This is a genomic window from Pedobacter sp. 22226 (assembly GCF_052045455.1).
Lineage (GTDB): Bacteria > Bacteroidota > Bacteroidia > Sphingobacteriales > Sphingobacteriaceae > Pedobacter > Pedobacter jeongneungensis.
Genome location: NZ_JBQEPB010000012.1, coordinates 1 through 115,343, shown reverse-complemented (window position 1 = coordinate 115,343; position 115,343 = coordinate 1). Strand labels below are relative to the sequence as shown.

At 40.0% G+C, this 115,343-nt stretch carries 90 protein-coding genes, 1 tRNA gene, 1 other RNA gene and 1 riboswitch (1 of these 93 running past the window's edge); of the genes, 62 read left to right on the top strand and 30 right to left on the bottom strand.

All coding sequences use genetic code 11. From position 1 onward, the window contains the following. The 9 genes from ACTJKC_RS23545 to ACTJKC_RS23505 all read left to right on the top strand — a co-directional run. Positions 1-962 carry the end of a family 78 glycoside hydrolase catalytic domain gene (locus ACTJKC_RS23545; protein WP_440795865.1) on the top strand. The gene continues 1,777 nt to the left of window position 1, outside the view, so only the last 962 of its 2,739 coding nucleotides appear in the window; the start codon falls outside the window, past its left edge; the stop codon is at positions 960-962. Between the two features lie 114 nt (positions 963-1,076). Further along, on the top strand, positions 1,077-1,733 hold the full coding sequence (locus ACTJKC_RS23540; protein WP_440795863.1) for a DUF3826 domain-containing protein: 657 nt from the start codon (positions 1,077-1,079) through the stop codon (positions 1,731-1,733). A 109-nt stretch (positions 1,734-1,842) separates the two neighbouring features. Beyond that, positions 1,843-2,970 (top strand): sialidase family protein, encoded by a 1,128-nt coding sequence (locus ACTJKC_RS23535; protein ID WP_440795861.1) that lies wholly within the window; start codon positions 1,843-1,845, stop codon positions 2,968-2,970. A gap of 1 nt (position 2,971) precedes the next feature. Next, complete coding sequence (locus ACTJKC_RS23530; protein ID WP_440795859.1) at positions 2,972-4,510, top strand: acetylxylan esterase; 1,539 nt, start codon at positions 2,972-2,974, stop codon at positions 4,508-4,510. A gap of 6 nt (positions 4,511-4,516) precedes the next feature. Further along, positions 4,517-5,443, top strand: a complete 927-nt coding sequence (locus tag ACTJKC_RS23525) for a sugar phosphate isomerase/epimerase family protein (protein WP_440795857.1) — start codon at positions 4,517-4,519, stop codon at positions 5,441-5,443. Positions 5,444-5,597: 154 nt separating this feature from the next. After that, positions 5,598-8,132: an L-rhamnose mutarotase gene (locus ACTJKC_RS23520; protein WP_440795855.1), complete on the top strand. Its 2,535-nt coding sequence runs from the start codon at positions 5,598-5,600 to the stop codon at positions 8,130-8,132. A gap of 121 nt (positions 8,133-8,253) precedes the next feature. After that, positions 8,254-9,339 (top strand): Gfo/Idh/MocA family protein, encoded by a 1,086-nt coding sequence (locus tag ACTJKC_RS23515; RefSeq protein WP_440795853.1) that lies wholly within the window; start codon positions 8,254-8,256, stop codon positions 9,337-9,339. A 256-nt stretch (positions 9,340-9,595) separates the two neighbouring features. Then, positions 9,596-11,185 carry an SLC5 family protein gene (locus ACTJKC_RS23510; protein WP_440795851.1) on the top strand — a complete coding sequence of 530 codons (1,590 nt, stop codon included), beginning with the start codon at positions 9,596-9,598 and terminating at the stop codon, positions 11,183-11,185. A 152-nt stretch (positions 11,186-11,337) separates the two neighbouring features. Further along, a complete protein-coding gene (locus tag ACTJKC_RS23505) occupies positions 11,338-13,503 on the top strand; it encodes an alpha-L-rhamnosidase-related protein (protein ID WP_440795849.1) in 2,166 nt (721 codons plus the stop codon). 345 nt (positions 13,504-13,848) lie between these two features. Here the strand turns inward: ACTJKC_RS23505 and ACTJKC_RS23500 are convergent, their stop codons facing one another. Beyond that, complete coding sequence (locus ACTJKC_RS23500) at positions 13,849-14,622, bottom strand: IclR family transcriptional regulator (protein WP_113950511.1); 774 nt, start codon at positions 14,620-14,622, stop codon at positions 13,849-13,851. Between the two features lie 270 nt (positions 14,623-14,892). Here ACTJKC_RS23500 and ACTJKC_RS23495 point away from each other — a divergent pair, with 270 nt between their 5' ends. The 20 genes from ACTJKC_RS23495 to ACTJKC_RS23400 all read left to right on the top strand — a co-directional run bounded on the left by ACTJKC_RS23495 (position 14,893) and on the right by ACTJKC_RS23400 (position 46,050). Then, positions 14,893-17,652 (top strand): family 78 glycoside hydrolase catalytic domain, encoded by a 2,760-nt coding sequence (locus tag ACTJKC_RS23495; protein ID WP_440795848.1) that lies wholly within the window; start codon positions 14,893-14,895, stop codon positions 17,650-17,652. Next, positions 17,649-18,761: a glycosylase gene (locus ACTJKC_RS23490; protein ID WP_440795846.1), complete on the top strand. Its 1,113-nt coding sequence runs from the start codon at positions 17,649-17,651 to the stop codon at positions 18,759-18,761. Before ACTJKC_RS23495 ends, ACTJKC_RS23490 begins: the two co-directional genes overlap by 4 nt. 1 nt (position 18,762) lies before the next feature. Next, positions 18,763-21,333 (top strand): glycoside hydrolase family 2 TIM barrel-domain containing protein, encoded by a 2,571-nt coding sequence (locus ACTJKC_RS23485; protein WP_440795844.1) that lies wholly within the window; start codon positions 18,763-18,765, stop codon positions 21,331-21,333. Positions 21,334-21,338: 5 nt separating this feature from the next. Next, a complete protein-coding gene (locus ACTJKC_RS23480) occupies positions 21,339-24,683 on the top strand; it encodes a glycoside hydrolase family 2 TIM barrel-domain containing protein (RefSeq protein WP_440795842.1) in 3,345 nt (1,114 codons plus the stop codon). Between the two features lie 35 nt (positions 24,684-24,718). Beyond that, positions 24,719-25,879 carry an ABC transporter substrate-binding protein gene (locus ACTJKC_RS23475; protein ID WP_440795840.1) on the top strand — a complete coding sequence of 387 codons (1,161 nt, stop codon included), beginning with the start codon at positions 24,719-24,721 and terminating at the stop codon, positions 25,877-25,879. Then, on the top strand, positions 25,876-27,099 hold the full coding sequence (locus ACTJKC_RS23470) for a CaiB/BaiF CoA transferase family protein (protein WP_440795838.1): 1,224 nt from the start codon (positions 25,876-25,878) through the stop codon (positions 27,097-27,099). Before ACTJKC_RS23475 ends, ACTJKC_RS23470 begins: the two co-directional genes overlap by 4 nt. Positions 27,100-27,445: 346 nt before the next feature. Further along, positions 27,446-28,609 carry a CaiB/BaiF CoA transferase family protein gene (locus tag ACTJKC_RS23465; protein ID WP_440796033.1) on the top strand — a complete coding sequence of 388 codons (1,164 nt, stop codon included), beginning with the start codon at positions 27,446-27,448 and terminating at the stop codon, positions 28,607-28,609. Next, positions 28,602-29,840, top strand: a complete 1,239-nt coding sequence (locus tag ACTJKC_RS23460) for an extracellular solute-binding protein (protein ID WP_440795836.1) — start codon at positions 28,602-28,604, stop codon at positions 29,838-29,840. Before ACTJKC_RS23465 ends, ACTJKC_RS23460 begins: the two co-directional genes overlap by 8 nt. Next, positions 29,837-30,919: a Gfo/Idh/MocA family protein gene (locus ACTJKC_RS23455; RefSeq protein WP_440795834.1), complete on the top strand. Its 1,083-nt coding sequence runs from the start codon at positions 29,837-29,839 to the stop codon at positions 30,917-30,919. Before ACTJKC_RS23460 ends, ACTJKC_RS23455 begins: the two co-directional genes overlap by 4 nt. Before the next feature lie 121 nt (positions 30,920-31,040). Beyond that, positions 31,041-31,481: a MaoC/PaaZ C-terminal domain-containing protein gene (locus tag ACTJKC_RS23450; protein WP_440795832.1), complete on the top strand. Its 441-nt coding sequence runs from the start codon at positions 31,041-31,043 to the stop codon at positions 31,479-31,481. Positions 31,482-31,558: 77 nt separating this feature from the next. Then, positions 31,559-32,851, top strand: coding sequence for an L-fucose:H+ symporter permease (fucP, locus tag ACTJKC_RS23445; protein WP_440795830.1), 1,293 nt, complete (start codon positions 31,559-31,561; stop codon positions 32,849-32,851). A gap of 58 nt (positions 32,852-32,909) precedes the next feature. After that, a complete protein-coding gene (locus ACTJKC_RS23440; RefSeq protein ID WP_440795828.1) occupies positions 32,910-36,314 on the top strand; it encodes a glycosyl hydrolase in 3,405 nt (1,134 codons plus the stop codon). 18 nt (positions 36,315-36,332) lie between these two features. Then, the gene (locus ACTJKC_RS23435) at positions 36,333-36,926 is read left to right on the top strand and encodes a hypothetical protein (RefSeq protein WP_440795826.1); all 594 of its coding nucleotides are present in this window, start codon (positions 36,333-36,335) and stop codon (positions 36,924-36,926) included. A 24-nt stretch (positions 36,927-36,950) separates the two neighbouring features. Then, positions 36,951-39,014 carry an aceric acid hydrolase gene (locus tag ACTJKC_RS23430; protein WP_440795824.1) on the top strand — a complete coding sequence of 688 codons (2,064 nt, stop codon included), beginning with the start codon at positions 36,951-36,953 and terminating at the stop codon, positions 39,012-39,014. A gap of 117 nt (positions 39,015-39,131) precedes the next feature. After that, the gene (locus tag ACTJKC_RS23425) at positions 39,132-40,559 is read left to right on the top strand and encodes a sialate O-acetylesterase (RefSeq protein ID WP_440795822.1); all 1,428 of its coding nucleotides are present in this window, start codon (positions 39,132-39,134) and stop codon (positions 40,557-40,559) included. 271 nt (positions 40,560-40,830) lie between these two features. Continuing rightward, on the top strand, positions 40,831-43,086 hold the full coding sequence (locus ACTJKC_RS23420) for a DUF5703 domain-containing protein (RefSeq protein WP_440796031.1): 2,256 nt from the start codon (positions 40,831-40,833) through the stop codon (positions 43,084-43,086). A gap of 511 nt (positions 43,087-43,597) precedes the next feature. Beyond that, complete coding sequence (locus ACTJKC_RS23415) at positions 43,598-44,386, top strand: SDR family oxidoreductase (protein ID WP_440795820.1); 789 nt, start codon at positions 43,598-43,600, stop codon at positions 44,384-44,386. A gap of 133 nt (positions 44,387-44,519) precedes the next feature. Beyond that, positions 44,520-45,533, top strand: a complete 1,014-nt coding sequence (locus ACTJKC_RS23410; RefSeq protein ID WP_440795818.1) for a zinc-binding alcohol dehydrogenase family protein — start codon at positions 44,520-44,522, stop codon at positions 45,531-45,533. Positions 45,534-45,592: 59 nt separating this feature from the next. Further along, positions 45,593-45,787 carry a hypothetical protein gene (locus ACTJKC_RS23405; protein WP_440795816.1) on the top strand — a complete coding sequence of 65 codons (195 nt, stop codon included), beginning with the start codon at positions 45,593-45,595 and terminating at the stop codon, positions 45,785-45,787. After that, a complete protein-coding gene (locus ACTJKC_RS23400) occupies positions 45,775-46,050 on the top strand; it encodes a hypothetical protein (RefSeq protein WP_440795814.1) in 276 nt (91 codons plus the stop codon). Before ACTJKC_RS23405 ends, ACTJKC_RS23400 begins: the two co-directional genes overlap by 13 nt. 113 nt (positions 46,051-46,163) lie before the next feature. Here ACTJKC_RS23400 and araA read toward each other — a convergent pair whose 3' ends face one another. The 7 genes from araA to ACTJKC_RS23365 form a co-directional block, all read right to left on the bottom strand. Beyond that, positions 46,164-47,654, bottom strand: coding sequence for an L-arabinose isomerase (araA, locus tag ACTJKC_RS23395; RefSeq protein WP_440795812.1), 1,491 nt, complete (start codon positions 47,652-47,654; stop codon positions 46,164-46,166). Positions 47,655-47,992: 338 nt separating this feature from the next. Next, positions 47,993-48,694 (bottom strand): L-ribulose-5-phosphate 4-epimerase, encoded by a 702-nt coding sequence (locus ACTJKC_RS23390; protein ID WP_440795810.1) that lies wholly within the window; start codon positions 48,692-48,694, stop codon positions 47,993-47,995. Beyond that, a complete protein-coding gene (locus ACTJKC_RS23385) occupies positions 48,691-50,391 on the bottom strand; it encodes a ribulokinase (protein ID WP_440795808.1) in 1,701 nt (566 codons plus the stop codon). Before ACTJKC_RS23385 ends, ACTJKC_RS23390 begins: the two co-directional genes overlap by 4 nt. A 232-nt stretch (positions 50,392-50,623) precedes the next feature. Beyond that, entirely contained in the window at positions 50,624-51,502 is an 879-nt protein-coding gene (locus ACTJKC_RS23380) for an alpha/beta hydrolase (RefSeq protein ID WP_440795806.1), read from the bottom strand. A gap of 404 nt (positions 51,503-51,906) precedes the next feature. Continuing rightward, complete coding sequence (locus tag ACTJKC_RS23375) at positions 51,907-52,659, bottom strand: SDR family NAD(P)-dependent oxidoreductase (RefSeq protein WP_440795804.1); 753 nt, start codon at positions 52,657-52,659, stop codon at positions 51,907-51,909. A gap of 200 nt (positions 52,660-52,859) precedes the next feature. Beyond that, complete coding sequence (locus tag ACTJKC_RS23370) at positions 52,860-53,630, bottom strand: SDR family oxidoreductase (protein ID WP_440795802.1); 771 nt, start codon at positions 53,628-53,630, stop codon at positions 52,860-52,862. Positions 53,631-53,645: 15 nt separating this feature from the next. After that, positions 53,646-54,401 carry an SDR family NAD(P)-dependent oxidoreductase gene (locus ACTJKC_RS23365; RefSeq protein WP_440795800.1) on the bottom strand — a complete coding sequence of 252 codons (756 nt, stop codon included), beginning with the start codon at positions 54,399-54,401 and terminating at the stop codon, positions 53,646-53,648. A gap of 103 nt (positions 54,402-54,504) precedes the next feature. Between ACTJKC_RS23365 and ACTJKC_RS23360 the strand changes: the two genes are divergently transcribed. Beyond that, complete coding sequence (locus ACTJKC_RS23360) at positions 54,505-54,861, top strand: winged helix-turn-helix transcriptional regulator (protein ID WP_344852019.1); 357 nt, start codon at positions 54,505-54,507, stop codon at positions 54,859-54,861. On the opposite strand, the gene ACTJKC_RS23355 is transcribed toward ACTJKC_RS23360, so the two are convergent. The 3 genes from ACTJKC_RS23355 to ACTJKC_RS23345 are packed head-to-tail and all read right to left on the bottom strand — an operon-like array spanning position 54,858 to position 57,620. Continuing rightward, positions 54,858-55,781 (bottom strand): helix-turn-helix domain-containing protein, encoded by a 924-nt coding sequence (locus ACTJKC_RS23355; RefSeq protein ID WP_440795798.1) that lies wholly within the window; start codon positions 55,779-55,781, stop codon positions 54,858-54,860. The two genes, ACTJKC_RS23360 and ACTJKC_RS23355, sit on opposite strands and share 4 nt — an antisense overlap. Positions 55,782-55,799: 18 nt before the next feature. Continuing rightward, positions 55,800-56,726, bottom strand: coding sequence for an SDR family oxidoreductase (locus ACTJKC_RS23350; RefSeq protein ID WP_440795796.1), 927 nt, complete (start codon positions 56,724-56,726; stop codon positions 55,800-55,802). Between the two features lie 3 nt (positions 56,727-56,729). Then, positions 56,730-57,620: an SDR family oxidoreductase gene (locus ACTJKC_RS23345; RefSeq protein ID WP_440795794.1), complete on the bottom strand. Its 891-nt coding sequence runs from the start codon at positions 57,618-57,620 to the stop codon at positions 56,730-56,732. A gap of 238 nt (positions 57,621-57,858) precedes the next feature. Here ACTJKC_RS23345 and ACTJKC_RS23340 point away from each other — a divergent pair, with 238 nt between their 5' ends. The 4 genes from ACTJKC_RS23340 to ACTJKC_RS23325 all read left to right on the top strand — a co-directional run bounded on the left by ACTJKC_RS23340 (position 57,859) and on the right by ACTJKC_RS23325 (position 60,376). After that, positions 57,859-58,422 carry a Crp/Fnr family transcriptional regulator gene (locus tag ACTJKC_RS23340; protein WP_440795792.1) on the top strand — a complete coding sequence of 188 codons (564 nt, stop codon included), beginning with the start codon at positions 57,859-57,861 and terminating at the stop codon, positions 58,420-58,422. A 129-nt stretch (positions 58,423-58,551) separates the two neighbouring features. Continuing rightward, on the top strand, positions 58,552-59,232 hold the full coding sequence (locus ACTJKC_RS23335) for a type 1 glutamine amidotransferase domain-containing protein (RefSeq protein WP_440795790.1): 681 nt from the start codon (positions 58,552-58,554) through the stop codon (positions 59,230-59,232). A gap of 70 nt (positions 59,233-59,302) precedes the next feature. Continuing rightward, positions 59,303-59,599, top strand: a complete 297-nt coding sequence (locus ACTJKC_RS23330; RefSeq protein WP_440795788.1) for a putative quinol monooxygenase — start codon at positions 59,303-59,305, stop codon at positions 59,597-59,599. A 189-nt stretch (positions 59,600-59,788) separates the two neighbouring features. Next, a complete protein-coding gene (locus tag ACTJKC_RS23325) occupies positions 59,789-60,376 on the top strand; it encodes a Crp/Fnr family transcriptional regulator (RefSeq protein WP_344852026.1) in 588 nt (195 codons plus the stop codon). Positions 60,377-60,471: 95 nt separating this feature from the next. Here ACTJKC_RS23325 and ACTJKC_RS23320 read toward each other — a convergent pair whose 3' ends face one another. Then, a complete protein-coding gene (locus tag ACTJKC_RS23320; RefSeq protein WP_440795785.1) occupies positions 60,472-61,038 on the bottom strand; it encodes a DUF308 domain-containing protein in 567 nt (188 codons plus the stop codon). Positions 61,039-62,159: 1,121 nt separating this feature from the next. Beyond that, positions 62,160-62,352: riboswitch (cobalamin riboswitch) on the top strand. A gap of 98 nt (positions 62,353-62,450) precedes the next feature. On the opposite strand from ACTJKC_RS23320, the gene ACTJKC_RS23315 reads away from it, so the two are divergent. The 7 genes from ACTJKC_RS23315 (at position 62,451) to ACTJKC_RS23285 (ending at position 68,964) form a co-directional block, all read left to right on the top strand. Further along, positions 62,451-64,319 (top strand): TonB-dependent receptor plug domain-containing protein, encoded by a 1,869-nt coding sequence (locus ACTJKC_RS23315; RefSeq protein WP_440795783.1) that lies wholly within the window; start codon positions 62,451-62,453, stop codon positions 64,317-64,319. 40 nt (positions 64,320-64,359) lie between these two features. After that, a complete protein-coding gene (locus ACTJKC_RS23310; protein WP_440795781.1) occupies positions 64,360-64,950 on the top strand; it encodes a DUF6580 family putative transport protein in 591 nt (196 codons plus the stop codon). Positions 64,951-65,553: 603 nt separating this feature from the next. Then, positions 65,554-66,495, top strand: a complete 942-nt coding sequence (locus tag ACTJKC_RS23305; RefSeq protein WP_440795779.1) for an ABC transporter substrate-binding protein — start codon at positions 65,554-65,556, stop codon at positions 66,493-66,495. 2 nt (positions 66,496-66,497) lie between these two features. Continuing rightward, on the top strand, positions 66,498-67,187 hold the full coding sequence (locus ACTJKC_RS23300) for an SIR2 family NAD-dependent protein deacylase (protein WP_440795777.1): 690 nt from the start codon (positions 66,498-66,500) through the stop codon (positions 67,185-67,187). Continuing rightward, positions 67,177-67,902, top strand: a complete 726-nt coding sequence (locus ACTJKC_RS23295) for a diphthine--ammonia ligase (RefSeq protein WP_440795775.1) — start codon at positions 67,177-67,179, stop codon at positions 67,900-67,902. Before ACTJKC_RS23300 ends, ACTJKC_RS23295 begins: the two co-directional genes overlap by 11 nt. Before the next feature lie 131 nt (positions 67,903-68,033). Then, the gene (locus ACTJKC_RS23290) at positions 68,034-68,540 is read left to right on the top strand and encodes a YMGG-like glycine zipper-containing protein (RefSeq protein WP_440795773.1); all 507 of its coding nucleotides are present in this window, start codon (positions 68,034-68,036) and stop codon (positions 68,538-68,540) included. 94 nt (positions 68,541-68,634) lie between these two features. After that, the gene (locus ACTJKC_RS23285) at positions 68,635-68,964 is read left to right on the top strand and encodes a Dabb family protein (protein ID WP_344852034.1); all 330 of its coding nucleotides are present in this window, start codon (positions 68,635-68,637) and stop codon (positions 68,962-68,964) included. A 1,020-nt stretch (positions 68,965-69,984) separates the two neighbouring features. Here ACTJKC_RS23285 and ACTJKC_RS23280 read toward each other — a convergent pair. Both ACTJKC_RS23280 and ACTJKC_RS23275 read right to left on the bottom strand, forming a co-directional pair. Next, the gene (locus ACTJKC_RS23280; protein WP_440795771.1) at positions 69,985-70,236 is read right to left on the bottom strand and encodes a hypothetical protein; all 252 of its coding nucleotides are present in this window, start codon (positions 70,234-70,236) and stop codon (positions 69,985-69,987) included. Positions 70,237-70,245: 9 nt separating this feature from the next. After that, complete coding sequence (locus ACTJKC_RS23275) at positions 70,246-70,944, bottom strand: DUF3291 domain-containing protein (RefSeq protein ID WP_440795769.1); 699 nt, start codon at positions 70,942-70,944, stop codon at positions 70,246-70,248. Positions 70,945-71,073: 129 nt separating this feature from the next. Here ACTJKC_RS23275 and ACTJKC_RS23270 point away from each other — a divergent pair, with 129 nt between their 5' ends. From ACTJKC_RS23270 to ACTJKC_RS23235, 8 genes are all read left to right on the top strand, one after another. After that, positions 71,074-71,553 (top strand): GAF domain-containing protein, encoded by a 480-nt coding sequence (locus ACTJKC_RS23270; protein WP_440795767.1) that lies wholly within the window; start codon positions 71,074-71,076, stop codon positions 71,551-71,553. A 12-nt stretch (positions 71,554-71,565) separates the two neighbouring features. Next, positions 71,566-72,171, top strand: coding sequence for a DNA-3-methyladenine glycosylase (locus tag ACTJKC_RS23265; protein ID WP_440795765.1), 606 nt, complete (start codon positions 71,566-71,568; stop codon positions 72,169-72,171). A gap of 53 nt (positions 72,172-72,224) precedes the next feature. Continuing rightward, a complete protein-coding gene (locus ACTJKC_RS23260; RefSeq protein WP_113951161.1) occupies positions 72,225-72,713 on the top strand; it encodes a pyridoxamine 5'-phosphate oxidase family protein in 489 nt (162 codons plus the stop codon). A gap of 65 nt (positions 72,714-72,778) precedes the next feature. After that, positions 72,779-74,062 carry a kynureninase gene (gene kynU / locus ACTJKC_RS23255; RefSeq protein ID WP_440795763.1) on the top strand — a complete coding sequence of 428 codons (1,284 nt, stop codon included), beginning with the start codon at positions 72,779-72,781 and terminating at the stop codon, positions 74,060-74,062. 18 nt (positions 74,063-74,080) lie between these two features. Continuing rightward, complete coding sequence (locus ACTJKC_RS23250) at positions 74,081-74,941, top strand: bestrophin family protein (RefSeq protein WP_440795761.1); 861 nt, start codon at positions 74,081-74,083, stop codon at positions 74,939-74,941. Then, positions 74,941-75,843, top strand: coding sequence for a histone deacetylase family protein (locus ACTJKC_RS23245; protein ID WP_440795759.1), 903 nt, complete (start codon positions 74,941-74,943; stop codon positions 75,841-75,843). The genes ACTJKC_RS23250 and ACTJKC_RS23245 overlap by 1 nt, the downstream gene beginning before the upstream one ends. Positions 75,844-75,885: 42 nt before the next feature. Continuing rightward, entirely contained in the window at positions 75,886-76,569 is a 684-nt protein-coding gene (locus ACTJKC_RS23240) for a pseudouridine synthase (protein ID WP_440795757.1), read from the top strand. 38 nt (positions 76,570-76,607) lie between these two features. Next, complete coding sequence (locus tag ACTJKC_RS23235) at positions 76,608-77,342, top strand: hypothetical protein (RefSeq protein WP_440795755.1); 735 nt, start codon at positions 76,608-76,610, stop codon at positions 77,340-77,342. Positions 77,343-77,540: 198 nt separating this feature from the next. Here ACTJKC_RS23235 and ACTJKC_RS23230 read toward each other — a convergent pair whose 3' ends face one another. The 3 genes from ACTJKC_RS23230 to ACTJKC_RS23220 all read right to left on the bottom strand — a co-directional run bounded on the left by ACTJKC_RS23230 (position 77,541) and on the right by ACTJKC_RS23220 (position 80,438). After that, positions 77,541-78,911 (bottom strand): MATE family efflux transporter, encoded by a 1,371-nt coding sequence (locus ACTJKC_RS23230; RefSeq protein WP_440795753.1) that lies wholly within the window; start codon positions 78,909-78,911, stop codon positions 77,541-77,543. Positions 78,912-79,312: 401 nt separating this feature from the next. After that, entirely contained in the window at positions 79,313-79,942 is a 630-nt protein-coding gene (locus tag ACTJKC_RS23225) for an AlbA family DNA-binding domain-containing protein (RefSeq protein ID WP_440795752.1), read from the bottom strand. Between the two features lie 10 nt (positions 79,943-79,952). Beyond that, complete coding sequence (locus ACTJKC_RS23220) at positions 79,953-80,438, bottom strand: PaaI family thioesterase (protein WP_344852046.1); 486 nt, start codon at positions 80,436-80,438, stop codon at positions 79,953-79,955. A gap of 79 nt (positions 80,439-80,517) precedes the next feature. Between ACTJKC_RS23220 and ACTJKC_RS23215 the strand changes: the two genes are divergently transcribed. The 3 genes from ACTJKC_RS23215 (at position 80,518) to hemF (ending at position 83,519) form a co-directional block, all read left to right on the top strand. Further along, complete coding sequence (locus ACTJKC_RS23215) at positions 80,518-80,826, top strand: hypothetical protein (RefSeq protein WP_025146193.1); 309 nt, start codon at positions 80,518-80,520, stop codon at positions 80,824-80,826. A 438-nt stretch (positions 80,827-81,264) separates the two neighbouring features. Beyond that, entirely contained in the window at positions 81,265-82,494 is a 1,230-nt protein-coding gene (locus tag ACTJKC_RS23210) for an MFS transporter (RefSeq protein WP_440795749.1), read from the top strand. A 131-nt stretch (positions 82,495-82,625) separates the two neighbouring features. After that, positions 82,626-83,519 carry an oxygen-dependent coproporphyrinogen oxidase gene (hemF, locus tag ACTJKC_RS23205; protein ID WP_440796029.1) on the top strand — a complete coding sequence of 298 codons (894 nt, stop codon included), beginning with the start codon at positions 82,626-82,628 and terminating at the stop codon, positions 83,517-83,519. Between the two features lie 134 nt (positions 83,520-83,653). On the opposite strand, the gene ACTJKC_RS23200 is transcribed toward hemF, so the two are convergent. From ACTJKC_RS23200 to gyrA, 4 genes are all read right to left on the bottom strand, one after another. Beyond that, entirely contained in the window at positions 83,654-84,355 is a 702-nt protein-coding gene (locus ACTJKC_RS23200) for an endonuclease V (protein ID WP_440795748.1), read from the bottom strand. 114 nt (positions 84,356-84,469) lie between these two features. Beyond that, positions 84,470-85,615 (bottom strand): tetratricopeptide repeat protein, encoded by a 1,146-nt coding sequence (locus tag ACTJKC_RS23195; protein WP_344852050.1) that lies wholly within the window; start codon positions 85,613-85,615, stop codon positions 84,470-84,472. Between the two features lie 99 nt (positions 85,616-85,714). After that, entirely contained in the window at positions 85,715-86,803 is a 1,089-nt protein-coding gene (locus tag ACTJKC_RS23190; RefSeq protein ID WP_440795746.1) for a tetratricopeptide repeat protein, read from the bottom strand. Between the two features lie 26 nt (positions 86,804-86,829). Continuing rightward, complete coding sequence (gyrA, locus tag ACTJKC_RS23185; protein WP_440795744.1) at positions 86,830-89,424, bottom strand: DNA gyrase subunit A; 2,595 nt, start codon at positions 89,422-89,424, stop codon at positions 86,830-86,832. A 418-nt stretch (positions 89,425-89,842) separates the two neighbouring features. Between gyrA and ACTJKC_RS23180 the strand changes: the two genes are divergently transcribed. Then, positions 89,843-91,054: a TCR/Tet family MFS transporter gene (locus ACTJKC_RS23180; protein WP_440795742.1), complete on the top strand. Its 1,212-nt coding sequence runs from the start codon at positions 89,843-89,845 to the stop codon at positions 91,052-91,054. Positions 91,055-91,088: 34 nt separating this feature from the next. Here ACTJKC_RS23180 and ACTJKC_RS23175 read toward each other — a convergent pair whose 3' ends face one another. Continuing rightward, complete coding sequence (locus ACTJKC_RS23175; protein ID WP_440795740.1) at positions 91,089-92,441, bottom strand: PhoH family protein; 1,353 nt, start codon at positions 92,439-92,441, stop codon at positions 91,089-91,091. Positions 92,442-93,299: 858 nt separating this feature from the next. Here ACTJKC_RS23175 and ACTJKC_RS23170 point away from each other — a divergent pair. Further along, positions 93,300-95,459 (top strand): FUSC family membrane protein, encoded by a 2,160-nt coding sequence (locus ACTJKC_RS23170; protein ID WP_440795738.1) that lies wholly within the window; start codon positions 93,300-93,302, stop codon positions 95,457-95,459. 645 nt (positions 95,460-96,104) lie between these two features. Continuing rightward, on the top strand, positions 96,105-97,715 hold the full coding sequence (locus tag ACTJKC_RS23165) for a metallophosphoesterase (protein ID WP_440795736.1): 1,611 nt from the start codon (positions 96,105-96,107) through the stop codon (positions 97,713-97,715). A gap of 218 nt (positions 97,716-97,933) precedes the next feature. Here ACTJKC_RS23165 and ACTJKC_RS23160 read toward each other — a convergent pair whose 3' ends face one another. Beyond that, positions 97,934-99,400, bottom strand: a complete 1,467-nt coding sequence (locus ACTJKC_RS23160) for a glutamate synthase subunit beta (protein ID WP_440795734.1) — start codon at positions 99,398-99,400, stop codon at positions 97,934-97,936. Positions 99,401-99,403: 3 nt separating this feature from the next. Then, positions 99,404-103,903: a glutamate synthase large subunit gene (gltB, locus tag ACTJKC_RS23155; protein ID WP_440795732.1), complete on the bottom strand. Its 4,500-nt coding sequence runs from the start codon at positions 103,901-103,903 to the stop codon at positions 99,404-99,406. 421 nt (positions 103,904-104,324) lie between these two features. Between gltB and ffs the strand changes: the two genes are divergently transcribed. The 3 genes from ffs (at position 104,325) to ACTJKC_RS23140 (ending at position 105,536) form a co-directional block, all read left to right on the top strand. After that, positions 104,325-104,424: signal recognition particle sRNA small type (gene ffs, locus ACTJKC_RS23150), an RNA gene on the top strand. Between the two features lie 90 nt (positions 104,425-104,514). Further along, the gene (fsa, locus tag ACTJKC_RS23145) at positions 104,515-105,174 is read left to right on the top strand and encodes a fructose-6-phosphate aldolase (protein ID WP_440795730.1); all 660 of its coding nucleotides are present in this window, start codon (positions 104,515-104,517) and stop codon (positions 105,172-105,174) included. Between the two features lie 89 nt (positions 105,175-105,263). Next, on the top strand, positions 105,264-105,536 hold the full coding sequence (locus tag ACTJKC_RS23140) for a hypothetical protein (RefSeq protein WP_440795728.1): 273 nt from the start codon (positions 105,264-105,266) through the stop codon (positions 105,534-105,536). A gap of 393 nt (positions 105,537-105,929) precedes the next feature. On the opposite strand, the gene ACTJKC_RS23135 is transcribed toward ACTJKC_RS23140, so the two are convergent. The 3 genes from ACTJKC_RS23135 to ACTJKC_RS23125 all read right to left on the bottom strand — a co-directional run bounded on the left by ACTJKC_RS23135 (position 105,930) and on the right by ACTJKC_RS23125 (position 109,077). Further along, positions 105,930-106,436 carry a D-glycero-alpha-D-manno-heptose-1,7-bisphosphate 7-phosphatase gene (locus tag ACTJKC_RS23135; RefSeq protein WP_440795727.1) on the bottom strand — a complete coding sequence of 169 codons (507 nt, stop codon included), beginning with the start codon at positions 106,434-106,436 and terminating at the stop codon, positions 105,930-105,932. Between the two features lie 142 nt (positions 106,437-106,578). Beyond that, complete coding sequence (locus tag ACTJKC_RS23130) at positions 106,579-107,865, bottom strand: sugar MFS transporter (protein WP_440795725.1); 1,287 nt, start codon at positions 107,863-107,865, stop codon at positions 106,579-106,581. 93 nt (positions 107,866-107,958) lie between these two features. Beyond that, complete coding sequence (locus ACTJKC_RS23125; RefSeq protein ID WP_440795723.1) at positions 107,959-109,077, bottom strand: formylglycine-generating enzyme family protein; 1,119 nt, start codon at positions 109,075-109,077, stop codon at positions 107,959-107,961. 183 nt (positions 109,078-109,260) lie between these two features. Between ACTJKC_RS23125 and ACTJKC_RS23120 the strand changes: the two genes are divergently transcribed. Continuing rightward, a tRNA-Lys gene (locus ACTJKC_RS23120) sits at positions 109,261-109,333 on the top strand. Positions 109,334-109,390: 57 nt separating this feature from the next. On the opposite strand, the gene ACTJKC_RS23115 is transcribed toward ACTJKC_RS23120, so the two are convergent. Further along, positions 109,391-111,217 (bottom strand): ABC transporter ATP-binding protein, encoded by a 1,827-nt coding sequence (locus ACTJKC_RS23115; RefSeq protein ID WP_440795721.1) that lies wholly within the window; start codon positions 111,215-111,217, stop codon positions 109,391-109,393. Positions 111,218-111,490: 273 nt separating this feature from the next. On the opposite strand from ACTJKC_RS23115, the gene ACTJKC_RS23110 reads away from it, so the two are divergent. The 3 genes from ACTJKC_RS23110 to ACTJKC_RS23100 all read left to right on the top strand — a co-directional run bounded on the left by ACTJKC_RS23110 (position 111,491) and on the right by ACTJKC_RS23100 (position 113,478). After that, a complete protein-coding gene (locus ACTJKC_RS23110) occupies positions 111,491-111,889 on the top strand; it encodes a VOC family protein (protein WP_440795720.1) in 399 nt (132 codons plus the stop codon). A gap of 172 nt (positions 111,890-112,061) precedes the next feature. Then, positions 112,062-112,745: a hypothetical protein gene (locus tag ACTJKC_RS23105; RefSeq protein ID WP_440795719.1), complete on the top strand. Its 684-nt coding sequence runs from the start codon at positions 112,062-112,064 to the stop codon at positions 112,743-112,745. 31 nt (positions 112,746-112,776) lie between these two features. Continuing rightward, positions 112,777-113,478 carry a hypothetical protein gene (locus tag ACTJKC_RS23100; protein WP_440795717.1) on the top strand — a complete coding sequence of 234 codons (702 nt, stop codon included), beginning with the start codon at positions 112,777-112,779 and terminating at the stop codon, positions 113,476-113,478. A 106-nt stretch (positions 113,479-113,584) separates the two neighbouring features. Here ACTJKC_RS23100 and ACTJKC_RS23095 read toward each other — a convergent pair whose 3' ends face one another. Further along, positions 113,585-113,989, bottom strand: coding sequence for a VOC family protein (locus tag ACTJKC_RS23095; RefSeq protein WP_440795715.1), 405 nt, complete (start codon positions 113,987-113,989; stop codon positions 113,585-113,587). 40 nt (positions 113,990-114,029) lie between these two features. Beyond that, positions 114,030-114,764, bottom strand: coding sequence for a helix-turn-helix transcriptional regulator (locus tag ACTJKC_RS23090; protein ID WP_440795713.1), 735 nt, complete (start codon positions 114,762-114,764; stop codon positions 114,030-114,032). Positions 114,765-115,343 lie beyond the last annotated feature (579 nt).

The window sequence follows — 115,343 nt, the reverse complement described above, 5'->3', positions numbered from 1 at the left end:
AGGATCGCTACATGGTTGATTATATCCTGACAAAAGATAGTTATGGCGATTGGTGTATGCCGCCGGTTACCATCGAATCCGGAAGAGGGAAGAGCGCAGATAAAAAATATCCTTCAGCGTTAATTTCAACTGCCTATTATTACCATTTTACCCAATTGATGATCCAGTTTGGTAAGGCAATCGATAACGAAGAAGATGTAAAAACCTATCGGATTTTAGGAGATAAAATTAAGGACGCTTTTAACCAGAAATATTATAACGACAAGGATTATTATGCGGAGAATGCACTAACCGATAATATTATTCCGCTGTACTTCGGCATGGTTCCTCAAAATAAAGTAGAAACTGTTTTTAAAAACATCACTAATACAGTAGAAATCACTAACAAAGGTCATTTAAGTAATGGTTTGGTCGGCATCCAGTGGTTAATGCGCTGTTTAAATGATTACGGCCGGCCAGATCTGGCTTATACCGTGGCTACACAAAAAACTTATCCGGGCTGGGGTTATATGGTCGAAAATGGCGCTACAACGATTTGGGAACTGTGGAACGGCAATACCGCAGATCCGAAAATGAATTCGCAAAACCACGTGATGATGCTGGGCGATTTATTGATCTGGTATTATGAAAACCTCGCCGGAATTAAATCAAAAAGTGCTGCTTTCAAAAAGATTGTAATGAAACCAGAAATGATTAATGGTTTAAATTCGGTTAATGCCAGTTACAATTCCATTTATGGGATGATCAAAAGCAATTACACAAAAACTGCAGGCCAGTTTAAGTGGAACATTAGCATTCCGGCAAATACATCTGCGTTGGTGTATATTCCCGCAAATAATAAAAATGAAATTTCAGAAAAGATAAAATCAATAAAAGATTTAAAATTTATAAAAATGGAGCATAACAGGGCCGTTTATGAGATTGGCTCAGGGGATTATGCTTTTGTGGTGGAAAATAAATAAAGATAAAATAGTCGTCATTGCGAGGAGGCACGACGAAGCAATCTCTTTTGCAGAGTAGATTGCTTCGCCTGATGAAAAATCAGGCTCGCAATGACGAAAAAAGTAAACACAATTATGAGAAAGCTATTAAAATCATTACTAACAATAACCTTACTGATCAGTTCAGTAAGCGCATTTAGTCAAACCAAAGATGTAGTTGTACCCGAGGATATTTTAACCAAAGCAAAAGAGTGGGTGGCAACATTAAATTTAACCGATGCCGCGAAGAAAACCACTGTAGAAAATGTAATCGCAGTTCATTTAACCACTGTTAAAGACTGGCATAACGATCATCCTTCATCAACCGTTCCTGATGGCATAAATCCTGTAACCGGAAATAAACTAAACGACCTCGATAAACAAATTATTGCCGATTCTGCCATGCCATCAACTGTACATCAGGCTTTAATGGATGGATTGAATAAAAATTTATCACCTCAGCAGGTCGAATCAATTTTAGATAAATATACCATTGGTAAGGTCGATTTTACGATGAAAGGTTACAAGGCAATTGTACCCGATCTAACTGCAGATGAAGAGGCTAAAATCCTGTCATTCTTAAAACAGGCACGCGAACAGGCCGTAGATTATAAAAATATGAAAGAAATTTCGGCCATTTTCGAAATCTATAAAACCAAATCAGAGCAATTACTCAATAACAACGGACGCAGCTGGAGAGCACTCTATAGTGCTTATACTAAAAAGATAAAAGAAGCTAAGGCAAAACAATAATCGATATCTCGTCATTGCGAGGAGGAACGACGAAGCAATCTTTCTAAATAGGATAGATTGCTTCAGCTAAAGAAAAATCAGCTTCGCAATGACGGAAACTAAAAATAATATGTTCAAGAAAATTTTAACCATATCAATTGTATTATTTGCTTTAACTGCGAATGCGCAGGTAGAAAAGTGGCAAACCGGCATTGTAAAGCAAGAATTCCTGTACGATAAAGCTCCATTTCCATCGTGCCATTCTGCAACCGTAGCCGAAACGCCTACAGGTTTGGTGGCTTCGTTTTTTGGGGGAACCAAGGAACGTAATCCTGATGTTGAAATTTACATCAGCCGTTTTGTAGATGGTAAATGGTTAGCGCCGGTTTCGGTGGCTAACGGCATTCAAACTGAAGGAAAAAGATTACCAACATGGAATCCTGTTTTATATCAGGTGCCGGGTGGCGATTTGTTATTGTTCTATAAAATCGGTCCCAAACCTTCCGAGTGGTGGGGTATGATGAGAACCTCAAAAGATGGTGGTAAAACCTGGTCGGAAGCTACAAAATTACCTGATGGCTATATCGGGCCGGTAAAAAATAAACCCGTTTTGTTAAGCAACGGAAACCTTTTTGCACCATCGAGCAAAGAAGGCGACGGCTGGAAAATCCATTTCGAAGTTACCAAGGATAATGGCAAAACCTGGAGAACCGTTGGTCCGCTGCCGGAAAATGGCATCAAAGCCATTCAACCCAGCATTTTACAATATGAAAATGGGAAATTGCAGATTTTAGCCAGAACCGCTAACCGTGCAATTATAGAATCCTGGTCTAACGATAACGGCGAAACCTGGTCCGCATTAACCAAAACATCTTTGCCAAATAATAATTCTGGAACCGATGCAGTAACCTTGAAAGATGGTCGCCTGGTTTTGGTGTATAATCATGTGTTGCCTCCCGGAGATTTAGCAAAAGGACCTCGCACGCCATTAAATGTTTCCATTTCTAAAGATGGGAAAGAATGGTATGCTGCTTTGATATTGGAAGATTCACCAATCAGCCAGTATTCTTACCCTGCGGTTATCCAAACCAGCGATGGCATGTTGCATTTTATTTACACTTGGAGGAGAGAAAAAATCAAGCATGTGGTGGTCGATCCATCAAAGTTAAAGCTAAAGAAAATTAAAAATGGCGTTTGGCCAAAACTGAAAGGTTATACTGCACCCGTGATTACGGAAACTAAAAACGAGGAGGGTTAAGATGATAAATGCAACTAAATACGTTATTTCGTGGTTTTGGCGGTCGTCTTTGCGAGGAGGCACGACGAAGCAATCTATTTCGCTGGGAGAGATTGCTTCGGCTGATGAAAAATCAGCACTCGCAATGACGGGTAGGGTGTTCAGGTACTTAGCTATATTATTTATTACCTACATATCTTTGCCAAATAACGGCTCCGCCCAAACCCAAAACACCGATAACCTTTATAAAAAACCATTAGTTGATGTCCTTAAAGAGATCCAGACCCGTTTTAAAGTTCAGATCAAATATTCAGAGCCACAGGTAAAAGACAAATGGGTTAATTATGCCGAATGGCGTTTCCGTATCAATGTGGATGAAACATTAACGAATGTGCTGATGCCTCTGGACATGAAAGTAAATAAGGAAAAACCCGGAGTTTACAAACTGAAAGAGTACGAATATTACCGTTGGGAAGTTCAGGATGGATGGGCTTATCTCGATAGTTTGGCAACAAAATACCATAATAAAGCCAGTTGGGAAAAACGCAAGGCAGAAATCAAACCCGAACTTTACCAGGCCTTAATGTTATCGCCATTGCCTGCAAAACCAAATTCAAAACCGATTATCACCGCAAAAAGAATTTTCGATGGCTATTCGGTAGAAAATATCGCTTTGGAGATTTTGCCTGGTGTGTGGATCAATGGCTCACTTTACAAGCCTTTAAATGTGAAAGGTAAAATCCCTGTCGTGTTAAGCCCAGATGGACACTGGGAAAAGCAACGCTACAGACCAGATTGCCAGATCCGTTGTGCAACAATAGCCAGGATGGGAGCAATGGCATTTAGTTACGATTTATTTGCCTGGGGCGAATCTATGCTCCAGTTTAAATATGAAGATCATCGCCGCAGTTTGGCACAAACCGTGCAAACCTTGGGTGGCATCCGCATTTTGGATTATTTTTCGTCCCTTAAAGAAACAGATACAGCAAGAATCGGCATCAGCGGCGGCTCTGGTGCCGGAAGTCATTCGATTTTAATGACCGCTATGGACGACAGAATTAAGCTGAGCGCACCAGTGGTGGCCATGTCATCTTATTTTTATGGCGGTTGTCCATGCGAAAGCGGTATGCCCATTCATCAATGTGGCGGTGGAACGGATAATGTAGAATTAGCCGCAATGGCTGCCCCACGACCTCAATTACTGGTTTCGGATGGTAGCGACTGGACTGCTCACACGCCACAACATGATTTTCCCTATCTGCAAAAAATGTATGCCTATTACGGTGTTCAGGATAAAGTGGAGAATGTTCATTTACCAGAGGAAAAACATGATTTTGGCATTAATAAACGGATTGCGCTTTACGATTTCCTGATCAAAAATTTCAAGCTAAATGGCGCTGCTGTTAAAGATAAAACAGGCAAATACGATGAGAGCAAAGTAACCATTGAAAAGGAAAATGCGATGTATGTTTTTGGAGATAAAGGTGAAAAACTGCCTAAAAATGCGGTTATGGGTTTTGAAAACCTGGAAAAGTTATTTCCGTTAAACGCAACAAAATAATTGGGTATGCAAATTCAGAACAGGAGAACTTTTATAGGTAAAATGGCCTTGCTAACTGGCGTGTTATTACTTCCCGATCAGTTGCTTTTTGCGGCAGAAAAGAAAAACAGGTATAAAGTTGCGGTAATTGACCTCATGATCCTCAAACGTCAGAAAATTAGCGCTTTACCACTTGCAAAAGAAATTGGTGCAGATGGTTTGGAAATCGATATGGGTGGCTTGGGCGACAGGGAAACCTTCGACAATAAACTGGCAGATCCAAAAATCAGACAGGAATATCTTGATAAAGCCAATGAACTGAATTTAGAATTCTGCTCACTGGCCATGACCGGGTTTTATGCGCAATCGTTCGCCAAACGCCCAACCTATCAAAAAATGATACAGGATTGCCTCGACACGGCCAAAGCAATGAACATTAAAGTTGTTTTTCTGCCATTGGGCATTCAGGGCGATCTGGTCAAAAATCCTGAACTGCGCGAACCGATTGTAGAAAGGCTGAAAACAGCTGGTAAAATGGCTGCAAAAGCAGGCGTTACTATTGGAATTGAAACTGCTTTGGATGCAACGGGTGAATTGCAATTACTTAAAGATATCGGTTCTAAAAACGTAAAAAGTTATTTCAACTTCTCTAATGCTATTAAAAACGGAAGGGATTTATGCAAGGAGTTGCAAATTTTGGGCAGGAAAAACATCGTTCAGATCCATGCCACCAATGAAGATGGCGTTTGGCTGCAAAACGATCCCAAAATCGACTTAAATAGAGTAAAAACAACGCTCGATGACATGGGCTGGACGGGCTGGCTGGTTGTAGAAAGAAGCAGGGATGCAAAACAGCCCACCAATGTAAAATATAACTTCAGCGCCAATACCAGTTACCTGAAATCAGTTTTTCAAAATGATCCGTCATTGCAAGGTACGAAGCAATCTTATTAGTGGAGTTATGGAAATCGAGATAACCAAAAAGATGCAAGGCACAGATACAATAAAATACTGGTTTCCTTGGTTCGTACCTTCACGAACCAAACAATTTAAACTATTTTTCACTCCTTGGTCTGTGTCCTCACAGACCAATCAAGCGAAATTTTATGTGCTGCCTTGTCTCGTCAATCCAAGAACCAAACCGCTTTTAATTCTGGTAATTCTTTTCTCTTTATTGTACCTCAAAGCAGATGCAGCAGATATTTATGTTTCATTAAATGGTAATGACACTAATGCTGGAACCAAGGAAAAACCTCTGGCTACACTTCATTCCGCCATTAGAAAAGCCAGAGAATTGCGTCGTTTAAATGATGTATCAGTTAAAGGTGGAATCAACATTATCATAACAAAAGGCTCTTATCAACTATACGAGCCTGTCGTGCTCCGTCCTGAAGATTCTGGAACCAAAGATATCCCCACCTTAATTATTGCCGAAGCGAATGAAAAAGTGATTTTAAGTGGCGGGATCAAAATAAAAGGATGGAAAAAACTTACCGGAACTGTTGCGGGTTTGCCGAAAGAAGCCATTGGAAAGGTTTGGGTAAGCAACCCTCCAAATTTCGATGGGAGCGACCTTCAATTTCGCCAGCTTTGGGTAAATGGTAAAAAAGCCATTCGGGCGAAAAACTATAACGGAGATGCGATGGGCAGGATTTTATCATGGGACAGCAAAAAACAAACCTGTAAAATCCCGCTCCAGAAGAATATCAATTTAGCCAATATTAAAGGTATGGAAATGCTGATCCATCAATGGTGGGCCATTGCAAATCTTCGTGTAAAATCAGTTAAAGTTGCAGGAAATACTGCTGAACTTTCATTTATGCAACCCGAAAGCAGGATCCAGTCAGAACACCCCTGGCCAGCTCCATGGATTTCAGATAAAACAGGGAATTCTGCTTTTTACCTCAGCAATGCCATTCAGTTTTTAAACGAACCCGGAGAGTGGTTTGAAGACCTGCAAAACCACAAACTTTATTACTGGCCAAAAGCATCAGAAAATATGGCTAATGCAGAAATTATTGCTCCGGCATTGGAAAGCCTGGTCAAAATTGAAGGAACGATAGATCATCCGGTATCATTTGTCGGTTTTAAGGGAATTTCCTTTGAGCACAGCAGTTGGTTAAGGCCTTCTAAACAAGGTCATGTACCACATCAGGCCGGCATGTACATGCTCGATGCCTATAAATTAAAACAGGCAGGAACTCCCGATAAGCCCACTTTAGAAAACCAGGCTTGGGTAGGCAGACCAGCTTCAGCGGTTGAAGTGACTTATGCCAACCATACATCTTTCGAATCCTGCCGTTTCGAGCACCTGGCATCAACGGGGCTGGATTTAAAAAAAGGAACTGCAGACAATGAAATCAAAGGTAATTTATTCAAAGATATCGGTGGTTCGGCGATTTTAGTCGGAACATTCTCTGATGAAGCAACCGAAGTTCACCTGCCTTACAATCCGTCAGATCAGCGTGAAATATCGACCAATGATCAAATTGAAAATAACCTGATCACCGACGTAACTAACGAAGATTGGGGCGCTGTAGGTATTGGAGCAGGTTATGTGCGGGAGATTAAGATCCTGCATAACGAAATCAGCGATGTTTCCTATTCCGGCATCAGCATGGGCTGGGGCTGGACGAAAACGCAAAATGCCATGAAAAATAATACCATCAGTGGCAATAAAATCCATCATTACGGCAAACACATGTACGATGTAGCCGGGATTTATACTTTGTCAGCCCAACCAGGATCATTTATCACCGAAAATGTTGTCGACAGCATTTACAAAGCTCCTTTTGCCCATCTTCCAGACCATTGGTTTTATTTATATACCGATGAAGGTTCGTCTTATTTCACCATTAAAAACAACTGGACACCTGCTGAAAAATACCTTCAAAATGCCAACGGACCAGATAATTTATGGGAAAATAATGGTCCAAAGGTTGAGGAAGGCATTAAACAAAATGCAGGCCTTGAAAAACCCTTTCAATATTTATTAAACGAAAAAGCACCTTATTCGGATAGAGGAATAAATCAGGCTGCAGATCAATCTGTGGTTTTTGAACTGATTTTCAAAACGGACCATCTTCCGTCAGCGCATACTTTAAAAACTTTTGCGAAAGAAAATAATCTTCTGCCGGATGCCATTTACAAATGGAATAACCGCCTTGTAATTTATACGTCCAGTTTAAAGGTAGAAAGTTTGCAACAAACTTTAAAGCGCTTAAATTCTTCCGAAATCAAACTTTACAATAACCTGTTTTACGATTTCAACCGGGAAAAAAATTGTGGTGAAAAACCAGTAGCCGAATGGGACAATATCATATTATCGGCCAATCTGGTGAAGGATGAAAAGATGCAAAACGAATACCTCAATTACCATAAAGCACAATTTGAGAAATGGCCGGAGATATCAAAGGGCTTTTGCAATGCAGAATTTCAACGCCTGGTTATTTTCAAAAAAGAAAGGCAGTTAATGATGATCATCAGCATTCCGAAAGGAAAAAAATTAGACGATTTAAATCCAAAAACCACCTTAAACAATCCAAAAGTGGACGAATGGAACGCGATAATGAAAAAATACCAGGAGGGAATTGAGGGCACAAAACCTGATGAAGTGTGGGTGTTTTTTAAACCGGTTGAGTAAATAAGTAAAGTCGTCATTGCGAGGAGGAACGACGAAGCAATCTTTTTACATGATAGATTGCTTCGCCCCGATGAAAAATCGGTGACTCGCAATGACGACTAAGAAATAAATGCTATAATATATGTTAAGATTAGGGATTTTAGGTTTAGGAGAGGGCAGAAGCACGATTTCTGCATCGTTGGCCAGCAAAAAGTTTAAACTTATCCAGATTTGCGATGCCAATAAAAAGCTTTGCGAAGAACGGGCTTTAGAGTTCGATTTTCAGAACTGGACAACCAGTTACGAGGATATGTTAACCAGTGATAAGATCGATATGATTGCGATTTACACGCCGGATCATTTACATTTCGAACATATCAAACTGGCTTTAGAACATGGCAAACATGTGGTATGTACCAAGCCATTTATTGATGACCTGGCCCATGCAAACGAACTTTTAGAACTTGCTAAAAAATCAAGAAAGAAAATTTTTGTCGGACAAAGTTCACGTTTTTTCGAGCCTGCCATGCGCCAGAAAAAAGATTTTGATGCTGGTTTAATCGGCGAACTGATTACCATAGAAAGTCATTACCATGCCGATCACCGTTGGTTTTTAGAAAAAGGATGGTCGCTAAAACAATCTTTTAAATGGTTATATGGCGGTTTAAGTCACCCTGCAGATTTTATCCGCTGGTATTTGCCCGATATTGAAGAGGTAATGGGTTACGGGATGTTAAGCAGCAATGGCTTAAATGCCGGTTTAAAAAATCAGGATACCATGCATTTCATTTTTAAGGCAAAAGATGGCCGGATTGCAAGGGTAAGCGGTGCTTATACCGGGCCAACACAACCCGCAAGCCGCGACAGTGGCATGAGCTGTATCCTCCGCGGTACGGAAGGCGCAAGCCAGGCCGATTACCATGAACTGCGTTATTCCGTTACCACTAAAACAGGCGAAGAAAAGATCATTACCTGGGGCGATGCTACCTTAAAACATTATTTCCGTTTCGAAGGGCAAAGTCACCACGCCGGAGAATATCAAAACTATCTTGAATATTTCGCTGATAGCATAAATAACAATTTTACTGCTTACCCTGATTTAAAAGAGGGAATCGGCACAGTAGCCCTGTTGCAGGCCATGGATAAATCTTTAGAAACTGGTTTACCGGTAAGAATTAATGACATTTTAAAAGCAAATAACATTACAAGGGAATCGATAGGACTGTAAAAGAAATTCGGCAGCAATAAAAAAAGTCGTCATTGCGAGGAGGAACGACGAAGCAATCTTACAACGCTCGCTGGGTGTACAATACATATCCACCCATAGTAGTAAGATTGCTTCGTACCTCGCAATGACGAAAAGTTCTTATGGTTCTTGGCGGACACGAACCTTGGCTATTGAACTTAAAAAATCTGTGTTTATCCGTGTTCATCTGTGGCTAAAAACTATTGAAACCGTACAACCAAACTAACCAAATAAACCAATGGGAAACATTGTAGAACGTTTAACCAATTTAGATTACATCATTGTCATCGCGTACCTCGTTATTCTGATGATAATCGGGTATCGGGCCAGTTTTTCGGAAAAGAAGAACGAGGATGAAACCTTGTTTCTGGCCAATAAATCACTTAACTGGAGCAGCATAGGTTTTAATATGTGGGGTACAAATGTTGGCCCATCCATGTTGTTGGCTTTTGCCAGTATTGGCTATAGCACAGGCATTGTGGCGGTCAATTTTGATTGGTATGCCTTTATATTTTTATTCCTGCTGGCCATTGTTTTCGCGCCAAAGTACCTCGCAGCAAAGGTGAGTACCATGCCCGAATTTATGGGCAACCGGTATGGCGATTCAACACAGAACATTTTAGCCTGGTATGCGCTGGTTAAAATTTTAATCTCCTGGTTATCACTTGGCTTATTTGCCGGAGGCTTTTTAGTCCGACAGATTTTGGGCATCCCCATGTGGCAATCTGTAACCGTTTTAGTTGCATTTGCAGGTTTATTTACCTTTTTCGGTGGTTTAAAAGCCATTGCAAAAGTGAATGTTTTCCAGATGATTTTATTGATTGCTGTTTCCCTTTCATTAATGCTTTTAGGTTTAAACAAAGTTGGAGGGCTTTCTGCCTTGTATGCCAAAACACCTCATCATTTCTGGAATTTAATCCAGCCGGCCAGTGATCCAAAATATCCCTGGTATGCCATTTTATTAGGTTATCCGGTTGCTGCTGTTGCTTTTTTCTGTACCGATCAATCGATGGTACAATCCGTTTTGGGTGCCAAAAATTTAAAACAGGGGCAACTGGGCGTAAGTTTTATCGGCTGGTTAAAAATTCTTTCCCTGCCTTTATTTATCGGAACAGGAATCCTTTGTTACGTATTATTTCCTGGTTTAAAAGATCCAAACGAAGCTTATATGACGATGGTAACCAACCTTTTTCCTCCCGGAATGAATGGTTTGGTAATCGTGGTATTAATTGCCGTTTTAGTTGGTACCATCGGATCATCTCTAAATTCCCTGAGTACCGTTTTCACGATGGATATTTATGTAAAGAAAATCAATCCGGAAGCTACAAATAAGCAGATTATCCGTATTGGCAGGTTGGCCGTGGTAGCCGGCTGCATTTTTGCCGTTATTGTAGTACTGGCGATTGATAATATTAAAGGACTCAATTTATTTGATGTTTTTCAATCTGTTTTGGGCTTTATTGCGCCGCCATTATCGGTGGTATTTTTGTTAACCGTTTTTTGGAAGCGAACCACCCGAAAAGCAGTCAATTTCACGCTATCGGTTGGTTCTATTTTAAGTTTGGGCGTTGGCGTAACTTATCTCTGGATTTTACCTTCAGATCAATACCATTTCTGGCCGCATTATTTAATGCTTTCCTTTTTAATTTTTGCAGGACTTTTGCTGATTGCCATTTTAATTTCCCTGCTGGATCGATCGCCAAGCATCTATACCGTAAATGAAGAACACCAGGCCAATATTGAAAAACCAGCTAAAGCGGTATGGATTTCGTGGACCGCATTGGCCATCGTGATGGTTGCGCTTTACCTCTTCTTTAATGGACATTAAACGGATGCCCGTAATCCAGAATTATAAAATGAACCACAGATGAAAATGATGCACACAGATATAAAAATCCGTGTTTATCTGTGTCCATCTGTGGTTAAGAACAAAAAACAATATAAAATTTATGTCCATTTGTGGCTAAAAATCAACTATATATGAAAACCTTAAAAAAGATAATCCTCCTCCTCATCTTCAGTGGCTCTGTAGTCCAGCTCTCTGCCCAAAAGGCCTCCTGGATTTGGTATCCGGGAGATTTTGATATTTACATGAGCAACGTAATGCAAAACCGCAGAACTGAAAGAGGTTCCTTTTTTCCAGTATTCTGGAAAATGGACAGTCATTATGTTCTGGTCGATTTTCATAAAGAATTTAACCTTTCGCAACCTGAAGAAGTTAAACTTTTTGTAGAAGGCACCTATAATGTAAAAATTGATGGTCAGGCCATTTCCGGTTTTCCAAAAAGCATCCAAATTCCTGCCGGCAAACATAAATTAAGCTTAAAAGTGTATAACCAGGCCCATGTTCCCTCGATTTTTGTACAGGGTAAAACCATAGTTTCAGACGAAACCTGGCTGACCACATTTGAAGATAAAGAATGGATTGATGCCAGTGGAAAGACATCCGATAAATCAGGAACTACATTTGTTTCAGCCGGTTCATGGAACCTGAACGATCCAGACCAGTTACCATCACAATTTAAATTACCGGTTATCGCACAATCCGCAGTTAAAACAGAAAAAATAAATAATGGCTTACTTTCCGATTTCGGAAAAGAAACCTTTGGTTTTATTAAAGTACATGGTTTAAAAGGAAAAGGGAGGTTGAGTATCTACTATGGAGAATCGAAAGAAGAAGCACTATCGATAGATAAATGCGAAACCTTAGACAATCTGGACATTGACCTGCAACAGAAGAAAGATTCCATTATGCCGCTTTCAAAAGCTTTCAGATATGTGAATTTTCAACCCGGAAACGGTGTTTCTGCTGATTCTGTTTCCATGTTATATGAGTATGCCCCGGTAACCGAACGCGGCAGTTTTAAATCATCTGATGCAGAATTGAACAAAATTTATGATGTAGCTAAATATACTTTCCATTTAAATACCCGCGAATTTTTTATCGATGGCATCAAGCGTGACAGATGGGTTTGGAGTGGTGATGCCTATCAAAGTTACCTGATGAATTATTATTTGTTTTTTGATGCACCAACTGTGAAAAGGACATTGCTTGCGCAACGTGGTAAAGATCCGGTAACGGCTCACATCAATACCATTATGGATTATTCTTTCTATTGGTTTTTAGGCATTTACGATTATTATAAATTTACCGGGGACCAGAAATTTGTGCAGGATATTTATCCCCGTATGCAATCGTTAATGACTTATATAGATGGCAGGAAGAACAAAAACGGCTTATTGGAATGGATGCCGGGTGACTGGATTTTTATTGATTGGGCAGATAAACTGAGTAAGGATGGTGAAGTAAGTTTTGAGCAGTTATTGTACGCCAGAAGTCTAGAAACCATGGCTTTATGTGCTAAATTAGCGAACGATACAAACGGAGCGACTCAATATGATCAGCAGGCAAAAGCACTAAAAGCAAAAATATTTGAGCTTTACTGGAATCAGCAAAAAAGTGCATTGGTACATAGTCGAATTGATGATAAACAAACCGATAACGTAACCCGATACGCCAATATGTTCGGGATTTTCTTTGATTATTTCAGTCCCGAGCAAAAGTTAGCAGTGAAAGAAAATGTTCTGCTGAATGATAACGTAGCCAAAATCACCACGCCTTACATGCGCTTTTACGAACTGGAGGCCTTATGTGCTATGGGCGAACAACCTTATGTGTTAAAGGAAATGAAAAACTATTGGGGTGGTATGTTAAAACTCGGTGCTACATCTTTCTGGGAAGAATATAATCCGGATAAAAAAGGAACCGAGCACTTGGAAATGTACGGTAGGCCATTTGGTAAAAGCCTTTGCCATGCCTGGGGTGCCAGCCCGATTTATTTACTGGGGAAATATTACCTGGGTGTTCAGCCAGTAACAGCAGGTTACCAAACTTACACCATTGAACCTAATTTAGGTGGTTTAGCTTGGATGGAAGGAAAAGTACCAACCGCAAACGGTGATATTTCGGTGTATTGCAGCAAAAAAGAAATCAGAGTTTCTTCTGCCACAGGAACTGGAAAATTAAGGTTTAAAAGTAAATCGAAGCCAGTTGTTAAAAATGCCGAGGTGAAAGAAATTTCAAAAGGGCTTTTTGAGGTAACAATTGAAAAGGGCAGGGATTATGAAGTGAAGTATTCAGGGTAGATCTTTAGGCTAACGCTCGTTTCTAACGGGCGTTAAATAATTCATCGTTTACAAATGATAAAATCGTTTAGTTATTGATGCACTCGTTGGGAAACGAGCGCAAACTTTTTCTTATTTAAACCTCGCAGGTTTTTAAAACCTGCTAGGTTTAAATAAAGACGCTTTAATAAGTTAAATCCGCGTTAGGGATTGTAAGGGTTTAGTACCGATATTTTATCGGTACCGGAGCGAAGCGCAGCCCTGAAAAGCCCGACCCTTGCGCAGCTTGGGTAACGCCCAAATCAGCTTGCAATTCATTTACTGTTTTATCAATTAAAAAGTTAAATCCCTTTCCAGGGGGGCGGGCTAAACCCCGATCCTTTGCTCAATCTTCTTCACACATTTCTGTGCCTCGGCCAGTATCACATCATTTTCGATTGCCTGATCTACGTTGATCGCATTTAACATCGAAATGGTTAAACAGGCAATAATCCCGTTATTTCCTGAAATACCGATAGGTACAGAAAGATCGGTTACACCCGAAACCGAGTCGCTGTTTTTAAAATATGAACCTGTTTGCTGGATATCTTCCAATGAACTCAAAAAATCTTCCTGTTGTGTTTTGTGGTATTTCTTATAAATCGCATTGTTTTTTAAAGTAGTGTTCCGTTCCACCTCTGGCATATAAGCCAATAAAACCTTTCCTGATGCTGTTAGCGGTAATGGAAATAGGTTTCCTTCTTCGATAGAAAGTGCAATTGGCCCCGGACTTTTCGCATGAATAATTACCATCACCTGGTTCATATACAAGATACTCAAGTGGCACGACTGGCGGATGGTATTGGCCAGTTCTTCCAGCGGAAATTGTGCCGCTTTACGCAGTTCATCAATAGGCGAGTGCCTGTGCGAAAGGTAAAAAAGTTTTAACGAAAGTCTGTATTTCCCCGAAACCTCATCGCGGAGGATATAACCGCGGCTCTCCAAACTCATTAACATCCGGTAAATTTCGTTCGGTGTTTTCTCAATGCCGACTGCAATTTCAGTTTGCGAAAGCGGGATAGATTGTGCAGATAAATATTCCAGTATATCAAGTCCCTTATCTAAAGCAGGGGCCTGGTACTTTGATTCCTTTTCGTTCATACAGGTTTAAATTTGGCTGTAGCGTAATTTTTACAATTTCAAACATACAAAATGCTTTCCTATTTAACGATGGGAAGATTTTGTAATTTAAATACGAATATATGTTTTCATATTTAAAAAAAACATTTATATTTGAATTGACACTACTTTATTAATCAAATCGTTCATAGAATCGATTTTTAATAAGATTAAGGTATCAATTAACCATTTATAAACCAAAATTTAACCACTGCTTTTGCGTAAAAATTTCGCAATGCTAACCAAAGGATAATGAGCAGATTTCTGATTTTTTCTTGGCTTTATCTGTTGAGCATTCCGCTTTTTGCGCAGGATATAAAGGTTATTGATCTGACTTGTGCTTACAGAAATAATCCGATCGGCATTGATATGGTAAATCCTAACCTGAGCTGGAAATTGCTGTCACCTAAACACAATGTAATGCAAACCGCATATCAAATCCTGGTTTCTGGCAGTATTGCAAACTTAAAAAAGAACATTGGCGAAATTTGGGATACCAAAAGGGTAAATTCTGGTCAATCTATTCAGATATTCTATAAAGGCGCTAAACTTTTACCTACCAAAACCTATTACTGGAAGCTGCGTGTTTGGGATAATTATGGAAATGGATCGGAGTGGAGTAATACTGCAACCTGGCAAATGGGTTTATTAAACCCGGCCGATTGGAAAGAAGCGAAGTGGATTGCTTATGAAAAAATACCCGATTCGATTGTAAATGTGCTGCCAACTGATGGCAAAAAGGATAAATATAACGCCAGCAATGCTTTGCCTATGTTCCGCAAAAATTTTGTGGTAACCAAAACCATAAAAAAGGCAACGGCTTTTATTTCGGGCCTCGGCCAATACGAAATGAGCTTAAATGGTGAAAAAGTTGGGGATGATTTTTTAGCACCCGGTTGGACAAAATACGATAAAGAGGCATTATATGTAACCTACGACGTTACCAAACAGCTTAAAAGAGGCGAAAATGCCATTGGTGTAATGCTTGGTAATGGTTTTTACTACATTCCACCGGTTAAAGACAGGTATAGAAAGTTGAAAGTAGCTTTTGGCTATCCTAAAATGATCTGTCGCGTTTTGGTAGAATATACCGATGGAACTTCAACAAATGTAATTAGCGATCAAAGCTGGAAAACGGCTCCGTCGCCAGTCACTTTCTCGGGTATTTATGGTGGAGAGGATTATAATGCCAACCTGGAACAAAAAGGCTGGAATTTATCAGGCTTTAATGATCAAAACTGGAAATCTGCTGTATTGGTTAACGGACCAAAACTCAATGCGCAAAAAGAGGAACCTATCAAAATTTTCGATCATTTTACAGCAAAAAACATCACTGCAGTTGGTAATCATGAATGGGTTTATGATATGGGACAGAATGCTTCGGCCATCATCGAATTAAAAGTACGTGGCAAAAAAGGCGATACCATCCGCATTACACCGGCAGAATTATTAAAAGCCGATGGCACAGTAACCCAGAAAAATATGGGTGGTCCATCTTATTTTACTTATATATTAAAAGGAGATGGTTTAGAAACCTGGCGGCCAAAATTCTTTTATACAGGATTCCGTTACCTGCAGGTTAAAGGCGCTGTGCCGACTGGAAAAGAAAATAATTCAACCAAAGCTGTTATTGAGGATTTAAAAGCATTACATATTAGAAATGCTGCTGAAAAAGTTGGTGAATTCTCGTCTTCGAACAGTTTATTTAATAAAACTTTCAGCCTGATTGACTGGTCGGTAAAAAGTAATATGATGAGTGTTTTTACCGATTGTCCGCATCGTGAAAAACTGGGCTGGCTGGAGCAGTTGCACCTGATGGGCAATTCTGTAGGTTACAATTACAATGCTGCGCCGCTTTTTAAAAAAGCACTGGAGGATATGAGAAACTCACAGCTGAGCAACGGACTGATCCCGGAAATTGCCCCTGAATACGTAAAATTTGAATGGGGTGGCGATATGTTCCGCGATTCGCCGGAATGGGGCAGCAGTGGGATTTTATTACCATGGTACCTCTATCAATGGTATGGAGAACAACAGGCCATGGTTGATTATTACCCGATGATACAGCGTTATATCAATTATTTGGGCACAAAAGCAAACAACCATATTTTATCTCAGGGTTTAGGCGATTGGTATGATTTAGGGCCAAAACCACCCGGTGTTTCTCAACTCACGCCAATGGGCGTTACCGGAACGGCCATCTACTATTACGATTTGAAGGTAATGGAGAAAATGGCTACACTTTTAGTTAAAAGGGCTGATGCAATGGCTTATTCAGAACTTGCCGTTGAAGTAAGAAAAGCATTTAATAACAAGTTTTTTGATGCTAAAACCAAACAATACGCAACGGGTTCGCAGGCAGCAAATGCCATGGCGGTTTACATGGGCCTGGTTGAAGAACAAGATAAAAAAGCAGTGATTGACAATCTGGTTAAAGATATCCGCGATAGAAAAAACAGCTTAACCGCTGGTGATATCGGGTATCGCTATGTATTACATGTTTTAGAAGATGCCGGAAAATCGGATGTGATTTTCGATATGAACAGTAGCGCCGATGTACCGGGTTATGGTATGCAGATTGCCAAAGGTGCTACCGCATTAACCGAATCGTGGGCGGCTCTACCAACGGTTTCCAACAATCATTTTATGCTTGGTCATTTAATGGAATGGCTGTATAGTGGCATTGGTGGCATCCGCCAGGCAGAAAATTCGGTTGCTTTCAATCAAATTAAAATTGAACCAGAAGTAGTTGGCGATTTAACTGCCGCTCAGGTTAGTTTTAATTCTCCTTATGGAAAAATCTCTACTAAATGGGAGAAAACCGATAAAAATTTCATTTTAGAAATTAATGTTCCCGTGAATACTAAAGCTGTGGTTTATTTCCCGGCGTATCCGAAAAGCGAGCTTCTGGAAGAAAATAATGCATCATTTAGCAATGCAGGGATCGAAAACGGTAAAACCAGGATTGCTATCGGTTCAGGCTATTATAAATTTAATTTAAAGTTCAAATGAGAAAGATAAGCATTTTGATCCTTCTTTTTATTTGGGCTGTTAAATCAAATGCTCAAAGTTATCAAACTGTTTCTGCTGCAGAGATGGGAAAAATCTATCAGGAAGTAAAAACACCTTTCAAATACGGTTTGGTAATGGTTCCTGGAGATAAAGAGCATAAAATGGATTGCCCCACAGTTTATAGAAAAGGAAAGGATTGGTACATGACTTATCTCATTTTTAGTGGTCGTGGTTACGAAACCTGGCTGGCAAAAAGTAAAGATTTGCTGCATTGGGAAAACCAGGGCAAACTGATGTCGTTTACTGATGCCGGTAACTGGGATGACAATCAAAAAGCGGGATATAATGCCTTAACCGACATCAAATGGGGTGGAAGTTATGGTGTAAATCAGTTTGATGGCAAATATTGGATGTCGTATTTCGGAGGAAAAGAGAAAGGTTATGAAGTGGAGCCTTTATCTATCGGAATGGCTTATACAACAAAAGATCCATCCATTGTGCAGGAATGGAGCCGCTTAGAAAAACCTGTTTTAAGCTCATCAGATAAAAATGTACGCTGGTGGGAAAACCGCAATAAACTTTTTAAAAGCACGGTGATCGAAGACCGGAAAAAATTAACAGGACATCGCTTTGTAATGTACTATAACGCTGTGGGCGATTCGCTGGCGAACAATAAAAAAACACGCTGGTATGAACGGATCGGGATGGCAGTTTCGGATGATATGGTTCATTGGCAGCGCTTTAATAAAAATCCGGTGGTTCATCATCCGGTTGGTATCTCAGGAGATGCTGTAATACAGCAAATTGGCGATAATTATGTAATGTTTTACTTTGGGGCTTTCTGGCAGGATAGAAAAGGATCTTTCAATCGCTTTGCCGTATCAAAAGATCTTGTAAACTGGACCGACTGGACAGGCGATAACCTGATTGAATCTTCAGAAAAGTATGATGAACTGTATGCACATAAATCTTTCGTATTAAAATATAAGGGCGTGGTTTACCATTTCTATTGTGCCGTAAATAAACAGGATCAACGCGGAATTGCAGTAGCAACTTCGAAAGATTTAGGTAAAAGTAAAGTAGATTTTGTAAGGGAAACTGAGAAATAACATGAAGAGGCTTAGGAATTTTAAAGTTGTACTTTTTTTGATTTTGGGCTTGTGGGCACCTCGTTGTTGCGAGGCGAAACTTTTCTCGAAACTTCGGGAAAGCAATCCTAATGCAAAAGAACGGCTGACCCATAGTAGTAAGATTGCTTCATGCCTCGCAATGACGGCCACTCCGGAACCCCGCACCAGAATAAGTTTCAATAAAGAATGGAAATTCTTCCTGGGCGATGATTTTGCAGCTAAATCTCCATCATACAATGATTCGAAATGGAGAAAACTTACGTTACCGCATGATTGGAGCATTGAAGGAAAATTTGATGAGAAAAACCCTGCAAAACCTGAAGGCGGTGGTTTACCTACCGGAATTGGCTGGTACAGAAAAGAATTTACCGCCCCCGCCAATTTTAAAGATCGGTTAATCACAATCGAATTCGATGGCGTATATAAAAATAGCGAGGTTTGGGTAAACGGAGAATATTTAGGCAAAAGACCTTATGGCTATAGCTCATTTTCTTACGAAATCAGTAAATTTTTAAAATCTGGGAAAAACGTTATTGCCGTTAAAGTTGATAATTCTGCTCAACCCGATTCGCGCTGGTATTCCGGCTCGGGTATTTATAGAAATGTATGGTTAACCTCAACAGCTAAAGTTGCTATACAAGAACATGGCATTTTTGTTAAAGCGGGTTTTGTAAGTGGCGACTTCGGCGAATCGACAGATGGCGGAAATTTAAAACCAGGTCAAACAGTAGGTTTTGTAGCTCCCCAGGTTAATTTTGTAAACAAATCATCAGATAAAACTAAAAAATACAAAATCGAGTTTACGGTAGAAAACCAAGAAGGGAAGCGGGTTTTACAACACACTACAAAAGAGGATCTTATTGAAGATAATAGTGGAAAAATCGTTTCAAACTTACTGATCAACAAGCCTGAAATATGGTCGGTAGACAGACCATATTTATACACATTGCTGGTTAAAATTATTGATTCCGAAAATAAAATTATAGATGTACAAAGTACCACTTTTGGCATCCGGAGATTCAATTTTGATGCGCTGAAAGGTTTTTCTTTAAACGGGAAACCAATGAAAATTCTCGGTGTGTGTCTGCACCATGATTTAGGCGCATTGGGTGCTGCTGTAAATGTACGGGCCATGGAGCGCCAGCTCGAAATAATGAAGAAAATGGGTGTAAATGCCATCCGTACCGCCCATAATCCGCCAGCGCCTGAGTTTTTGGATTTATGCGATAAAATGGGCTTTCTGGTAATGGATGAGGCTTTTGACATGTGGGCGAAAAAGAAAACCAAAAATGATTATCACCTGAATTTTCCTGAATGGCATAAAAGAGACCTGGAAGATATGATTAAACGCGATCGTAACCACCCATCCATCATCCTCTGGAGCATCGGTAACGAAATCCGCGAACAGTTTGACAGCACGGGCATTGCGCTTACCAAAGAGTTGGCTGCAATCGTTAAAAATCTGGATAATACCCGTCCGGTAATTTCGGCGCTAACCGAAACAAAAGCTGAAAAAAACTTCATCTACCAGGCCAATGCGCTTGATATTTACGGTTTAAACTATAATCACAAACTTTATAAAGATTTTCCTGCGAATTATCCCAGGGTTAAGTTTTTGGCTACCGAAACTACTTCTGCACTCGAAACGAGGGGCTTTTATGATACTGCTGATACCATTCGCCGCTGGCCTAAAGATGGTAAAACCAAATTTACCGAAGGCAATAAAGCGTGGTCGGCATCTGCTTATGATAATGTTTCTGCCTATTGGGGCTCTACCCATGAGGAAACCTGGAAGGAGGCAAAAAAATACGATCATGTATCAGGTTTGTTCGTTTGGACAGGTTTTGATTACCTCGGCGAACCTTTACCTTATCCATGGCCGGCCCGGAGTTCTTATTTCGGTATTGTCGATTTAGCGGGTTTTCCTAAAGATTCCTATTACATGTACCAAAGTGAGTGGACCAACAAACCTGTACTGCATATTTTACCGCACTGGAACTGGGAAAAAGGCAAATCAGTTGAAGTTTGGGCTTATTACAATAATGCCGATGAAGTAGAATTATACCTGAATGGAAAATCGCTGGGTAAAAAGTCTAAACAAGGTGATGATCTGCATGTGCTTTGGCATGTAAATTTCGAGGCTGGAACTTTAAAAGCGGTATCGCGTAAAAATGGCAAAGAGGTATTGGTCCGCGAGGTAAAAACTGCCGGAGTACCTGCTAAAATTGAGTTGGTTGCCGATAGGAAAAACATCAAAGCCGACGGCAGCGATTTATCATTTGTTACTGTACGCATCTTAGATACCGCAGGAAATGTTGTGCCCAATGCTGATAACCTGGTTAATTTTAAAGTGGAAGGCAATGGTTTTATTGCAGGTGTTGATAATGGATTCCAGGCCAGTTTAGAGCCTTTTAAAGCAAATTACCGTAAAACATTTCATGGTTTGTGCCTGGCCATTCTCCAATCCACCGAAAAAACCGGAACCATTAAATTAACGGCAGCCTCAGCAGGTTTGTCTTCATCTTCAATTTTAATTCATACCACAAAATGATGAAGATGTATCAATTTTTAATTACTCTGATACCAAGATCAAGCTTTTTGGCTAAAGCAATTGCTTTGTGTTTTTTGAGCCTTTGTGGTCAGATTTTAATTGCCAATGCCCAGCTTGTCGATAAAACACCTACAGCTGTTCAAAAAGCCCCTCAAATTTACAGCAGGGAGCCATGGGAAGATCAATCGGTAAGTGGCATAAACCGTGATGCATCACGTGCAACAGCTTACTCTTTCGAAAATATTGAAGCCGCAAAAAAAGGCATTCGTGAACAATCAACCCGAATGATTTCTTTAAATGGCGATTGGGATTTCTCTTTTGCCCTTAAACCTGCTGATGCACCGCAAAACTTCTATCAATCACGCGTAAGTGGCTGGAAAAAAATCGAAGTTCCTTCCAACTGGGAAATGAAAGGTTACGATAAACCCATTTATAAAAGTGCTGTTTATCCTTTCCGTCCTGTAAATCCGCCTAATCCGCCAATGGATTATAATGGCGTGGGCAGTTACCAGCGCACTTTTACTATTCCTGCAAACTGGAAAGATATGAATATCACCCTGCATTTTGGAGGGGTAAGTTCAGGTTATAAAGTTTGGGTGAACGGGAAATTCCTGGGTTATGCCGAAGATAGTTTTCTTTCATCCGAATTCAATATTACACCTTATCTCCAGGCTGGAGAAAACATTTTATCGGTTCAGGTAATGCGTTGGACAGATGGCAGTTTTCTCGAAGATCAGGATCACTGGCGTTTAAGCGGCATCCATCGCGAAGTAATGCTCCTGGCCGAACCTAAATTGCGGATTGCCGATTTCTTTGTTCAAACCAAACTCGATAAAGATTATAAAGATGCTACTTTAAGTATCCGTCCACGGATTGAAAACCTTACAGGTAAAGAAGTTAAAGGTTATAAGGTAAAAGCATTGCTTTTTGATCAAAATGGTAAAGCCGTTTTGGACCAGCCGTTGGAAAGAAGCGCAGAAAGCATCATCAATGAAATATGGCCCCGCCTGGATAACGTGAAATTTGGGCTGCTGGAAAGTAAGATAAAGAATCCGGCAAAATGGAGTGATGAAGTACCTAATCTCTACACACTAACCCTTTCTTTAGAAGATAGTTTAGGTAAAACGCTCGAGGTTAAAAGTTGTAAAGTTGGTTTCAGAAGTATCGAATTTTCTAAAACGAATGGTAAACTGTTAATTAATGGCAAAGAAACTTATCTCTATGGAATCAACCGTCCCGATCATCACCCAACAAAAGGCAAAGCCTTAAATCGCGAAGATATTCTGCAGGATGTGCAGACGATAAAACGGTTCAACTTTAACTGTATCCGCACCAGCCATTATCCAATGGATCCGTATTTATACGATCTGTGCGACGAATATGGCATCCTGGTCATTGATGAAGCCAATCTGGAAACTCACGGCCTCGGCGGTAAATTGAGTAACGACCCAACCTGGACTTCGGCTTATTTAGAGCGTAGCAGCCGTATGGTAATGCGCGATAAAAACCATCCGAGCATCATTATCTGGAGTTTGGGCAATGAATCGGGTAGTGGCCCCAACCATGCAGCTATGGCAGCGTGGATCCACGATTTTGACATCACCAGGCCTGTTCATTACGAACCTGCCATGGGAAATCCGCGGTTGGATGGTTACATCGACCCTGGCAATCCGGCTTATTTAAAACCGAACGATCATTCGCATCGCTTGCAAAACCCTCAAGATCAGCCTTATGTGGACATAGTAAGCCGGATGTACCCTGGCATTTATACCGCCAAAATGCTGGCAGAACAGAAAAATGGCGATAACCGCCCGATTTTCTTTGTAGAATATGCCCACGCGATGGGAAATTCTGTGGGAAACATGAAAGATTTTTGGGATGTTTTCCGTGCTACGCCACGTATAATCGGAGGCGCCATCTGGGAATTTAAAGATCAGGGCATTCTGCAAACCGACAGTGCGGGTAATAAATTCTATGCCTATGGCGGCGATTTTGGCGAAAAGTATTTCGATAATTTCACTATTAAAGGCGTGGTTAATTCTGATGGAAAACCCAAAGGAGCCATGTACGAATGTAAACGTGTTTATCAGGGCGCAGAAACCGAATGGGCCGACCAGGTGAAAAGGATTTTAAAAATCAGCAATCGCCATGCGGTTAAAAATTTGAACGCTTATACTGCCACGTTAATTGTACGCAAAGACGGAGTGGTATTGAGCCAGAAAATTCTGCCTGCCGTTAATCTTGCTGCCGGAAAAGATACTTTGCTTAACATTTCGAAATATCTGCCAAAAATAGATGCAGGATCAGAATATTTAGCTGATATCCATTTTACTTTAAGCCAGGACGAAGCCTGGGCCAAAAAAGGTTTCGAAGTAGCTTCAAATCAGTTTGCGTTAACAGGTTTAGCCCAATCCAGGCTGACCGATAAAATTACGCCGCCAAAATACACTGGCAATGCTGACATGCATATCTATTCAGGTCAAAATTTCGAGATCGGTATCAGCAAAAAAAATGGTGCTTTGATTTCTTATAAATGGAAAGGTAAAGAACAGCTTTTTGCACCATTGCTGCCACATTTTACGCGTCCTTTAACCGACAATGATAAACGCGGCTGGAAATCGAATAAAAAATTAAAGCATTGGTATGCCAATGATCTCAAATACACAGGATCAAATGCGGGTAAGTTTAATAACATGGCGGGTTCAGGCCTCGTACATACTTCGAATTATAGCCTGATAAATGATAGCGCAACCGCTCAAATCAGCTATTTAATTGCTTCTTCAGGCACTATAGAGGTAAAATACATACTGAAAGTTAAACCCGGTTTACCGAATATTCCTAAAGTAGGGATGCAAACAGGAATTGCCCGTAATTACGATAACATTTCATGGTATGGCAAAGGCCCGATGGAAAATTATATTGATAAAAATTATGCTTCAGATGCTGCCGTTTATGCTGAACCGGTAAACGATTTTATGGAGCATTACGCCGTTCCGCAGGAAAATGGAAACCGTACCGATGTGCGCTGGATGTACTTTTCGGATCAATCCAAAAAACAGGGCCTGCTAATCGTAGCCGACAGTTTATTAAGCATGAGCGCCAGTCCTTACATCGATGAGAATGTTCAGGCTGCAAAACACACCAACAATTTAAAAGATGCCGGCTATTTAACAGTAAACATCGATTTAATACAAATGGGTGTTGGTGGAAACGACAGTTGGAGTGATGTTGCTGCGCCATTGCCGCAATACCAGCTACCAGCAAAAAATTATAACTACAGCTTTTATTTAATGCCTTTTGAGGGTAATAAAGAAGCGCTTAACAATAAAGTAAAACGAATTAAATTTTAGTGAAAGTTCACTAAAAAATATTAAAATAAGATTAAGTGGAAAAGACGATTAATTTAAAAGGAATAACCTGGAACCACAGTCGCGGACTTTTGCCGATGGTGGCAACAGCACAACGGTTTTCCGAACTGCATCCAAATGTGCACATCACCTGGGAGAAAAGAAGTTTGCAGCAATTTGCCGATTTTTCCATTCAGGAACTGGCCGAAAGGTTTGATTTGCTGGTTATTGATCACCCATGGGCAGGTTTCGCCGCAAAAACAAAATCGATAGTTCCTCTGGATTTATATTTACCCCAGGAATACCTGAAAGATCAGGAAGAAAACTCCGTAGGCCAATCTTACGAAAGTTATTTTTATGACCAGCATTTATGGGCTTTACCCATTGATGCAGCAACACCAGTAGCAGCATCGAGACCGGATGTATTGGCAGAAAAAGGATTAAAATTGCCCCAATCATTTGATGATTTACTGGCACTCGCAGATAAAGGCCTAGTGGCTTTTGCGGGCATCCCGATTGATGTTTTAATGAATTTTTATACACTTTGCTGCTCTTTGGGCGAAGATCCCTGCCAAAATGATGAGGAAGTGGTTTCCGTTGAAACCGGTATTAAAGTTTTGAAAATGTACCGCGAACTGGCTTCGAAAATAGATAAAGCAAATTTCAACAGAAACCCGATTCAGGTGTATGAAGCCATGACTTTAAGCGATGAAATTGCCTATTGTCCTTTTGCCTATGGTTATGCCAATTATTCACGAAATGGCTATGCACGCAAAACTTTGCATTTTCACGATATGATTTCCTTAGATGGAAATACGAATTTAAGAAGCACTTTGGGCGGAACCGGCTTGGCCATCTCCTCTAAATGTGAAGCAATTGAAACCGCTGCTGAATATGTAAAATTTGTAGGTTCACCCGCTTGTCAGTCTACTTTATTCTTTGAAAGTGGTGGTCAGCCGGGACATTTGGCTGCGTGGAAAAATGAAGAAGTAAACCGCCAGAGTCAGAATTACTTTCAAAATACCTTGCCGGCTTTACAAAGGGCATTTCTCCGTCCGCGTTACCATGGTTCCATGTATTTTCAGGATCATGCCGGCGATGTTGTCCGCGATTATTTAATAAACGGAGGTGATGAAATCCAGGTTTTATCAGCCATGAACAGATTGTATCAGAAATCTAAAAGTTTTGTGTTATCATGAACAGACCGCTAGAAGGACTTTTGATTTTAGAGTTCTGCCAGTTTCTGGCCGGACCATCAGCAGGTTTAAAACTGGCTGATTTAGGTGCCCGTGTGATCAAGATCGAGCGGCCGAAAACAGGTGATGCCTGCAGGGCTTTATCCATAAAAAATCTTTTTGTAAATACCTGTCATGCTGACGAAGGAAGCATCTGTTCAACAGGCGATCAGGAAGATAGTTTGCTTTTTCATACCATTAACCGCAATAAAGAAAGTTACACGGCAGATTTAAAAAATCCGGAAGATTTAGAAAGTCTTAAAAAGCTAATCAGCAGGGCCGATGTAATGACGCATAATTTCCGTCCGGGCGTGATGGAAAAAATCGGCTTGGATTATGGGAATGTTCAAAAAATCAATCCTAAAATTGTTTATGGTGTGGTTACCGGCTATGGAAATGATGGACCATGGAAAAACAAACCCGGTCAGGATTTACTGGTTCAGTCCGTTTCCGGATTAACATTTTTATCAGGGGTGGATGTAGACGGGCCGGTACCCTTCGGACTTTCTGTTTCTGATATCATGTGTGGCAACCATCTGGCACAGGGAATTATGGCAGCGCTGATCAAAAGGGCAAAAACCGGTAAAAGCGTCCTGGTTGAAGTGAGTTTGCTCGAATCCATTTTAGATGTACAGTTCGAAGTATTGACTACTTACCTTAACGATGGTGGAAAATTACCGGATAGAAGTGGGGCAAAAGGCAGTGCACATGCCTATTTAAGTGCTCCTTATGGCATGTACGAAACAAACGATGGCCACATTGCCATGGCCATGGGAAACCTGCCAAATATTTGTGCGATTATAAATTGCGACATTACCGATTTATATGTGGAGGCCGGCTCTGCTTTCGAAAACCGCGATCAATTAATCCTTCGTTTAGCCGAAACCTTTAAAAAGCAAAATACCAAATACTGGGTCGATCTTCTGGAAAATCACGGAATCTGGTGCGCAGAAGTATTGAATTATCAAACAGCAACTGCTTTAAGCGCATACAAAAAACTTCAGATCGAACAGCAATTAGACTTAGGTGATGGCAAAAAAATCAGAACTACCGTAAGTCCGATCCGTTTGGATCATGAAAAGTTATTTGCTGCTAAAGCAGCCCCTAAACTGGGTTTTGATACAGCAGATATTAATAAAGAGTTTGAGTTAACGCAGACCGTCATTTCGACTGAAACGCAGTGAAATGGAGAAATCTATAAAGAAAAATTAACAGATTTCTCCACTACGATGGAAATGACAGCAATGCTTGGTGAAGAATTAAAAAAATAAATTTGTTTAAAAACAATTCGTCATGTTGACTGAAACGCAGTGAAACGGAGAAATCTATAGAGAAAAAATTTAACAGATCTCTACACTACGGTGGAAATGACAGCAATGCTTGGTGAAGAATTAAAAAAATAAAATTTCGTCATTTCGACTGAAACGCAGTGAAATGGAGAAATCTATAGAGAAAAAATTAACAGATCTCTCCACTACGGTCGAGATTACGATCGCGTTTATTAAAGTGACGATTTAAAAGAATAAAATGATGCTACCGCTTGAAGATTATTTAGTTATCGATTTCAGCCAGTTCCTTTCGGGGCCATCGGCGGGTTTACGCCTGGCCGACATGGGCGCACGCGTAATCAAAATTGAGCGTTTGGGCGTAGGCGATATTTGTCGCACGCTTTATACCTCAAACCTGATTATGAATGGCGAATCGTCCGTTTTTCATGCCATTAACCGAAATAAAGAGAGCTTTGAAGTTGATTTAAAAAGTGAAGAAGATTGCGAAATGGTGCGTGAGCTGCTCAAAAAAGCAGATGTCATGATCCATAACTTCCGCCCTGGCGTAATGGAACGTTTAGGTTTCGATTATCAATCGGTTATTGCTTTAAACCCCACCATTGTATATGGCGAAATTTCGGGTTACGGAACTGAGGGCGAGTGGAAGAATAAACCAGGTCAGGATTTGCTTTTACAATCCGTAACCGGCTTAACTTCTTTAACCGGAAATGCCGGTAGTGGCCCTGTAGCAATGGGTTTATCCATTGTTGATATGCTGGCAGGTGCACACCTCGCGCAGGGAATCCTGGCTTGTTTATACCGTAAAGCCATTAAAAACGAAGGTGGTTTTGTGCAGATCAGCATGATGGAATCAGCTTATGACTTCCAGTTCGAAACCATTACTACTTTTATGAATGATGGCGGTAGCTTGCCCGAGCGTTCGAAAAAGAACAATGCAAACGCATATTTAGGCGCTCCGTATGGTATTTATCAAACAGAAAACGGATATTTAGCCCTGGCGATGGCTTCCATTCCAGAACTTGGCAATTTGCTTGGCTGCGAGAAATTAGAGGATTATATTGAACAAAGTGAGGCATTTGATAAGCGTGATGAAATTAAAGCCGTTTTGGCTGATCATCTTTTATCGGCAACAACCGAAAAATGGCTTTCTGTTTTAGAACCGGCCGATATCTGGTGCGCTGATGTGCTAAACTGGAATGCCCTGATGGCACACGACGGTTTTAAGGTATTAAATATGGTTCAGAAAGTGGAAATGGTTGACGGATACAAATATGAGACCACCAGGTGCCCGATCCGTATTGATGGCGAAATCCTCACTTCACCAAAAGGTTCGCCAAAATTAGGTCAGGATAATGAAAAAATTATCAAAGAATTTATAACACAGCACACCACTGCAAATGCATAACCAAATAAACACTTTTAAAATAGCCGTACGCAAATTTGCGCCGTTTGAAGCTGCCATGCAGAAATTCTGGGAGCAATATTGTGCCATTTCAGGCTGTTCATTAAAGCTGGAAATGGTGGTAATGGATTTGCACGAACTTTACGATAGTACCATTACAAAAAAAGGTTTGGCAAATGGCGATTTTGATATTGCGCACATCAGTACCGACTGGATTTTAGAAGGTTACGCCAATAATGATTTCGAAATTTTAAATCCTTATATCAACAAAAATAAACCCGGCAATTTTCCCAAAGGCTGGAGTAAATCACTGCTGGGTTTGCAGCGTTTTGGCTGGGAAGTAGTTGGCTTACCCTTTCACGATGGTCCCGAATGTTTCATTTACAGAAAGGATTTATTTGAAAACGAAACTGAAAAAGCAAATTATTTAGCCCAATTTGGTAAAACCTTAACAGTACCCAAAAACTGGGATGATTTTCATCAGGTTGCCCGTTTTTTTAACCGCCCGGAAGAAAATTTGTATGGCAGTATTTTCGCCTGCTATCCCGACGGCCATAATACCGTTTTCGATTTTTGCCTGCAGTTGTGGACAAGGGGAGGAGCTTTAGTAGATAAAAACGGTTTTATCCGGATCGATACCCAGGCTGCAATTGATGGTTTAAATTTCTACCGCAAAATGGTGAACGATAAAACTGCTGTTCATCCAAAATCGGCAGAATTCGAATCAGTTGGTGCCGGAATTGCCTTCTCGCAGGGTGAAGCAGCCATGATGATCAACTGGTTTGGTTTTGCCGCCATGTGCGAAGTTGATCCAAATTCGAAAGTAAAGGGTAAAATTGATGTTGAACTCTTGCCGGCAGCTCCCGGTTCAAATTCAGCATCATTAAATGTTTATTGGCTGTACACCATTGCCAATGGAAGTAAAAATAAAGCCATTGCCTACGATTTTCTCCGTTTTGCACTGGAGCCTGAGCAAGACAAACAGCTTACTTTGGAAGGTGGAATCGGTTGCCGCATTTCGACCTGGAAAGATGAAGAAATCAACTCAATTATCCCTTATTACCATAAACTGGAACAATTGCATGAAGTGGCAAATATGTTGCCACAGAAACAAAACTGGGCTGCAATTGCGGCCATAATCGACCAGATGGTTTTGCAGGCCATCAACACCGATGCTTCAACCGAAGAACTTATTCACCTGGCACAGAACCAGATTAATGAAATCGACAAATGAGTATTGATATCAAATATAAACCCGAGCTACCGCAAACCAAACAGCCCATTATCATTATCGGTGCAGGCGGAATAGTAGCCGATGCACATCTTCCGGCTTATAAAATTGCTGGTTTTGAAGTACATGGCATTGTAAACCGGACTAAAGAAAGAGCGCAGAAACTGGCTGATACTTTTGGAATCCCAAATGTGTACAATTCGGTGGCTGAAGCAGTGAAACTGGCTCCGCTGAATGCAGTTTACGATTTAACGATCATGCCCGAACAATATATCGAAACCCTACAGCAACTACCTGATGGAAGTGCCGTGTTGATCCAGAAACCAATGGGTGATGATTTTAGGCAGGCAAAAGAAATCCTCGAATTATGCAGGGCTAAAAACTTTAAAGCAGCAATTAACTTTCAGCTGCGTTTTGCGCCATTTGTAAGCGCAGCAAAATACCTGATCGATCAAGGTTTAATCGGCGAATTATATGATATGGAAGTTCGGGTAACCATAAAAACACCCTGGGAAATTTTTCCGCACGTAATTATCCATCCCCGCCTGGAAATTCAGTACCATAGCATTCATTATGTCGACCTGATCCGTTCTTTTTTGGGAAATCCTGAAAGTATTCTGGCTAAAACCTTAAAACATCCCGCCAAAAGCCTGTCTTCATCTCGTTCTACGATATTATTCGATTATGGCGATACCATGCATGCGGTAATCAACACCAACCACGATCACGATTTTGGTCCCAACCATCAGGAAAGTTATATCAAATGGGAAGGAACCAAAGGCGCAATTGTAGCAAAAATCGGTTTACTGATGGATTATCCACATGGTGTGCCCGATGTGTTTGAATATTGCATCGTAGAAAATGGAAAAACACCAGAGTGGCAACGCGTTCAACTCGACGGATCATGGTTCCCCGAGGCATTTATTGGTACCATGGCCAATTTAATGCGCTATAATGAAGGTTCTACAGATGTGTTGCACACCAGTGTAGAAGATGTAATCCAAACCATGGCTGTGGTAGAGAGCGCATACCAATCGAGCGATATTGGAGGAGTGAAGGTTAAAGAGCAGTTAAAAAATTAATTAAATCGTCATTGCGAGGCAGGGAATGAGCGAGCCGAAACAATCTGTTTTGCATTAAAGATTGCTTCGTTTCGACGAAAAATCGAAAACTCGCAATGACGGTATAGTATAGAAAGAACATATGTATTTCAAATCAACATTTTTTGAAGATTACCAGTTACAGGATAAACGTATAACCCTGGGCCGCACCATAACAGAAACTGATTTTGTAGTGCACGCAGGTCACACCGGCGATTTTTTCCCTCACCACATGGATGCCGAATGGTGTGCTACACAGCCATTTAAACAACGTATTGCCCATGGCACCATGATTTTTAGTATTGGTATCGGCTTAACCGCATCAGAAATTAATCCGGAAGCCATGAGTAAAGGTTACGATAAATTACGTTTTGTAAAACCGGTTTTCATTGGCGATACCATCCACTCCGAAATCATCATTTCAGAAAAAGGGGAGAGCAAAAGACCCGAATACGGTACTGTAACCGAGCATGTAGAAATCATCAATCAACATGGAGAAGTAGTATTGGTCTGCGACCACCTGCTGGTTGTAAAGAAAAAATAAAACAAATCCGTCATTGCGAGGAGGAACGACGCGGCAATCTTTTTTGCCATTTAAGACAAAGAAAAAAACCAAATATAATGAACCACAACACATCGTCAGAAATTGTAACTAACGGAAATCCATCCTCAGGCAAAAAATATTTATTACCATTTATACTCGTAATAAGCTTATTTTTTCTGTGGGGAATGGCACATAACCTCGATTCCATCCTGATTCCGCACCTTAAAAAAGCCTGCAACCTGAATAACCGGCAATCAACGCTAATCGATACTTCTGTTTTCTTTGCCTATTTTTTAATGGCCATACCTGCCGGCATGATTTTGAAAAAGTGGGGTTATAAAGCAACTATGATTTCGGGTTTACTGGCTTTTGCCTGCGGAGCATTTTTATTTGTACCGGCAGCCAACAGTTTATCTTACATCACATTCTTAATTGCCTTATTTATCATTGGTTGTGGCTTAACCATGCTCGAAACATCTGCAAACCCGTATGCAGCAGTGCTGGGCGATCCGGCAAAAGCAACCAGCAGACTAAATTTAGCCGCGTCTTTTAACGGCCTGGCTGCCATGGTAGCTCCCATGATCGGCGGACTATTTATCCTTTCAGGAAAATCGCACAGTAAAGAAGCACTGGCCGCTATGACCGATACCGCCAGAAATACATATTTTTTGGAAGAGGCGGCATCAGTTAAGGTACCATACATCACTTTAGGCGTAGTTTTATTGGTTATTGCAGTAATCTTTTTCTTCATCCATCTTCCTGAAATTAAAACTAAAAGCATTGATGGTGAAGCAAAAGGAAGTTTCTTTGGAGCATTACGCCACAAACATTTGAAATGGGCAGTTGTGGCCCAGTTTTTCTACGTAGGCGCACAAGTTTGTGTAACGAGTTTTTTTATCAGAATGGCGCAACAGGGCGGAGGTTTTGATGAGAAAACGGCAGCCTCTTATCTGGTTGTTTATGGATTTTTATTCACTGCAGGGCGTTTCGCAGGCACAGCGCTGTTACAGTTTATATCATCAAATAAACTGCTTGCAGTGTATGCTATGATATCAATCATTTTATGTCTGGTAGCCATTTTAGGTAAAGGTTCTTATGTGGTTTATGCCCTGGGCGCTATCGGATTTTTTATGTCAATTATGTTTCCAACCATTTTTGCGCTGGGAATTGATGCCATTGGTGACGATACGAAACCAGGCTCATCATGGTTAATTATGTCCATCGTAGGTGGTGCAATTTTACCGTTTGCAATGGGCAGTTTGATCGATATGTATGGCGATAATATCCAGATCGGCTACAGCATTCCGCTGGTATGTTTCCTGGTTATCCTTTATTTCAGTTTAAGGGGTTATAAAATCGCACATAAATAAAATTTAACATCATTGCGAGGAGGCACGACGAAGCAATCTAATAGAGAAAAAGTAAAAAATGAAATATAGGTTGAATAAAATATTGATTGTTTTGTTGTTGAGTCTTCACTGTTCAGTAAGCCTTTCTGCGCAGGAAAACGAAAATGCAAAACCCTGGGTATTTTGGTATTGGGTAAAAGGAGCAGTTTCTAAAGCTGGCATAACGGCCGATCTGGAAGCCATGAAGGCCAACGGAATTGCAGGAGCTTATCTAATGAGCATTCAGGGATCTGATAAAACACCAGTTTATTCACCGCCTGCCGTTCAGCTTACGCCAGAATGGTGGCAGATGGTTGAGTTTGCCATGAGCGAGGCCAAACGCTTAAACCTGAAATTGGGTATGCATGTAAGTGATGGTTTTGCCCTGGCCGGTGGTCCGTGGGTTACGCCTGAACTATCGATGCAAAAAGTCGTTTGGTCTAAAATAAATATCAGTAATACAGATAATAAGATCTATTTACCTCAACCAGAATATAAACAGAATTATTATAAAGATATTGCAGTTTACGCTTATCCCTCACCTGTTGGTGAAGGCGTTTCAACACGAACCGTAATTCCAAAAATTACAGCCAGTAATGGTGCTGATGCCACTGGCTTGGTGCAACCGGGAAATAAGAAAAACTTTGGTTCAAATGAGCCATGTTACATTGAATACGAATTTGAAAAACCCTTTACCTGCAGAACTATAACCATTAGAGTAAGTGGAAATAACTATCAGGCGCAACGTTTGGCCATCGAAGTAAGCAATGATGGCAAGATTTTCCGTGCAATCGGCAGACTGGAAGCCCCGCGACATGGCTGGCAGGATACCGATGAAGATGTTACGCATTCCATTTTACCCGTTACAGCCAGGTTTTTCAGGTTTATTTACGATAAAAAAGGTTCAGAACCAGGTTCAGAGGATTTGGATGCAGCAAAATGGAAACCGTCTTTAAAACTGACCAATCTCGAACTATCCTCTGAAGCACAAATTAACCAATTCGAAGGAAAAAATGGCTCGGTATGGCGAATCAGCAAAAGAAGTACAGAAGCTGAAATTGCTAAAAACCTTTGCGTACCATTGAATAAGATCCTCAACTTAACAGATAAATTAAATCCTGATGGCACCTTAAACTGGAAAGCTCCAAAAGGCAACTGGACGATTTTAAGAGTTGGTCACACCTCAACCGGACATACCAATGCAACTGGTGGGGGCGGAATGGGCTTAGAATGCGATAAATTTAATCCCGAAGCCGTCAAATTACAGTTCAACAATTGGTATGGCGAAGCGTTAAAACACGGCGGACCGCAAATCGTTAAGAAGGTTTTAAGCATTTTTCATGTAGATAGCTGGGAATGCGGCAGTCAGAATTGGTCGCCGGTATTTAAAGCCGAGTTTTTAAAGCGCCGTGGTTATGATTTAACACCTTATTTGCCAATAATGACGGGCTTACCTGTAGAAAGTACCTCGGTTTCTGAAAGTTTTCTCTACGATGTTAGAAAAACCATTTCAGAACTGGTTGTCGATCAGTTTTATAAAACCCTGGCAAAACTGGCAAAGGAGCAAGAGGTTACTTTTACCGCCGAAAGTATAGCGCCAACCATGATGAGCGATGGTTTAATGCATTACAAAACCGTCGATGTGCCCATGGGCGAGTTCTGGTTAAACAGTCCTACACACGATAAACCGAACGACATGCTTGATGCGATTTCGGGAGCACATATTTATGGCAAAAATATCATCCAGGCCGAGGCTTTCACCACCGTAAGGATGGATTGGAACGAAAGCCCGGCGAACATGAAAACCCTGCAGGACCGCAACTACGCGCTGGGCATCAATAAATTGGTTTATCACGTGTTTACACACAATCCATGGACAGATAGAAAACCGGGAATGACTTTGGATGGTGTGGGTTTATATTTCCAGCGCGATCAAACCTGGTGGAAAGCCGGAAAAGCATGGATAGACTATGCAGAACGCACTCAAAATCTACTTCAACAGGGAAAACCCGTTGTAGATATTGCCGTTTTTACCGGCGAGGAATTACCAAGACGTTCCGTTTTGCCCGATCGCCTGGTCGAAACCCTGCCAGGTATTTTTGGTGAGGAGGTAGTAGAAGCTGAAAAGAAACGTTTGGCAAATGTGGGCGAGCCATTGCGTCAAATTCCTGCCGGTGTTACCCATTCGGCAAACATGGCCGATCCCGAAAACTGGGTAAATCCATTGCGTGGTTATGCTTACGATAGCTTTAATCCCGATGTATTAAACACAGCAACAGTTAAAGACGGAAATGTGGTTTTCGAAAGCGGCGCGACATATAAAATACTGGTTTTCCCTGGCAACATGAAAATGAACCCGAATTACCAGTACATGAGCTATGAAACCGTTAAAAAACTTTCAGCATTGATAAAAGCGGGCGCTAAAATAATCATTGGAGATAAACCACTGTACCAGAATGGTTTAAAACAGGTTAACGAAATTGATTTTAATAAAATTGTTGAAGAAATATGGGGCGGGAGTTTTAGTGAGATTTATAATGACATACATCCTATAGAAACCAAAGATTTAGGGAAAGGGGTGATCTTTAAAGCACCGTATTATGGTGATAGTTTTGAAAAAATGAATGTGCAACGTGATTTTTATGCCATTGAGCAAAAGGCAAAATACGCGACTAAACTCACATATACTCATAGAAAATCTGCCGAAAAGGATATTTATTTCATATCAAATCAGCTAGCGAGCTCCAGAGACTTAAGAATTTGGTTTCGGGTTTCCAGAAAGCAACCTGTTATTTATAACGCTGTAACCGACCAAACTATTGAATTAAAAAATTGGTCGATGTATAAAACCAATACCATGATTAATTTACAAATGGCTCCTAATGAATCATTATTTGTCATTTTTGAAAAACGGATATCTAAATCACAATTTAAAAACAGCAACAACTGGCCAAATTTTAAAACCGTTCAGGATATTTCAAAAACCTGGCAGGCAAAATTCGATACCACTTATGCCGGGCCTTCAAAACCGGTCATTTTTAATGATTTAACCGATTGGACAAAAAATCCTGATAGTTTGGTTAAATATTATTCCGGAACTGCTGTTTACACTAAAAATTTCAAATTCACAGGAAATAAAAATGATAAAATGTGGATTGATTTAGGCGAATTCTCCAGCATTGCCGAAGTTAAGATCAATGGTATCAACTGCGGTACTTTATGGACTGCTCCGCACCGTTTGGAAATCACAAAAGCATTAAAACAAGGTAATAACCAAATCGAAATCGAAATCACCAATACCTGGGCAAACCGACTGATTGGTGATAGCAAATTACCTGAAGATAAAAGGTTAACGAAAACCACAGCACCTTTCCGGTTGGAAGGTAAAGCTTTAAATCCTGCCGGATTATTAGGTCCTGTGGTAATACAAACCGAAGAATATTGAGCATTTAATATTTACTAAATGAAAAAAATAATTGTACTATTTCTGGTTATGGTTCAAACTGTTGCTTACGCTCAACAAAAGAAAGTAAAGGATAATTTTAATGTCCAGATCCGACTAGAAAAGGGCGATTTGAATAAAGATGGTTTAATTGATAAAACGGTAATTACGATGGATACGATTTCAGCATCCGTCCCCTTAAGGCTTCAAATATTCTTTTTACAGCCCAATAAGAAATACAAACTGGTTTTCTCTTCAACGGATGTAATTGAACCGCAATATGTAAACGGTGTACATACTAAAAATAGCATCCCTTATTTTTTTATTGAGAAAGGATTTTTATTAATGAGCGCTGAAAAAAATGATATTCGGTACGAACACAAATTCGTTTATAAAAACGGAATTTTCCAATTGATTAAAATCTCCAGCGTAGTGTATGATGGGCAAAACGCAACAACCGAAACCGTATTCGATCTTGTGGCAGGCACGAGAACAGAAACATTAGAATCACTGGATCCTGGAAAAGTTGCCAGGAAAAAAACAAAGAAAATGATGATAAGACCCTTACCCACGCTTCAGAATTTAAGCACTTTTGGTGATAAATTATATTGGTAATATTTCAGGTAAAACGAACAAATAATGATAAAACTACTTCATAAGAGCGATATTTTTGCGTTTCAGAGTTTAAGAGTCCGGATGATTATTGGCGTTATACTTTTTATAAGCTTTAACTCAAAAGAGCAGGATAAAGCTTTGGTTAATAATTCAAATTCACCCTACGCTAAACTGCACAGCATCAACATGACGGATGTAACCTGGACAAAAGGCTTTTGGGCCGACCGTTTTAAAGTAGCAACCGAAACGATGGTGCCGAATATGTGGGCTATTTATAACGATCCAAAAATCAGTCATGCGTTTGAGAATTTTAGAATTGCAGCAGGTTTGGATACAGGTTCTCACGCAGGGCCTTCTTTTCATGACGGCGATTATTACAAAACTTTGGAAGCCGTGGCGGTTTTATATGCCTCAACCAAAAACCCGAAGCTGAACGAAATGATGGATAAAGCCATTACCGTAATTGGTAAATCGCAAAGAGAGGATGGCTACATCTACACTAAAGCGATGATTGAACAGCGTAAAACAGGCTCTAAAAATCAATTTCAGGACCGGTTGAGCTTCGAATCATACAATATTGGCCATTTAATGACGGCTGGCTGTATCCATTACCGTGCAACCGGAAAAACAACACTGCTCAACATCGCCAAAAAAGCAACCGATTACCTGTATAATTTCTATAAATCAGCTTCGCCAACATTGGCAAGAAACGCCATTTGTCCTTCGCATTATATGGGGGTGGTAGAAATGTACCGTACTACAAAAGATCCACGTTATTTAGAACTGGCTCAACATTTAATCGCCATCAAGGGAAAAATTGATGATGGTACCGATGATAACCAGGACCGGATTCCTTTTTTACAACAAACCAAGGCCATGGGGCATGCCGTGCGTGCAAATTACCTGTATGCCGGTGTAGCCGATCTTTATGCCGAAACGGGCAAAGATTCACTCTTAAAAACCCTGAATTTAATGTGGGATGACGTCAATCAGCATAAAATGTACATTACCGGAGGCTGTGGTTCACTTTATGACGGCACTTCGCCGGATGGAACGTCGTATAATCCAGCTGATGTACAAAAAATCCACCAGGCTTTTGGTCGCGATTTTCAGTTGCCAAATTTCACAGCACATAACGAAACCTGCGCCAATATCGGTAACGTTCTCTGGAACTGGCGGATGTTACAGATTACGGGCGATGCAAAATATGCCGATGTAATGGAACTGGCTTTACACAACAGCGTTCTATCTGGAATCAGCCTGGATGGAAAGAACTTTTTATACACCAATCCACTGGCGCAATCAGATGATTTACCTTTTAAACAGCGCTGGTCGAAAGATCGTATTCCTTACATTGCATTATCAAATTGTTGTCCGCCAAATGTGGTAAGAACCATCGCCGAAGTAAGTGATTATGCTTATAGTGTTTCTGATAAAGGTCTTTATTTTAATTTATATGGTGGCAATAACTTAAGTACTACATTAACTGATGAAAGGAAAATTTCATTAACACAGGAAACGAATTATCCCTGGGATGGAAAGATCAAAATCACCATTAAAGAAATAGGAAATAAAGCTTATTGCTTATTTTTAAGAATCCCATCATGGACACATGATGCACAGATCAGCATCAACGGAAAAATTGAAAATGTTAAGGCCATTCCTGGCACTTATGCAGAAATTAACCGCATTTGGAAGAAGGGTGATGTGGTAGAATTAAATCTTCCCATGGAGGCTACGTTGATTGAAGCTAACCCATTAGTAGAGGAAAACAGAAATCAGATTGCGGTAAAACGCGGACCGATTGTTTACTGTCTAGAATCAACAGATTTACCTAATAAAAGTATTTTTAATGCCTTTATACCCACTTCAACCAAATTCGAAGCCAAAGCCATTAATATTGATGGAGCCGAAATGATGAGTTTAGTTGGAAATGCAAAAATAGTGGAGCCGAATAACTGGAAAAATGTACTCTACAGGCCAATTGACAATAAAAACACAGAAACGGAAATAAAACTGGTGCCATATTTTGCCTGGGGAAACCGTGGCCATTCTGAAATGTCGGTTTGGTTGCCTGTGAGTAGGTAATTTAAATACCCGTCATTTCGAGCGAAGTGCAGCGCAGTCGAGAAATCTGTCTCGAGTTAGATCTCTCCATTTCACTACGTTTCAGTCGAGATGACGATTACTATAAGAACAAAAAAAATGAAACTAAAACTCATCATATTCCTGAACCTAACCTGTTGCCTCATCGCTTCAGCAACCGTTAAACCTGCCTCCATTTTTACCGATCACATGGTTTTACAACAACAAAGTAACGTGGCCATCTGGGGTTGGGCCAAACCATCCGCTAAAGTAAAAATCAATACCTCCTGGAATAAGCAGAATTATACCGTTACTTCCGACCAAAACGGAAAATGGAAAGTAAAAGTTTCTACACCAACTGCCGGCGGACCGTACGAAATTGAACTAAATGATGGAGAAAAACTCGTTTTAACTGATATATTAATCGGAGAAGTGTGGTTTTGTGGCGGACAATCAAACATGGAAATGCCCATGAAAGGTTTTAAAAGTCAGCCTGTAATCGGTTCAAATGAGGTAATTCTGAAATCAACCAATAAAAACATCAGGCTTTATACCGTTCCTCGTTCTTCGGTTACTGAGCGACAAGAAAACAGCAAACCTTCTCCATGGAAATTAGCAGCGCCGGAAACTGTTTCCGGTTTTAGTGCTACTGCCTACTATTTTGGTTCATTATTGAGCGAAATGTTAAACGTACCCATCGGGATCATCAACGACAGTTATGGCGGATCTACAATAGAAGCCTGGATGTCGCCGGAGGATTTAAAAACATTTCCTGAAATTAAAATCCCTTCAAAAACCGATACCATAAAAGATGTAAGCAGAACGCCAACTACTTTATACAATGGCATGCTTTATCCCGTAATCGGTTATGGCATTAAAGGAGCCATCTGGTACCAGGGCGAATCTAATTACGAACGTCCTGACCGTTACGAGGATTTATTTCCGGCAATGGTGGCCTCATGGAGAAAAAACTGGGACAATGGCGTTTTTCCATTTTTCTACGCGCAAATCGCACCTTACAATTATGCACAATTGCCACCTTATCACATTGGCGGAAAATTTAATTCGGCATTTTTAAGGGATGCACAACGTAAATCTTTAAGTAAAATCCCAAATTCGGGTATGGCGGTTTTAATGGATATCGGCGAAGAAAAATCGATCCATCCGGCAAATAAAAAACAGGGAGGAACCCGTTTAGCTTATCTTGCTTTGGCCCAAACGTATGGTATAAAAGGTTTTGGTGCCTTAAGCCCAACTTATGATTCCTTCACGATAGATAAAAATAGAGCAGTTATAAAATTTCAAAATGTGGCAAATGGCTTAACTTCGTTCGGGAAAGACCTGAGTTTATTCGAGGTAGCAGGGGCAGATCATAAATTTTATCCTGCAAAAGCAACCATAACCGGAAGCAGTATTACCGTTTCAGCAGATCAGGTAAAAGATCCTGTAGCTGTGCGTTATGCATTTAAGGATTTTGTAACCGGCGATTTATTTGGAAATGATGGACTGCCGGTTTCTTCTTTCCGTACTGATGATTGGGAGAATTAATATGATTTTAACCAAAAAGACACTAAGCACACGAAGTATTTTATTCAAGAACTTAAATGTTCTTATATGTCTTATATGGTCAAAATTTTTGAAACATGTCTCAGTTCCGCTCAGGTTTCTCAGGTGGTTAGACGGTACGCAAACTGAAAAATTTACCATTAATACACAAAGGAAACTAACTATGGGCACCGCGAGCTTAAATGTACTTATATGTCTTATATGGTCAAAAAACAAATACTCAAAAGCATTAAACCTTTTCTTTGTGTTCTTTGTGTCTTTGTGCTTCATCACACTGAATACTTTTTCGCAAGAAAAAGAACTACAAAATATTACGTGGATAGCCCAAAGCCATAATTCATCAGAATCAATGCCTGTAGGTGGTGGCGATATTGGCCTAAACCTCTGGGTTGAAAATGGTAGTATCTATCTTTATCTATCCAAAAGCGGCACCTTCGATGAGAACAATACCTTACTTAAACTGGGCCGTGTAAAACTCAAATTAACCCCAAACCCTTTCGAAGGAAAAACATTTAAGCAAGAATTGATCTTAAAAGACGATTATGCTCAAATTTCAGGCTCAAATGGGAAATTAAATACCAAAATTAAGGTTTGGGTAGATGTTTTTAACCCTGTTGTACATTTGGAGGTTAAATCAAGCCAAAAAATCACCACAGAAGCCGCTTACGAAAGCTGGCGTTTTGAAGACCGAATCACCAAAGGCAAAGAAAATAACCAGAATTCTTATAAATGGGCGCCACAAGGGATTGTAAAAACTTTAAAAGATGAAATTGCTTTTAAAAACAACACCGTTCAGTTTTACCATCAGAATAAACCCGAAACCGTGTTCGATGTAACTGTAAAACAGCAGGATTTAGAGGCAGAAAAATCTAAATTATTCAATCCTTTAAATAACCTGATTTTTGGGGGATCAATACAAGGCAACAACATGATTCCGGCAGGAAATTATGATGGAATCTATTTAAGTACGCCTTTTAAAGCCTGGACTTTAAAAAGTAAAAAACCTTCCAGCTCTACAAAGCTCACCATTACTTTGAATACGGCTACGATCGGATCAATACAGGACTGGGAAACAAATTTAAAAGCGATAAACAACAAAAACAGCCAAAAAGCAAGCATAAAGTGGTGGAATGATTACTGGAAAAGAAGTTTCATTTTCATTAATTCGAAGGATGAACTGGCCAATCAATCGTCTAAAAATTATCAGTTGTTCAGGTACATGCTGGGCTGCAATGCTTTTGGAAAATATCCTACAAAGTTTAATGGTGGTTTATTCACTTTCGATCCGCAACTAACTGATACCGCATTAAAATATACCCCTGATTTCAGAAATTGGGGAGGAGGTACACACACGGCTCAAAACCAGCGCTTGGTTTATTGGCCAATGTTAAAGAGCGGCGATTTTGAAATGATGAAGCCCCAATTCGATTTCTACCTCAATTTATTAAAGAATGCGGAAATCAGAACACAATCTGCCTGGGGGCACAATGGTGCAAGTTTTACCGAACAGCTAGAAAATTTTGGATTACCCAATCCCGCTGAATATGGCTGGAAACGCCCGGCAGATTTCAATAAAGGCATGGAATATAATGCTTGGTTAGAATATGAATGGGATACCGTTTTAGAGTTCTGCATCATGATTTTGGAAACCGAAAGGTATAATGGCGCAAACATTGAAAAGTATATGCCACTGATTGAAAGCTCCTTAACTTTTTTTAAAGAACATTACACTTATTTAGCTAAACAACGGGGCGCAAAAGCTTTAGATGCTGACGGTCATTTGGTTTTATTTCCGGGTTCCGGTGCAGAAACCTATAAAATGGCATATAATTCAACATCCACCATTGCTGCTTTAAAAACTGTTTTGGAAAGGCTTCTGGAGCTTCCCAATGTATCTGAAAAACAAAAAACAGAATGGAGCGCGATGTTAAAAACCATTCCATCCATTAATTTCAGGTCATTCAATGGATATATCACCATTGCTCCGGCAAAACTTTGGGAAAGAATTAATAATACAGAAAGTCCTCAATTGTATCCTGTTTATCCATGGGGAATTTACGGCATAGGAAAACCTGGTTTAGATACCGCCATCAATACTTATAATTACGACACCGATGTGCTTAAATTCCGCAGTTATATAGGATGGAAACAGTATAATATTTTCGCAGCAAGGTTAGGTTTAACCAGTGAAGCAGCCAAATTAACCACTGCAAAGCTAAAAGATTCAGGAAGAAGATTTCCAGCTTTCTGGGGACCGGGATTTGACTGGACGCCAGATCATAACTGGGGCGGTTCTGGGATGATCGGTTTACAGGAAATGCTGATGCAGGCAGATGGCAAAAAAATCTATCTGTTCCCGGCCTGGCCTAAAGATTGGGATGTGCATTTCAAACTTTACGCGCCTTATCAAACCACTGTAGAAGGCACTTTAAAAAATGGAAAATTAATAGATTTAAAAGTTATCCCCGAATCGAGGAAGAAAGATGTGATCAATAAAATGATTCAATGATTGGATGGTTGAATGGCTTAATGAGAGAACTTGCATAGCGCTTAAACATTCAATCATTCAAAACTCAATCATTCACTAACTAAAAAAATGATAGAATGAGTGGATTTTGAATGATGAAGTGAAAATTTACATTCAATCATTTGATCCATCAATCATTCACTAACTAAAAAAATGATAGAATGAGTGGATTTTGAATGATGAAGTGAAAATTTACATTCAATCATTTGATCTATCAATCATTCACTAATTAAAAAAATGATAGAACGAGTCGGTTTTGAATGATGGAGTGAAAATGTACATTCAATCATTTGATTCATCAATCATTCACTAATTAAAAAAAATGATAGAACGAGTCGGTTTTGAATGATGGAGTGAAAATTTACATTCAATTATTTGATTCATCAATCATTCACTAACTAAAAAAATGATAGAACGAGTCGGTTTTGAATGATGGAGTGAAAATGTACATTCAATCATTTGATCCATCACTCATTCACTAATTAAAAAAAATATGGATTTACAATTAAAAGAAAAAGTGATCATCATCACAGGTGCAGCAAAAGGCATTGGCCGTAGCATTGCAGAAGTATTTGCCAAAGAAGATGCAATTGCAGTAATTGTTGGCAGAAAAGCAGAAGATAACCAGAAAGTGGTTGATGAAATTACGGCACAAGGCAAAAAAGCAGAACAATTTGTGGCCGAGCTTTCCAATCCGGATGATTGCGAAAAAGTTGTTAAAGATATTATTGCAAAATTTGGCAGGATAGACGGTTTGGTGAACAATGCAGGCGTGAATGATGGTGTTGGTTTGGAAAGCGGAAACTATAAGGATTTTATGGCTTCGCTACATAAAAACGTGGTTCATTATTATTTAATGGCGCATCATGCCTTGCCCGAACTGATTAAAAGTAAAGGCGCCATTGTAAACATCACTTCAAAAACAGCTGAAACCGGACAAGGAAATACCTCTGCCTATGCAGCAGCAAATGGTGGTAGAAATGCTTTAACCCGCGAGTGGGCCGTTGAGCTTCTAAAATATGGCATTCGCGTAAACGCAGTAGTTGTTGCCGAATGCTGGACACCAGCCTATGAGACCTGGATAGAAACCCTTGATCATGCAGAAGAAAAATTAAAAGAAATTACCTCTAAAATCCCATTGGAAAATCGGATGACCACTGCAGAAGAAATTGCAAATATGACTGCTTTTTTAATGTCGAACAAGTCGAGCCACACCACCGGACAAATTATCCATGTTGATGGCGGTTATGTACATCTAGACAGAGCTTTAGCAAACGCATAAAATGAAAAATGACTGAATGACAGTGTTCTGAATGATTGAATGCAAACCTAAATTAACAATTTAAACTTTGCCATTCCATTATCTCTAATTTAACATTCACTCAGTCTATCATTCAATTAAAACATTAATAAAAATGAAAACCCTTACCTGTACAACTCCGGGCACTTTTGAATACTCGGAAACGGAAAAACCTGAATTAAAAAAAGATCATTCCATCATAAAAATTAAACGGATCGGCATCTGCGGAACAGATTTACATGCTTTCGAAGGTACGCAGCCATTTTTTAATTATCCACGCATTTTAGGTCACGAATTATCCGGCGAATTGGTACAGGCCGATGGAACAGACGGGTTTAAAATAGGTGAAGCTGTTACATTTATTCCATATTTTAACTGTGGCGAATGTATTGCGTGCCGCATGAATAAACCCAATTGTTGTGTAAAAATGCAGGTTTGCGGTGTACATGTTGACGGCGGCATGCGCGAATATTTGCAGGTGCCATCAAGAACGCTGTTACACGGAGAAGGACTAAGTTTTGATGAACTGGCATTAGTTGAACCTTTAGCCATCGGCGCACATGGCGTACGCAGGGCAGATGTTCAGCCGGGCGAATTTGTGCTCGTTATAGGAGCTGGACCGATTGGTTTAGGCACCATGGAATTTGCAAGGATAGCTGGCGCAAACGTGATTGCGCTGGATATTAATGAAGACCGTTTAGCATTCTGTAAAGAGAAAATAAATGTTGCACATGCGGTAAATGCGCTTTCTAATGATGTTACTCAACAACTGAGCGAGATTACCAATGGCGATATGCCAACGGTTGTAATCGACGCTACAGGTAATCAGAAAGCAATTAATAATGCCATTAATTATATGGCCCACGGCGCAAGGTTTGTGTTAATCGGCCTGCAAAAAGGCGATTTAATCTTTAACCATCCTGAATTCCATAAAAGAGAATCTACCCTGATGAGCAGCAGAAATGCCACAACCGAAGATTTTGAACATGTTATTAAATCTATGAAGGCCGGTTTGGTAAATCCAACAAATTACATCACCCACCAGGTTAATTTTGAAGAAGTTAAAGATGAATTTAAAAGTTGGCTGGATCCTAAAAATGGGGTGATTAAGGCGATGGTGAGTATGTAATGATAGCTTTATAAAAATACTTATATTTGTATTCATTAGCTTATATAATAAACTCTGTTATGAAAATAGGTGATAAAGTGTCAATTTCTCCACAAGTAACCGATAGGGTAGATTGGGTTGATGGAGTTGTGATAGAAATAGAAAAAAATCCATTTGCAGGCATTGTCATCACTGCCAAATCAGATGATGGTGAAGTTTTTTTTGAAAAAGAAGATCTTTTTAGATTTTTAGGTGAAGAAGCATGTACGCATTAAGCTTTGATATGACCATATCTGATCTAAAAAAAGAATATGGTGAAAAATATCATAGTGCTTATGCTGAAATAAAAAATCACTTAAATGGTAGTGGCTTTTATTGGATTCAGGGGAGTACTTACGTTACCGAGGAGAATTTAACTGCGGTTTATAAGGCCATCAACATTCTTTCTAATATCGATTGGTTTAGAAAATCGGTAAGAGACATTCGGGCATTTAAAGTTGAAGATTTCTCAGATTTTACTTCCATAGTAAAAGGATAATTTACCTATTGGTTGGTGTCTCACCGACCAATAAACGATTTTCTATTATCAAAAGCAAAAAAGCCGATAACCCAAAGATTACCGGCCTGAGCATTGAGCGTTAATTAACCAAACTATTTATAAAACACTTCATTCCAGTGCAGTTCATTTCTGAACTGGTTAATTTTAGTATCTGCACCGATATTTACATACTCCAAACCGGCAATATTTGCAAAATCCAATAAATGCTCTGTTGTTAAATTCTGACTGTAAGCCGTATGATGTGCACCGCCGGCATAAATCCAGGCTGCACAACCCGTTTTCATATCCGGTAGCGGTTTCCAGAGTACGCGTGCTACAGGTAAATTTGGTAAATCATGTTCAGCTTCTACAGCTTTTACTTCGTTCACTAACAAGCGGAAACGATTGCCCATATCAATTAAAGATGCATTTAAAGAATCACCACCAGCGACATTAAAAACCAAACGTGCCGGATCTGCTTTGCCACCAATACCCAAAGGATGAACCTCCAAACTGGCTTTACCACTAGCCAATGATGCATCAACTTCTAACATGTGCGAACCTAAAACCATCGCGTTTGCAGGATCGAAATGGTAGGTATAATCTTCCATAAAAGCATTTCCACCAGCTAAGCCAGCACCCATTACCTTGCAGGCACGCACCAAAGCAGCCGTTTTCCAGTCGCCTTCGCCCGCAAATCCATAACCATCGGCCATTAAACGCTGTGCTGCAATACCCGGCAGCTGAATCATGCCATGCAGGTCCTCAAACGTATCAGAGAAACCTTTAAAACCGCCATCTTCTAAAAATTTTCTTAAACCCAGCTCAATTTTCGCCGCTTCATAAACAGACGAATGTCTGTCACCGCCAACTTTTAAGTCAACAGCCATTTCATAAGTTTCTTCGTATTCTTTTAATAAAGCTTGAATGGCATCCTCATTAATTCCATTAATTACTGCTACTAAATCGCCTATACCATAAGTATTTACCGAAAAGCCAAACTTCATTTCAGCTTCCACTTTATCACCATCAGTTACGGCTACAAAACGCATATTATCGCCAAAACGAACAAATTTTGCACCTTGCCAATCGTTCCATCCGGCTGCAGCCCTGCACCAGGTATCAATCTGTTTTGCCACTTCTTCATCCTGCCAGTGGCCAACCACTACCTTACGGTCTTTACGCATACGGGTAACCATAAAACCAAATTCACGGTCGCCATGGGCACTTTGGTTCAGGTTCATAAAGTCCATGTCGATGCTATTCCATGGAATATCACGGTTAAATTGCGTGTGAAGGTGCAATAAAGGCTTTTGTAGCACATTTAAACCCCTGATCCACATTTTGGCCGGAGAAAATGTATGCATCCAGGTAATTACCCCGATACAATTTTTATCAGTATTGGCCTGTTGTAAAGTTTCGAAAATCTCTTCAGTGGTTTTCACAATGGGTTTATATACTACCGAAACGGAAATATTTCCATTCTGGTTTAACGAATCTGCCACTTGTTGTGCATGTTCTGCCACTTGTTTTAAGGTTTCTTCACCGTACAAATGTTGTGTACCGGTGATGAACCAAACCTGTAATTTTTTTAAATCAATCATTATGATGTTGTTTTTATTTAATCCTAGGTCTGTGTCTTCACAGACCGAAATGCTCTTTTCTTTTTTGGAAAGCAAAGTTCCGTAATTCATCGGTTACCGCAGTCCTGCTTTCCGTTTTATCCCAATTTTACATCGGGATGCTCACTCCAATCAGTATATTTCACTTAGGTTAACCCTACAATGTTAAACCCGACAGCAGCGGCAGCTCCCGATTCTTCATCGGGACTACAGCGAATGGCGGGACTACCTTTCACTAAGAACCACTGCAACTGCTTTTCTAATTCTTTAATTTTTTTTATGCCATTGGGACTCAATACTCCAAACTAATAACTCCAAACTCATTTCTGTCCGTAATACGCTCCATTACCATGCTTCCGCTCATAATGTTTCTCAATTAATGAATCTTTCAGCTTCGGTGCCTGCGCATTAATCTGTTCGGTTAATAAAGCCATCTGTGCTATGGTTTCTAAAACGGCGCTGTTATAAACCGCTTTATCAGCTGTTTTGCCCCAGGTAAAAGGAGCATGGTTTCCTACTAAAATCATCTCGACTTCTCTATGGCTTAAACCCAGGCTTTCAAAATGATTCATGATCTGAAAACCAGTTTCATATTCATAATTTCCTTTAATCATCTCATCAGCCATGGGTGGTGCACATGGAATATCGACTGTTAAATGGTCGGCGTGTGTGGTACCGAAAATCGGAATAGCCCTTTGTGCCTGCGCCCAAGCTGTGCCGTAAGTAGAGTGAGTATGCACGATGCCTCCGATATCTTCCCAATGTTTGTATAAAACGGCATGGGTTTTAGTATCAGACGATGGACGTAAACTGCCTTCAACAGTATTGCCGTCAAAGTCGACGATCACCATGTCATTTGGAGATAAATCCTCATAAGGAACACCACTCGGCTTAATTGCAAAAACACCTTTAGCGCGGTCTGCAGCGCTCACATTGCCAAAAGTGAATAATACCAAGCCTAATTTTGGTAGTTGCATATTGGCTTTATACGCCTGTTCTTTTATATCCAGATAATCGCTCATGATAAATAAGGTTTAACATCTTTTTTATTGTATTTTTCAAGGTAACGGCCTAAGCCCAGATATTGCTGATAATGCTGGCGGTACAGCTTTTGCTTTTTGATATCAGGCTTGTATTCCTTTTCGAAACCCGTTCCCATGGCAGCCATAGCCGCTTCGATGGTAGGATAGATGCCTGCTGCAACCGCAGCAAACATGGCCGCACCTAAAGCACAGGTATGCTCGAAACGGTGGATCCTGATCGGCATTTCCAATACATCAGCCATCATCTGCATAATGTATGATGATTTTTTCGCTACACCACCAATACCAATGATTCCTTTTACAGGTACGCCCTGTTCTTTAAAACGATCAACAATAGCCTTTGCACCAAAACAGGTTGCTGCAGCTAAAGCGCGGAAAAATCTTGGGGCATCGGTACCCAAACCTAAACCAGTAATGGCACCTTTTAATTCCTGATTGGCATCTGGTGTTCTTCTGCCGTTTAACCAATCGATGGCCAGTTCGGCATAATCTCCATCTTCCAAAGCTTCGGCCTGTTTGCTCAGGTTTGCAATAATTTTACCTTCTAATTCTTCTTTTAAAGCAATTGCAGTAGCCTCATCAATTAAGTTAGATTCAGTTAGTAAATGATTTAAGGGCCAGCTGATTAAATTTTTAAACCAGGCATACACATCACCAAAAGCAGATTGTCCGGCCTCTAAACCTGCCATACCCGGAATTACTGATCCGTTTACCTGTCCGCAGATGCCGTTAATTAATTTCCCATGCAGATCTGCGTTAGGAGCAACTAAAATATCGCAGGTACTGGTACCCATTACCTTACTCAGGTAATAAGGCTCAATTTGCCCGCCAACAGCCCCCATGTGTGCATCAAATGCGCCAACGCCAACAACTACACTGGTATTCAAACCTAATTTCGTTGCCCATTCTTCGCTAAGGGTTCCTGCAGCGATATCAGAAGTATAAGTATCAGCAAATAATTTATCCTTAAAGCCGGTTAAAACCGGATCGAGGCTGCTAAAGAAGTTTTCAGGAGGTAAGCCGTTAAACTCTTCTGCCCAAAGGGCTTTATGTCCGGCGGCGCAACGGCTACGTTTCATTGATTTAATATCGTTTCCACCGCAAAGTAAAAACGGGATCCAGTCGCAATGCTCTACCCACGATGCTGCCCCATTTTTAATAGCCGGATCAATTCTTAAGGTGTGTAACAGTTTAGACCAGAACCATTCGGAAGAATAAATTCCACCTGCATATTTGAGGTAATTTACCGGAAACTTTTTGGCATGTTCGTTTATTTCTGCCGCTTCTTTAACTGCGGTATGATCTTTCCAAAGCACGAACATGGCATTTGGATTTTCTTCAAAACCTGGTGTTAAAGCTAAAGGCGTACCTGTTGCATCAACTGCTACGGGACTGGAACCAGTAGTATCAACCGAAATCCCTTTTACCAAATGTGCAATTTCAGCTCCATCGGCTTTGGCCAAACAATCTTTTATGGTGTGGGTTAAACCCTCGATATAATCCAGGGGATGCTGCCTGAACTGGTTAACGGCTGGCTTGCAATAGAGGCCTTTCTGCCATCTTGGATAGAGAAAAACGGATGAGGAAATCTCTTTTCCGTTAGCGGTATCAACTAAAACGGAGCGGACAGAATCCGTCCCGTAATCTACACCAATTACATAGTTTGCTGTGCTCATAACAATAAATAATCGTCTAATTAACGTTTATTTATTTGAAATAAAAAATTTTAGTCACATTTTAAAAGAAACATGCGTTTAATGGGTATTTATTGAAGTAATATAAATCTTATTATATAATGATGAAGCCATCTTGTTGGCTTAGTATATGAATATTGGAAATCTATGAGTAAGATAAAGTTTTGTTTATCAGAGTACTTTTAAGAAAATAAAATAAGCTCTGAATATTAAATTATTCTTTTACTTTAACAGGATACAAAAAGCGAAACGAGTTGGAAACCGCCTGGTGCATGATGGTTGCATGGTTTTCTAAAGGAAGATAATCAAAATATACCTTTACATTCTTCGCTTTCGTTTCTTTAATCTTTTCTGCCAAAAGGTTTGCATCAACCTCCATAACCCTGGGTATTTCGGTAGGCGTTAATCCTTCTTTACCTACTGCAATATAAACCCGGGTGAGCTGACTGGGGAGGTTTGGTTGTTCATTTAACAGAGATCCGTTGTTCCACCATAAACTTGGGCTGATAATAACGTAGTTGTTAAATAAAGATGGTTTTTGAAACAGGATTTCGGTGGCCAACAATCCACCCAAAGATTGTCCGATAATGGTTTTTGATTCATTTGTTTTATATCTCTGCCGAATAAAGGGCTGTAGTTCGTTGCCGATAAATGCAATAAATTTAGCTGAGTGACCTGTTGCAGGATATTTTTTCTGATCGCTTTCAATCTTTGTAGGGAAGGTAAAATCCCGTTTGCGGTCAACTGTTGCTATTCCCACCACAATTGATTTGGGAACCTGATTAACCCATTCGAAACTATTAAACTGAACAAGGCCGGCCACATGGATAAAATCTTCGTCGGCAGAACCATCAAGGAGGTAAATTACCGGATATTTAGTCGTATCGTTTTGGCTATAACCTTCTGGAAGGTAGATATTCAGCACCCTTTTTTCAGCCAGTTCTTTTGACTGGATTTCATCAATCACGCCAAGTACAAATGGTTTGCCGGTTTTTACAATATCTTGCTTTTTGGTTTGTCCAAAGGTTATTAACTGACTAAATATCAATATTGCGATGAAAAATATGGTATGGATATGCTTTTGTGGTTTCATTAAATAAAGCTTATAGGTAATGGCTGAATAATCTGATCAGATTTGCGAAAATTAATCATTATTTGAATCAATAAAGATAATCATAAAGCATGTTAATAAGATCAGCCAGCTGTGGTGGTTAAAGATTTGCCTGTACAATTTGTTGAGGGCCTTGTTTATGATGGCATAATCTGGATTAACTGGCTGGTTAAAAGAATAACTTTCGACCTTGAGGATAAAGCCTTGTTCGTTGAACGTTAACAGGCACGGTTGTGCTTCGGTCAGGATTGTGCTTTTCCAAAGCAAGCTTAGCATAGTAGCCTATAAATCTTTACTGAAGCAATCTTAAAAAATAATTAATAGCGTACGTTTTAAGATTGCTTCATGCCTCGCAATAACAAATTGCTTTGATCAATTTTAACTTTCTACACCGCAGTATAACCGCCATCGGAGATAATATAACTTCCGGTGGTAAAAGATGATTTATCAGAACTTAAAAATACAACCAAATCTGCAATTTCCTGTGCGGTTCCAAGCCTGTTTATCGGGCTTTTAGCAGCAATGGCATCCTGGGCTTTCTGATCAAGGTTGGCAGAAAGTAGAGGGGTTTCAATATAACCAGGGCCAACGGCATTACACCTGATATTTTTCTGGGCATACTCTGCAGCAATATTTTTAGTAAGGCCAACTACTGCATGTTTTGAAGCGGTATAAGCCGGACTGTTAGGCGCAGCCACCTGACCGTGGATGGAAGCAATGTTGATGATAGAACCACCACCGTTTTTTTCCATTTGTTCCAGCTCGTACCTGCAGGCATAAAACACACCGTTCAGGTTTAAGGCAATTACGCGGTCCCATTCTTCCGGTTCATATTCGCCGGTTGGTTTGGCAGGGCCACCCATACCCGCATTATTACAGGCAATATCTAACCGGCCATATTGTGCCACAACTTTTTCTACTATGGCTTTATTTTCTGCTGCTTTTGATGAATCGGCAGTAATGGCAAAAGCATCGCCACCAGCATCCTTAATTATTTTAACGGTTTCTTCGGCATGTGCGCCATTTATATCGGCAACAGCTACTTTAGCACCTTCTTTTGCATAAGTAACGGCGATTGCCCTTCCAATTCCTGAACCTGCTCCCGAAACAACGGCGACTTTATTTTCTAATACTGACATGATTATAATTTTTAACTATTAATTCAACGTGTATCAAATTAGAATGTTTGTCAGTTAAAAGTGATTTAACAATTAAGTGCGTCGTTCAAAATTAACAACCTTGTGTATTCAATTGTACCATTAGCACAGAAACAGATTGATAAAATGGCTCGGACATCTATTTTATAAAATAGAATTAAACCCGAACCATTTTTAATAAATTATTTCATCAAACTAATATTCGTAAGTCCGCCATCTGAAAGAATTTCGGTGCCTACAATAAAGGCTGATTCATCAGAAGCTAAAAATACTGCAGCATTTCCAATATCTGATGGAAGTCCTTGCCGGCCCACAGGCGTAATATCGATCCAGAGTTGCTTAACCTGGTCCAATTGTTCTTCGGGTACAATTTTTCCGAAAACCGGGGTGTCAATAGAGCCTGGAGAAAGTGTATTTACCCTTATTTTTCTTGATAATAAATCAAGCGACAAACCCCTGGCCAATGATATGATGGCTGCTTTTGCTGCGCCATAAATAGTCATTCCTGGTGCTGCACGGTGCGCGGCGCTCGATCCAATCAGTATAACCGAAGCGCCGTCGTTTAAATAGGGAAGTGCTTTTTGTACCGAAAAATAGGCGCTTTTCAAATTCAGGTCCATATATAGGTCGTAATTTTCCTCGGTAACCTCATTTATGCCTGCCATCGGCATACCATCCACAATACCACCTGCGTTAACCACCAAAGCATCAATTTTTCCAAATTGACCAGCCGTTTCTTTAAAGGTATTTTCTAAATCATTCAGGTTGGTAACATCACCTTTAATACCTATAAAACCTGAACCTAAAGCGTTTATTGCATGGTTTAAAGTGACATCATTTCTGCCGGTAATGGTGCCCACTGCACCTTCATTCTTAAAAGCCTCTGCAATTCCAAATCCGATACCGCTATTACCACCTGTAATTACCGCAACTTTATTTTTTAACCTGTCCATTTTCTCTCTTTAATTTTAAATTCCGTAAATGCCCCCCGAAACAGAAATTTTTTCTCCGGTAATCCATGCTGCATCGTCTGAAGCCAGAAATACAGCAACTTTAGCAATATCTTCCGGCTGTCCGGTGCGCCCAAGCGGGGTAGTGGCCACTAATTTGGCTTCGAAATCGCTGCCAATAAAACCTGCACTGTGCGAACCTTCTGTTTCTACCACACCGGGCAAAATGGAATTAATGCGGATTTTTCTTCCGCTAAACTCTTTTGACAAGGCAATGGTAACGGCATCTAATGCTGCTTTAGTTGCAGAATATACGGTGCCGGTAGGCAAAGGGGTATTGCTGGCACCCGAACTGATGTTGATAATATTACCACCCTGATCGCCAAATAGTTTTAAAGCACCCTGAATAGCCAGTATAGATCCTAAAACGTTGATGTTGAACTGCTGATGAAAGGATGCTTCTGTTACCTGCTCAATTGGTAAATATTGATAAATACCTGCGTTGTTCACCAGTACATCCAGTGTGCCGAAAGCATTTTTTGTTTCTTCAAAAAGCCTGTTTACCTCTTCCTGTTTCGATACATCTGCCTGTATGGCCAGGGCTGTTCCGCCGTTATCGGTTATGGCTTTAACCACCCGATCTGCATCGGCCTTGCCTGTTGCATAATTCACCACCACTTTGGCACCTTCGGCGGCAAAATATTTTGCTATAGATGCACCTATTCCTTTTGATGCCCCGGTAACAATAGCTACCTTATTTTTTAATTTACTCATGTCCTGATATTGTTTATTGAGGCCTCAAAGTTAGATTATCAAAATATATTTTAGTAACTTTGTATCAAAAAGTAACAGTAACCTCGAGGTAACAAAGTAACATATGGATTGCACACCAATAGACCAGAACGATCGTAAAAAGGAGATGATGGCCATTCATGATGCCATGGATGTATTGAGCGGGAAATGGAAAATCTATATCATTTCATCCATCTGCCATTATAATAAAAGGAGATTTTCGGACATTTTAAATGATGTAGTTGGGATATCAAACAAAATGCTGAGCAAGGAATTAAAAGAACTGGAAGTAAACAAACTGGTTGAACGTACGGTGTTAAACACGCATCCGGTAACGGTACAGTACGAGCTTACCAAACACGGTAAAACGCTGCAAACCATTATCAACAACCTGACTGATTGGGGCGTACAGCACCGCAAAGAAATTACCGGCAAAAATTAATTAAAGGAATGACGGAATTCCATTGGCGAGAGATTGGTTTTGGTTTTAAACAGTTTGCTGAAAGATTGAAGGTGCTCGAAACCCAGTTGGTAGGCAATCTCACTAACGGATAAAGTGGTGGTAGAAAGCTTTTCTTTTGCCAGTTCGATCAGTTTATGATGAAGGTGCTGCTGGGTATTTTGTCCGGTAAGCGATTTAAGCAGACCACTTAAATAACCGGGGGAGATATTCAGGTTTTCGGCAATGTAACTCACACTCGGCAGTCCTTTTTGGGCAAGCATACCACTGTCAAAGTAACCGGTAAGCAAATCTTCCAGTTTGGTTAGTATTTCATGGTTTGCAATTTTGCGGGTAATAAACTGGCGCTGGTAATACCTTTCCGAATAGGTGAGCAACAGTTCTAACTGGGCAATAATTACACTCTGACTAAAGCGATCGATATTGGCATGATATTCCTGTTCTATATTCTGCGCAATGGTACTGAGCATCGTTTCTTCCTTATCAGAAAGGTAAAGCGCCTCGTAAACCGAATAACTGAAAAATTCGTATTGTTTAATGGTTTTAGCCAATGGGGTGTTCCATAAAAAGTCAGGGTGGATCAAAATCATCCAGCCTTCGGGCGGGTGCCGTTCTGCTCCCTTTTCAATTTCCATTCCAAATACCTGGCCGGGTGACATAAAGAACAGCACGCCCTCGTCAAAATCGCTGGCCTGCTGTCCGTATTTAAATTTGGCATTCTTTACCCTTTTCATCGAGATTGAATAAAAATCGTAGATCAGACTGAAAGAACCATCGGCCAGTGGCCTGGTCAGTTCATCCATATGCACCAGGCTAATTAAGGGGTGTGCCGGTTTTGGCAGACCTGCAGCGCGGTGATATTCGGTAATGCTACTGAAACGGTAAAGCGGGTTATTATTCATGATGATTAATAAAGTTCGTTATTTTTTATGATAAGCGATGGCAAACGCTTTGGCAAAATCAGCAAGTTTTACTTTACCCATTTTTGGGTTGTTCTGGTGAAAGTTTTCCAGCGTTTTGCCACTGTGCATGGCGGCCTGCATTTCTACCAAAGTTTCGGCAAGCTTTCCGGGTACTTTAGCCATCTTTAAGCCCCGCAGCATTTCCTGATCGCTAAGCAATATCCATTTTAACCAGGGTTTGCCCACCGCAGTTCCGATAATTTTCGCCGCTTCGTTACAGGTCATTTCTTCACTGCCTACATAACGGATGGTTTTCCCAGCGGGCAATAATAACAATTCTTCTGCAACAGCAGCGGCAATATCAGTTGGCGATACAAAAACAATCCGGTCTTCGCCACCGTAGTTTCCCATCAATAAACCTGTTTTTCCAGTAAGCAAAGCCCATAAACCAGAATAACGCAGCGTCAGAAGTTTACCGATCAAACCTTTGCCTTTAATCAAATCCATCGACTGGTAGAAATTGGTATAAAATGCGCCGGGCCGCAAAATAGTTATAGATGCTTCAAGTCCATCGAACAGGTGTTCTACATTTTCGGCTTTAACCAGGTCTGCCGCCCAGCCGCTCAACAGTACAATACGCTTAATATGCGCATCTTGCAGTACCTGTTTGTAATTTGAGGCCATGCGATGCACATAATCGCCTAAATCAGGTGCTGTAAAACTCAGCGGAATCATGGCGTACACAGCATCTGCATCTTTAAAAGTATTGGTTAAAAATGCTATATCAGCAATTGATCCTATAGCAGCTATGGCGCCTAAACTTTCAATCTCGCCCTGCTTTTTGGCGTCGCTGCTTACCACGGTTACCTGGTGTTTCTGTGCAATTAACATTTCGGCTAAAGGCCTGCTGATGTTCCCTAACGAGCCGGTTACTATTATTTTCATCGCTTATTGGGTATAGATGCCGTTTTCAATATCAGTAAGTAGGGTTGAGTGTGATGGCTGCCAGTGTAACTGTTCCTGCGTCCATTTGCTCGATGCCGGACAATCTATTGCGGCCATGTGCGAGAACCATCCAAAATGATCAGCAGCTACTTCGGGAGCAATGGATACCACGGGAATATTCAGTTGTTTGCCTATGGCCTCAGCTATCGTTTTAACGGTAATGGCTTCTTCTGCAACAGCATGAAAGCGGGCACCTGAGGCATTACTTTCTAAAGCCAAACGGTATAAATGTGCGGCATCTAAACGGTGTACCGCATTCCAGCGGTTAAGTCCTTCGCCAATATAAGCAGAAACGCCTTTTTCGCGGGCAATGTTCACCAGTATCGGGATAAAACCATGTTTATCATCATCGCCATGTACCGATGGCGATAAACGGATGGCTGATGTACGCACACCCAGCTTTGCTACCGCATCTGCAGTTTGTTCGGAAGCCCTTGGCCATGCGGGATTAAAAGGAGAAATCATATCTTCGGTAGCCAGTGTACCCGGACTTACCAGGGCAGTACCAGAGGTAACAATAAACGGGCGGTTCGAACCAGCCAGCACTTCGCCAATGGTTTCGATGGCGGTTTGGTCTACCTTGCAAACTTCGGCAAAGCGGGTAAAATCATGGATAAAGCCGGCATGGATCACCCCATCTACAGCTGCTGCACCGCTGCGCAAACTATCTAAATCTTCCAGGTCACCATGATGAACTTCCGCACCAGCAGCAATCAGTTTTTGAGCCGAGGCATCAGAACGGGCCAATCCCAATACCTGGTGGCCATTGTTAATTAATTCCTGCACAACGGCAGTACCTACGAAGCCTGTAGCTCCTGTAACAAATACTCGCATAATTGATTTTCTTTTGTTGATACAAATATCAACAGCTTTAAGCAGCTGGATTTATCCAAATCTGCTTTTGATTTAGCCGAAACCATTATTTAATTATCAGAAATGCTTTTATAAAAACAAATTACTCCTAAGGATGACAATTCCATATTTATGACATAGGCTCTTCGTAAACCATCTGCTTTAATGATCAAGCATTAATTAAAAGGGATTTTATAGATTTTTAGTAAGTTTATTGCCGATGGACAGATTAAGAAACCATATTGAAGAAATTGCTGAGCTTACCGATCAGGAGTATGAAAACGTGAAAACATTTTTTACACTACGCAGGGTAAAGAAAAACCAATACCTGCAACAGGAAGGAGATTTGGCTAAATATGAGTTTCTGGTTTTATCTGGCATTTTCAGGATGTTTTACCTGGATGAAGAAGGGAAGGAGCACATTATCCAGTTCGCGGGGCAAAACTGGTGGATGGCTGATTACCAGGCCTACTTCAACCAAAAACCTGCAACGCTGCATATCCTTTGCATGGCAGATGCAGAAGTTTTGTACACCACGCTCGAGGGCCGCGAAACCTTATCGGCTAACTTCCATAAAATGGAACATTTCTTTCGCGTAAAACTTACCAATGGTTACGTGGCACAGCAGCGGCGAATTGTTTCCTTACTTTCCGGCAGTCCGCAGCAACGCTACGAAGAATTTGGACAGCTGTATCCGCACCTGATGCAAAAAATACCCAAGAAATACATCGCAGAGTACCTGGGCGTAAGTCGCGAAACTTTAAGCCGGCTTTATTCGGGCTAAATTCTTAGCCAAGTGTGATCCTGATCACACTTTTTTTGTGCGTTGGCTCCTCCTTTCCGAAGGCCTTGATGATGCAACTTTGTGAGGTAAACAAATCAGTTGATTTAAACACCACAAAAAATTAAGGTTATGAAAAATAAAATTTTAATTATCGTTTCTAATGCCAATGCCATCGGCCCTCAAAACAGAAGAACAGGTACTTTTTTGCCGGAAGTGGCACACCCTTATGCCGAATTTGAAAATGCCGGTTACCAGATCGATTTTGCCAGTTTAACCGGAGACACGCCTTATCTTGACGCCCTTAACCTGGCCGATGATCCGGAAAATCTTAAATTCCTCACAGGTAAAGGCTGGGCAGATATGCAAAAAGCAACAAAGCTTGCAGCCATAGATACAAGCCATTACGATGCCGTATTTATACCGGGCGGCCTGGCACCAATGGTTGATATGCCAGAGGCTCCATTGCTAAAACAAGTAATTGCCGAAACCTATGAGCGCAATGCCATTGTAGGCGCGGTTTGCCATGGTCCGGTATCCTTGCTTAACGTAAAATTAAGCGATGGTTCCTATCTGGTAAACGGCAAAAACATAGCTGCTTTTACCACTGAAGAGGAAGACAATTATGCCAGGACAGATGTTCCCTTCGACTTGCAAACAGCATTAACTGATCAGGGCGCTATTTTTCATGCCGCTACGCCATGGTCTGCCAATAGCATTATCGATGGCAACCTCATTTCCGGACAAAACCCCGCATCGGCCAAAGGCGTAGGCGAAAAGATTGTAACCTTGTTAGAAAATGTAAAAGCTTAATTATTGAAATATATCATTCCTTAATTCAATAATTCAGTCACTCAATCATTCATTCAATCATTAAAAAAATATGAACAAACAAAGCATACACGTATTTGCCAAATGGCAGATCACGGAGGGCGAACTGAATACCGTATTGGACTATCTGCCCGAACTCGCTGAAAAAAGTACTGCCGAACCTGGCAATTTATATTATAAGGTGTATCAGGATAATGCTGATCCAAACAGCATAATGCTTGCCGAGGCATATCAGGACGAAGAAGCCCTCACAGCACACCGCAACAGCAAACATTATCAGGATATTGTTGTGGCTAAAATTGTTCCGCTGTTAAAAGAGCGGCAGGTCATGTTAACACACGAATTATAGCAGAATTTGCACTATAATTCATTGTTAAAAGGTGACTGGATAAACTCCGGTCGCCTTTTTTAATTTTATTGTAACTTGTAACAAAATTTTAACTTAAGTTAAAATTTTACGGATGATCAATCCTGAACTTCGGCCTGTTTATCTTTATCAATAATAAGGTATAATTTTAACCCATGCGAACATCCTGTCATGAATAATAAAAACGAGATATTAACCCTGCACCTGAAGAATTTTGCACCCTTAACCGATCAGGACATTACGGAAAGCCTGCCATTTTGGAAACCCAGAAAGATTGCAAAAGGCGATTACTTTAATATGCAGCGCATGGTATGCAATGATCTTGGTTTGGTTGTAAAAGGTATTTTCCGCATTTTTTACCGCGATCCGGAAACCGAAGCAGAAAAAAACCTTTTCTTTTTTTCAGAAAACCAATTTGTGGTTTCTTTCAGGAGTTTCATTTCGCAAAACCCCTGCTGGTATTTTATCGAGGCCATGGAAGATTCAGAAATCATTTTTATTTCTTACCGTGACCTGAATGCTTTGTACGAAAAGAACCTCAACTGGGGCAAGTTCGGCAGGCTGCTGGCAGAAACATTTTTTGCCTATGCACAATCGCGCACCGAAGAGTTTATTTTCTTTTCGCACGAACAAAGGTTCCTGAGGTTGCTCGAAGAACATCCCAATATCGTAGAACGGATTCCTGCTTACCACATTTCTTCATTCTTAGGCATCACCAATCCATCATTAAGCCGCATCAGGAAACGGATTAAAAGGTAAACAGCTGCAATGTAAGCCGGGGAGAAGTCTTTGAACCTCGCCCATATAAAATTTATATGATTTCTCCATTCCGCAAGCAGTATTCAATCTGGTTATTACGCCTCAGCTTTAATGGTTTTCGATAACCTGAAAGCCGTAAGCAGGAAATAAAAGGCACCGAAAGCTGCGTAACCCGCCAATGTGGTTATGCCCTGGTTTGGTTGATGCGCCATGGCTATAAAAGCGCCGCCAGCCAGCATGGATTGTGCACCGCTGATCATCATCGGCCATTGTCCGCCAAATTGTTTACGCCTGCGCAACCCCAAAATCAACTGGATTAATCCCGTTAATATGGCCCATACACCAAATACAATTAATGCTTCGGGAATGCCCTTTTGCAGGGCCAGTGTTACCCCTGCAGTTGTTGCAATACTGATTAAAGCATTAACATATTGTGGTGTTTTATTGGCAGCAGGTGGATTTGCCTGAATATCAAAATAGGTGGCAAGGGCATCCCATGCCGGGTAAATGATAAATAAAACAGTTGCGATGCCGGTATTGGTTTTGGCCAGAGCGCTTACCAATACTACCCAAAGGATAGAAAAGCCTGCACGTATAAAATATAATCGTTGTAATGAACGGGCCGTTTGCATGGTTTGGCCGGGTTGATTTGTAGTTGTCATGATGTATTGCTTTTAATTTCTGAATCAAAGATCATATTTATTGCCTTGCCGAATTTTCACTTAAGTTAAAAAGCAAAAAATCTCTGTATTAACCTGTGCATCTGTGGCTAAAATTAAGATAAACTGATCATTTTGGAGCGCAGTTACAGTGCTGGTCGGTACCGGTAGTCCCGCTTTCCTTCCTGCCCCGATGAAAAATCGGGGGCATCCATCCAATCGGGGCTGTGAACTATGGTTTGTGCATTAAAGAAAAACATTAATTCGAAAATTTCCTGTGTTAATCTGTGGCTAAATATTAAGTAGTTAAAAAGCAAAAAATGTCCGTGTTAACCTGTGCATCTGTGGCTAAAATTAAGATAAACTGATCATTTTGGAGCGCAGTTACAGTGCTGGTCGGTACCGGTAGTCCCGCTTTCCTTCCTGCCCCGATGAAAAATCGGGGGCATCCATCCAATCGGGGCTGTGAACTATGGTTTGTGCATTAAAGAAAAACATTAATTCGAAAATTTCCTGTTAATTTGTGCATCTGTGGCTAAATATTAGGTAGTTAAAAAGCAAAAAAATGTCCGTGTTAACCTGTGCATCTGTGGCTAAAATCAAGATAAACTGATCATTTTGGAGTGCAGTTACAGTGCTGGTCGGTACCGGTAGTCCCGCTTTCCTTACTGCCCCGATGAAAAATCGGGGGCATCCATCCAATCGGGGCTAAGAACTATGGTTTGTGTCATTAAAAGCGACCGTTGTAAATAAACCTGATAGAGCAGGTTAGCCCGGACACCGATTCTTCATCGGGGGAGGACTAACAGCGATAGCAGGGCTGCTACCCCCCATAAAACACTGACATTCGTTTCCAAAAAATAATGCTATAACTATACCTTTTAAAAAATGCACCACTGTTAAATGCGGTAGCTTATATAAAATCTCCGTGTTCATCCGTGCATCTGTGGCTGAAAAAATTAAATAGTTTGATAGGTAAAACGTCTTAATGAAAACTGTACATACATTAATAAAAAATCTGGTGCTTTAATAATTCATTATCCAGGTTAAGAAATAATAGTATATTACAATACCTTAATTGTCTTTCAATTCCATCTTCGCTCATTGTTTTCCGCTCTTTTTACTACCTTTGCGCTGCTTTTGGTTCCCGATGTAAGATCTGGATTAAAAGGGAATACAGTGTAAATCTGTAACTGTCCCGCAGCTGTAAGCTCTGTAACGTTTTTCTATTCATAAGTCACTGCCCAATTAACTACTGGGCGGGAAGACAGAAAACCGGGAGTAAGTCAGAAGACCTGCCTTTAGCGTTTAATTTCATAGCTTTCGGGGATTGAAGCTAGGATTGAGATATTAACGTTGTTCGTATTTTCATTTCCTTTTCTAATCTGTTGGCTGTGGGCAAAACTCACAATCAAATGAACAAAAAAAGTATGCTAACTGTAGCAGGGCTTGGGCTCGCACAGTTAATGATTAGCCAGCTGGCTAATGCTCAAAACCAGGACAGTTTACAACTGAAAGATGTTGTAATTTCTGCAACTAAAAACGATCAGAAACAATCGCAAACCGGTAAAGTGGTTACCATCATCAGTCGCGAAGTATTGGAGCGCAGTAATGGTAAATCATTGCCAGAACTGATCAGTGAGCAGGCGGGAATTATTGTTGCAGGATCGAGCAGTAACCCGGGTTTAAACAAATCGGTATTTTTCAGGGGTGCCGGAAGTGCCTACGCAGTGGTTTTAATTGATGGCATTGTGCAAAACGATCCATCAGGGAACGGAGGTGCGTTTGATTTAAGGTTGATTTCTATCGATCAGATTGACCATATCGAAATTTTAAGGGGCGGTCAGTCTACCATTTACGGTTCTGATGCCGTTGCAGGGGTAATCAATATCATCACCAAGAAAGGCGGGCCTAAAGGCAATACCATTTATGGTGTGGCCAGTGCAGGCAGTTACGAAACTTACAAAGGAACCATTGGCTTAAATGGCGGAGTTGAAGGTTTTTCGTATAACATTAACTATACCCATGCCAAAACCGATGGAATTTCTGAAGCAGCAACGCCGGTTGGCAGCACAGCCACATTTGATAAAGATGGCTTTAAAACGGACGCCTTAAATGCGAATTTCGGGATCAAACTGGATAATCATTTCTCTGTAAATCCGTTTGTACGTTACTATTATGGTAATTATAAATTCGATGGGGGTGCCTTTACTGATGCAAACAATTATTCGATTTTGAAAAACTTTGCTGCGGGTACCAATGCCAGATACGAATTTGCCACCGGTAAAGTAACCTTAAATTACAGTTTCGAAAATACAAGAAACGATGCGCACAGCCAGTATCCAAGTATTAACGAAGGCCGCGTATCCTTACTGGATTTATTTTACAACCAGAAATTAGGTAACAAGCTCGATTTATTAGTGGGTATCGATAACCGTGTAATGAAATTATCATCTGCAACAAACAAACCGGAAACCAACATTTTCGCGGCCTACGGATCATTATTTTTACACGATTTAAGCATCTTTAACCTCGAAGTTGGCGGACGTTACAATAAACACGAACAATATGGCGAAAACTATACTTACTCAGTTACCCCAAGCATCAATATCATTAAAGAAATAAAATTATTCGGAACGGTTTCAACAGCATTTAAAGTTCCTACGCTAAACATGCTTTTTGGTCAGTTTGGTGCCAACCTCGGTTTAAAACCTGAGAAATCTCAGAATTACGAAGCAGGTGTAAACTTTAGCTTTGCTGATGATAAATTTAGTTTACGCATTGCGGGTTATAAACGCGATTTAACTGATGCCATTCTTTATGCTTATCCTAACGGATATATTAACCAGGTGAGTCAGAAAACCAAAGGTTTCGAAGTTGAGCCGGCGGTAAAATTCAGCGTGTTTAACATTAATGGATACTATGCTTATGTAGAAGGTAATGAGTTCAACTTTGTTGATAATGCTGTAGCCGACTATCTTTTCCGCAGACCAAAACATACTTTCGGCATCACTGCAGGTGCACAGGCTACCCGCAATTTATATGTGAGTGCCAATTTCCGTTATTTTGGCAAACGTACCGATGGTAATTTTACCACCTACACGGTTGATAACTTACCTGCTTATAAATTGTTAAATGCTTATGCAGAATATGCTTTAGCTAAGAAACGCGTAAAGCTGTTTTTCGATGCTAAGAACATCCTTAATGAAAAATACAATGAGATTATTGGGTACAATAGCTTAGGTTTCAACTTTAATACCGGTGTAATTTTTAATATACACTAATAAAATTTAACTTTGCAGTATAAATAATAACCAAAATAAAATGTCTCATTTAAAATTTAATCCACGCACTTTAATTTTGTTGCTGATGATTCTGGCCATAACGGCTTTCCGTTTGCTGGTTACCTTCAACTCTGATGAATTAAAGTTTGCCAATTTCTCATCAATAGGAGCAGTAGCTTTATTTGGTGGTGCATATTTTAAAGATCATCTTAAAGCTTTTGCCTTTCCGATATTGAGCTTGTTTTTAAGCGATTTTATTTTATCAATCACCATTTTCAGTAAATACAGCAGCGGTTTTTTATATGAAGGCTGGTACTGGACTTATATTGCCTTTGCATTAATGGTATTAGTAGGCAGGGTATTGCTTAAAAAAGTAAACGTGGTGAATTTATTGGCTTCAACACTGGCAATTGTTTTAATCCACTGGATTGTGAGCGACATCGGTGTTTGGTTTAAAAATCCGGCCTATACGCAAGATTTAGCTGGTTTTTGGGCATGTTTGGTAAAAGCAATTCCATTCGAGATCAGATTTTTAGAAGGAACCGTAATTTACGGCGCATTGCTTTTCGGCGCTTTCGAAATTTTAAAAGCGAAATACCCGGTATTAAAACTGCAAACACAGAAATTATAGTTATTATCCCTAGCTTGGTAAGCACCAATTGAACAAAAATAAATAGAAATCCTCTTTTGATTAAATTCAGAAGGGGATTTTTTAGATATTATTTTTAGAAATATTTTTTGGCATCATGCTAAACCTGCTTCAACAACCCACAATCTTTACCGAAGAACGCCGTCAATCCCAAGGGCCGGGAAAATCAAAAAAACAGATGTATTTCAGGCAAACTGGCAGTTCCAAACCTAAAACGCAGTGGTTTTGTGTTCATAAACGATGATTTAATTTCAAAAACAAAATATTGAACACAAAACAAAGTGCCGCTGTTTTTTTGATGTGTATGGGATTGAGTAAAAGGCCCCTTGCTGGATTGACTAAGCATTTATTCAGTTTTCTTTATAGTTTCATAGGCCTGAATGAGCTCCGCTAAAGCTTCAGGTTTGCATACTTTTGATGCATCAAAAGTTTGATGCCCCGCGGCATAGAGCGGTAAAAGAATTCGAATTACCTTGGCAGCATACCAACCCGAATAAAAATTAACAAGAAATCCTCTTTTGATTAAATTCAGAAGGGGATTTTTTTTATCTTCGATAGCTAATTACCTTTTACATCTTCCATCAAATGAAAGTCGTTTCCTTTTTACCAGCCGCAACTAAAATGATCTACGATATGGGCCTGCAGGAGTACCTGCATGGTGTAACCTTCGAATGCCCTAAAGAAGCTGCCAATCAGCCAAAGGTTGTTCGTTGCATATTAGAGGGTAAAAACTATTCCAGTATCGAAATCGACCGGATATTCTCAGCTTCCAAAGCACAGGGCAAAAGTTTGTACTGGGTGGATGATGCACTTCTGGAAAGCATTTCGCCCGATGTCGTTTTCACACAGGATATCTGCGAGGTTTGTAATATCGACACCGTTTGCACCGAAACTGCCGTAATGAAGCTGAGCAAACAACCAACTTTGGTTCCTTTGTCGCCCAATAACCTTCAGGATGTTTTTGAATGTGCCATCACCATTGCCAAAGCTTTAGGCAAAGAAGAAGTAGCTTTAAATTATCTGGCTGGCTTACAAAAGAAAACCGATTATATTTTAGATCAGTTGAGGGCAAACCGTGCACCTTTAAAACGCATCATGCTGATGGAATGGATCGAACCCATTTATAACTGTGGCCATTGGATTCCCTTTCAGATTGCTGCTGCAGGTGGCGTAGATATGTTGTCTAATCCTGCCGGAGATTCAGTTGTTACCCAATGGGATAAAATCTTGAAATACAATCCCCAAGTTTTAGTAATTGCACCTTGTGGATTCGACAAGGACAGAAGCATGGAAGAAATGGAGCTGTTAACCTCAAAACCTGGCTGGGAAAATCTCGAAGCCGTCAAAAACAATCAGGTTTACATTGCAGATTTCGATATGTTTACCCAACCAAGTGTGGGTACTTTGGTAGAAGGCATTGAAGCTTTAGCCTGTATGTTTCATCCTGACATTTTTAAAGCCGATGAGAATATTGCTAAAAAATTCATCAGCTACAGTCAATCCGTAGTTTCAGTTAAATCAGTTTAATTATGATGAAGCTGGTTGTTTTAACAGGAGCGGGGATCAGTGCCGAAAGTGGGTTAAAAACATTTAGGGATGCCGACGGATTATGGGAAGGTTATAACGTGTACGATGTGGCTACGCCCGAAGCCTGGGAAAAAGATCCCGAACTGGTTCAGCAGTTTTATAACGAAAGAAGAAAGCAGGTTTTGGATGCACAGCCCAATCGGGCACACCAATTGCTGGCTGATCTCGAAAAAGATTTTGACGTTGAAATCATTACCCAGAACATTGATGATCTGCACGAAAGGGCAGGTTCTGCTAAAGTTACCCATCTTCATGGCGTAATTACCAAATCCCAGTCCGATTTAAGGTCGGATTTAACTTACCCCATTAAAGGTTCAGAAATTAAAATGGGCGAATTATGCGAACTGGGTTCTCAGCTCAGACCTCACGTAGTATGGTTCGGCGAAGCCGTGCCAATGATTGAAGTTGCTGCCAGAATTTGTAAACAGGCCGATATATTTGTGTTGATTGGTACCTCTTTGGCTGTTTATCCCGCTGCCGGCTTAATCGATTTTGTACCATCTGTGGTAGATAAATACATCATTGATCCGCGGATTCCTGATGTTAAACGTTATAAAAATGTGATCAACATCGAGAAAAATGCTGTAGAAGGAGTGGCCGAGCTTAAAGCAATCTTATCCAATGCCCGATAAAAAGATTTGTATTTTTAACTGGAGTGGAGGTAAAGACAGCACTTTAGCGCTCCACTATGCCCTGCAGGATCCAACGATCGAAATTCGCTACCTGGTTACTACTGTTACCGAAAAATATAACCGAGTTTCCATGCACGGTGTTAGGGAGTCATTATTAGTCAAACAGGCCGAAAGCATTGGCATCCCATTGTATCAGATCCGCCTTGGCGAAATGCCAGACATGGAAACTTATGATAGTACCATGAAAACGCATCTGTCTGAATTTAAAGAAGAAGGCATAACCCATTCCATTTTTGGCGATATCTTTTTAGAAGATCTCCGTTTATACCGCGAAAATAAACTGGCTGAAATCGGCCTTCAGGCAATTTTTCCTTTATGGCAAAAAGATACAAAGAAACTGATCAGCGAATTCTTAAACCTGCGCTATAAAACCATCATAGTTTGCACACAACAAAATCTGGAAAGCATTTGTGGAAAAGTAATCAGCCATGATTTAATCAATAATCTTCCTGCAGATATCGATCCCTGTGGCGAAAACGGAGAGTTTCATACTTTCGCCTTTGAAGGCCCGATTTTCAGGAATAAAATACCATTCACCATCGGAGAGCGTGTATTCCGTACCTATAATGCACCGGCCAAAATTACTTCAGATGATGATTCACCTTGTTCATCCACAGCACTTTCCGGTTTCTGGTATAATGATTTATTGCCATAATTTTTCATTTTCAAAACATTTTGGCATCATTTTTTCTTTACTACATATAATTAACTAAATCACACATCCGAAATGAAACCTGTTTAGCGAGGTTAGGTAGCTGAACAAGCGTCATGTAAAAATTAAATGTTATGAAAAAGATATTGGTAGTAATCGCATTAAGTTCATCTGTTTTGTTTGCTTGTAACAATAAAGCAAAAGAAGAAGCAGCATTAAAACAACAACAGGCAGAAAAACAGCTGGCTATTAAAGCTGTGAAAGACAGTTTAAGATTGGATAGCTTTAATAAAGCTGCAGCTGCTAAAGTAGAGCAGGAAAAAGAAGCTAAACATCAGGCAGAATTAGCAGCCGCCAGAAGAGCAGGAGCAGCATCATCTAGATCTTACGCAAGCTCTGGTTCAGGTGGTAGTTCAAGTGCTGCTTATGGTGGTACGCAGCCAACTGCTAAGAAAAAAGGCTGGAGTGATGCTGCAAAAGGTGCAGTAATTGGTGGTGTTGGTGGAGCAGTAGGTGGCGCGCTAATCGATAAGAAAAAAGGTAGAGGTGCCATTATTGGTGGATTAGTTGGAGCCGGTGGCGGTTATTTAATCGGTAGAGGCGAAGACAGAAAATCTGGTCGTGTGCAACCTAAAAACTAATTAAGTTAAACATATATTTAAGGTCCCGGTTTATACCGGGACTTTTTTTATGCCTGATAAAAAAGGTTTAATATATTAGTGAAAAAAAGATCCCATGACAGAAACTGCAGATAAAGGCCAGATTCAACACTTTGTAATGTTCTGGTTAAAACCACAGCTTACCAAAACTGAAATTTCAGATTTTGCAAACTTTTTCGAAAGCCTGAAGCCGATTAAATATATTAAAACATTAAGTTATGGTTTAGCGGCAAATACACCCGTACGTCCGGTTACCGATAATTCATTTACCTATTCACTTACCATTACTTTCGCCAATATAGCCGATCATAATGCCTACCAGGAAGATAAGACACATTTAGATGCGGTAGAAAAGTTCTCTAAAAACTGGTACAGGGTAGTGGTTCACGATACCGTGATTTCATAACCTTATTCCGTCATTTCGACTCCTTTCCGAAATCCGTCATTTCGACCGTAGCGGAGAAATCTATACTAAGTTAAGTTTCGATAACAGATCACTCCCGACTTGACGTATGAACTATGCTTCAGTCGAGATGACGTTTGAATTTGAGTATTGCTACAGAGAAAGCTGTTTCTCCTTGCCCAATCTTCTCGCGATCCGTCATTTCGACCGGAGTGGAGAAAATCTATGTTACGTTGTAAAAAACAAATTACGTCACCATGAACTTGTTCAGGGTCTCTTTATATTTAACCACAGATGCGCACAGATAAACACAGATTTATTTTTGCACATTTAATTTTTCTGTCATCCTTAGCGCAGCACGGAATCCTCCTGCGTTCCGTCATTTCGACCGTAGTGGAGAAATCTATATCAAGTAACTTTAAGAATAGATCTCTCCCTGCCGATTGAGCGTTGCTACAGAAAAGCTTTTTCTCATTGCCCAATCTTCTCGCGTTCCATCATTTCGACCGGAGTAGAGAAAATCTATGTTACGTTGTAAAAAACAAATTACGTTACCATGAACTTGTTCAGGGTCTCTTTATATTTAACCACAGATGCGCACAGATAAACACAGATTTATTTTTGCGCATTTTTCTTTTTCTGTCATCCTGAGCGCAGCGAAGGATCTTCCATTTAAGGTAATTCTCAGAAGTAAAAAGGCTTACGATAAAATTGCTTCACGTAGTGACATTCCCATGTTTCTGTTCGCATTGACAATTAAAGCTTTGTTGCCTGCACCTCGCTAACCAATACACAAATGACTAATAAACTAATAAACCTCCCATTTATTTGGTAAAATCGACACTCAAAATTTTATTTTGTTTAAGTGTTTAAATATCATTATATCAAATACTTAAGATTATTATGTTAAATTAATACTATTAATGATGGTTATTTTTAGTTCAGAAATACCGATAAAAAGCAGAATATAATTTTGTTTTATTGGTTAATTAAATGAATATCAGTTAGTTAAATTGCTAATATCTAATATTGGTGCCTGTTATATGCTGCTGTGAAATCTGCACGCATCACCTTAAACCTTGCAATAACCGTTTGGATAAATTCTTCATCCAGAATTTCGAATACATCATTTACCCCACCTCCGCTCAGGTCGAGTTCGGCTAATTTGTAACTCTGCTCAAAAGTGCCCTGTTCAAACTTAATGATGAATTTCTGGTTCATTGAAAAAATGGTAATCTTACATTCCGGATGTGGAAGTTCTGCTACTACTCTCATATTGTATATTTATTCGTTTGTATTATTGATTGAAATGCCATTTAATGTTCCCCAGCTCTCTACGATTTCGAAGCGGGCAAATAGTTCCTCACTGTACCATTTACGCTCTCTGGTAAGTTTAATCACATCAGCGTGATCAAAAGATTTATAAGCATAAGCTTTCATGCTTTCTGCATTTTCCCAGATGGAAAACGTAGCCTGGTCAAAAAACGGATTTTCACCAATTCCGGCTGAAAGGATAAAGCCAGGGGCACTTCGCATGGCAACAGCAGCTCTTTTAATGTTCTGCCTGAATTCCTTGAGCTTGTTAAATCTGATTGCAGCCCTGGTAATCACTGCGATTTTCCCGGTATGGATTTGATTTGAATTTATAACTTTAAATGGTTCTTTTTTAGACCATAAGCCATGGCTTGATAAAGGATTTAATAAGATGGTAAAGCTTTCGGTTCCAAATAAACTGAACCACTTCATCACAAATGAATTTTGATGGAAAGCGTCATAATCATTTCGGTTATTCCAGGTGGTTAATACGGCCCAATGCTTATAATCCGGAGCCTGATCTACCTGTGCATCCTTTCCGCTTCCCATTAATTTCCAGAATCTGCAGCGCTTATTTAATCCTAATGGAATCCTTAGAATCGCCATTCCCACAAAAGCAAAAGGAATGGTAATGTCCCGGAATTTGGTAATGGTTAAAGCTACAATCATAAAATAAGGGTTTATGTGCCAAAACTAAGAATTTTAAACATAGCTTATCTTTCAAATTTTCGTCATTAAAATCAAAGCATCTGTACATCTCATAAATCATGATTAACTTTGGTTTACAGAAAAAAGAAAATGGCAGAAGATTTAATTATTACCAGAGATACCTCCAAAGAAGAACAATACAAATCCATCATTCCTCAGATTGAAGCTTTGTTATATGGCGAAACAGATTTTATTGCCAACCTGGCCAACGTTGCTGCAGCGCTTAAAGAGCAGTTTGGCTGGTTTTGGGTAGGTTTTTACCTGGTTAAACAGGATGAATTAGTACTTGGACCATTTCAGGGCCCGGTTGCCTGTACAAGAATTAAAAAAGGAAAAGGTGTTTGTGGAACATCGTGGGCAGAAGCGAAAACCGTTATTGTTCCGGATGTAGAAGAATTTCCCGGTCACATTGCCTGTGCATCCGCTTCTAAATCAGAGATTGTTTTGCCTTTGATTGTTGACGGAGAAGTGATTGGGGTATTAGATGTAGATAGTGAAGTACTGAATAAGTTTGATGAAACAGATCAGGCTTATTTAGAGCAAATTATCGATATTTTATTAAACAGATAATTGATATAAATATTGAAATTAAATCCGGAATATTACCTGAATGAAGATGTAGTGGCACTTGCCAAAGATCTGCTCGGCAAGGTGCTGTACACTAAAATTGATAACGAAATCACTGCAGGTATCATCGTCGAAACCGAAGCCTATTTTGGAATCAAAGATAAAGCTTCACATGCTTATGGTGGCCGCCGCACCAACCGGACTGAAACCATGTTTGGTGCCGGTGGAATTGCTTATGTATATCTTTGTTATGGCATGCACAATCTTTTTAATGTGGTTACTTCGGTTGAAAATGACCCCCATGCGGTGTTAATCAGGGGTATTGAGCCGCTGGTAGGTATCGACATCATTGAAGAAAGAAGGAATATGCCTTATACTAAAGGCGCTATTTCTGCCGGGCCAGGTTCTGCTGCGAAAGCTTTAGGTATTGATAGGACATTTAACACAAAAAACCTTGCCGGAGAAGAAATCTGGATTGAAGACCATGGAATCCGGTATAAAGAAGAAGATCTTGCAGCCACGCCCCGCGTAGGGATTGCTTATGCTAAAGAGCACGCTTTATTGCCCTGGCGTTTCTTCGTAAAAGGTAATAAATACGTCAGCAAACCAAATAAGGTTTAATTCATGCAAACCTTTTAGGCTGCTTCCTGTTTTTCTTTCATATACTAAAAATCATGAAAAACGAGAAAAATATAGCAATCCTGAAAGAAATGGCAGAAAGTGTAAGAACCTGTATGTTCACCACTTTTTCTTCAGGTGATGAATTTGGAAGCAGGCCAATGGGCACGGCAAAAATAGAAGACGACGGAAGTCTGTGGTTTTACACCAATGAATATTCGCCAAAATCGAAAGAGATTTCAAAAGAGAATAATGTATTGCTGGCCTACAGCGATCCTTCAAAAAATACTTATTTAACCGTTAAGGGTAAGGCAGAACTTGTTGATGATAAAGTACGTAAAGAAGCCTATTTTTCACCCTTTATTAAAGCCTGGTTCCCTGATGGCATTGAAGATCCAAGATTAATTCTGATAAAAGTTACGCCTGAGGAAGCTGAATACTGGGATGCATCATCTTCAAAAATCGTGGTGTTGTTCAGTATGTTAAAGGCTGTGGTTACTGGTGATACGCCTGATTTAGGTAAACACGATACCATGAAATTTTAATTAAACCAAAATAATTGAAAAGCAGGATTGGAAACAATACCTGCTTTTTTTGTAATATTGAGGCAATGAATTTCGAAAATACCCTTTCATTTGCTAAAGCGCAGGATGAGGCAGATCAGCTCCATCAGTTTAGATCTCAATTTTTATTTCCAAAGCATAACGGAAAAGATTTTATCTACCTGTGCGGCAATTCATTAGGACTTCAACCTAAAGCTGCAAGTGATGTTTTAAAACACCAGTTAGATAACTGGGCCAACTATGCGGTTGAAGGTTGGTTTGATGGAAACGAACCTTGGATGTTCTATCATAAAGAGCTTAAAAAGTTGATGGCACCCATTGTTGGCGCTTCTCCGGCAGAAGTTTGTCCGATGAATACCCTGACCGTAAACCTGCATTTGTTAATGGTGAGTTTTTACCAGCCCAAAGGCAAACGTTTTAAAATTATGATGGAAGGCGGTGCATTTCCGTCTGACCAGTATGCAATTGAAAGTCAGGTGAGATTTCATGGTTTCGATCCAAAAGAAGCGATTATAGAGGTTTTTCCACGGGATGGTGAAGAAACCCTTCGAACGGAAGATATTATTGCTCAGATCAAAGAAAATGCCGGCGAAATTGCATTAGTGCTATTCGGTGGGATTAATTACTATACTGGTCAGTGGTATGATATGAAAGCTATTACCAAAGCCGGTCATGATATTGGAGCCCTTGTAGGTTGGGATTTAGCGCATGCAGCCGGAAATGTTCCGGTGAAACTGCATGATTGGGATGTCGATTTTGCCTGCTGGTGTTCTTACAAGTATCAAAATTCAGGTCCTGGAGGCATTAGCGGGATTTTTGTTCATGAGAAACATTTTAACAGTAATTTAAACCGTTTTGCCGGATGGTGGGGGTATCAGGAAAGCAAGCGTTTTAAAATGGAAAAAGGCTTTGTGCCTGAGGCTGGAGCCGACGGCTGGCAGGTAAGCTGTACACAGGTAATGCCTATGGCTTTGTACCATGCATCGCTTCAGATTTTTGAACAGGCTGGCTTTATTGAGCCTTTACGAATTAAAAGTATTGCTTTAACTCAACATCTCGAATATATTATAAATGAGGTAAATAATCAATTAGGAGTGGTGCAGTATAAAATCATCACACCAAAAAATCCTGAAGACAGAGGTGCTCAGCTTTCGATCATTGCCCAACGCAATGGAAAAGAGATTTTCGATGGATTAATGGCGAATCATGTGCTGGGCGACTGGCGTGAGCCTGACGTAATACGGCTAAGCCCTGTGCCACTTTATAATTCTTATGAGGATATTTATCTGGCCGGACAAGCATTGTTAAAAGTGAGTAAAGATATTTTATAAATAAAAGAAGAAATAAAAATGATCAACTACAACCCTAAAGACTGGAGTACCTTCATTTTTCATATCGATAAGAGCGACACTTTCAGAAAGCTTTGGCCTTTAATGCTTGGAGTAGCCGTATTTTCAGGCTTGGTGGCTTATGCTGAATTAAATTATTTTCAGCTTTCTAAAACCAGCAATGTAACCAATATCGGTATGATGCACAGCTTATTGGGCTTTGTTTTATCGCTGTTATTGGTTTTCCGAACAAATACCGCTTACGACAGGTGGTGGGAAGGCAGAAAATTGCTGGGGGCGCTAACCAACGTAAGCCGTAACCTGGCCATAAAAATTAAAGCACTTAAACTGGAAGAGGATGATGTCCGCTTTTTCGAATATGGCATCCCTAAATATGCTTTTGCATTAAAAGAACATTTACGCGAAAAGATGTATTTTGGCAAGAACAGCTTGTTAATTGAAGTTGAGGAAGGTAAACATATTCCAAACCAGATAGCAGGCAGTTTAACCAGCAGGTTCTATGGTCTGTTAAAAAAGGGGGCAATTTCGCAGGAACAATTTATCGTACTTTCGGGCGACTTTAATCAGTTTACTGATATTTGCGGTGCCTGCGAAAGAATCAAAAATACCCCGATCCCGTTTTCTTACAGCGCATTTATCAAGAAGTTTATTTTTGTTTACGTAATCACCCTGCCTTTTGGCTGGGTTTTTAGTTTAGGTTACTTTGTTGTGCCAATTGTTCCCTTTATCCTCTATGTATTAGCAAGTTTGGAGTTGATAGCTGAAGAAATAGAGAACCCGTTTGGTTATGATGCAAATGATCTTCCGGTAGATCAGATTTGCAACAATATAGAAAAACACGTGGGAGAGATTCTAGGCTAATGATTAAAATTGCCTGGCATCCGATATACGCGCATCCTTTACCCGAGGGACACCGTTTTCCTATGCTGAAATATGAACTGATACCTGAACAACTATTACATGAAGGTACGATTGAGCATCAAAATTTGTTCAGTCCTGAGCCACTTAGCGAAGAAATAGTACTGCTGACACACCAAAAGGCTTATTGGGAGCAGTTAAGGGATTTAACACTTTCAGCTAAAGACCAAAGGCGGATTGGCTTTCCCTTAGATGCACAACTTGTTGAAAGAGAGCTGAGGATTGCACAAGGCACCATTGATGGTGCTCATTTTGCTATGGAGAATGGAATTGCGTTTAACGTAGCTGGCGGAACACATCACGCAGGCAGCAATTGGGGAGAAGGATTTTGTCTGCTAAATGATCAGGCCATTGCTGCTAACTATTTATTAAATAATAATTTAGCTAAACGCATCTTAATTATTGATTTAGATGTGCACCAGGGTAATGGTACCGCAGAAATCTTTCAGCACGAGCCGCGTGTATTTACTTTTTCAATGCATGGTGATAAAAATTTTCCTTTCAGGAAAGAGATTTCCAGTCTGGATGTACCGTTGGATGATGGCTTGCAGGATGAAGCATATCTCTCATTATTAAATATTAATCTTAAAAAAGCATTCGAAAGATCAAAGCCTGATTTTGTGTTTTATCTTTCAGGCGTAGATGTGCTTTCTACCGATAAACTGGGTAAGCTTTCATTAAGCAAAGCTGCCTGTAAAGAACGCGACAGGATCGTGTTGCAGGCCTGTAAAAATAAAAACCTGCCTCTACAGGTGAGTATGGGTGGTGGCTATTCCACTGATATTAAAGATATTGTTGATGCACATTGCAATACTTACCGGTTAGCGTTTGATTTATTTGCTTAAGCCATCCCTCAAAAAACATAATATCCTTATCTTCGCGGCAATATGTTGGAGATTATTTATCAGGATGAGCATTTGATTGCAATTAATAAGCCGCATGGCCTTTTAGTGCATCAGTCATCGATTGCGAGAGATGCCACTGAATTTGCATTACAAATGCTTAGGGATCAGGTGGGCAAACATGTTAGTCCGGTGCACAGGCTCGATAGAAAAACCAGCGGAATTTTATTGTTTGCTTTTGATAAGGTTTCTGAAACTGCTATGCATCAGCAGTTTATGAATGCCGAAACCGATAAAAAATATTTAGCCATATTAAGGGGATTTGCGCCTGATGCGATGGACATTGATTATCCGCTGGCAAAAGAAAACGGAACGATGCAAGACGCTTTTACGTCATTCAGAACACTACAAAAGGCAGAGGTTGAAGTGGCTTTTGGCAAACATCCAACTTCACGTTATTCACTGGTAGAAGCCACGCCTAAAACCGGTAGAATGCACCAGCTCAGGAGGCATTTCAGTCATATCCTTCATCCGATTATTGGTGATCGCACACATGGCTGTAACAAACAAAATAAATTCTTCAAAGAGCAATGGGATATGACAACCATGTTGCTGCATGCTTCTGAACTGCAGTTTATTCACCCCATTACCAAACAAATAATACATTTAAAAGCCGGTTTACACGACGAATTTAAAAGAGTAATGGATTTCATGAAAATGGAACATTAACACAATTTTTGTCATCAAAATCTGTTTATATAGCATCTATGATTAAATACTTACGATTCACACTCCCGGTTTTATCGCTTTTTGCAGCCAGTTGTTCTTCTGTTTATATGCCTAATGTTCCAAATACGCCCATGTTAAGTAAGCAGGGCGAATTTAGTGGCGGGGCGCATATTTCTTTAAAAGGTAATGCCAGTGTTAATGGTGCCTACGCCGTTTCGGATCATGTTGGATTACTTTTTAGTGGTTCAAGAATGAACAGCGAAAGGAGAACCAAAGATTTTGGACACAAATTAATTGAAATTGGCGGTGGTTACTTTGATACTTTTGGACCAGAAAATAACCGGATTATTGAAATTTATGCCGGAGTAGGTAAGGGCTGGAGCGATATTACTTTCCGCGATTTTAAAGATGACGTACTGATTAGCAATGAAGTACAGGATGTGGATTACAGAAAAACTTTTCTACAGGTAAACTACAGCTCGAAAAAGAAAAATAACCTGCGTTTATTTGGAACTGACTTTCCGATCAATTATGGTACGGCATTAAGGATTAGTCATATTAAAATGGATCGTTTCTTTTTAAATGGTGTAGTACAGCCTAAAGAAGATAACATTTTCTTCGAACCCGTATTTTTTACCCGAATGGCACTTAGCAAAACTTTTCAGCTACAATATACCACTAGTAGTAATATTGGCCTGAAGAAGCGCAAATACATGTCTGCGGGCAATTCTATCTTCACCATTGGTGTGGTGGTGAATGTTGGAGGTAAATAGCATTAGTTTGTCATTCTGAGCGCACGAAGAATCTGTTTTGAGTTTTAGGATCAATGACGCAATCGTAATGGGGCCTGCTAAGTAGCGACCTTTTTGTTGCCGGGGTTACGTCATTTCAACTTGGAGTAAGGCGAAATCTTTCTATAAGAAAATTGTGTTGATAGATTTCTCCACTGCGGTCCTAAATGACGGATTAATCTAAAAATGTAACTTTTGCACTTTCAAACTTCTTGTTTTATTCTGAAACCTTAAAAACAATAGGATAGACGCAGTTAATAAACCCAGAGTTAATCCATACCAGATCCCGTTAACACCTAAGCCAAACTGAAAACCCAATAAATATCCCACAGGGATTCCAACTACCCAGTAGGCCAGAAATGTGATAAAAGTTGGAATATTAACATCGCCTATGCCACGTAATACGCCTAAACCCACCACCTGCGTACCATCAAACAGTTGAAAAAAGCCCGCGATGATTAATAATTTTGCTGCTATGGGAATTACGGCTGCATCTTCAGTATAAATAAAAGGCATGACGTTGTTGGCCAATACAAAAATAACTGCAGTACAGCACATAAACAGTAAAATGACATGGTAACTTGCAATTGCCGATTTACGCAGATTATCAAAATTATTTTTTCCAAAATTATTTCCGGTTTTTATGGTAGCTGCAGAAGCCACACCACTGGCAATCATGTAGGTCATAGCAGCAAGGCTAATTGCAATCTGATGCGCAGCCTGTTCTACCGCACCAATAGTGCCAATTAGTACAGCAGCACCACTAAAAGCACTGATTTCGAAAGAATATTGCATGGCAACAGGCATTCCGATCTTTGCAATTTTAACTGCCCTTAATTTATCAAAAAATGTAGCTTTGAAACTAATCAGGTACTTTTTAAAATGTTGTGAGCGCAATACATAAATCGACATTACAGTCGCCATCAGGATCCTGTCGATCAAAGTACTTAAACCTACACCACTAACCCCCATTGATTTGATGCCAAACATTCCTTTAACAAAAATAATCCCCAAAGTAATGTTGAGGGCATTTCCCCAGATGGAAACAAACATCGCCTGCTTGGTAAATCCTAAACCCTCTGCAAATTGTTTAAAGGTCTGGAAAACCAATAAAGGAATAATGGAAACCGATAAAAGATTAAGATAAGGTTTGGCATAACGAACCACTTCCGGTGTTTGATCGAGGTGATCGATTACAAAGAATATCCCCAACTGAACCAGCACATACAAGAATATGCCAACACAGATGTTGATAATTAAACTGTTTGATAAAAGTTTTCCGCATTCATCGTAATTCTGCCGACCGTTTTCCTGAGCAATCAATGGCGTTAAGCCATAGGAAATGCCCAAACCGATGACTAAAATGAGCATGAATATGCTGTTAACCAGCGAAACTGCTGCTAATTGAATGGTATCGGTAAAATGGCCAACTATAATACTATCGGCCATGTGCACCAAAGTATGACCTACCTGCGAACCTACAATTGGCAGCGCCAAATGAAGATTTTCTTTATAATAGGGTTTATATTTGGTGTAAATTTTAGATAACATAGTTTGCAAAGGTCGGGTTTTTAAAGCTCAAAAAGTAGAGATGTAGAAAAGTTAATGTCCAGTTGTCGTCATTTCGAGCGAAGTATAACGAAGCCGAGAACCACGTAAGTGCTCAGCGAAGCTAAATCTACTTCGAGACAGATCTCTCTGTTTCGCTATGCGTTTCGTTTCACGCAGATTATGCTGATCGCACAGAAAGAGCGCTGATTTAATAAATATATATTGGTTGTTAGCCACGGAAAACACAGATTTACACGGAGAAATTTCTTTTTTAAATGGCGAAATCTACACATAGATCTCTCCGCTACAGCCGAGATGACGATTTTCAAGAAAGTCGTCATTCTGCAAGAAACTGATTTGTTTAGACCCTGAAAAAAATTCAGGATAGCGGCTTGTATAACCTACCTCACCGCCGTAAAATATTCTTCCTTTTCGGTGGTATGCGATTTAATTACATTGGTTAAAATTAAATTGACCAGAACTTTTTGAGCCTTTCGGTAAGAACTCCGCAACAATTTGCTAAATTCTTTAAGGGTTATTTTTTCGTTCTGTTCCAGGTATTCGAGCAGTTTTTTTTCGTTATCAGAATAGGAGATGAGCACACCATTGTTTTTATACTCCTGCTTCAATACTTCCACGATGATCCGGCTGGCCAGTACACTCTTATCATCAATGCGGATATAGGCCCACCATTTTTTCTGGTCATCAAGTGCATAATGGGGCTTGATATCACTTTCAGGAATGTTAACCACTAACACCAGTTTATCATCAACATAAATTTCTTCGAACTGGGGTTCAATAGCAGGTTTACAAAACTGATGTGCAGCAGTTAAGATCATGTACTTTTCTTCTTCCTCTGATTTTACTCCTTTAATTGAGCCATCATCAGCAACACCTATTAATAACTTACCACCCTTATTATTGGCAAAAGCAACCAGGCTCTTGGCAATTTTTTCGGTACTGGTAATGGTTTTTTTAAAATCGAGCATTACACCCTCACCCTGCAAAATTAAATTCTTAATACTCGGCATAATCTAAAAATTAGTAAGCAACTCTGGGCATTTCGCCCTGGTGCAGGTTTCGGATATACACTTCATTCATTACGGTAGCGCACAACTCACCATCCTTACTGGTAATTTCCATAGGATAGGCTTTCACAAACTTCCCGACTGTTCTTAAAGCGTGTTCGGCCTCATTAAGCATTTCGTCGGTTACCTTAATGGTAAAATATAAGGTAGAACGCCCGGGTTTTAAATATTGTATAGAGGCACTTTTTAACCATACACGTACTTTAAAACCGCGCCGCTGCATTAACTGATCGAATAATAAGGCATAAAAAGGATCGGTAGCGGCGTAAATAGTCCCCCCGAAAATAGACCCGTTATAATTTTTATTCAGGAAGCTCTTGCTAAGTTTAACCGTACAGCTTCTAAATTCATTTTCAAATTTCTGAACCCAAATGCGCTGGAAAAACAAAGGCGGGTAAAAGCGCATTACCCATTTCAGGGTGTTTTGAGAAATAATCATATTTACTAATATCAGAAAGTTTTATCACCTTTTAAAGTTTTGGCCATGTTGTTTTAGTAATATTTCCGTAATTTAGGATATGCATGTTTATGATACAATTAGCGGCGCTTTAACAGATTTGGATAGTCGCGGTTACAATTTAGATTTCAATTTAACTCCTGACGGTTTGGAATGCAAATCAATTGATTTGTTCCTGATGCCCGAAGAATTTGAAATTGAGGAGGTTTACCGTTTTGAAGGCATGACCGATCCTGCCGATAGTTCGGTGGTTTATGCCATTTCATCAAACGTTGGCAATCTGAAAGGCGTTTTGGTTGATGGTTACGGGGTGTATGCTGAAAATGTATCTCCGGAATTATTAAATAAGCTAAAAATCCATCACGAATAGCTTCTTGTTTATACTTGCAAAACACTAATAATCAACACTTTAATAAGAATAAAAGCTTTTTTGAAGAAAAAAAATAAAACCAAATGATTATAAGGTTGTTAGGTTGATAGATAACAATAAAAACTATGAAAAGAATAATCTTAAGTCTTGCTTTTGCAGGCTCTCTTATGATAGCCACATCAGCATGCAATTCGTCAAAAAATATGGCTGGTTCTTCAGACAGTACCAAGACGGATTCGACAACTACGGCACCGATGGATACAACGTCTACAAAGACGCCAGACACGACAACGAAAATGCCACCTGACACAACAAAAAAGAATCCTCCTATGTAGGATCTGAAAAGCCACTCTAAATAGAGTGGCTTTTTATTTTTAAAATCTGTTTTAAATATTTGTGTTATTGCGTACTTTCAGCGTTTTAAACCAAATAAATTAAATGGACAATCAGGCAAAAGCTAACCGTAGCGTCATTTTCTTAGTCATTGTAGCCGCTCTAGGTTATTTCGTCGACATTTACGATCTCGTTTTATTCTCCGTTGTACGGGTAAAAAGTTTTACTGATATCGGTGTTTCTGCTGAGCATATGCGTACTGAAGGTGAATACGTTATTAATATGCAGATGTTTGGTTTATTGCTTGGGGGATTGCTCTGGGGCATTATTGGCGATAAATTTGGGAGGATTAAAGTATTGTTTGGTTCTATCTTAATGTATTCCTTGGCCAATATGGCTAATGGTTTTGCTACTGACGTACACACCTATGCAATTATCAGATTTGTAGCGGGCATTGGTCTTGCAGGCGAACTTGGAGCCGGGATCACCCTGGTTACCGAAACGATGGATAAAGAAAAACGTGGCTACGGAACTATGTTAGTAGCTGGTATAGGCTTATTGGGTGCAGCAGCGGCAGCCACCATCGGCAAACATTTTACCTGGCAAACTTCTTATTTTGTAGGCGGCGGCATGGGTTTATTGTTATTGCTTTTACGTGTTGGCACATTTGAATCGGGGATGTTTAAACATGCAGAGCAAAACTCAGAAGTTTCGAAAGGCAATTTCTTTATGCTTTTTTCAAACCGAAAACGTTTTTTAAAATATTTGGCTTGTATCTGTTTAGGGCTTCCGCTCTGGTTTATTGTAGGTATTTTGGTTACCCAATCGCCGGAAATTGGTAAGGCACTTGGTGCAAAAGATTTATTAAATGCCGGTACAGGTATTATGTACACTTATTTTGGTATTGCCATCGGCGATGTAGTGTGTGGATTTCTGGCACAGGTTTTAAAATCACGTAAGAAGACCGTGCTTATTTTTCAAAGTTTATCGGTAATTACCGTGATTGTTTATTTAACCAGTACAGGCTTAACCGAAAACAGCTTTATTCTAATTTGTTTGTTTATGGGCTTTGCTGTAGGCTATTGGGCTACATTTGTAACCATTGCTGCCGAACAGTTTGGAACCAATATCCGCTCAACTGTAACAACCACCGCACCAAACTTTGTTCGTGGTGCTTTAATTCCGATTACATTTGTTTTCGAATTTTTTGTTCACCGTTATAACATTGTTTCTGCCGGGTTTATTGTAATGGGAATTGTAACGGTAATCGCGATGATTTCTGTATCGTATTTGAAAGAAAGCTTCAATAAAGACCTTAATTACCTGGAAAGTTAGTTTTAGGACTTTAGACAAAGAACTAAAGACTCCAGACTAAAAATCAATGTCAATAAAATGTACTATCTAAACATAAATCAATATAGCAGCTTTAATAGGTGTAAATTTGCATGGAATTAGAAAGAGCCGTCATGTTTAAAGAAGAAGTAGCAGAGCGATATAAGCAAATTCAGGATGAAATTTGCCGTGGATTGGAAATTGCCGATGGCAAAGGTAAATTTGAAGAGGAACTGTGGGAGAGAAGCGGTGGGGGAGGCGGCCGCACCCGGATTATGCAAAATGGCGCAATTATTGAAAAAGGTGGTGTTAATTTTTCTGCGGTACACGGTAAATTACCAGAAGCTGTAAAAAAAGCTTTTAAGGTTACAGAAGATGATTTTTTTGCAACCGGTGTTTCAATTGTGATCCATCCAAACCATCCATTGGTTCCGATTATCCACATGAATATCCGTTATTTCGAATTAAACGAAGAAACCCGCTGGTTTGGTGGCGGCATCGATTTAACTCCGCATTATGTATTCGAAAACGACGCCCGTTTTTTTCACCATAAATTAAAACAGGCCTGCGACGATTTCAGCACTGATTTTTATCCGAAATTTAAAACACATGCGGATGATTATTTCTTCATTAAACACCGTGAAGAAACCCGGGGCATTGGCGGCATTTTTTACGATCGTTTAAAGCCTGAAAATACCAATTTATCCTGGGAGCAGATTTTAGATTTCTCTGCGAATATTGGCGAAACATTTTTACCAATTTATACGGAATTAATTGACCGTAACCGGGATAAAGAATTTACCGAAGCACAAAAGGAATGGCAATATCAACGTCGTAGCCGTTATGTAGAATTTAATTTGGTGTACGATTCGGGTACAAAATTTGGGTTGGAAACCAATGGACGGATCGAATCTATTTTAATGAGTTTACCTCCACAGGCCAATTGGGGTTACAATGTTCAGCCTGAAGCAGGCTCAGATGAATATAAAACCGTTCAGTTGCTTAAAAAAGGAATTAATTGGGTTTAGGAATTTCCGTCATCTCGACTGAAACGCAGTGCAATGGAGAGATATCTATCTTGAGACAGATTTAGCTTCGCTGAGCACTTACGTGGTTCTCGGCTTCGTTGCACTTCGCTCGAAATGACGGTAATTTTGAGTAGTTAAAACAAAGTTAAGGGCGCCGATGTCTCATGAAAACCAGCTTTTAATTTACCAATCCTAAAATCGTTGACAATGTTGTGCGCCATGCGGGTTGGTTCAGGAATACGGTAATTACCAACGCAATTTTTAATAATATCCAGGCTTTTTTCTGCGGTAATTAAATGACCAGCAGAGACATATACCGGCGCACAATTTATCTTTGTTCTGAGTGCAAAACCAAGCAGCTCGTCTGCATTATTTTTAATTTCCTCAGTTTTTAATTTAACGTTTTCCGGAATGTGGTTTTTTCCGTGCAAAAGACTTTTAGCGCAGCCAATGGTTGAGTGATTGGCTAAAATTCCAAAATGCGAAGCAACGCCCATACGGCGTGGATGCAGAATTCCATTCCCATCAAGCACTACAACATCTGGTTTATTATGGATGAGTTCCCAAACTTTTAACAATGCCGGAACTTCTTTAAAGCCTAAAAATCCAGCTTTATATGGAAAATTCGTTTCGTAAGTTTCTAAGGCGAATGATTTTAAAACCATGCCGGGATATGTGAGTATTACAATTCCGGCATACATGGTCGAACTGTTTTTATTGAAAGAGATATCGGCACCCGCAATGGTTTCAATTTTATCTAACGGCTGAAATTTTAATTGCTTGGCGAGTTCAATTTGGTAAGCAGCAGCTTCTTCGAAACTATAATGATCGTACATATTTTTAGGACAATTTGAGACAGGCAATTGTTTTAATTAATTTGTCTTATAATTAATATTATGTTAAGTTGTATTTTCTATTACCATCCCTATCGTCATAAATATTTAATAAAATTATAGTTCCTGGAGTTTGCGGTTAAGTTCCTGTACTTTGTTTGTTGCGCCCTTTTTGTTGTAGATATCAATCAGCAACTGTACAGTTTTTTTATCGTTTGGATTAATTTCATTGGCGCGTTGCAAAGCAAATTGTGCACGGTTAATTAAACCTTTGTATTTTTCGGTTTTGTCTGCATCATTTTTACGCAATGTTTCATTAGCTGTATTGATGTACGCTAAGCTTAATTGATACAGGGCGTCAAAATAATTCTGATCAGTTGATAAAGCTTTATCATAAGCTAAAATTGCAGTCGCATTATTGCCGCCAACCTGTTGCAGGTAACCGTACAGGAAATAAAGCAATTTATTTCCTTTTTCAACTTTTAAATTATTTTCGATCAATCCCTGCGCTTTACTGTAATTTTCAGTATCCAATAAGAGATTGATGTAATCGTTGGTTAAAAAACGGTTAAATGGATTCAAGGCCAGTCCGTCTTCTAAAGTTTTAATAGCAGTTTCATTTTCTGATTTTACTACGTACATCTGCGCCATTTTCTGAAAAACAGATGGATTTCTAATTCCATTTTCTTTTGCACGTTTAAAATAAGTTAAAGATTCATCGTACGATTGAATATTTAACGCACAAATCGCGGTATTTAGTGCCAGAGTGGTATCTGCAGGAAAATTATCCGATACTTCTTTAAGGTCAGCAAATGCCTCTTTAAATTCATTGTTGAAATAAGCTTCGTTGCCTTTATCCTGCTTTTTGATCAGAATATTGTGATCAGATGCCTTAATAAGCCCCCCATTGTCATTATAACGGTCTAATGATTTTGCTTTGGCAACAGCTTCTACAGCGCTATCGTAAAATTTATTAGCATTGTTCGGGTCGGTATCGATTAATGACGCAAACGAAGTAAGGTAAGATTTTATCGACCAGGTTTCGGTCCAGTTTTTTGATTTATTGTCTTTTTCGGCAGATTCTATCGATTTTAAACCTTCTGTAATAATGCTTAACTGCTTTTTCTCATCTTCTTTATTGGCGATAGATGCCTGAAGTTTTCCGACAGCATTCCTGGCGATTAAAATCTGGCTTTTTTGGGCTACAGCATTAAATGAGACGAAAATTAAGGCGGTTAAAGATATTTTAAGGCAATTCTGCATAAATGTATTAATGTGATAAAACCGTAATAAACCATAAAAATAAACATAAAAAAAAGAGCCCCGAAATTTCAGGGCTCTTTTTTTAGATTGGTGAATAAATTATTGTTTAGGCAATGCGTCTAAACGTTTTTTGATGTCTTCGTAATTTTTAGTGTCGTTTCTGAAACCATAGATGGTTTTCAATGTTTCTAAAGCTCCTTGATTTTTTGCATCTACCTCAAGTGCTTTTTTGTAAAAAGGAAGAGACTTATCTAATAAAGCATTCATTTTAGCCGTTACCTCATTAAATTCTTTCACTTTTTTAGCATCAATTTTATTTCTGTCTGCTTGTAATTTTAAAGCCTGGCTGAAATAAATATTTCCCAATAATACCTGATAATTAGGGTTATTTGGTTCTTTTGCTGCCAAAGCAGTTAACATCTGCTCAGATTTTGCTGCATCACCCCTATCAATATAGATCTGCGTTTCAGTTTTAATCCAGTCGGTATTTTCAGGGAATTTAGCTGAAGCTTCTTTAATCACTGCTAAGGCTGCTGTTGTATCTTTTTGTTTGCTTAAAGCAGCGTTAATGATTTCGGAATATAAATCTTTAGATTGTGGTGAGTTTAAAGAGATTACTTTTTTAAACTGGGTAATCATACCCGGATAATCTTCAATATTTCTTGCTGCAATACCAGCATTTAAATACATCGTTGTATCCTGTGGATTGATCACGGTTGCTGCAACAAATTTTTCGTAAGCCGTTTTGTAATCTTTTTTGTTGTAAGCGATTACACCGCCGTTTCTAACCGCATTAATAATGTTGGTCTCAGCTGAATTGATGTTATCTTTTTCAGTGCCTTTGGTATCCAGTTTTTTAGCTTCAACAATTGCATCCTGTGCGATTTTAAGGTTTGCATCAGCATTTGCGGTGCTGGTAGAATCTAAAATGGCCGCAGAAGAAGCAAACAAAGCGCGGTACGACCATGCTTCCGGCATTACTTTAGATTTCTCATCAGCAATAGCTTTATCGGTATGGGCCAAGCCTTTAGCTAATGCTTCAAGTTTTTTTGCAAGCGGTGTTGTGGCGCTTGAAGAAGTTAGCTGGAATAAACCCCAGTCGTTTTTTGCCGCGGTTATTTCACTTTTCTGAGCAAAAGCAGCGCTTACCGCACCTGCTAGAAATATACTTAGAAATACTCTTTTCATAATTTTTATTCTAATCTTAATTTTAGTTAATTTTCTTCTTCCGTTTCGTTATCCGATTCGCCCTCTTCTTCTTCAGTATCATCAGCTTCAGGAGTAGTATCGGCTTCTATTTCTTCACCGTCTGTAACTACAACATCTGTTAAATCTACTGTTTCTTCTTCGTCCTCTTCGTGGTCAATTTTGGTAACCGATGCAATTTCGTCATCACCTTTTAATGATATTAAACGAACCCCCTGAGTGGCACGTCCCATTACCCTTAAAGCTGAAACCGGAATTCTGATTACAATACCTGAACGGTTAATAATCATCAGATCTTCGCTATCAGTAACATCTTTAATCGATACCAGTTGTCCGGTTTTTTCCGTAACATTAATGGTTTTTACCCCTTTACCACCACGGTTGGTTACACGGTAATCTTCAATATCGGTACGTTTTCCGTAACCTTTTTCTGATACCACCAACACGGTAACTTCAGGATTATTAACAGCAATCATGCCAACAACTTCATCCTGATCGTGCGCAAGCCTTACACCACGTACACCGGTTGCAGTTCTACCCATCGGACGAACGGTTTTTTCGTTAAAACGAATCGCTCTGCCTGAACGTAAGGCCATTACAATTTCGCTTTCGCCATTGGTTAAACAAGCTTCTAATAAAATATCGCCTTCGTTAATGTTAATGGCATTGATACCATTTACACGCGGACGAGAATATGCCTCAAGAGAAGTTTTCTTAATGGTACCTTTTTTAGTACACATAATGATGAAATTGTTCTCTAAATATTCCTGATCTTTAAGGTTCTTAACCTTAATATAAGCTTTAATTTTTTCTTCTTTCGGAATATTGATGATGTTCTGGATCGCCCTTCCCTTACTGGTTCGCGAACCTTCCGGAATTTCGTACACCCTGAGCCAGAAACACCTTCCTGCTTCGGTAAAGAACAACATGTAGTTATGGTTGGTGGCTACCAGCATGTGCTCAATAAAATCTTCATTTCTTGAGGTACTGCCTTTAGATCCTTTACCACCCCTTCCCTGCGCTTTAAATTCGCTTGCAGGCGTACGTTTAACATATCCTTCGTGAGAAATGGTGATCACAACTTCTTCATCGTCGATGAAATCTTCCATGCTCATATCTTCGGCCGAGTGAACGATGGTAGTTCTGCGCTCATCTCCAAATTTCTGTTTCACTTCTTCCAGCTCATCTTTAATGATTTTCATCCGCAAACCTTCATCTGCTAGAATAGATTTCAAGTATTCGATGGTTTTCATTAATTCAGCATATTCTTCTTTGATCTTATCACGCTCTAGTCCTGTTAAACGACGTAAAGTCATATCCAGGATGGCGCGTGCCTGAAGGTCGCTCAGCCCGAATTTCTCCATTAAACCTAAACGGGCTTCTTCCGGCGTTTCGGAAGCACGGATCAATTTAATTACTTCATCTAAATGATCTAAAGCAATTAAATAACCTTCTAAAATGTGTGCACGTTTTTCGGCCTCGGCTAATTCGTATTTGGTACGGCGAACAATTACATCATGACGGTGATCCACAAAATGCACAATCAAATCTTTAAGATTCAACATCTGCGGACGTCCTTTTACCAATGCAATGTTGTTTACACTAAACGAGGTTTGTAGCGCTGTATATTTATAAAGGTTGTTTAAAACGATAGAGGCATTTGCATCACGTTTAATTTCGTACACGATACGGATACCATCTTTGTTCGATTCATCTTTGATGTTCGAAATACCTTCCAGTTTTTTCTCGCCCACTAATTCAGCAGTACGCTCAATCATCTGTGCTTTGTTTACCTGGTACGGAATTTCGGTAACAATAATTACCTCGCGGTCTTTAATGTTTTCGATTTCGGCTTTTGCGCGCATTACAATACGTCCGCGACCAGTTTCGAAAGCTTCTTTTACGCCGGTATAACCATAAATAATACCACCTGTAGGGAAATCGGGAGCTTTTACAAACTTCATTAATTCCTCTATGGTAATATCCCGGTTGTCAATATAATTTATAACCCCGTCAATTGCTTCAGTTAAGTTATGCGGCGCCATATTGGTGGCCATACCTACTGCAATACCCGAAGAACCGTTAACTAAAAGGTTAGGTATTTTTGCAGGTAATACCGTTGGCTCCTGCTCAGTATCATCAAAGTTTAACTGAAAATCAACCGTATCTTTATTAATATCTGCAACCATTTCTTCGGCAAGTTTGCTAAAACGTGCCTCGGTATAACGCATTGCAGCTGGCGAATCACCATCAATGTGGCCAAAGTTTCCCTGACCATCAACCATTGGATAACGTAAGCTCCAATCCTGAGCCATACGAACCATGGTAAAATATACGGATGCATCACCATGTGGGTGATACTTACCTAAAACCTCACCCACAATACGGGCTGATTTTTTATAAGGTTTTCCGCTGGTTACACCTAAACCCAACATGCCGTAGAGCACACGGCGGTGTACTGGTTTCAATCCATCGCGTACATCGGGCAAGGCCCTTGATACGATTACCGACATTGAATAATCAATGTAGGCCGATTTCATCTGCTCTTCTATGTTAATTTGAATGATTTTGTCGTTCTGCTGATTTTCTAAATCTTCTGCCATAAATTATTATTCTCGCTACTTAAAACGATATTAAAAAAGGGTATTACTATAACCTTGCGAATTTAACAAAATTATGCCGAATTAAGGCATTGTGGAAAAGTTTTGACCTTTGTGATAGGTTTTTTATGCCCGATGGAATTTTAATTTACTGAAGGCCAGTTTAACGCGTTCCGTTATTGTGCAGATCAATTGAGTTTTATGTTTTTTTTGGAAATGTAAGGTTCAGTATTAATGGCGGGCAGCAGCCCTGCTACCGCTGCAAGTCCTCCCCGATTGAAAATCGGGATGCGGGCTTTTCGCTATATCAGGTTTATAAACACGGGTTCTTTATTAAATATTTCGTTTAAACCGATCAGGTTTTTAAAGGTTTGTAGAACTTAAGTAATTCTGATACTTTTGTTTTTCAACCTCTAATATAATGGCAAACGAGAAAAAATCTGCAATGAGTTTTATTATGGTCACCCTGCTGATCGATTTTACAGGCTTTGGGATCATTATTCCGGTTTTACCAAAACTTATACAGGATTTTACCGGTGGAGGCTTTGGTTTGGCGGCAGAATATGGCGGCTGGCTTACTTTGGCCTATGCATCCGTTCAGTTTATATTTTCTCCGATTATTGGGGCTTTAAGCGATCGATACGGCAGAAGGCCTGTATTATTGAGTTCGTTGTTTGGCTTGGGTATCGATTATATTTTCCTGGCTTTTGCCCCTTCAATTGTTTGGTTATTTGTAGGAAGAATTATTGCTGGCATTACCGGAGCGAGTTTTACCACGGCGCAGGCTTATATCGCAGATGTATCTCCGCCTGAAAAAAGAGCACAGAATTTCGGTCTCGTGGGTGCTGCTTTTGGTGTAGGTTTTATTCTAGGACCGGTTTTAGGTGGTGCATTTAGCCATTTCGGTACTCGTGTTCCTTTTATGATTGCTGCAGGTTTATCTTTAATCAACTGGCTTTATGGTTATTTTATCTTGCCAGAATCTTTACCGGTTGAAAAACGCAGGGCTTTTGAATGGAAAAGGGCGAATCCTATTGGCTCTTTGGTTAGTATTGGTAAATATCCGGCACTGTTGGGTTTAATGATTACCTTATTCTTATTGTATTTTGCCAGTCACTCCGTTCAGTCAAACTGGACGTTTTATACGATGGAAAAATTCAACTGGGATGCTTCCTGGGTGGGTTATTCGTTAGGATTTGTTGGTTTAGTAATTGGAATTGTGCAAGGTGGTTTAATCAGGGTGATCTTACCCAAAATTGGCGAAAAGAAAGCGGTTTATTTTGGTTTGATTTTATATGTAATTGGTTTTGTGGCTTTTGCATTTGCCAGTAAAGGCTGGATGATGTTTGCTTTTATGGTGCCTTACGGTTTGGCCGGAATCGGCGGACCAGCAATGCAGGGTTTAATTTCCAATCAGATTCCTGCAAATGCACAGGGCGAAATGCAAGGTGTTTTAACAGGCTTACAAAGCTTAGCTGCTATATTTGCACCCTGGGTTATGACACATATTTTCGCCTATTTTATAGAGGGTAAAGCACCCGTTTATTTTCCAGGGGCGCCTTTTATACTGAGCGCCGTGTTAACCTTGATTGGGTTGTTTATCTGTTTGAGAAGTTTAAAGAAATATCATTGAGTTAAGGGCAATGACTATGCGCTGAGCGCATTCGCTATAGCAACTCATTTGCCAAATTTGCCAATTCGCTCCGCTCCCCTTTTTGCAAGGTAATGTGCGCATACAAAGGATGATTTTTAGCGTTTTCGATTAAATAAGATAATCCATTGCTTTCCGAGTCGAGATATGGTGTATCAATCTGGTAAATATCTCCCGTAAAAACAATTTTAGTATGCTCTCCTGCCCTCGAAATGATGGTTTTAACTTCGTGCGGGGTAAGATTTTGTGCTTCATCAATGATAAAGAAAATCTTGGTGAGGGTTCTGCCACGGATAAAAGCCAAAGGCGCAATGGCTATTTTTTCGGTATTAATCAGCTCGTCAATTTTTTCCGACATTTTATCGTCGCCAATAAATTGTTCTCTAATAAAGCGCAGGTTATCCCATATCGGCGCCATAAACGGATCTGTTTTTGATTTTGCATCTCCCGGAAGGAAACCAATATCTTTATTACTCAGCGAAACAATCGGCCGGGTAACATAAATCTGTCTGAAATTTTTGCGCTGCTCCAAAGCACTGGCCAGCGCCAGCAAGGTTTTTCCGGTTCCGGCATTGCCCTGTATGCTTACCAGTTTAATTTCGGGATCCAAAAGCGCATGAATGGCAAAAGCCTGTTCGATGTTTTTTGGTTTGATTTTAAAAATCGCATCAGTAGAAACAGCAGAAATGGTTTTTAGGCTGTTATTGTAAAATACGTTGGCTGTTTTTCTTTTGTTTTTAAGGATATAAAAATGATTGGCATTTTTGGGTGGTAATCCTAAGTCGCTTGCGTCTACAAAAGTATTTTTCTTTACTTCCTCAATAATTTCACTTGGGAAATCAATCAATTCTGTTTTGCCGGCATAAAGCTCATCTACATTTTTAATTTTACCGGTTTCGTAATCTTCAGCATTCAAATCGAGGGCTTTTGCCTTTAATCTCAGGCAAATATCTTTTGAAACCAGCACTACTTTTTTGTTTGGATGTTCTTCTTTGAGGCTTAAAGCAGCATTTAAAATTTTGTGATCGGTTTTGCCTTTTCCGTACACTTCTTCGGCATCAAGAGTTAAGGGCTTTTCGTTCAATACCACTCTGAATTTACCTGCATCAGGACTTTTTAACGAAATCCAGTCGCTGATGAGTTTTTGTTTAGAGGTTTCATCAATCAGGCGGATAAAACTCCTGGCCTCAAAATTACGTGTATCGTTACCGCTTTTAAAATTATCTAATTCTTCTAAAACCTGAATTGGAATGGCCACATCGTGTTCTTGGAAGTTATTTACGGCATCATGATCGTATAAAATAACCGAGGTATCTAAAACGAAGATCTTTTTTGACGGATTGGAGATTGATTTACCTTTTTTGGCCATTTGGTAAATTTAATATTTTAGGGATAAAATAAAGCAAATTCTCGGATGATCTTTATTTATTTAACCACAGATAAAAAGGATGGACACAGATAACATATATTTATCCGTGCTTATCTGTGTCCATCTGTGGTTAAAAATAAATCCGATTAACATCGGAGTGCCTGTAGTAGTGAAAAATTTGGTCAAAATAAAAACGGGGACTTTCTTCTTTCGATTAAGTTCCCCGTTTTAACTTTAAAAACAACCGTAATTGTATTTTAAAGCATCTAATTCTTGTTACTTTGATTTTTCCGTTTTCGTTAGGTTTTGCAACTTTTGCGATCCGTGAAAATTTATTTCCAACTCTTCCGTCCGTAAACTTCTGAGTTTTCCATAAGCTCTGTTTGGGCCTGTTCGATTTTCTTATCTTCCAACCTTGCGGTGGTAGTGTATATTCTTACTCGGTTTAACCCTTTATGAAATTAATCGTTTTCCCTGTAAACTATCCGAAATAATTCCCCTTTCGGCTCTTTATCTCTTTTGGATTGTTTGTCAGAATTCAAAGTACTTCGTATTTGATATAATCTAATTTAGCACGAAAACACTCATTTGTCAAGAGAAAAATATACGTTTTTATAAACATAGTTATCAACTTAAAACAGCTGTTTATCAACAGATTAATTCAACTAAACAATCGTTTTTATTCCTAATTCGCACTTTTAATAATGTTGTTAACATTTTGGCCGCTTCTACTTATAAACATTTGCTATTATTTTGTTAACCAGTTATTTAACGAAATTCTGCTTAAAAGTTTAAAAAAAGCAAAAAACTTAATTTTAATCACAACAAAAAACTTCGCTATTATGTTATTTTTGTAACATGCAGATCAGGCAACCCATTAGAAACATACAAGACTTTTTACTGAGTACGTATTTTGCCGACGGTCTCCGTATTACTATTGGTGTGCTGCTCCCCTCTTTAATCCTTGCCCAGTTTGGTATGCTAAAGTACGGGATGACCTTATCACTCGGCGCCTTATGTGTAAGCGTGGTAGATAGCCCCGGGCCAATGGTACACCGGAGAAATGCCATGCTGGTTACCACTGCATTAATCTTTACTTTTTCTATCCTGACAGGTTTAACCAATAGAAGCCATTATTTTATCGGTTTTCTGCTTGCTATATCGAGTTTTGTATTTTCAATGTTCTACATTTACGGCATCAGGGCGGCATCGGTGGGTACGGCTGTTTTGCTGATTATGGTGCTGAGTATCGATGACATCAGGCCATGGCAGGAAGTATTGCTACATGCCGTGATGGTGCTTGCAGGAAGCCTTTGGTACACGGGGTTGAGCTATTTTGTTTACCGCCTGCGTCCCTTTCGCCTGGTTCAGCAATCGTTAAGTGATTCTATTTTGGAAGTGGCAGAATTTTTAAGAGAGAAAGCCAAATTTTATCACCAGAACAACAATTACGATAAAACCTATTCAGATTTATTACAGCTTCAGGTTTCTGTTCACGAAAAACAGGATGCCGTAAGGGAACTGCTTTTCAGAACACGCGAAATTGTTCGGGATTCTACTCCTGAAGGTCGTTTTCTTTTACTGGTGTTTGTAGATATGGTCGACCTGTTTGAGCAGGTAATGTCTACCTATTACAATTACCAGCAGCTGCACGATCAGTTTGATAAAGCTGGGATATTATCGGATTATGAAATGGCGATTAAACGGATTTCTTATGCACTGGATGATATTGCTTTTGGCTTAAAAAGTGGCAGAACACCGGTAATTTCGAAACGTTTACTGATTGAAATTGAACGTTTAAAAGTTAAGATCAATGACCTGGAGAAAAACAATCAAAATCAGGAATACAATACCCTGGGCATTATCGCTTTAAAAAATATTGAAGTTAATATTGAAAATATACTGGCGAGGGTGAAAACGATTTTCAGTTATTTCAAAATCAGGAACAGTAAGGATATCCGTCAGGCTGAGGTAGATACCGAGAAATTTATAACCCGGCAGAAATTTGATCTTAAACTTTTTACCGAGAATTTAACGTACAGTTCGTCTACTTTCAGGCACTCGCTGCGCGTAACAGTGGTAATGCTTTTAGGGTTTGTGGTTTCTCAGCTCCTCAATTTCTCGCACAGTTACTGGATCCTGCTAACCATTCTGGTGATATCGAAACCAGGCTTTAGTTTGACCAAAGAACGCAATTACCAGCGTTTAATAGGAACTACCGTTGGCGCATTTATAGGAATGGGCGTGGTAACTTACATTGATGATAAAAATACGCTGTTCGTAATCCTGCTGATCTGTATGATCGGTTGCTATAGTTTCCAAAGGAAAAATTATGTAGTCAGCGTACTTTTTATGACACCCTATATCCTGATCCTTTTTGATTTCTTAGGTATGGGATCAATAGCATTGGCGCGTGAAAGGATTTATGATACTTTTATTGGCTCAGGTATTGCCTTACTGGCCAGTTATTCTTTATTCCCGACCTGGGAGCATGAGAAACTAAAAGAAGCCATGCTTAATATTCTGAAAGCCAATAAGGCCTATTATGCCCAGGTAGTTAAACTGTATTTCGAAAAAAACTATAACAGAACGGAATATAAACTCGCAAGGAAAGAAGTTTATGTAAGTACTGCAAATTTGGCTTCCTTATTTCAACGGATGTTCTCTGAACCGAAAAGCAAACAGTTATTTATTAAAGAAGTACACCAATTTACGGCACTAAGTCATTTATTATCTTCGTATGTGGCCACGCTTTCGCTGTATAATAAGGAGCATGAATTTATTTTTGAAAGTTTTGAGGCTTTAAAACCGATTGCGAATAATACCAACTATTTGCTGGATACGGCTATCGAAAACTTAGAGCAAGGCACCAGTACAATTGATAATGTACCGTTAATCAGGTTAAATGATACCAGTTTAGCAATAAAAAAAGGTGAAGATTTAATACCAGAACAATTTGACCTGATCCAGAAAGTGGCTTATGATATTTATAAATTATCGGTAAAGATTAAGCTATAGTTTTATTCTGTAGAGCTATTCAAATGATCGTCATTTCGAGCGGGGTGCAACTAAGTCAAGAACCACGTAAGTGCTCAGCGAAGCTAAATCTATTTCGAGTTAGATCTCTCTCCCGAATATTCGGGAGGTTTCAGTTGAGATGACGACCGTTTTATAAAAGTCTATTATCATACTCTCAACAACACATAACTTTTCCGTATTTTCGGTGCTTCCGTGGCAAAAAACAATGATGATTAGGTCTTAGATTGCTCCTCTACGGTCGAAAGGACGGCACATGAGGAAGATAACGGACTGAGTTACATTTTAACTTCAACGCTCTGTGTTTTCTATGTTTCCGTAGCTGAAATAGATGTGAAAATCGAGCGAAGGCTAAGAATCTTTTTAAAAACCGATCTTATCAAAATGGCACTACTTGTCTAAAGCGCCCTAGTCAAAAATTAACCGATAATCATACAAAATTGATTAATTAAGTGGCAAATTGTCATAAGGAGATGATAGTCATTCGCTAATCTCTAAATTAGTGAAGAAAGCCTTTTAATCAGATGGCTGGTACCTGTTTCTAACCTATGAAAACAAAAAATGAAAAAACAATTTCTACTTGCCTGTTGCTTTGTTGCGGTAGCTGCGACAATGAGTTGCCAAAAAATGAATCTAAATCCAGGTTTAAATGATGAACTAAAACAAGAGTCTGTAGTTCAGGGTGTAATTTCGCCACAATCGGTAGTGGATGAAAAATCCAGCTGGAAATACCTTGATAATGGATCTGATCAAGGCTCAGCCTGGCGTTCTGCCGGCTTTAACGATTCAGGCTGGAAAACGGGAGCAGGCCAATTTGGCTTTGGCGACGGCGATGAAGCTACAGTTCTACAATCGGGATTTGTGACTTATTACTTTAGGAAGCATGTTAATATAACTGATGTAAATGCACTTCCTGATTCGGTAATCCTCTCTATGATACATGACGATGGGGCTGTAGTATATATTAATGGAACTGAAGTACTGCGCACACCGCTAATGCCTCAAACCGGAACCATTACCTACACCACCGGAACAAGTACTTTTATACCTACCGCTCAGGAAAATAACTTTTTTACTTATAAGATAGCAAAATCACATTTCAATAATGGAGATAATGTTATAGCCGTTGAAGTACATAACCAGAATAGCAGTAGCAGTGATGTGTCTTTTGATCTCTCGATCAGGAACGCTGTAGAATCAGATCCTGATGGACCATATGTGTTTTTCAGGAACAACCAGTATATCGTAAAATCGATTACTAAGCAAAACGGTTATGTGAGCCAAACATATGCTAGTCGCGATCAGGTAAATCTTAATGTAGAACTGCCGGGAGGTGGCTCTTTTGCAGTAAATCTGAAGCCGCAGTTACTCAATCGTGAGCCATCAGAATCGGCCACATTACCAACCAAATATTTCGCAACCTCCGATATTGAAGGTAGTATAGATGCGTTTATTCTGCTACTCAAAAAAGCAAATATTATAGATAACAACTACAAGTGGACCTATGGTACAGGCCACCTCTTCATTATGGGAGATGTTTTTGACAGAGGAAAATATGTAACACAATGTTTGTGGCTGATCTATAAACTGGAACAGGAAGCAGCAAATGCTGGTGGTAAAGTGCATTTTATATTGGGAAATCATGATATTATGAATCTGATAGGAGATTATCGCTATGTGAACGCAAAATATACGGCCAATGCCCAAACCATAGGTGAACCCTATTCTGCACTATACGATGCTGATAGCGAGTTAGGTAAGTGGCTAAGAAGCAAGAATATTTTAGAAAAATCAGGCAATACTTTATTCTTACATGCCGGTATCAGTCCTGATGTGGCTGCATTGCCAAAAACCGTAACCGATCTTAATGTGTATGTAGGCAATGTGATCAATAAAACCTGTACCACCCAAAATTGTAAGACGGCTACCAGTAGTTCTGTTGGTCTCTATTGGTATAGAGGAATGGCTCAGCAAACCCTTACTCAAGCCGAAGTAGATGCCATACTTGCTAAGTTTGGGGCAGATCGTACGTATATTGGTCACACCATTCTTAATAACCAAATTACGCTGTTGTATCAAAGCAAAATACTGGCCATAGATCTGGAACATGCTAATAATTATAATAATGGCTACATGGAGGGTGTATATTATAACAGCGGGTGTTATTTTAAATTTCATACCACACAATTGAATAGTACATATACGCCTTTGATCGGCAGCAATTGTAGCACTCCTTAATGTATGAAGGAAATACTTTTTAGGCTCCGGCATGTCTGGAGCTTAAATAATAACTTTAGGGGAAAGATCTATGATTACTTTTATCCAATGCAGGCGGGATTGCTAAACCTATCAGGCATTACAATTCCCAATCAGATTGGGAATGACGGATTGCTTATAAACCAAAAAAGGTCGTGGCTTAACACCACGACCCTAAAAATATAGAACTGTAAACTTATTTAAGCGTAAGCAACTGCATCTTTTGATGCCAGTTTAGTGGTACCCATCAGGTATTCATCTACTTTGCGTGCAGCTTCCCTGCCTTCAGAGATGGCCCAAACCACTAACGATTGTCCTCGGCGAACATCACCTGCGGCAAAAATCTTTGCAATATTGGTTTGGTAAGTATGTTCCGAAGCTTTAACATTTCCGCGGTTATCTAGCTCTACCCCGAGTTTTTCAATTAATCCTTCTTTTTGCGGATGTAAGAAACCCATTGCTAAAAGTACCAGTTCGCAAGGAAGATCTCTTTCGGTACCCGCAACTTCTTTAAAAGTAACCGGACGACCATTTGCATCGATTTCCCATTCAACATCTACTACCTTTAAAGCTTTAAGGTTTCCATTTTCATCAGCAATAAAGTTTTTGGTATTTACCGACCATGCCCTTTGTGCGCCTTCCTCATGCGATGAAGTATTTTTTAGCAACATCGGATAATTTGGCCATGGCATGTGTTCATTGCGTGCCTGTGGCGGCATTGGCATAATTTCGAACTGCGTAACCGATTTAGCGCCATGACGGTTTGAAGTACCAATACAATCAGATCCGGTATCACCACCACCGATTACGATTACATTTTTACCTGTAGCCATAATATCTTCCACTTCAACAGCTCTGCTGGCAACACGTTTATTCTGTTGCTTTAAGAAATCCATAGCAAAGTGAACACCTTTAGCAGAACGGCCAGGGATTGGTAAATCGCGTGGGATGGTAGAACCACCGGCCAAAACCACGGCATTGAAATCTCTTAATAAAGTACCAATTTCAACATTTTCGCCTACGTTGGCGTTGCATCTGAAAATAATGCCTTCTTCTTTCATTAAATCGATACGGCGATCCACTACATTTTTTTGCAGTTTAAAATCAGGAATACCATATCTTAATAAACCTCCGGGCGCATCATCACGCTCGAAAACGGTAACTTCATGACCTACCTTATTTAACTGAGCAGCAGCAGCTAAGCCTGCCGGACCTGAACCAATTACAGCAACTTTTTTACCGGTTCTGATTAGTGGAGCTTTAGCTTTAATAAAACCTTTTTCGAAAGCGATTTCGATGATGTGTTTTTCAATTTCCTCGATAGAAACCGGAGGACGGTTAATACCCAATACACATGCAGATTCGCATGGTGCCGGGCAAATCCTGCCGGTAAATTCGGGGAAGTTATTGGTACTTAATAAAATATTTGCAGCTAATTCCCATTTTCCCTGGTACACGGCATCGTTAAATTCCGGGATTACATTGCCCAGCGGACAACCTGACTGACAGAACGGAACGCCGCAATCCATACAACGGGCAGCTTGATTATTTAATTCTTGTGCGGGCAATTCATTTAAAAATTCCCCATAGTGTTTTACACGTGTTGCAGCCTCTTCTCTTGTGGGCGCAACTCTATCGTATTCTTGAAATCCTGTTACTTTTCCCATGGCCTAGTGTGTTTTTACTTGTTGATTACGTTTGCTTAAAACCGCTTTGTATTCTTTAGGGAATACTTTTACAAAATGAGCGGATTGTGTTTTCCAATCACTTAAGATGAATTCAGCAACCCTGCTATCTGTTAAGCGGATATGTGTTTTAAGTAATGCTAAAATACGTTCTTCATCTTCAGCTTGTAATGGATCTAAATCGACCATTTCTTTGTTGCATTTGCGTGCAAAAGTTCCGTTGGCATCATAAATCCAGGCCACACCGCCACTCATCCCGGCAGCAAAATTACTTCCGGTATCGCCAAGAATAAGCACTTCACCACCCGTCATATATTCGCAACCGTGATCGCCCACTCCTTCTACAACCGCAGTTGCACCAGAGTTACGTACTGCAAAACGCTCACCGGCTTTACCACGGGCAAATAATTCACCAGAAGTTGCACCATAAAGGGCTACGTTACCGATAATGATATTTTGCTCCGGTATAAAAGTTGAATTTGAGAAAGGATAAATGGCCAATCTTGCTCCTGATAATCCTTTACCTACGTAATCATTCGCTTCACCTTCTAACGATAAAGTTACCCCGCGGGTGTTGAAAGCTCCGAAACTTTGTCCGGCTGAACCCACAAACTTAAAGTTGATGGTATCCGGAGGTAAGCCTGCACCCAAATGTACTTTCGAAATCTCGTTTGATAACATGGTACCTAATGCACGGTCGGTATTTTTAACCTCGAAACTTGCGAAAACAGGCTCGTTATTGTCAATAGCTGGTTGTGCAGCGGCAATTAATTTATGATCTAACACATGATCTAAACCATGATCCTGACCTTCGGTATTGAACAGCGGAAGGCCATTGTCTTCAGCTTTGTATAAAATAGCCGATAAATCGAGGTGTTTTAATTTCCAGTCTTCAGCAGGCAATTCGCGTACTTTTAAAATATCAGCCTGGCCGATCATTTCGTGGATAGTCCTGAAACCTAATTCAGCCATAATCTCACGCAATTCTTCAGCAAGGAAGTAAAATAAATTTACGACGTGATCAGCATCACCGGTGAATAATTTTCTTAATTCCGGATCTTGCGTAGCCACACCAACCGGACAGGTATTTAGGTGGCATTTACGCATCATGATACAACCCGAAGTTACTAAGGCTGCAGTAGCCACACCCCATTCTTCGGCACCTAATAAAGCAGCGATAGCGATATCTCTACCTGTTTTAAGCTGACCATCTGTTTGTAACACGATACGGTTACGTAATTTGTTTTTCACCAAAGTCTGATGCGCTTCTGCCAATCCAAGCTCCCAAGGTAAGCCTGCGTGCTGAATAGACGTTAGCGGAGATGCTCCGGTACCACCATCAAAACCTGATACCAGAATCACATCCGCATGTGCTTTCGCTACACCCGCTGCAATGGTACCAACTCCTGCTTTCGAAACCAGTTTTACATTAATTCTTGCTTCACGGTTGGCATTTTTTAAATCGAAAATCAGCTGAGCCAAATCTTCAATCGAATAAATATCATGGTGAGGTGGCGGAGAAATTAAACCCACACCTGGTGTAGAGTGACGAACTTTTGCAATCCAGTCATCCACTTTGTGTCCGGGTAACTGGCCACCCTCTCCGGGTTTAGCACCCTGAGCCATTTTAATCTGTAACTCGTCGGCATTGGTTAAATAATAGCTGGTTACACCAAAACGTGCAGAAGCCACTTGTTTAATGGCCGAACGCATGCTATCACCATTTGGCAATTTAGTATAACGCATTTCGTCTTCACCACCCTCTCCGGTATTGCTTTTTCCGCCGATGCGGTTCATGGCAATGGCTAAGGTTGAGTGAGCTTCATGCGAAATGGAACCGAATGACATTGCTCCTGTTGCAAATCTTTTTAAGATCGCCTCGGTAGATTCTACCTCATTTAAAGGAACAGACGGACGGCTATAGTTAAATTCGAACAATCCACGGATGGTATAAGCCTGTTGTGTTTGCTCATTTACCAGTTTGGAGTATTGTTTAAATATGTTGTAATCGTTTTTACGCGTAGCATTCTGCAATAAGTGAATGGTTTGCGGATTAAACAAATGCGCTTCACCTTTACGACGGAATTTATAAGTTCCACCAGCAGGCAATAAGTTTTCGGTCTGCGTTAACGGACCAAAACTGCGGTGGTGTTTAATTAAGGTTTCTTTTGCAATTTCATCTAAACCTAAACCACCGATGCGCGAAACCGCACCTGTGAAATAAGTATTCACCACTTTTTTATCCAGACCTAAAATCTCGAAAATCTGCGCACCCTGGTATGATTGTAAGGTTGAGATTCCCATTTTAGAGAAGATTTTAAGCAAACCGCTATTTACCGCATAAATGTAGTTTTTGGTTAACTGCTCTGCTGATAAACCAGATTCTTGCTGGAAACCATTAATGGTTTCTAAAGCTAAATAAGGATTGATCGCGGTAACACCGAAGCCTAATAAAGTAGCAAAGTGATGCACCTCCCAGATATCGCCGGCCTCGATTACAATACCTACCGCACCACGGTAACCTTTACGGATTAAGTGATGGTGTACTGCTGAAACTGCTAATAGAGAAGGCATTGCAGCATGCTCCGAATCGATTGCCCTGTCGGTTAACACAATTACCTGGAAACCATCTTCAACAGCATCAACTGCATAACGGCACAAACGGTCTAAAGCTTTTGCCATAGCGCCAGGTTTACCATCAGCCCTGAAATAAGTCTGTAAAGTTTTCGCCTGGAAAACACCGGTATCGATACTTCTCAATTTCTCCAGTTCCTGATTGGTTAAAATCGGGTGTTTAATGGCTACACAGTGCGCCTGTTTTGGTGTTTCATCCAGCAAGTTACCCATGCTGCCCATAAAACTGGCCAAACTCATCACCACTTTCTCGCGGATCGGATCAATTGGCGGGTTGGTTACCTGAGCAAATAACTGTTTAAAATAAGAAGATAAATGCTGAGGACGTTTTGATAATATAGCCAGAGGGGTATCGGTACCCATTGAACCGATCGGCTCTTTGGCTTCGATGGCCATTGGTTTAAGCAAAAGATCTACATCTTCCCTGCTGTAACCAAAAACCTGCTGGTATTTAAAAATAGATTCTTCTGACAGGCCTGTGAACATTACACGTGGCTCAGGCAGTTCTTCCAAACGGATCTGGTATTGATTGATCCAGTCGGCATAAGGACTTTTGCCACAAACCTGTTGTTTAATTTCGTTGTCGCTGATGATTCTGCCCTGCTCCATATCCACTACGAACATTTTGCCCGGGGTTAAACGGCCTTTTTCGATCACTGTACTCTGATCAATGGCTAACGCACCAGCTTCAGAGCCCATAATAACGCGGTCATCAGAAGTAATGGCATAACGCGAAGGACGTAATCCGTTACGATCTAAAGTTGCACCGATTAGTTTACCATCGGTAAAAGCAATGGCTGCAGGTCCGTCCCATGGCTCCATTAAAGTAGCGTGGAATTCGTAGAAAGCCTTTTTAACAGGATCCATATCCTCATTACCATCCCATGCCTCCGGAACCAGCATCATCAATACGTGAGGCAAAGTTCTACCTGCATGAAGCAATAATTCGATTACGTTATCCAGACAGCCAGAATCAGAGTTCGTTTCGTCGATTACCGGCAATAACATATCCAGTTCTTCTGGTGTAAAATATGCAGAGGCAAAAGATTTAACACCTGCCCTGAACCAGTTTAAATTTCCCTGTAAGGTATTGATTTCACCATTGTGCGCAATAAAGCGGAATGGCTGGGCCAATCTCCACGACGGGAAAGTATTGGTTGCGAAACGTGAGTGTACCAAACCCAGCGCAGAAACCACGCGTTTATCGGTAAGGTCGTTAAAATATGTACGTACCTGTAATGAGGTAAGCTGACCTTTATATATAATGGTTTGCGCAGAAAGCGAAACGATATAAAAATCTTTACCACCGTGAACGGTATTCACGATCAGTTTAATCAGGTAGTTTTTGAAAATGTAGAGTTTGCGTTCGAAATCGGCACCAGGCGCCACCGCATAAGGGCGTGCAATAAATACCTGCTCAATTTCCGGTTCAACCGAAAGGGCCATGCTACCGATATCAGTAGTATCTACATCAACCTTTCTGAAACCTAAAATTTCAAGGCCTAATTTTTCGGCAGCGCGATAAATCAATTCTCTGCACTCTTCCCTGGATCTGATATCCTTTGGCATAAATAACATACCCACACCATAATTATTGGTTTCTGGTAAGCTAAAGCCAGCTTTTAAACATTCGTCATAAAAAAATTCGTGCGGAATCTGAATCATAATACCTGCACCATCGCCGGTATTCGGTTCTGCTCCGCTTGCCCCTCTATGATCCAGGTTTTCTAAAATAGTAAGTGCATCAGAGATGATTTGATGCGATTTTCGCCCTTTCACATGTGCAACGAACCCAATACCGCAGGCATCGTGTTCAAATTGCGCATCGTACAATCCACTGTTTGGTTCCATTCTTTGCTCGTTAGTTGTTAGTATATAGGAAACACTAAGATACGAAAAACAAATTTAAAATTACAGAGTTGATACGTTTTTTGGAAAAATTTTAGTCCTTATGTAATTTATAGTGTTTAAATTAAAATATTTTTAATAATACCTATCAATAATTATTATTTTAATAATGACAATATCGTACAATTATTAAGCTTTTTTACTCAAAATTCAGGCTAAAACGTTTTATTTATTCATTTATATATGAATTATATGTTTATAAATGAATACTTCTATAATTATCAAGGCTATTTGATGATTTCTTACCTTTCTAAAAATACACAATTAAAATTTATTAATTTACTAATCAGCAACATAGCTTAAATGACAAAAAAAATAGAAAAATGCATTTCGTGAAACAACTTCTTTTTCTACCTTTGTGGCCGGGCAAGTCTTTTACGACCAGCTCCCTTTGAACTCCCCCAGGATGGGAACATAGCAAGGGTAGAAGGTTGTAGCGGTGCGATAGAAGGTGCTTGCCCTTTTTTTACCCCCTAACCCCCTGAAGGGGGGATATTAAATTCTTCAGGGGTTCTTGCAACAGAACCTAATAATCATTTTAAGAATTTATCAGCATGAAATTTTTTATTGACACAGCAAATCTTGATCAAATCAAAGAGGCGCAAGATCTTGGCATTTTAGACGGTGTAACCACCAATCCTAGCTTAATGGCTAAAGAAGGTATTACCGGCGATGAAAATGTAATTAACCATTATAAAGCAATTTGCGATATCGTTGATGATAACGTGAGTGCAGAAGTAATTTCGACCACTTTCGACGAGATTGTTAAAGAAGGTGAAGCTTTAGCAGCTTTAAACCCTAAAATTGTGGTTAAAGTTCCGATGATTAAAGATGGTGTTAAAGCCATTAAGTATTTCTCATCAAAAGGAATCAAAACCAACTGTACTTTAATTTTCTCTGCCGGACAGGCTTTAGTGGCTGCAAAAGCTGGGGCTACTTATGTTTCTCCGTTTTTAGGTCGTTTGGATGATATTTCGAGTGATGGTTTGGTATTGATCGAAGATATCAGAACTATTTTTGATAACTACGGTTACGAAACTCAGATTTTAGCGGCTTCAATCCGCGGACCACTGCACATTGTAAACTGTGCTAAATTGGGAGCTGATGTAATTACTGCTCCTTTGGCTGCAATTGTTGGCTTATTGAAACACCCTTTAACCGATAGCGGTTTAGCTACTTTCTTAGCAGATCATGCTAAGGCAGCGGGTAAGTAAGTTTGGAGTAAGGAGCTTGGAGTGATGAGTTCCGGACGCGTAACAAAAAAAAGACTTAAGTTAAATAGCTTAAGTCTTTTTTTTTATGGATGATGTGGGATGGAAAATGGATGATGGGCGAATTGCAGATTACATCATCCATCATAATTCTTCCGTATTACATCCTTTTTGACGATGAAGATTTTATGGATGATGTGAGATGGAGTATGGTTGATGGGCAAATTGCAGGTTACATCATCCATATTACGTTTTCCCTCATACATATTCTTTTTTGGAGAGCAGTTACAGTGCTTATCGGTTACAACAGTCCTGCTTTACATTGTATTCCGGTGAGTGTTCAGCGTGATATTGATAGTTGTTAAGACCGGAATGCCATTTCAATCAGGTCTAGATGGCCAGGACATCTTACGAAATCTTAATGGGCAAGTGCATGGAAGGATTTCGTAAGTATTAGGAGAGGAAAAGCCGTATAGATTTCAGAAGCTTCTGACTTACCAAGTTATTTACTCGCTTATTTCCTTTCTAAACTTCGTAAGTCATCGCGTTATTCTGCGTTAACGATGGAAACGGCATCCTTTTTGGCTGTCACCCTGTCCAAAGGACTCCTGTGGAGAGCCTAGTCGAAGGACAGCGAAAAAGATATAGTGTACAGCGTGTTAAAACGCCCAAATCATGTTATACTCAATAATAGTCTTGATTCATAAATCATTATAACTCTGATCTTAGATTTTTTTTATGCACCCTAAAAGGAGACTCTAGACTAAAGACTCACGACTGAGGACTTCTTTCACTTTCTCATAGCTGATCTGCTCATCAGGTTCGATCAGGATTCCCTTCACTCCTGCCCCGTTTGCGGCTTCAACATCACGTGGTTTATCGCCGATCATTACAGATTGTGCCGGATCGATGTCGTACATGTCGATGGCATCGAGAATCATTCCGGAGGCTGGTTTTCTGCATTTGCATTCGCCGCCAACGGTTGGGTGGTGTGGACAATAGTAAAAACCGGCAATATCTGCTCCTTTGGCAACAAAAGCATTCCTTAACATCTGGTGCATAATGGCCAGTTCCTGTTCGGTATAACGTTTCAAGGCAATGCCGCCCTGGTTGGTAATTACGATTAGCAGATAGCCTTCGTCGAAGAACTTTTTGAGTACAGGGATCTGGTAATCTAATATTTTAAAATCTTCTACACGGCAGATGTAATCGTAAATTTCGTGGTTAAGTACACCGTCGCGATCGAGGAAAATAGCTTTGTTCATTATTGAAATATGAGTATTGTGATTTGAGATATGAGATTCAGACCTCATTTATAATTTCGCCAAAATAACTGAAAATTAAGCACAAAAGAAAGCCCAATCTAATTATAGACCGGGCTTAATCATAAAATTTATTTGGTTTTGGTTATTTTAACTTTAGTCCGGCTTTATGGCCTTTTATAGCAAAGAACAAAATATAAAGGTAACAAGGCAAAACGGTTAACAGGTAGGCCAATTGGAAGTGAACGTGTAATTTTTCATTTAAAAATGCATACAATAAAGGCATAATCGCGCCGCCAGCAATACCCATCACCATAATGGCTGAACCAATTTTGGTAAATTTCCCTAGATGACTAATCCCCAGCGGGAAAATTGCCGGCCACATTAACGAATTTGCCAAACCCAATAAGGCCACAAAAATAACCGCGAACCAACTCGAAATGGCGAAAGATAAAACCGTAAATATGATTCCTAAAATCGCACAAATTCTAAGGGCTTTTTGTTGAGATATATACTTTGGAATGGTAACGATACCAATAATATAACCAATTAACATACTAAAAAGGGTAATCGAGGTTAATTTTCCGCTAATTTCTGTGCTAATGCCTAACTCGCGACCATAAATCCCTATAATATCGCCCGCCATTACCTCTGCGCCTACATAAACAAAAATACAAAGTGCGCCCAAGAATAAATGTGGAAACTGGAAAATGCTTTTGTGTTTTATCACTTCCCCCTTGGTTTCGTCAATTACATCTTCTTCTACTTCAACTTCCGGAAGGTTAGTGAACTTGATGAAAACAGCAAAGAGGCTAAAAACGATTGCCAGAACAATATATGGCATATTTACACGTCCTAAAACGTCGTTTAAAAGTTGTTCGTGCACTGCTCCTGTAGCTGCTTTAATTTGTTTTTCCACTTCAGAAGCATTTTTAAGGAACAAACTGCCCATGATTAATGGAACAATCATTCCGGCAAATTTATTACAGATCCCCGCAATACTGATCCTTTTTGCCGCACTTTCTATGGGGCCAATGATAGTTAAATAAGGATTAGAGGCGGTTTGAAGCAAGGCCAGTGCAGCGCCCTGTACAAAAATACCGGTCAGAAATAAGCCAAAAGTACGTGTTGATGCTGCAGGTATAAATATTAAAGAACCTAAACCCAGAATTACTAAGCCTAAAACAATACCATTTTTGAAGCCTACTTTTTTAAGGATCCAGGATGATGGTAAGGCTAAAAAGAAATAAGCCATATACGAGGCAAAGGTTACAAAGAACGCCTGTAAATTTGATAAGCCGAAAGATAATTTAAAAAATGGGATTAATGTTCCGTTTGCCCAGGTTACAAAGCCAAAAATAAAAAATAAAGCACAGATGATAATTAATGGCTTCGGCCCCTGCGTTTGGCCCGGTTTTGTGGTTTGTTGCATAAAGTTTGGTTCGGTTTAAATTGATACGGCCAAACTAAACAATAAAATCTAATTATGTATTGTGCAAACGTTTGCGTGATTTTAAATTTATTGTTAATTGGAACTTACGCACCTGAAACCCGTGTGTTCCAGGCCGGTATCGGTAGAGGTTTTCATTCTCGAAGTTACCCGGTATCCTTTGCAATAAGAGGCGTTGCACATAAATGAACCTCCCCTTACCACTTTTTTGGGTACGGTAGGCTCCATTGGGTCATAACTGTCTGATGGTCCCTGAGGATTATTGCTTATGCCCTGAAACGTAGCATAATAATCGGGCCTGTACCAATCGCTGCACCACTCCCATACATTGCCGGCCATATCGTACAATCCGTATCCGTTAGCTTTAAACTGTTTTACGGCCGCTAATCCGTTGTGGCCATCCCAACTGGTATTTTTAATCGGGAAACTGCCTTGCCAGGTATTGGCTTTAGCTTTGCCTTTTTCGATATCCTCATTTCCCCATGGGTATTTCTGGTCTTTTAATGCACCTCTGGCAGCATATTCCCACTCAGCTTCGGTAGGTAAACGTTTGCCCGACCATTTGCAATAAGCCATGGCATCATCCCATGAAACATGTACCACCGGATAGTTCTCTTTTCCTTTGATATCGCTTTTAGGGCCATGCGGATGTTTCCAGTCGGCACCTTTAACCCAGCGCCACCATTGTGAGGCATCGTTTAAAGAAGTGATGCTTTTGGGTTGATAAAAAACCAATGATGCAGCCACAAAAACGCTATCGGGTGGTTTCGGTGTACCTGCCGGAAGTTGTTTCTTCATTTCTTCCCAATCCGGCTTGCGCTCGGCTGTGGTTTTGTAACCCGTTGCATCCACAAATTTTTTAAAATCGCCATTGGTTACTTCGGTTACATCGATCCAAAATGAAGCCAGTTTAACCTTGTGCTGAGGATATTCATCATCCCTGCCCTCTTTATCAGAAGCCCCCATTGCAAATTGGCCTGCAGGTATTAAAACCATGCCTTCGTGACTGACTTTATTGGAAGCAAAACTGGAAGAATCTTTTACGGCACCAAAACGGCTGGGCATGTTCTTTTCGCAGGAAGCCAGTGAATCCTGCCGGTGTTTAGCCTTTTCTTCTTCTTTAACACGATTGGATTTGCATGAATATGTAAAGAGAAGCGGCAAAAAAAACAGGAACGAAAGAGTTTTATACATGGCAGCGATTAAATATGGAGCGATAAAAATATCAAATCTATTTAAAAAACAGAAGGCAAATAATTAATTCGCCTATAAATCAATACAGTAAGGGATTTGGTGATTTTTTATTTGCATGAAATACATCATAACCCTATATTTGCACCACTTTAAAGGAAACGCACAACGTTTTTAAACAAAGTAGATTCCGTAGCTCAGCTGGTAGAGCATTACACTTTTAATGTAGTGGTCCTGGGTTCGAATCCCAGCGGGATCACAAGATGGGAAAGACTAGAGAAATCGAGTTCTTTCCCATTTTTGTTTTTAGCCTTTACTACTGCACCTCAAACTGTAAGCCGCTCAAATACCTATACAAACCCTGCTCACTCCTCATCAGTTCCTGATGCGTACCCGATTCAATAATCTGCCCCTTTTCCATTACCAGGATTCTGTCTGCTTCACGAATGGTTGATAAACGGTGGGCGATGATGATAGAGGTGCGGCCGCTCATTAATTCTTCAAGGGCTTCCTGTACCAAACGTTCCGATTCAGAATCGAGCGAGGATGTGGCTTCGTCTAAAATTAAAATAGACGGGTTTTTTAACAGTGCGCGGGCAATGGCAATGCGCTGACGCTGTCCGCCTGATAGTTTTACCCCACGTTCTCCAACTACGGTTTCGTAACTTTCAGGAAATGCACTGATAAAATCATGAGCATTTGCCCGTTTAGCGGCCTCTATAATTTCTGCTTTGGTGGCTGTTAACTTGCCATAAGCAATGTTTTCCAATATCGTTCCGCCAAATAACATCACATCCTGCGGCACAATCGCGATCTGGTTCCTTATATCCGTAAGCGAATAGGCCGAGGCTGGTTTGCCATCGAACAATATTTCACCGCTCTGCGGATGGTAAAATTGCAGGATCAATCCTGCAGTGGTCGATTTACCCGAACCACTTGGGCCCACTATCGCTATTTTTTGTCCGGCTTTGGCCTCAAATGATACCTGGTTTAACACTTCAACTTCCGGCCTTGAAGGATAGGCAAAATTAATGTGGTTGAAAGCGAGATTACCTGTTATCTTTTGTTTTACCGCATTATCCTTTTCTGTTATAGATACCTGCTCTCCATGTTCTCCCAATATCTCCAGTACCCTTTCGCTGGCCCCAACAGCCTTTTGCAGGTTGGCAAAAAGTTCGGGGAAACTTCCCAGCGAACTGCCGAGGAACATCGCGTATAATGAGAACTTTAGAAGTTCGCCAAAGGTTATTTCGTGCTGACTGACCAGTACACAACCATAACCAATCACTCCCAGCACGCTTCCAAAAACGCAGAGTACAATAAAAGAAACAAACATGCCCCTGTATTTCGCGCCTTTGATGGCAATATCAGCTACCTGGCGGATGGTGTTTTTGTAACGTGTGGCTTCAAATGCTTCGTTAACAAAAGCTTTTACATTCGAAATGCCAGATAAGGTTTCTTCAACAATACTGTTTGATTCGGCCATTTTATCCTGCGCCTGGCGCGAAATCTTTTTAATAAACTTGCCAAAAAGTACCGCAAACACAATCATCACCGGTAAAACCAACAGCAGGGCAAAAACCAGTTTTTTCGAGATGATGGCCATAAAAACAATCCCGCCTACAAATAACACAAGCTGCCGCAACATTTCTGCAATGGTTGTGGTTAAGGTATCCTGAACCTGAGAAAGGTCAGCAGAGATTCTGCTGTTCAGCTCGCCTACCCTGCGGTTGGAGAAGAAATTCATAGGCAGGGTGATCAGTTTGAAGTAAGTATCGCGCCTGATGTCGGCCAGGGAGCGTTCTGCTACATTCACAAACCATAAGATTCTAAAATAAGACACCACCGCCTGCAATGCCAATACTGCGAAAGCTAACATTAAAATACCCTGTATGGTGCCAGGCAGGTAACTATTGGTGTGTTTACCCTGTGCAGTATCAATTAAAGCACCGATAAAAGATGGAAAGGCCAGTCCAACCAAACTCGATAAAAAGAGAAAAAACAATGCGGCAACGAATTTGCCGCGATAGGGTTTTAAATAAGTAAGCAGGCGGGCAACATTGCCCAAACTTTCTCTGGTTATTTTTGCTTTTGCTAATTCCACGCCCGGAGCATTTCCACTGTTTAACTGTTTTCTAGCCATTATTTTATGTTGATCTTTGAGATATATTTCCTTCTTTGTTGCCAATTGTAACATTAAAAAGGATTGTGATAGTGAAGACGGATCAGCATCAAAAATACTTTAAGTATCTTCAGAAATTTAAGCAGGTTAAACGCGTTGTTTATTTAACTTTCCTAAAATATCCTGACCTAGCTTTTTCTGGCACAAACAGCCCTGTAAAATGTCACCCCTGCACCTGATGTATTTCTGATTTAAACGATAATTTTGAGATCATCTTTAATAAAAAACATCGATATGAATGCAAAAACAAAAATCTGGGCAAATTACAGCGTAAAAGATGCTCAGCGCAGCAATCAGTTTTATACGGCTTTGGGCTTCAGCCCTTATGGACCAAACAATGCACCTCAATTGGCCAGTTTTCTTTTTGGTGCAGATCATTTTGTGATCCATTTTTTTCAACAGGGCTCCACAATAGATGAATTTTTAGCACCGGGACCTATATCGAACAACGAAATTGTCTTCACCCTATCAGCAGAAACTGAAGCAGAAGTAAATGAATTTGCCGATAAGGTTAAAAATGCAGGAGGTACCATCGTAAAGGAAGTACAAAGAGATGAAGCCAATTATTATGGCTTTACTTTTACAGATCCCGACGGGCATAAATTCAATGTAATTTTAATGGATAATATGTGATATGGGGTAAGGATATAGAGACATTTCGCTTAAATTCCGGGCATTTCATTCTGCTTGTAATTTTCTAATTCCCCTGATTATCAAATCACTATTTGTCTTCTTTTTTAATTGGAAAAAATATTTAATAAGTGCTCAATCATTATTCTATATTTGCGCCCAAAATAAAATAAATATGAAATCAAAATTAACCCTCTTCATTCTTCTTGTTGCAGCTTTTATGTCCTGCAAAAAAACTACTAATGTTGATGTGACCGTTTCAACCAGCGGAAAACTTACCTATAGGTTAACTGATGGTGCCGGAAAAGGATTGCCAAATGTAAAAGTATCTTTATTTGACCGTACGGATGCCTATTATTCAAATTACAACGTCCTTTTAGAAACACGTTTAACAGATCCAAATGGTTTGGCCGACTTTGGAGACCTTAATCCAAATAATTATATGCTCGTTGCTGATTCTGCAAAGGTAAATAATGTAGCATATATGGTTCAGGAATATGTTCAGGTGCTTACGGGTGCTGTTAAAGCTAAAGAAACCAAAGTAACAGATTATTCAGGAACATTTGCGCTTAGCGTTAGATCCTACAATAATAATCAGGCTTTAAAAAACATAGGTGTGATTGTAATTCCGTCAAATAAATTCAATTATGCATCAACTACGGCTGCCAATTTAAAAGTTGCCGATTTTTCGGGCGTTACCAACGATGCAGGTTTAATCACTTTCAAAATCCCTTCAAATAAGCAGTATTCAATTTACCTTTATAACACGGTTAACAATGCTTCTTACAACTATAATAGTAGCGTATCGGTACAAAAAGATGCCACGGTTAACTATTCAATGACTATATATCAACCATAGTTTAATCGAAACCGCGCTTATTTTATAGAATATGAAATGTAAAATTATGGCCCTGTTGGGGCTGTTTATTTTAGCACTCTCCTGTAAGAAGATTACCAACGTTAAATTAGTTGATGGTGTAAATTCTGGCAAATTGAGTTATAAACTCGTAGATGATGCAGGGAAAGGTTTAGCCGGGATTAAAGTTTCGTTATACGATGCGCAAATCAGTTTAAATACAAGCTATCCAACTCCAAATGCATTAATTAGTACGATAAGTACAGATCAGAATGGCGTAGCTAATTTCTCTGAGCTGTTACCCAAAAATTATCTTGTAACTGCCGATACTGCAATTGTTAATCAGTTGAGGTACCGTATTAATGAATTTGTTCAGGTTGTTGCCAATACGGATAAAAAGAAGAGCACTAAAGTTTCTGACTTTTCAGGCGTTTTAAACCTTACGCTGATATCCACCAGCGATTACAGAACGCCGTTAAGAAACGTGGGTGTGGTTGCTTATCCGGTTAACGACATTAAACTCAACTCTGGTAATGTTGCAGAAATAATCAGTTCTTCAGCCCTTAAAGGCGTAACGGACGCTAACGGATTTGTATCATTCAGGTTGCCTTCTAATATTAATTTCGATTTTATTGTGTATAACCTAACAAATCGCAATCTTGGTTATGGATATGGTAGTTACAGCGTTGCAAAAGACATTAAAAGCAACACCACACTCTATTCGTATCCGTTTTAAGGTAATATTATTCCGGTTATAAATTATTAATAAGGAAAACCAGGGGCTGTCCGATTATTTTCGAACAGCCCCTTTTTATTTCATCCCTGAAACATATCAGTTTTAACTACCCCCGAAACTTCTCAACAGCCTCTGGCGTAACCGGAGTAAAAAGGTTGACCAGGTTGCCGTCAGGATCTCTTAATAATAAAGATTGATTGCCCCAGGGCATGAGGGTGGGTTCCTGCACAATATAGCTTTTCAGGGAAACGGCTAACTTTTCAAAAAGTAGCTGCACATCATCAACCCTGAATTCGATAATTACGGTGCGGTTCTGCGCAGGTTGGGCAACGCTGTCGCCGCCAAAAAACTGTAGAGTCCGGGTGCTGCCAATGGCCAAAGTAGCGGTTTTGGTTTTCAGTTCTGCAAAATCGGGTGTGAACCTGGTGGCTGTAAGGCCAGTTACCTGTTCGTAAAAACTAATGAGTACCTCTACCTGAGCGGTAATGATGCGGGTTGATATTAAATTCATTGCTAATTAATTTTAATTGTGCAACGAAGGTATTGGGTGCTTATGACAACTGTTTGTCAGGGGCCGTAAAGTTTTTTTCTTTTTCCTGTAAATATTCCTGCAGACTGAGCTGATGCGGGGCAAACTTAAAATCGGTTGGGTAAACTGCTTCTATCCTATCTAAACGAAACATTCTGAAATCATTTCTCAGTCTGCAAAAGGCAATTAGCGTCCAGTGTTGCTGCATGCTGTAATAAAAAGCAAAAGGCTCAATCAACCTTTCCGAACTGTCGTTTTTAACCTCTGCCCTGTAACTCATACGTAACACGGTAAAACTGGTGAGTGCATTCTGGATTGCGGTTAAGGAACTGCTGGTAGGCTGCTCAAGGCTTGCCGGACTCACGGCGACGCGTTTCGAGAGCAGTTCAACTTTATCTTTTACAGTGTAGTTCAGCACGGCTTTTACCTTGTCTACCGCTGTTTTATAGGCATCAATCAGTGAGCTGTCTTTATTCAGGTTAATTAATTGCTGAGCCGTGATTAAGGCATTGGCTTCCTGTTCGGTAAACATGACCGGAGGGATTTTATAACCTTCGGCCAGTGCATAACCTTTGCCTTCTATACTGGCGATGGGCACACCCGTTTGTTCCAATACCCTGATGTCGCGGTAAATGGTGCGCACACTTACAGCAAACTTTTCTGCCAGATCGTTTGCATTTACCAGTCTTTTGGTTTGCAATTGCAGTAAAATGGCGCTTAGTCGGCTAAGCCTTTTCATATCGGTGTGGATGCTCATGGGGTTAGGAATGCGTGGTTAAATATACGAAAGGGCTGGGTTTTGTTAGCCACAGATGTACAGGTTAACGCGGAGATTTTATATAGGCTACCGCATTTAACTGTAGTGCATTTTTAAAAGGCATGGTTATCGCATTATTTTTTGGAAACGAATGTCAGTGTTTTATGGGGGGTAGCAGCCCTGCTATCGCTGTTAGTCCTCCCCCGATGAAGAATCGGTATCCGGGCTAACCTGCTCTATCAGGTTTATTTAACAATGGTCGCTTTTAATGACACAAACCATAGTTCTTAGCCCCGATTGGATGGATGCCCCCGATTCTTCATCGGGGCAGGAAGGAAAGCGGGACTACCGGCACCGACTAGCACCGCAACTGCGCTCCAAAATGATCAGCTTATTTTAAATTTTTTAGCCACAGAGCACAGGTTAACTAATTCAGTCTTCGATGAGTATATTTCAGTCTTCGGTGAGTATATTTCACTGTATTTTGATATGATTTGAGTCTTGCGAGATACTAATTCAGTCTTCGATAAGTATATTTCAGTCTTCGGTGAGTATATTTCACTGTATTTTGATATGATT

What these genes read in the sequence shown, in the direction of transcription:
- ACTJKC_RS23280 (WP_440795771.1), bottom strand. Translation starts at nt 70,236, where the DNA reads ATGAGAGTAGTAGCAGAACTTCCACATCCGGAATGTAAGATTACCATT.
- ACTJKC_RS23535 (WP_440795861.1), top strand. Translation starts at nt 1,843, where the DNA reads ATGTTCAAGAAAATTTTAACCATATCAATTGTATTATTTGCTTTAACT.
- ACTJKC_RS23425 (WP_440795822.1), top strand. Translation starts at nt 39,132, where the DNA reads ATGAAACTAAAACTCATCATATTCCTGAACCTAACCTGTTGCCTCATC.
- ACTJKC_RS23095 (WP_440795715.1), bottom strand. Translation starts at nt 113,989, where the DNA reads ATGAATTTAATATCAACCCGCATCATTACCGCTCAGGTAGAGGTACTC.
- ACTJKC_RS23335 (WP_440795790.1), top strand. Translation starts at nt 58,552, where the DNA reads ATGAAAAATAAAATTTTAATTATCGTTTCTAATGCCAATGCCATCGGC.
- ACTJKC_RS23175 (WP_440795740.1), bottom strand. Translation starts at nt 92,441, where the DNA reads ATGGCCAAAAAAGGTAAATCAATCTCCAATCCGTCAAAAAAGATCTTC.
- ACTJKC_RS23200 (WP_440795748.1), bottom strand. Translation starts at nt 84,355, where the DNA reads ATGTACGATCATTATAGTTTCGAAGAAGCTGCTGCTTACCAAATTGAA.
- kynU (WP_440795763.1), top strand. Translation starts at nt 72,779, where the DNA reads ATGAATTTCGAAAATACCCTTTCATTTGCTAAAGCGCAGGATGAGGCA.
- ACTJKC_RS23125 (WP_440795723.1), bottom strand. Translation starts at nt 109,077, where the DNA reads ATGTATAAAACTCTTTCGTTCCTGTTTTTTTTGCCGCTTCTCTTTACA.
- ACTJKC_RS23415 (WP_440795820.1), top strand. Translation starts at nt 43,598, where the DNA reads ATGGATTTACAATTAAAAGAAAAAGTGATCATCATCACAGGTGCAGCA.
- ACTJKC_RS23210 (WP_440795749.1), top strand. Translation starts at nt 81,265, where the DNA reads ATGGACAATCAGGCAAAAGCTAACCGTAGCGTCATTTTCTTAGTCATT.
- ACTJKC_RS23350 (WP_440795796.1), bottom strand. Translation starts at nt 56,726, where the DNA reads ATGAAAATAATAGTAACCGGCTCGTTAGGGAACATCAGCAGGCCTTTA.
- ACTJKC_RS23160 (WP_440795734.1), bottom strand. Translation starts at nt 99,400, where the DNA reads ATGGGAAAAGTAACAGGATTTCAAGAATACGATAGAGTTGCGCCCACA.
- ACTJKC_RS23215 (WP_025146193.1), top strand. Translation starts at nt 80,518, where the DNA reads ATGCATGTTTATGATACAATTAGCGGCGCTTTAACAGATTTGGATAGT.
- ACTJKC_RS23360 (WP_344852019.1), top strand. Translation starts at nt 54,505, where the DNA reads ATGGATTGCACACCAATAGACCAGAACGATCGTAAAAAGGAGATGATG.
- ACTJKC_RS23315 (WP_440795783.1), top strand. Translation starts at nt 62,451, where the DNA reads ATGAACAAAAAAAGTATGCTAACTGTAGCAGGGCTTGGGCTCGCACAG.
- ACTJKC_RS23345 (WP_440795794.1), bottom strand. Translation starts at nt 57,620, where the DNA reads ATGCGAGTATTTGTTACAGGAGCTACAGGCTTCGTAGGTACTGCCGTT.
- ACTJKC_RS23135 (WP_440795727.1), bottom strand. Translation starts at nt 106,436, where the DNA reads ATGAACAAAGCTATTTTCCTCGATCGCGACGGTGTACTTAACCACGAA.
- ACTJKC_RS23370 (WP_440795802.1), bottom strand. Translation starts at nt 53,630, where the DNA reads ATGGACAGGTTAAAAAATAAAGTTGCGGTAATTACAGGTGGTAATAGC.
- ACTJKC_RS23480 (WP_440795842.1), top strand. Translation starts at nt 21,339, where the DNA reads ATGTATCAATTTTTAATTACTCTGATACCAAGATCAAGCTTTTTGGCT.
- ACTJKC_RS23230 (WP_440795753.1), bottom strand. Translation starts at nt 78,911, where the DNA reads ATGTTATCTAAAATTTACACCAAATATAAACCCTATTATAAAGAAAAT.
- ACTJKC_RS23450 (WP_440795832.1), top strand. Translation starts at nt 31,041, where the DNA reads ATGTATTTCAAATCAACATTTTTTGAAGATTACCAGTTACAGGATAAA.
- ACTJKC_RS23460 (WP_440795836.1), top strand. Translation starts at nt 28,602, where the DNA reads ATGCATAACCAAATAAACACTTTTAAAATAGCCGTACGCAAATTTGCG.
- ACTJKC_RS23470 (WP_440795838.1), top strand. Translation starts at nt 25,876, where the DNA reads ATGAACAGACCGCTAGAAGGACTTTTGATTTTAGAGTTCTGCCAGTTT.
- ACTJKC_RS23090 (WP_440795713.1), bottom strand. Translation starts at nt 114,764, where the DNA reads ATGAGCATCCACACCGATATGAAAAGGCTTAGCCGACTAAGCGCCATT.
- ACTJKC_RS23385 (WP_440795808.1), bottom strand. Translation starts at nt 50,391, where the DNA reads ATGAGCACAGCAAACTATGTAATTGGTGTAGATTACGGGACGGATTCT.
- ACTJKC_RS23220 (WP_344852046.1), bottom strand. Translation starts at nt 80,438, where the DNA reads ATGATTATTTCTCAAAACACCCTGAAATGGGTAATGCGCTTTTACCCG.
- ACTJKC_RS23485 (WP_440795844.1), top strand. Translation starts at nt 18,763, where the DNA reads ATGAAGAGGCTTAGGAATTTTAAAGTTGTACTTTTTTTGATTTTGGGC.
- ACTJKC_RS23365 (WP_440795800.1), bottom strand. Translation starts at nt 54,401, where the DNA reads ATGAGTAAATTAAAAAATAAGGTAGCTATTGTTACCGGGGCATCAAAA.
- ACTJKC_RS23355 (WP_440795798.1), bottom strand. Translation starts at nt 55,781, where the DNA reads ATGAATAATAACCCGCTTTACCGTTTCAGTAGCATTACCGAATATCAC.
- ACTJKC_RS23340 (WP_440795792.1), top strand. Translation starts at nt 57,859, where the DNA reads ATGGACAGATTAAGAAACCATATTGAAGAAATTGCTGAGCTTACCGAT.
- ACTJKC_RS23275 (WP_440795769.1), bottom strand. Translation starts at nt 70,944, where the DNA reads ATGATTGTAGCTTTAACCATTACCAAATTCCGGGACATTACCATTCCT.
- ACTJKC_RS23180 (WP_440795742.1), top strand. Translation starts at nt 89,843, where the DNA reads ATGGCAAACGAGAAAAAATCTGCAATGAGTTTTATTATGGTCACCCTG.
- ACTJKC_RS23400 (WP_440795814.1), top strand. Translation starts at nt 45,775, where the DNA reads ATGTACGCATTAAGCTTTGATATGACCATATCTGATCTAAAAAAAGAA.
- ACTJKC_RS23105 (WP_440795719.1), top strand. Translation starts at nt 112,062, where the DNA reads ATGAAATCAAAATTAACCCTCTTCATTCTTCTTGTTGCAGCTTTTATG.
- ACTJKC_RS23260 (WP_113951161.1), top strand. Translation starts at nt 72,225, where the DNA reads ATGAAAAACGAGAAAAATATAGCAATCCTGAAAGAAATGGCAGAAAGT.
- ACTJKC_RS23440 (WP_440795828.1), top strand. Translation starts at nt 32,910, where the DNA reads ATGAAATATAGGTTGAATAAAATATTGATTGTTTTGTTGTTGAGTCTT.
- gltB (WP_440795732.1), bottom strand. Translation starts at nt 103,903, where the DNA reads ATGGAACCAAACAGTGGATTGTACGATGCGCAATTTGAACACGATGCC.
- fsa (WP_440795730.1), top strand. Translation starts at nt 104,515, where the DNA reads ATGAAATTTTTTATTGACACAGCAAATCTTGATCAAATCAAAGAGGCG.
- ACTJKC_RS23305 (WP_440795779.1), top strand. Translation starts at nt 65,554, where the DNA reads ATGAAAGTCGTTTCCTTTTTACCAGCCGCAACTAAAATGATCTACGAT.
- ACTJKC_RS23405 (WP_440795816.1), top strand. Translation starts at nt 45,593, where the DNA reads ATGAAAATAGGTGATAAAGTGTCAATTTCTCCACAAGTAACCGATAGG.
- ACTJKC_RS23225 (WP_440795752.1), bottom strand. Translation starts at nt 79,942, where the DNA reads ATGCCGAGTATTAAGAATTTAATTTTGCAGGGTGAGGGTGTAATGCTC.
- ACTJKC_RS23115 (WP_440795721.1), bottom strand. Translation starts at nt 111,217, where the DNA reads ATGGCTAGAAAACAGTTAAACAGTGGAAATGCTCCGGGCGTGGAATTA.
- ACTJKC_RS23430 (WP_440795824.1), top strand. Translation starts at nt 36,951, where the DNA reads ATGATAAAACTACTTCATAAGAGCGATATTTTTGCGTTTCAGAGTTTA.
- ACTJKC_RS23140 (WP_440795728.1), top strand. Translation starts at nt 105,264, where the DNA reads ATGATGTGGGATGGAAAATGGATGATGGGCGAATTGCAGATTACATCA.
- ACTJKC_RS23500 (WP_113950511.1), bottom strand. Translation starts at nt 14,622, where the DNA reads ATGAACGAAAAGGAATCAAAGTACCAGGCCCCTGCTTTAGATAAGGGA.
- ACTJKC_RS23515 (WP_440795853.1), top strand. Translation starts at nt 8,254, where the DNA reads ATGTTAAGATTAGGGATTTTAGGTTTAGGAGAGGGCAGAAGCACGATT.
- ACTJKC_RS23455 (WP_440795834.1), top strand. Translation starts at nt 29,837, where the DNA reads ATGAGTATTGATATCAAATATAAACCCGAGCTACCGCAAACCAAACAG.
- ACTJKC_RS23435 (WP_440795826.1), top strand. Translation starts at nt 36,333, where the DNA reads ATGAAAAAAATAATTGTACTATTTCTGGTTATGGTTCAAACTGTTGCT.
- ACTJKC_RS23380 (WP_440795806.1), bottom strand. Translation starts at nt 51,502, where the DNA reads ATGAAACCACAAAAGCATATCCATACCATATTTTTCATCGCAATATTG.
- ACTJKC_RS23100 (WP_440795717.1), top strand. Translation starts at nt 112,777, where the DNA reads ATGAAATGTAAAATTATGGCCCTGTTGGGGCTGTTTATTTTAGCACTC.
- ACTJKC_RS23165 (WP_440795736.1), top strand. Translation starts at nt 96,105, where the DNA reads ATGAATCTAAATCCAGGTTTAAATGATGAACTAAAACAAGAGTCTGTA.
- ACTJKC_RS23245 (WP_440795759.1), top strand. Translation starts at nt 74,941, where the DNA reads ATGATTAAAATTGCCTGGCATCCGATATACGCGCATCCTTTACCCGAG.
- ACTJKC_RS23390 (WP_440795810.1), bottom strand. Translation starts at nt 48,694, where the DNA reads ATGAGCGATTATCTGGATATAAAAGAACAGGCGTATAAAGCCAATATG.
- ACTJKC_RS23170 (WP_440795738.1), top strand. Translation starts at nt 93,300, where the DNA reads ATGCAGATCAGGCAACCCATTAGAAACATACAAGACTTTTTACTGAGT.
- ACTJKC_RS23110 (WP_440795720.1), top strand. Translation starts at nt 111,491, where the DNA reads ATGAATGCAAAAACAAAAATCTGGGCAAATTACAGCGTAAAAGATGCT.
- ACTJKC_RS23290 (WP_440795773.1), top strand. Translation starts at nt 68,034, where the DNA reads ATGAAAAAGATATTGGTAGTAATCGCATTAAGTTCATCTGTTTTGTTT.
- ACTJKC_RS23465 (WP_440796033.1), top strand. Translation starts at nt 27,446, where the DNA reads ATGCTACCGCTTGAAGATTATTTAGTTATCGATTTCAGCCAGTTCCTT.
- ACTJKC_RS23320 (WP_440795785.1), bottom strand. Translation starts at nt 61,038, where the DNA reads ATGACAACTACAAATCAACCCGGCCAAACCATGCAAACGGCCCGTTCA.
- ACTJKC_RS23325 (WP_344852026.1), top strand. Translation starts at nt 59,789, where the DNA reads ATGAATAATAAAAACGAGATATTAACCCTGCACCTGAAGAATTTTGCA.
- hemF (WP_440796029.1), top strand. Translation starts at nt 82,626, where the DNA reads ATGTTTAAAGAAGAAGTAGCAGAGCGATATAAGCAAATTCAGGATGAA.
- ACTJKC_RS23330 (WP_440795788.1), top strand. Translation starts at nt 59,303, where the DNA reads ATGAACAAACAAAGCATACACGTATTTGCCAAATGGCAGATCACGGAG.
- araA (WP_440795812.1), bottom strand. Translation starts at nt 47,654, where the DNA reads ATGATTGATTTAAAAAAATTACAGGTTTGGTTCATCACCGGTACACAA.
- ACTJKC_RS23270 (WP_440795767.1), top strand. Translation starts at nt 71,074, where the DNA reads ATGGCAGAAGATTTAATTATTACCAGAGATACCTCCAAAGAAGAACAA.
- gyrA (WP_440795744.1), bottom strand. Translation starts at nt 89,424, where the DNA reads ATGGCAGAAGATTTAGAAAATCAGCAGAACGACAAAATCATTCAAATT.
- ACTJKC_RS23375 (WP_440795804.1), bottom strand. Translation starts at nt 52,659, where the DNA reads ATGTCAGTATTAGAAAATAAAGTCGCCGTTGTTTCGGGAGCAGGTTCA.
- ACTJKC_RS23240 (WP_440795757.1), top strand. Translation starts at nt 75,886, where the DNA reads ATGTTGGAGATTATTTATCAGGATGAGCATTTGATTGCAATTAATAAG.
- ACTJKC_RS23540 (WP_440795863.1), top strand. Translation starts at nt 1,077, where the DNA reads ATGAGAAAGCTATTAAAATCATTACTAACAATAACCTTACTGATCAGT.
- ACTJKC_RS23250 (WP_440795761.1), top strand. Translation starts at nt 74,081, where the DNA reads ATGATCAACTACAACCCTAAAGACTGGAGTACCTTCATTTTTCATATC.
- ACTJKC_RS23195 (WP_344852050.1), bottom strand. Translation starts at nt 85,615, where the DNA reads ATGCAGAATTGCCTTAAAATATCTTTAACCGCCTTAATTTTCGTCTCA.
- ACTJKC_RS23505 (WP_440795849.1), top strand. Translation starts at nt 11,338, where the DNA reads ATGAAAACCTTAAAAAAGATAATCCTCCTCCTCATCTTCAGTGGCTCT.
- ACTJKC_RS23510 (WP_440795851.1), top strand. Translation starts at nt 9,596, where the DNA reads ATGGGAAACATTGTAGAACGTTTAACCAATTTAGATTACATCATTGTC.
- ACTJKC_RS23310 (WP_440795781.1), top strand. Translation starts at nt 64,360, where the DNA reads ATGTCTCATTTAAAATTTAATCCACGCACTTTAATTTTGTTGCTGATG.
- ACTJKC_RS23235 (WP_440795755.1), top strand. Translation starts at nt 76,608, where the DNA reads ATGATTAAATACTTACGATTCACACTCCCGGTTTTATCGCTTTTTGCA.
- ACTJKC_RS23410 (WP_440795818.1), top strand. Translation starts at nt 44,520, where the DNA reads ATGAAAACCCTTACCTGTACAACTCCGGGCACTTTTGAATACTCGGAA.
- ACTJKC_RS23295 (WP_440795775.1), top strand. Translation starts at nt 67,177, where the DNA reads ATGCCCGATAAAAAGATTTGTATTTTTAACTGGAGTGGAGGTAAAGAC.
- fucP (WP_440795830.1), top strand. Translation starts at nt 31,559, where the DNA reads ATGAACCACAACACATCGTCAGAAATTGTAACTAACGGAAATCCATCC.
- ACTJKC_RS23130 (WP_440795725.1), bottom strand. Translation starts at nt 107,865, where the DNA reads ATGCAACAAACCACAAAACCGGGCCAAACGCAGGGGCCGAAGCCATTA.
- ACTJKC_RS23285 (WP_344852034.1), top strand. Translation starts at nt 68,635, where the DNA reads ATGACAGAAACTGCAGATAAAGGCCAGATTCAACACTTTGTAATGTTC.
- ACTJKC_RS23300 (WP_440795777.1), top strand. Translation starts at nt 66,498, where the DNA reads ATGATGAAGCTGGTTGTTTTAACAGGAGCGGGGATCAGTGCCGAAAGT.
- ACTJKC_RS23490 (WP_440795846.1), top strand. Translation starts at nt 17,649, where the DNA reads ATGAGAAAGATAAGCATTTTGATCCTTCTTTTTATTTGGGCTGTTAAA.
- ACTJKC_RS23530 (WP_440795859.1), top strand. Translation starts at nt 2,972, where the DNA reads ATGATAAATGCAACTAAATACGTTATTTCGTGGTTTTGGCGGTCGTCT.
- ACTJKC_RS23495 (WP_440795848.1), top strand. Translation starts at nt 14,893, where the DNA reads ATGAGCAGATTTCTGATTTTTTCTTGGCTTTATCTGTTGAGCATTCCG.
- ACTJKC_RS23525 (WP_440795857.1), top strand. Translation starts at nt 4,517, where the DNA reads ATGCAAATTCAGAACAGGAGAACTTTTATAGGTAAAATGGCCTTGCTA.
- ACTJKC_RS23190 (WP_440795746.1), bottom strand. Translation starts at nt 86,803, where the DNA reads ATGAAAAGAGTATTTCTAAGTATATTTCTAGCAGGTGCGGTAAGCGCT.